Source organism: Atlantibacter sp. MEI4A-1023 (assembly GCF_056155425.1).
This window is the reverse complement of the sequence record NZ_CM149568.1, coordinates 2,475,455-2,590,797: the sequence shown is the minus strand read 5'-3', so window position 1 is coordinate 2,590,797 and position 115,343 is coordinate 2,475,455. Positions and strand designations below refer to the sequence as shown.

The following is a 115,343-nucleotide window of genomic DNA, read 5'->3' as shown; positions in this document are numbered from 1 at the left end:
CAACCATCTGCGTTCCGCCCGGGCGGGCATCGTGCGCGGCGTTTGCCGCGCGGTACACGTTGGCCGCCGCCATCAGGTGTGGCAAATCGATATTTTCGATGAACAGAACAAACTCTGCTGTACCTCCCGTCTGACCACGTCGGTGGTGTAAAACCCCTGTTCGGGTCAATAAACTGGCCCGAATAGAGACAAATCCGATCCCGCTCCGCTCGCCGGAATGCCGCGCCATGCCTATACTTCAGTCGCAGCACGTACTGCTTATCCTGCGGAGCCGGCCATGAAATGCCTCGTTTTAAGCATGATTAAAGAACCACCGAAAGATCCCGATAAATGGTTTGATCTGGAAGGAAGACGAACCAGAGAAAACAGGAAATAGCGAACAGTAGCGCCTTGTCGATTAGCCGGAGGTAATATGTCTGAGCGACCTGATTATGATCCGATTCCATCTGACAGACCGATTACAGATGACCCTGAACGTTTGCCGCCTGATGATTACGATCCGTTAGACCCGGATATTCCTGATATTGAAGATCCCGATCGGCTTCCGGAAGATGACATCGACCCCGATGTCCCGGATATAGACGATCCAGACAGGCCCGTCAGGCCATTGTAAGGTGAGAAAAAGCGTTAGCGGCGAGCAGTAACGCCAGGCAGGCCGGGTAGCGAACGCTACCCGGTTGAGGCTTAATTAGTTGTGAGCTGCGAACCCATTTCTGAACTGATTAAGGTAAAAATCATACCGTTTCTGGAACCAGATTTTGCTTTCGTGCTCCATCAAGCCAGTAATATTATCCAGATTCACATCCCTGCCGCGTAATTGCATCCCGGCGAAACTAAATGCAAGAAAATCAAAGTTTTGTTCAGACATTACGCTACTTTCACTCACAAACTGCATCTATTGCACCTCTACGACAATGTTTAAAAGGTTTTACGTTGACCGGAGATAAGTATTAGCGATATTCCAGGAAAATGTGAAAAATATTTTCATCAGTAAAATCAATAAGCTATAAATTTTATTCCTCAGAGTGAAGCGTAGCGGTAATAATTATTCTCTTATGAGTGAAAATGTACATAATTACACAGGTCTCATACTTTTGCCTGAGTGACGGACCACCGGAAAGCTGTCTCTCTGCGCCTGATAAGCTCTTACCTAATCAAATAAATAGGTATTACCTATACATCTTTTCCTTCTTCCACGACATACCTGTTCTGACTAACAAAATACCTTTTATTTCAACTAACTAAACCGCACGCTTCGCCATCTGCAACTCTTCTGTGAGGGTCTATCCTTAGTAAAGACGCCCAAAAAAGCAGCATTCCACCAATACCCATGTTGCCAGAATGTTGTATTGAGAATTGTTATCACTAACATAGGGCTATCGGCCTGTGGGCTTTGAATCAATGAGGTGAATGATGGATGTGCAAACTGATAACTTCGATCCGAAAGATTTCGCCTGGCAGGGGCTGACGCTGACGCCTGCGGCGGCGGAACACGTTCGCAAGCTGACGTCGGCGCAAGAAGGCATGTCAGGCATACGCCTCGGCATCAAACAAACCGGCTGCGCGGGCTTTGGCTATGTGCTGGATACCGTGAAAGAGCCACGCCAGGACGATCTGCTGTTTGAGCAGGACGGGGCGCGGCTGTACGTGCCGCTGTCGGCAATGCCGTTTATCGATGGCACGGAAGTCGATTATGTACGTGAAGGATTAAACCAACTGTTCAAATTCAATAACCCGAAAGCCCAGAACGAATGTGGCTGTGGCGAAAGCTTTGGGGTCCAGGCGGAATAACTCTATGTCTCGTAATACTGAAGCAACTGACGATGTCAAAACCTGGACCGGGCACCTCAACTATAAAGAGGGCTTTTTTACCCGGTTACAGACCGATGAGCTGGCGAAAGGCATCAACGAAGAGGTGGTGCGGGCGATTTCTGCGCGCCGTAATGAACCTGACTGGATGCTGGAATTCCGTCTCAACGCGTATCACGCGTGGCTGGAGATGGAGGAGCCGCACTGGCTGAAAGCCCACTACGATAAGCTGAACTATCAGGATTACAGCTATTACTCTGCGCCGTCCTGCGGCAACTGTGATGATAGCTGTGAATCCCAACCGGGCGCGGTGCAGCAGACCGGCAGCAACAGCTATTTAACCGATGAAGTGGAAAAAGCCTTCGAGCAGCTCGGTGTGCCGGTGCGTGAAGGTAAAGAGGTGGCGGTAGACGCCATTTTTGACTCGGTGTCGGTTGCCACGACCTATCGTGAAAAGCTGGCCGACCAGGGAATTATCTTTTGTTCCTTCGGTGAGGCCATTCATGAGTTCCCCGAGCTGGTTCGCCAGTACCTGGGCACCGTAGTGCCGTCTAACGATAATTTCTTCGCGGCGCTCAACGCGGCGGTGGCGTCTGATGGGACTTTTATCTACATCCCGAAAGGGGTGCGCTGCCCGATGGAGCTGTCGACCTATTTCCGCATCAACGCGGAAAAAACCGGCCAGTTCGAACGCACCATTCTGATTGCCGATGAAGGCAGCTACGTCAGTTATATCGAAGGCTGCTCCGCCCCGGTACGCGACAGCTACCAGTTGCATGCGGCGGTGGTGGAAGTGATCATCCATAAAGACGCTGAAGTGAAATATTCCACGGTGCAGAACTGGTTCCCTGGCGATAACAACACCGGCGGGATTTTGAACTTCGTCACCAAGCGCGCGCTGTGTGAGGGCGAGAACAGCAAGATGTCCTGGACCCAGTCCGAGACCGGCTCCGCCATTACCTGGAAATACCCGAGCTGCATTCTGCGCGGTGATAACTCCATCGGCGAATTCTTCTCGGTGGCGCTGACCAGCGGGCATCAGCAGGCCGATACCGGCACCAAGATGATCCACATCGGCAAAAACACCAAATCGACAATTATCTCGAAAGGGATTTCAGCGGGGCACAGCCAGAACAGTTATCGCGGGCTGGTAAAAATCATGCCGACCGCCACCAACGCGCGTAACTTTACCCAGTGCGACTCGATGCTGATCGGCCCGGACTGCGGGGCGCATACTTTCCCGTACGTGGAGTGCCGCAATAACTCGGCGCAGCTGGAGCATGAAGCCACCACCTCGCGCATCGGCGAAGACCAACTGTTCTACTGCCTGCAACGCGGCATCAGCGAAGATGACGCCATTTCGATGATCGTCAATGGCTTCTGTAAGGATGTGTTTTCCGAACTGCCGCTGGAGTTCGCGGTGGAAGCCCAAAAATTATTAGCCATCAGCCTTGAGCACAGTGTCGGTTAAGCCATAAGGATACGAAATGTTAAGTATTAAAGATCTCGAAGTCAGCGTTGAAGATAAGCAGATCCTGCATGGTTTATCGCTCGAGGTACGTCCGGGAGAAGTGCATGCCATCATGGGGCCGAACGGTTCCGGTAAAAGTACCCTATCGGCGACCCTGGCCGGGCGCGAGGATTATGAGGTGACCGGCGGCGAGGTGCATTACAAAGGCAAGGACCTGCTGGAATTAGACCCGGAAGATCGCGCCGGGGAAGGCATTTTTATGGCGTTTCAGTACCCGGTTGAGATCCCCGGCGTCAGTAATCAGTTTTTCCTGCAAACGGCCCTGAATGCGGTACGTAAATATCGCGGCCAGGAAGAGCTTGACCGCTTCGACTTCCAGGATTTGATGGAAGAAAAAATCAAGCTGCTGAAGATGCCGGAAGATTTGCTGACCCGTTCGGTTAACGTCGGTTTCTCCGGTGGTGAGAAAAAACGTAATGACATCCTGCAAATGGCGGTACTGGAGCCGGATCTGTGCATTCTGGATGAATCTGACTCCGGGCTGGATATCGACGCCCTGAAGATTGTGGCGGACGGCGTCAATGCCCTGCGCGACGGCAAACGCTCGTTTATTATCGTTACCCACTACCAGCGCATCCTTGATTACATCAAGCCCGACTATGTGCACGTGCTTTATCAGGGGCGCATCGTGAAATCCGGCGATTTTACCCTGGTGAAACAACTGGAGGAGCAAGGCTATGGCTGGCTTACCGAACAGCGCTAACGCACTGCAACAATGGCACCGCCTGTTTGAAGAGCAGGGCCAAACGCGGTCTCCCCAGGCGCAAGAGCACCTGCAACAGCTGCTGCGCGAAGGCTTGCCGGGCCGTAAACATGAGAACTGGAAATACACCCCGCTTAATGGCCTGCTGGAGCGCAATTTTGTTGCCCCGGCCCGCCAGCCAGTGGAGGCTGCACATGTTGAGCATCTGGCGCTGCCTGTGGAAGCGTTCAGGCTGGTGTTTATCGATGGCGAATATGACGCATCGCTCAGCGATGACCTGAGCAACAGCGGATTCGAGATAACCATCAACGACCAGCGCGACAGCCTGCCGCCTGCCGTTCAGCCGGAAGTGTTTTTGCATCTCACTGAAAGCCTGGCGCAGTCTGTGACCCATATTCGCGTCAAGCGCAACCAGCAGCCGGATAAACCGCTGCTGTTAATGCACCTGAGCAGCGGGCGTGATGGCGATGAAATCAGTACTGCCCACTACCGTCACCATCTGGTGCTGGAAAGCGGGGCGCAGGCCACAGTGTATGAGCACTACGTCAGCCTCGACGCGCTGCGCCATTTCACCGGTTCGCGTCTGACCATCGAAGGCGGGGCCAATAGCCAACTGCATCACTATAAGCTGGCGTTTGAAAACCCGGTATGCCATCACTTCGCCCATAACGATCTGCTGCTTGAGCAGGATGCATCGGTGCTGAGCAGCAGTTTCCTGCTGGGCGGCGCGGTGCTGCGCCACAACACCAGTACCCAGCTCAACGGCGAAAATATTACTCTGCGGCTCAACAGCCTGGCGCTACCGGTGAATAACGAAGTATGCGACAGCCGCACCTGGCTTGAGCATAACAAGGGCTACTGCAACAGCCGCCAGTTGCATAAAGTCATTGCCCGCGATCGCGGTAAAGCGGTGTTTAACGGGCTGATTAAAGTGGCGAAACATGCGCTGAAGACTGACGGACAGATGACCAACAACAACCTGTTGTTGGGGCGTTTGTCAGAAGTAGATACCAAGCCGCAGCTGGAGATTTACGCCGACGACGTCAAATGCAGCCACGGTGCCACGGTAGGGCGCATTGACGACGAGCAGATGTTCTATCTGCGTTCGCGGGGGATCGACCAGCTATCGGCTCAGAAGATGATTATTTACGCCTTTGCCGCCGAGCTGACCGAGTCGGTAACCGATGCGGCGTTAAAACAGCAGGTGCTGGCCCGAATTGAGGCGCGCCTGGGAGGTGAGGCATGAGTTATAACGTTGAACAGGTCCGCGCCGACTTTCCGGTGCTGACCCGCGAAGTCAACGGGCAACCGCTGGCCTATCTCGACAGCGCCGCCAGCGCCCAGAAACCCAACGCGGTGATCGATGCGCAGTCGGAACTCTATCGCCACGGCTACGCGGCGGTGCATCGCGGCATCCATACCCTAAGTGCTGAAGCCACCGAGCGGATGGAAAACGTGCGCAGCCAGGTGGCGCGCTTTATTGGTGCAAAATCCCCGGAAGAGATCGTGTTTGTACGCGGCACCACTGAGGGCATCAACCTGGTGGCGAACAGCTGGGGCATGAGCGCGGTATCCGCCGGGGATAACATCATTATCTCCACTATGGAGCACCACGCTAATATCGTGCCGTGGCAGATGCTGTGTAAACGCACCGGTGCCGAACTGCGGGTGATCCCGCTTAATCAGGACGGTACGCTCAAGCTTGAACTGCTGCCGGGGCTTATCGACAGCAATACCAAATTGCTGGCGATCGCCCAGGTTTCCAACGTGCTGGGCACCGAAAACCCGGTGGCTGAAATGATTAAGCTGGCGCACCAGTCGGGCGTTAAAGTGCTGATTGACGGTGCTCAGGCGGTAATGCACCACACTATTGACGTGACGGCGCTGGACTGCGATTTCTATGTGTTTTCCGGGCATAAGCTCTATGGCCCGACGGGCATTGGCGTGCTGTACGTCAAAGACGAGATTTTGCAGGCGATGCCGCCGTGGGAAGGCGGCGGGGCGATGATTGCTACCGTCAGCCTGACCGAAGGCACCACATGGACGGCGGCCCCGTGGCGTTTCGAAGCCGGTACACCCAACACCGCCGGGATCATCGGCCTGGGCGCGGCCATCCAGTATGTTGAGCAAATTGGCCTGGATAACATTGGCGAGTATGAGCAGACGCTGATGCGCTATGCCCTAAACGAACTCGCTAAGGTGCCGGACTTAACCCTGTATGGTCCCGCGTCGCGCCTCGGGGTGATTGCCTTTAACCTGGGTAAACATCACGCCTATGACGTCGGCAGCTTTCTGGATAACTACGGCATCGCGGTACGCACCGGTCACCATTGCGCCATGCCGCTGATGAATTTTTACGGCGTACCGGCGATGTGCCGCGCGTCGCTGGCGATGTACAACACTGAAGAAGAGGTCGACAGGCTGGTGGCGGGTTTGATTCGTATCCACCGTCTGTTGGGCTAACAGGGAGATTCTGATGGCAACCTTGCCGGAACGCGAAAAACTGCTGCGCAACTTCAATCGCTGCGCCAACTGGGAAGAGAAGTATCTCTATATCATTGAGCTGGGGCAGCGGCTGCCGGCCCTGAGTGATGAGGCCCATCGCGCGGAAAACAAAATCCAGGGCTGCCAAAGCCAGGTGTGGATTGTGCTTAACCAGCGTGACGATGGTGTGATTGAATTACAGGGCGATAGCGACGCCGCCATCGTCAAAGGGCTGATCGCCGTTGTGTTCGCGCTGTATCAGCAGATGACCGCCCAGGACATTGTTGCCTTCGACGTGCGCCCCTGGTTTGAACAAATGGCATTGACCCAACACCTCACCCCGTCCCGCTCGCAAGGTCTTGAAGCGATGATCCGCGCAATTCGCGCCAGGGCCGCAGAACTTAGCTAAACTCAAAGAGATTGCTTTCATCCTGTTATGCGAGGCGATTTATCGCCTCGTGTTCTTTCAGCATTCCGGCGTTCTGTCGGTGAACACAGGAAATAATTATATGAAACGCGCGGTCTCTTTAACTCCAATAACACTATCAATACTCCTGGGTGCCTCACAGGCGGCGTATGCCGTGGATTATCTTCTGCCGCCGCCAGGCAGCCGTATCATTGGTGAAAATCACACTTATGTGGTGCCCAATGACGGCAAAAGCCTCGAATATATCGCCGAGAAGTTTGAAACCGGCGTGCTGTCGCTGATTGAGGCCAATAATACCGTCGACCCGTATCTGCCGAAACCGGGTACGCCGCTCATCATCCCGGCGCAGATGATCCTGCCGGATACGCCACGCGAGGGGATTGTGATTAACCTGGCGGAGCTGCGGTTGTACTACTACCCGCCGGGGCAAAACCGGGTAGAGGTGTATCCGCTGGGGATTGGTCAGTTAGGGCGTGAAACGCCGGTCATGGTGACTCGTATCAGCCAGAAAATCCCCAATCCGACGTGGACGCCGACGGCCAATATCCGGGCGCGCTCGCTGGCGCAGGGTATTAAACTGCCCCCGGTGATACCCGCCGGGCCGAATAACCCGCTGGGGCGCTATGCGCTGCGTCTGGAACAGGGCGGCGGCGAGTATTTGATCCACGGCACTAATGTTCGCAGCAGCATCGGGATGCGGGTCAGTTCTGGCTGTATCCGCATGCGCGCGCCGGATATTAAAGCGCTGTTCAGCCAGGCGGCGTGGGGTACACGGGTGCAGATTATTGATGAACCGGTGAAATACAGTGTCGAGCCGGACGGCAAGCGCTATGTCGAAGTGCACCAACCGCTGTCGAAAAACGACTGGGATAATCCGCAAACGCTGCCTATTGCTATCAACGCCGCCTTTGGGCAGTTCATCGACGATGGGCGTACCGACAGTATGGCGGTAGATAACGCCATCACCCGGCGGGCGGGTTATCCGGTGGATGTCAGCGGGATGCAGAGCCAGCCTTCGGGCCTGACGCCGGTGGTGCCGATTCAGAGCGTCAAAGCGCAGCCACAGGGCGCGCCGAAGCCTCAGCAGGACATTTCCTTAGTGAGCGGGCAAAACGGCGTGGTGATGCAGTAAGCGGGGTTAAACGAAGGGCAAAAAAAATGGCGCACAATGTGCGCCATTCTTAACACAGGTACTATTACTTACGGTATTTAGTAGCCTGGTTGTCCAGACGCTGGTTAGCGCGAGCTGCGTCGTCTTTAGCAGCCTGAACGTCGGAACGCATTGCGTTCACGTCGTTGCTCAGCTGGTCAACTTTAGCGTTCAGAGTCTGAACGTCAGAAGACAGCTGATCGATTTTAGCGTTGCTGGAGCAACCAGCCAGCAGAGTAGAACCCAGGATTACCGCGCCCAGTACCAGTTTAGTACGATTCATTATTAATACCCTCTAGATTGAGTTAATCTCCATGTAGCGTTACAAGTATTACACAAAGTTTTTTATGTTGAGAATATTTTTTTGATGAGAATCCACTTAATTTTGATCGTTCGCTCAAAGAACCATCGAATTTAGCCATTTGGTTAAAAAAAGTGTGTTAAAACAGTCTTTTTTCATCGGATTCATCTTAGATTTTTGTCCTGTTGAATAGCAAATTTCGATTTGATTTTTTATTTAGTTTGGCTATTGGCGGAAATAAAAAAAGCACCCGAGGGTGCTTTTTAGCAAATTAATTAACGTTTCTTAATTAAAGAACGTGAACGGAAGCCGTATTGGTTGTGCCGCTCGGAACTAGCGCGCCGGATACCATTACCACCACGTCGCCTTTATTTGCGAGGCCGCTTTCCAGCGCCGCTTCTTTACCCAGGCGGTAGAAGTCATCGGTAGAGGCGATCTCTTTCACCAACTGCGGTACCACGCCTTTGCTCAGCACCAGCTGGCGCGCAGTCACTTCGTTAGTGGTCAGCGCCAGAATAGTGGCGTTCGGGAAGTATTTACGCACCGCTTTAGCGGATTTACCGCCCTGGGTAGCAACCACAATCAGGTTGGCTTCCAGGTTCTCAGCGGTTTCAACCGCACCGCGGCATACGGCTTCGGTGATGCGCAGTTTGCGGTTGCCGTTGTGGTTTTCCAGACGGCTCTGCATCACGCGGTCGGTACGCTCGCAGATGGTCGCCATGATGGTGACCGCTTCCAGCGGGTATTTCCCTTTTGCGGATTCACCGGACAGCATCACGGCGTCGGTGCCGTCGATGATGGCGTTCGCTACGTCACCGGCTTCTGCGCGGGTCGGACGCGGGTTCTTAATCATGGAATCCAGCATCTGGGTCGCGGTGATCACCACTTTACGGGCGCGCACGCATTTTTCGATCATCATCTTCTGAGCGAAGATCACTTCTTCAACCGGGATTTCAACGCCCAGGTCGCCACGGGCAACCATGATGCCGTCAGAGGCTTCGAGGATTTCGTCGAAGTTGTTCAGGCCTTCCTGGTTTTCGATTTTGGAGATGATCTGGATAGATTCGCCGCCGTTAGCTTTCAGGTGCGCACGAATTTCTTCTACGTCGGAACGCTTACGGATAAAGGACGCCGCAACGAAATCGACGCCTTGCTCGCAACCGAAGATCAGGTCTTTTTTATCTTTCTCAGCCAGCGCCGGCAGGGCGATGGAAACGCCAGGCAGGTTAACGCCTTTGTTTTCGCCCAGGTCGCCGTTGTTCAGCACTTTACAGATAACCTTGTTGCCTTCAATGGCGGTCACTTCCATGCCGATTAGACCATCGTCCACCAGCACGGTGTTGCCAACGCTCAGGTCGCTGGTGAAGCCTTCGTAGGTAACCGCAACGATTTCGTTGTTACCCACGACGGTTTTGTCGGTAGTGAAGGTGAAGGTCTGGCCCGCTTTCAGAGAAACGTCGTTGCCGCCTTCCAGTTTGATGGTGCGGATTTCCGGTCCTTTGGTATCCAGCAGGATGGCTGCTTTTTTACCGCTTTTAGCCATCACGTTGCGCAGGTTCTGGATGCGCTGGCCATGCTCGTCATAGTCACCGTGAGAGAAGTTAAGACGCATCACGTTCATGCCCGCGTCGAGCATTTTGGACAGCATCTCTTCAGATTCGGTTTTCGGGCCGATGGTGCAAACAATTTTGGTCTTTTTCATGACAGTTTTAATCTTAACGTTGAGAAGGATAAGGGATTTTTACCCCACGGCATTGTGTGCCCTGGGCGGAAACAGGTGTCTTAAAGCGCTGGTGGCACCGTATAAGAATAGGTGACATCAAAAAAGCGTGCAGAGGAATGTATGCTGAAGTTTCAGCCGGGAAAAGGCAGGCAAAGTCATTATAAGATTTAAGGCCGTCCAATATGCTGAAACCATTCAAGTTAGAAACGGCGGTAGTATAAGACAAACGCAACAGGAAGGAAAATGAAAGCGCTGTTTCATAAAATTTTCAGGCAGTTTCACAAGTGCCTGTTATCACCGCGTTGCGATTGAATAAATTTTGTTAATCAGAGTGTGATCAATCGCCCATTATCAGCATGAGCGTAGGCCGAAATAACGAAGTTTACGCACGTTTAAAAGACGCATCTCGTGAGATGCGCCTTATTCGCGCATTATTTGACCTTTGACACCGGGCACAGCAATTCTCGCAGAATGTGGATTCGCTGTTCGGGCGTTAAATAAAAAGGCGAGGGTGTCTGGCGACGGGGTTCATTCGCCCAAGCCTGTTTCAGGTTTTGCAGATAGTGCTCAATCATGATGTTTCTCCTCACTCGGACGAAGTCAATTTAGCGCCTGAAATACGGAAGAAAAACTGACGATATCATGTAAATTGTTCCGCATTTAATCGCTGCGTCGTCATCCCACCCTCTCCGGCAGGTTTACTATTCTTTCCTATACTTAAGCTTTGTTCCCGAAACAGGAGAGTAATAATGACGATTCAAAAAAGCGGTCAGGCACACTGGGAAGGCGACATCAAAAGCGGTAAAGGCACCGTTTCTACCGAGAGTGGCGTGCTAAGCCAACAGCCTTACGGCTTTAATACCCGTTTCGAAGGCGCAAAAGGCACCAACCCTGAAGAACTTATTGGCGCGGCCCATGCGTCTTGTTTCTCCATGGCGCTTTCGTTAATGTTGGGCGAGGCGGGGCATAAGGCGCAATCCATTGATACCAAAGCCGTCGTATCGCTGGATAAAGCGGGTGAAGGGTTCGAAATCACCAAAGTGGCGCTGACCAGTGAAGTTTCCGTGCCAGGCGTCGATAAAAATGAATTCGACGAGATTATCCAGAAAGCCAAAGCGGGCTGTCCGGTTTCTAAAGTGCTGAACGCGGAAATCACCCTGGATTACACCCTGAAAAATTAATCGCAATCAGGCCGCCTGGCGTCAGGTGGCCCTCATTGTCCAGAGGCGTTGTTCGCGCTGGACCAATTAACGTGGATGCACATGAGCAATAAGACCAAAGACGAAGAGCTGTATCAGGAGATGTGCCGGGTAGTGGGTAAAGTGGTGCTGGAAATGCGCGATCTGGGCCAGGAGCCCAAACATGTGGTGATTGCCGGTGTGGTGAGGACCTCGCTTGCCAACCAAAAAATCAAACGTAGTGCGTTAACCGAAGAAGCCATGGAAAAAGTGCTTCAGGCCTTAACGCCATCGCACGGTTAATACGGTATTAAGTCGTGTTGTCACTTTTTATCATCCGGTAAATTGCTCTGTTATTAATGGCGTTATTTGTTATTAATGACTGAGCAATGTTGTTTTTATCTCGCGCATTAAATTTCATTAAATAACGAATTCTTCTCTGCTTAATCAGTAAAATTTAAGTAACTGGTTTTAATGTAAGGCAAAAATAGATAAAGCGACGTGTCGCGCTGGCAAACTGAAACTAGAGATTCGGATAATTGATTGATAAAATCATTTGTCTCAATGAACGGCTTTAATTCATTCATTAAATTAATTGGCCTTCGTATGTCTCTTAAAGTGAAAGCGTGAAAGTTATGATTAATTCATCGGTAAAAAAATTTATCTTCCCGGGGCTGTTGGGCGTGATTGCCCTGGCCGGTATTGGCCAGTCCGCATTGGGTTTACAAAACTGGTCGCAAACCCGCGAAGCAATTAGCGTTGTTCAACAGGCTCCTGTGGTCCAGGGAACCCCGCCAGTCACGCTGGCGCTGTATAACGTGGCAGAAGCCGCTCCCCTTGCGCAGGCCAGTGCGCCAAAACTCGCTTTAGACATTAGCGGCATTATTTTTAGCAATGACGCCGATTTGTCTGCCACCGTAATTAAACAAGGTGCCGAGCAGGTGGTTTATCATGTGGGTGAAACATTGCAGGGTTATCCGGATGCGCGTGTGGTAGGGATTAGTAAAGATCATATTAAAGTGGATTATCGCGGCGTCGTCCAGGATGTAAATTTACCTGCGCCAGATTATGCTCACGCCTGATAAGCGCTCGTTAAAATTCAAGGCATTTTAGCAATGGCGCAATAAGCGAAGCGATGCGAATAAAGGTTTAATCGCATCGCGTATTTATTTCATTGACATGCTGCCAAATAATAAAGAGTAACGACGTAGTTTGTGTCTTTCTTGCGGATCATTAAAATCCCCTGAGCCGCTGGTAACGTTGCCACACTTTTTTGGCATAGCGCATGCGTAAATCGTGGCGGCTGGCGCGTGTTCCAGCGTTATATGCGCCAATCGCTTCCCAGTTATAGCCGTACATCTGCACCATCTCGTAGAGAATGGATGCGCCGACCAGCACAGAAACACAGGGATCGCGCATCAGTACGATCTCATCCACCCCAAGTTTACGCAGGCGCGCTAAATGCGTGCTGTTTATCTGCATCAGCCCGACATCGTAGCTGCCGTTCGTGTTCACGTTAATCGCCTCAGGGTTCATGCCCGATTCCACTTGCGCAATCGCGGTGAGCAACCTGGGGTCGAGGTCAAAATAACGCGCGGCTTCATCCCAGCACGTCGCCTGAGCCATCATACTGACGGCAAAAAGCGGTAATGCGAATAAGGCTTTCATCGTCTGCCTCCGGCCTGAAAATAACGGCATCATCTTGCGATGACGCCGTTATGGCGTGACAAATTAACGTTTGATCCAGGCGTCTTTCCAGTTCAGACCTTCACCCGGGGCATAAGCCCAGGCTGCGCCTTTACACCATCCTGCATAAGGGAACGGTTTACACTCGTAAATGCCACCATCTTTGGCTTTTACGCGGGTACCGCCTTTGTACTGGCTGATGTTCTGCGGATAGACGTACTGGAAGTCACCACCGGAAGGTGCGGCCACCGGGCTGACCTGAAGCACGGTGGCCGCCGTGTCGCTAAGCCCGCTCTGGTCAGTCACCCGTACCGTCAACGGATACGACTGGATAGCCGTGACCGACGGAGCCGTGATAGTCAGGGTGTTGGTGGTCTGGCCCGTGACCTGGCCGATGCCTGACGGAAGCGTCCAGCTCCAGTTCAACTGCGCACTGGTGCTGTCAGGATCGGTGGCGGTCGCGGTGATCACAACCGGGCTACCGCTTTGTGTCTGGAAGGTCGGCGCAAGGGTAATGGTCGGTTTCACCGGCTGCGCGGCTTCCAGCACCGTAACCGTGGTGTCGGCGTAAGCACTGCTTTGACCATCACTCACCGTCAGACGGAAGGTATAGGTTGCGCGGGAGGCGGAGGGAAGGGTAAACGTCGCGCGCGCCTGATTACCATTGGCGAGTGTGACGCTTGGGCCAGCGGTTTGCGTCCACTGGTAGGTCAACGCGTTGCCGTCAGCGTCGGTGGAGCCGGAGCCATCAAGGGTAACGGTTTGCGCACCCTGAACAGTCTGGCTGACGCCCGCATTGGCGACCGGTGGCGTATTCGACGGCGTCGGTTCAGGTGTTGGCGTTGGCGTCGGCTGGCTACCGCCACCGCTGCTTCCGCCGCCACCGGTATTGGCACCGCTCTCCACCGTGAAGGGGGAAAAGACGTCGCTAAACGCATATAAAGGTGCCTGCTCGGTAGGGAGACCGCTGTTCTCCGGGCCGACATAGCCCTGCTGGCCCGGCTGGTCGCGCGCCATTGACCAGATGCCGATCATACCTATTTTGCGATCCTGCGCCTGCTGCATCACCATACGGGCATCGGAGAGATAAAAGGTTTCGCCCTGCACGTCGTTATAGCCAATCATCGGCGTGGTGCCCAACATACCGTTCACTTCACTGTCACTCTTCTCAGGCCAGATTTTTTTGACCTGCTGGAACAGGTTATCTACGGCGGACGTCGCGCATTTACCGTGAATATTCTGGCCCTCTTTACCGGACGACTGGCAAACCGAATTGCCGTAATCCATGGTCATCACGTTAATGCCGGTGAGCTCAACGCCTTTGGCTTTGGCGTCTTCCAGCACGTAGATGCCTTCCGGGGTTAACCCGGTGGGCAGGATCGGCAGGGTAAACAGCAGCCCCACTTTACGTCCCTCTTTTTTCCAGCGTTCCTGAACGATTTTCAGCGCTTCATTACGGCGCTGGATAGATTCATGATCGGCAACCCAGTTCCCTTCAATATCAAAGTCGAGCACTTTCAGGTTCAGGTTATCGACAATATCGTAGTAGTGGGTCTGGAGATCGTTGACGTTCTTACAGGCAGCGGCCAGCGGTGAGTTGTTGGCACCGCCGATAGACACCTGAATATCGCCGCCCGCCTCACGTAGCGCCTTGATTTTACTGTACTGGGTATAGTCATTGATGTTGTAAGCCGTACCCCAGGTCGGCAAACAGGTGTTCGCATCTTTGGCGACGATAAACGCCATGGTGTAGTGGGTGATCTTCTTGCTCAACGCCAGCGAGGCAAGGTCCGGGATGGTGTTGAGCGTAAAGTCGACATAAGGCGCATACACATGGGCAGGCCATTCATATTTCGGCGTACCTACGCGCTCTTTGGTTCCCGCCCAGTCAATATAGATGCCCCAGGGGGATGGATCGCTTGGCCGTACTTGCTGAACGTTAGCCAGAGAAACGTAAGGTTGCCCCTGGTATTTCACCAGCGAACCGGCAGGGTAGAGGGTCTGGAGGTTCATATCCTGGGCGTTCGCCACTTCCTGATCGGTCCAGACTTTGATGGTGCCGAGCGGCTGCCATGGCTGGGCGTTATCGCCGGTCGGGTTCTGATGCTCTTCTTTAGAAGGATCGACGCCGATATTGTAGAACAGGGACTTATAACCCTGCCCGTTAATTAACACAATATCTCCGCCGTCATAGACTTTGTTCGGTTCCCATTGCGGAACCGGAACATAGGCCATCCACGGATTTGGCTGGCCCGGGGCAAACGTCGACGCGCCGATGTTGGTCAGCGCTTTATAACTCACGCCGCCCACGGCGACTTTGTCATCTTTGGCATAACTTTGCGCGCTGTTGAACTCGGGGAGCCTGGCTGCTGGCGCGCCGTTGGAAATATCACAGTTAGAGGGGTTGCCGTACTGGCTCATTTCCTGCGCGGTAGCGGCTCGCTGTTGTCGCCAGGGGTTGCTGGGATCGTCAGAGGTGGGGCAGTTGCTGGCACCCACCCACCATTCGTTGCTATAGACATTACCGGCAAAAATCACCTGATAAGTGTCGCCGCCTTCCTGCCCGCTCCATGCTTCAAGGGCAAAGGCAGGCGTGGCCATACTGCAAAGACAAACTACGCTGATGGCGGTGGCTAGAGCTTTTCTTTTCATAGGATGACCTTAGTAGTTTTACTCCGTGGATGAGCACATGCCTGACGCAAGGTACTGACGGATGGGCGAGCGACGCAGTGAAACCGCCACTGCGCCGCCCGTGCTCTGACTCGTCAATCACCTCTGCCGACACGCAGGCTACGTCGCGGCGGCATTGCCAACATTCAGGCGTGCGTGTCGTGGCGCAACACGCCCTCGTGTCTGGTTATTTACAGTCAGAGGCACCTCCTTTCACCCACACATCGGCTTTACCAGGCTCATCACCTTTGGTCCACCATTTGGCTTTCCACTGGAAGCCTGCGTAATCGGTGGTGTCGCCGCCGTTATAGACGACGTCTGGTCTCCAGGACATTTTCACCTGGCTCACCAACTGCCACTGATCGGCGTCAAACCCTGGCGCGTTATTTTGCGTCCAGTATTTCGCTTTCCAGACGAGGTTTTGGTAGCTGACGGTTTCGCCGCCGTTGTACACCTTGCTGGCCGACCAGGCCGGGTACTTGCTGGCGTTCGGGTCGGTTGGCGTTGCGCAACTGCCGCCTGCGCTGCCGCCGCCGCTGGTGCCATCATCCGGGGTCGGTTCCGGTTCCGGAGTCGGTTCCGGTGCCGGGCCAGGAGTTGGATCCGGTGACGGTAACGGTTCGTCGCTTTCACGCGGCGTCACGGTCACGCTGACCGACTGTTGGGTACTGGTTTTACCGTCACTGACGCTAACCGAAATGCTAAACGACTGGCTTGCAGTCACATTTGGTGCGGTAATCGTCAGGTTTGGCGTAGTGTTGCCTTCCGCTGAGAACTCACCCGGCACGTTCCACTGGTAGGTCAGCGGATCGTTGTCCTGATCCTGCGCCTGTGCATGCAGATTCAACTCCTGACCCGCTTGCAGCGTGATGGCTTCAAACGGATTCACGGTCGGTGCATGGTTCGGGGCAGGGGCTTTATCCACCACCTGAATAGCCGCCGTGCTGCTCAGCCCGCCGCTATCGGTGACCTTAAGCTGGAAGCCATAGGTTTTGTCGGTGGTGGTCGCCGGCGCGTTGAAGGTGGCTTTCGCCGTGTTTTTATTGTTCAGCGTCACGGTGGTGCCAGAGGTCTGGCTCCAGGCATAGGTCAGCGCGCTGCCTTCCGGATCGTGAGAGCCGGAACCATCGAGCGTAACCTGAGCTGGGCCGGTGACCTGCTGGTCAACCGCTACAGCTACCGGCGGTTGGTTGGTTGGCGTCGGTGTTGGCGTGCCGCCACCGCCGCTGCTGCCGCCACCCATCAGGCTTTCGTTCATGGCGTTAAGGATATCGCCGTTATCCGCGTCGATTTCCCAGGCGAACAGCCCCGCCAGCCCTTTGTCCAGCACGTATTTGCCCTTCGCCGTGGTTGAACGAACGTCATCGTAAGTGATCAGATCGCCGGTGGTTTTGTTAAACAGGTACGGCGCTTCGGCGGTGATGTCGTAGTTGTACTCCCAGCCAGAGCCGTTGCGGTACTCGTTCGCGATTTGACGGTAGTCGACGACCCCTTCCTCCCAGGTTCCTTTCACCGCGCCAGTCGCGGTACCGCCGGTGAACGGGTTGTTATTGGTATAGCCGTTTACGCCGGTCCAGCCGCGGCCATACATCGCCACGCCCAGCACCAGTTTTTTCGGATCCACACCTTGTTCAAGCAGCAGTTTCAGACCGTTATCTGCGGTGTATTGGGTATCCGGCTTCCAGGTTGGGGCATAGATTGCGGTCTGGTGGCCGCGATCGGTCATGCTCCAGGCGCCGTAGAAGTCGTAACTCATCATAAAGATGTTATCGAGATACTGGCTGGCAGTGCGATAATCAACGTTAGCGATTTTATCGTTGCCGACGCCAATCGCCGAGGTGAGCTTATAGGTTTTACCCGTCTCCGCCGATAGCCCGTTCAACATGGCGCGCAGTTCCCGCATCAGCGCGGTATAGGTATCCCGGTCCTGCGGCCCGCCCAGGTTGGCATTTTCACCGCCGCCGCCCGGGAACTCCCAGTCAATATCTACACCGTCAAAAAATTTCCAGGTTTTCAGGAATTCTTTAACGGAGGCGACGAACCGGTCGCGCTTGGTTTTATCGTTCATAAAAAAGAACGGGTCGGAGAGGGTCCAACCGCCGATCGAAGGCAGCACCTTCAGATTGGGGTTGGCGAGTTTAAGCTGCATCAGCTTTTTAAAGTTGCCTTTGTAGGGGTCATCCCAGGTGTCTAAGCCGGGCTCAGCCATCTGAACGGCGGCATAGGGGTCATGCAGGGTCACCTGAAAATCCTGGCGGCCTTCACAAGATTTCTGAAGCGCCTGGAAGCTGGTGCCGATGGTTTTGATACTGTCGTTGATCCCGTCACCGCCGCAAATCGCGACAAAGCCATACAGAATGTGGTTAAGGTTAGCGGCGGGTATTTTGCTCACAGGATACTGGCGGCCGTAAACGCCCCATTCAGCGAAATAGGCACCCACGACCTTATCGGGATGCTGGCTAAACGTCTTGTTGTTCTCCTGCATCGCTGGCGCAAGCGGCGTCAGGTGGCTGCCGTCGGTATCGGCAACCACAATGAGTTTGTTGTCGCTTTTGGTACAGCCGCTGGCGTTACACAGTTCGACCTGAGTCTGATACCGCCCCCCTTTATTCACCGCGAACGTGGCTTTACCGCTGGCTCCCGCTGAACCTGTCCACATGGTTTTGCCGTTCATCAACACCTTGGCACTGGTGCCGGTATCACCGCTCCAGACGTTCCATTCAACGACAACGTTGACCGAGTTATTAATCTTGACCAGTTGGTTATAGGCGGTGGCGGAATCGTCTACCTGTACCAGCGCATATTTGTCATTACCGTATCCCAGCGTGGGCTTAGCCGGTAAAGCTGCCCAGGCGGGTAAAGTAATCGAGGCAATCGCAATTGCCAGCAATTTACGTTTCATTCGTTTCATTCGTGAGCCCCATATTCAGATAAGTCACTTGCCTGCCTTTATCTGCGATTAACAGAGAAAGCATGAGCACACCATTAAACTGAGTGAGAATATTATTGTGACCGCGCTCTCCTGTAAGTAATAAGTGAGGGTTTTGCAAATAAAAGTACTGCCGGATGCGAATACTTAATTTGCCTGCTGTAGTTCCGTTGAAAAAAGACTTAAAAAATTAACGCATGATTCAACCGGTGTAGTGGTAGAAAATAAAAACCCATAATCCGGCAAAACTTAAATAGCTCCCGAAGGGAAAAAGAGACGGGGTGTCACCCCGTTTGCCACCGGCGGCGAACAGCAACCCGGTACAACTGGCGATGATGCAGATATAGGGGATCGCCTGCCAGCCAAGCCAGCCCCCGAGGGCAGCCAGCAGCTTAAAATCGCCGTAGCCAAGCGCCTCCTTTTTCATCAGTAAACGGAAGATCCAATATATCGTCCATAAAGAAAGATACCCTGCGGCTGCGCCGATAATCGCATCGCTCAGCGCCACAGAACCGGTGGCGGTATTAAATAACAATCCCATCCATAAAAGCGGCAGGGTGAACATGTCGGGTAATAAAAAATATTTCCAGTCCATCACGCTTAATATGATAAGAAAACTCACCAGTAACCAGCCCGCGAAAATATCCAGCGGCCGGTGAAACAGTAAAGCAATGACCGCGAACAGTAGGGCGCTTATTATTTCCACGCCAGGGATCCAGTGGGGAATAGGTTCACCACAGGAATGGCAGCGTCCGCGTAATAAAAACCAACTCACCACGGGAATATTTTCCCACCAGTGCAATGCATGTTGGCAGTGATGACAGTGAGAGGCCGGAAACGACAATTGATAAATAACGCCGGTTTCACTTTGCGCCAGCCCCGGCCCCCGGGAAATCACCATGCCCAGAAAGCTGCCGATGATTGCGCCCACTAACATGCATTGGGCAAAAAACAGCAGGGTGTACTCTTCGCGCATCATCATAAAAAGGTGTTGGGGCGTATTCATGGCGCTTTCCCCCAAAACAGCGTCAATTCAATTTTCAACGCGCTGTCATCTTTACCCAGCGGCGTCATTTGCACGGTGTCTAACTGGACGCCCGAGGTGCGGTTGAGCACGACGTACCACTGATAAAACGTGGCAAACGACACGGACTCCAGGGTTACCGTCGCTTTTTGCCCCTGCACCGCAGGCGGCGTGTGCGGGATGTTGCTCTGCTTCAGACTGTCGGTGATGGCCTGTTGCGGGTTGGCGACACGCAGGCGCTGCACGCGTAAATCGTTTTCCACCACCTGCTGCTGCATCCAGGTGTGGGTGCTGTTGGCGCGATCGATCGCCGCTTTCCCTTCATCAATCGCGCCTTGCAGCGGTTGCCAGATGCCGTAAAAAATCACGACCCAGATGAAGGCGAAAAACATCAGCATCACCATCGTTTTTTCTCGTCCGTTACGGGCGTTAAACCAGGCGCTGAGTTTCAGTTTCATTTTTTACCTGCCTGACTTTTCAGAACCGCTGAGAAGGTTTTATCCGCCGCGTTGTCTTTGCCGCCCTCAATTTCAAAGATGAAGGTGGGTTTGGCCTGGTTCACAAACGCCTCAACACGCGCTTTGCTGGGGGCGGTGACATCAACGGTGAAAATCCGTTGGGCGTTCTCGTAGCGAATGACGCCCATCTGAATGTCGGTAAATGCGCTCTTTGCGCGATCCAACTGGGCGATGTCGAAAAAGAAATCGCGCGGCGGGTTTTTAAGCTGCTGGGTAAAGTGGTACTTCAAATTGGTGGTGAAGTTCGCACGCGGAAAATAGTCGGCAAATGTCGCCTGCACCGATTGCTCCGCTTCGTTCTGGCGGGTTTTGATCTGCCATAAATTGGCGAGTTGCGGCAGCAAACTGAGCAGCAGCGCCAGCACCACGGTGCCGATCAGCGGTTTGCGCCAGCGGCGTATTTCGTCTTTTAAATCTGCCTGCTGGCCGAACGGACCGTGCAGCATATTCAATTTCTTCGCGCGCAGTTCCGGTTGGATCAACAGCAGCGGATGCTGCCAGGGATTCGCTTCCACCGCCGTGCTGAAATTAGCGGGCATTTCGCCGTAGCACTGGTGATTGCCTTCACCCAGGCGCTCAAACACGACGGGTAACAACGGCGCGCCAATCACCGTTGCCTGCGTTTCGCTTTGCCGGATCCACCATTCATCTTCCAGGGCCACAAAGGTTACCCCGTCATTATTCAGCGGCAGCAACAGCGCGTCCGGCACGGCCTTGATGACCTCTAAACCCGCATCGCGACAGGCATCGATCCAGCGCTGGAGTTGCGTGGCGTTAACGGCCACCGCCACCACCTGATTGCCCATTTTGCGCACCGGGGTCCAGTGCAGATCTTCCACATCGCCCATCAACGTCTCTTCAGCCAGCCAACTGAACTGCGGCGTCTGGCTGAACGGCCCTTTTTTTACCAGCGTAAACTCACGGAAGATCGCTTCGCTGGCGGGGATCAGCAGGCATACCGATTTGGCGAGCGGGTGTTGTGACAACGCGCTTAACTGCGCCCAGCCATGCAGTTGCGCCGGTTCGTCCGGCGAACCGGGAACGCACCACCAGACAATATCGTCGGGTTTCGAGCCTGGCCTGATGAGTAATGCTTCTTTCATTGGCGCATTCCTTTTAATCGACAAGGCGATAACGGCGGGACCACAGCATCTGATTGCCCGCCTCTGCGTTGATATACAGGCCGTCAGCGCTACGCAGCGTTAACGAGTCCGTTTTACCGATGTGGTATACGGTAAAAAAATGGCTGGTGGTGGTGATATACGTGCCCAAATTCACCGACTGGCTTTTCACCGGAAACTGTTTTTCGAGCTGTTCTTTAAAGCTGTCCACGGTTTCCCAACCGGTTTCCGGGCGCTGATCGATAAGGCGCATCACGTCTTCCGGCGTCAGATTGCCGAAGAACAGGGCAGAGAGCAGCGGGGCCTGGTCGCGCCCGAGGGTATTCACGTTTACCGCGGTTTGGGTGGTCGGCAGGGCGCAGAACAGCTTTGCCACGCGCGGGTAATAACCCACAGGGAAATCGGGCAACAGTTTTATCTCGCTGATGGAGTACATCATCTGGTGCGCCGGGACGCGCGGCGGCTTTTGTGAGGCATAGGCCTGGGTAAAATCGGTGGAGACCGCATTGGGATCGCTATTTTCAATACCCAAATAATCGCTGAGCTGTTTGTAGAGCGTCTCGGCGGTCATCGGGTTAATCCCGGTGCTGTTGAGCAGATACTCCACCACTTTTTTGCGTTGGTCATCCTCAGACAAACCGGCATTAGGGTCGGCGCTGTCCGGCGTGGCGTTGGCTGTGGCGGTCGGGGTTGCCGCAGCACTCTGTGGCGAAGGAAGCAGGGAATTGACGTTGAAACAATTTTGCCCGTCAACCACTTCGCTCTTCACCACCGCGCCGTCAACGTCGGTTTCCAGCGGTTCGTCCCAGAGCTGCTTGAAGGCACCGGCTTTCTGCGGGTCCGCCATATCTTTCTCCAGCGCGCGACGAATCTGGCTATCGGCGCTGAGAATGGCCCAGCGCAGCTTCTGCTGGCTAATCTGGTACTGAATACGTTGTAAATTGCCGGTAAATTGCTGGCTTATCCGCGCGGCCATCACCGACATCAGCACCAACAGGATCAGCACCACCAGCAACGCCACGCCGCGCTGACGTTGTTCACGAGTTTTGCTCATTGCGTGCCTCCTTGTGGTTGTGCGGGTGTTTGTCCTGCTGCGCCTGACGGGGCTTGTGCCTTGTTGTCAGCGGGTGCGGCAGTGCCGTCTTGCGTATCGGGTTCTGCGTTTGGCTGTTCCGGGTTCGCCGTGGCGTCCTGGCTGCCTGCGTTGGCGGTCAACGGCGGCCATCCGTCGGTGGCGACAAACACCCAGCGCCACTGCTCGTCATTTTCCATCGTCAGGGTCAGCTCAACGCCCTGCGGGATGTCGGTTTTGCTTTCCCAGTTGGGCCGCCATCCGTCCTGGAAGAAGCGCCATTGCACGGCTTTCACATGCTCCAGCACCGGCACCCGCGTGCCCTGAGTAGCCGAGGCCATATCAAGGGCAGGGGAGAATTCCCGCCACAGCGTGTTCTTATCCAGCAGCCAGTTAACGCGTAAAATGTCCGGCTCTGTGGGGCGTCCAAATGCGGCCAGGTTGTCCTGGGTAGTAAACACAATCGCCTGCTGCTGATGATGAAACGCGCTCTCGTCGCCATGAACCGGGCGAGGCACCATTTGCGTCATGTCGCGCTCAAGCCGGCTGTAGGTCAGTTGCAACTGGCTCAGGTTCGCCGTTTGCTTATCGGTAAACGCGGCGTTTTCCATGGCCCCGTGGATAATTTGCCAGGCCATCATGCTGATCATCGCAAAGACCATCAGGGCAATCATGACTTCCAACAATGTGAAGCCCTGTTGGCGGCGAACCCTGCTATTCATCGCTGCTCCAGACGGATGCATCCGATAACGTCACCAGCGCACTTGTGTTCTCTTCCGGCGGGTAAACCGAGACCTGATTCGTGGGTTTACCGGCTTCGTCTTTCACCATTTGCGCCTGCCAGCGCCACGCTTGTCCGCCCATAGTGACCGTGCCTTGCTGCGGCTCCTGGGTGAATTTATTCGAGGACAGATGTGCCTCGGCGATGATATTTTCCGCTACCCAACTCGCCCGTAATACATCGCCAAGCCGCCCGGTATAATTGGTGCTCACGCTGATGGTGTTCATCAGCGCCAGTGCGGCGGTGGAAAAAATAGCCAGCGCAACCATGACTTCCAGCAAGGTCATTCCAGATTCACGGTGCGCCATAGTTATTCCTTATTGACCAGGGTGATCGGCATTGCGCCCTTTGACACAACATCAAAACCTTGCTGCTCCCCGATAGCGCTGAGCGACAGCGTAAAGGCGCTGGCCTCGCCATCCGGTAAAAACAGGATCTGCGGCGGCGATGCCAGAGATTCCGCAAGGCGCTGCGGCACCAGCGCAATCCGCACATTGTCCGGGAACACCCCCCGGGTAGTGACGCGTCCTGCATCCAGCGGACGCCAGGCGGCGGCTTGGTCCGTCGGCACATCGTTGTGATTAAGCTCAACCAGCAGAAACTCCCGGTCAGTCATCACCATCCCGATGATGTTGCCTTCCATCACGGCCCGTGATGATGCGTATTCCAGCAGCGTTTTAAATTGCTGCCCGAACACGCCAGGCCCGCTGCGATCCGGGATGGTCATCACAACCAGCAGCGCGCTGCTGGCGAAGATCATGACGGCCAGCATCACCTCTAATAAGGTGAATCCCCGTTGTCGCGTGGCGATCATTTTTGTTCCTGCCCATCGCCCGGTTTTTTATCCAGGGTCCAGTTAGTCACATCATCCGGGGTATTCGGTTCGGCATCCGGGCCGGAAGAAAAGATATCGATCGGACCATGTTCGCCGGGGCTGACAATTAAATAATCATTACCCCAGGGGTCTTGCGGCAGACGTTTGATATAGCCATCCGAGCGATAGTTATCCGGCACCGGGGTTAATTCCGGTTTGGTGACTAAGGCATTTAATCCCTGTTCAGTCGTCGGGTAACGGTGATTATCCAGCTTGTACATATCGAGTGCGTTTTCTAAGGCGATAATATCGCTGACCGCTTTTTGTTTATCAGCGCGCTCTTTGTTGCTCATTAAATTGGGCACCACCATACTGGCCAGAATGCCCAGGATAACGATAACGACCATTATTTCCAGCAGGGTGAAGCCACGTTGATGACGTAATTCCCGAGCGGCGTTCATTGATGTTTTCATAGCGTTTCTCATCCCACCATATTGTTAAGTTGCAATATCGGTTGCAGAATCGACATCACGATAAATAACACGACACTTGCCATAGTAATCACCAGCACCGGTTCGAAGATCGCCAGCGTCAGGGTGATGCGGTGCTGCAATCCTTTGTCCTGGTTATCGGCGGCCCGCTCCATCAGTGGGCCCAGTTCGCCGCTCTCCTCGCCGGACGCCACCATATACAGCATCATCGGCGGGAATAGCTGGGTTTGTTCTAACGAAGAATTTAACGTTGCCCCCTGGCGGACTTTATCGGCGGCCTCTAATAACCGTTCGCGGACAAATAAATTCTCCAGGCCATCAACGGAAATGATCATCGCTTCTAATAACGGCACGCCGCTGGCCTGTAATATGCTCAGGGTGCGTATATACCGGGCGCTGTTAATCGCTCGCACCAGTTTCTGTAACGGGGAGGATTTCACCTGCCAGCGGTGATAGCGCATTCGGTTATTGCCTTTTTTAAGCCAGAACCGAAAACCAATAATTGCTCCCACAATCGTTACCAGAATATACAGCCCGTAAGCGGTTAAAAAATCACTCACCACAATTAAGGTGCGGGTGGTAAAAGGCAGTTCCTGTTTCATTTGCACAAACTGACCCACAACCTGCGGCACAACGGCAACCAGCAAAATACTGATAACGGTAATGGCAACAATAGTCAGCGTAATCGGGTAGACCATCGCCTGCGTTAATTTACTCTTCATCTGCTGGCGGATTTCGTTATAGTCCGCGAGCTTATCCAGCACGCTGCCGAGATGACCGGTTTTTTCACCTGCGGTCACCAGGGTGCGATATAGGTTGTCGAAAGTTTGCGGATATTCCGCTAACGCTTCCGACAATGAATGCCCTTCAACCACTTTTTCGTGCACCGCTACCAGCGCCTGGGCGAATTTTTTATCTTCCGTCTGCCGGGCGATCACTCGTAACGCGCTTTCCAGCGGCAAAGCGGCATTGGTGAGCGTCGCCAGCTGGCGGGTAAACAGCGCCAGCGAATTGCTGGAGAACTTCTTCCCGCGCGCGGCCTTACCGGCTCCCGGCGCGTCGGTTTCATCAATGCTGACCGGCATCATCCCCTGTTCGCGCAAATGCTGGCGCACTTGACGCGGCGTGTCGGCCTGCATTGTGCCGCGTTCAGATTTACCGTTTGGCGTCATGGCTCGCCAGGCATACCAGGCCATTACTCGTCGTCTCCCTGGCCGGTGGTGGTCACGCGCAGCACTTCATCCAGCGAGGTGATCCCTTGCACTACTTTCAGTAAGCCGTTCTGGCGCAGGCTACGGGTGCTTTTGCGCAAGATCGGCTCCATGGTCATCTCATCCTGGTTGTCGTTAATGGCGCGCCGCAGTTCGGCGTCCATCACCAACAGTTCGTGGATACCGGCGCGGCCCGCATAGCCATTGTTACGGCACTTTTCGCACCCTTTCGCTGCCCAAACCTGTTTCGGCGGGTGGGGCATAAAATCGAACATTTCGGCTTCCTGTGGCGTCAGTTCCACCGGTTGTTTACAGTGTTGGCACAGCCGCCGTACCAGGCGCTGGGCCACGACGCCGAGCAGCGACGAGCCGATTAAAAACGACTCCAGCCCCATATCCCGCAGACGGGTAATCGCGCCAGTGGCGCTGTTGGTGTGCAGGGTTGACATCACCAGGTGGCCGGTGAGCGAGGCCTGAACCGCGATTTGCGCCGTTTCGCTGTCGCGGATCTCCCCAACCATCACCACATCGGGGTCCTGGCGCAGAATGGCGCGCAGGCCACGGGCAAAGGTCATATCCACGCGCGGGTTGACCTGGGTTTGGCCGACGCCTTCCAGCTCATATTCAATCGGATCTTCAACGGTGAGGATGTTGCGCTGGTTACGATCGAGAGAGGAGAGCACCGCGTACAGCGTGGTACTTTTCCCCGAACCGGTCGGGCCGGTGACCAGAATAATCCCGTGGGGTTTGGCGATAAATTCCTGCATATAGTGCAGGTCTTCTTCCGATAACCCGAGCTGCGTCAGGTTCATTTGCATTTTGGATTTATCCAGCAGACGCATAACCACGCGTTCACCGTACTGCGACGGGATGGTCGAGACGCGCACATCAATGGCGCGTTTGCCGATGCGCAGGGAAATACGGCCATCCTGTGGAAGCCGTTTTTCGGCGATATCCAGTTTGGACATCACTTTAATACGGGACACCAGCAGCGGAGCCAGCTTGCGCGCTGGCTGCAATATCGATTGCAGCACGCCGTCCACGCGAAAGCGGATGCTGAGGGTTTTCTCGAAGGTTTCGATATGGATATCGGACGCGTTTTCTTTTACCGCTTCGCCAAGAATGGCGTTAATCAGGCGGATAACCGGGGAATTTTCGTCATTTTCCAGCAAATCTTCGTTATCCGGGATCTCCTCGGTCAGGGCCATCAGGTCGATATCCGCATCCATGTCCTCCATGATTTGCTGAGACATGCCGGTGCTTTGCTGCCAGATACGCGCCAGGATCTCGTCAAAGGCTTCTGGCGTCAGGATCACCGGCGCAAACGGGCGCTGTATCATGCGCTGCATTTCCAGCAGCGCGCTCAGGGGCGTATGCTCGCGGATATAAATCTGTTCATCAGCCATGACAATGCCATTTTCCCGGGCATAGCCATAGGAGCAAAAAGCTTTACTGGTCGAGTCCATAAATCGCTCCCGGGGTTAATTACGGAACGGGTTACGACCTTTCGGGGTCGTTGGGGCAACGGTTGAGCTCGGTACCACGGCGGGCGTTGTCCCTTCCGGGTAAAGCGGCAGCGTTTTCGGATCGTTGGGCGGCAGAATGCCGAACTTTTTCTCTTCCTGACGATTCAGTTGCTCATCTCTGGAGTAGTTGTATTTAGAACGCGATGAGTTGCGGTAATCGACATCGTTGCGCAGTACGGTTGGACGGATAAACACCATCAGGTTGCGTTTGCCCTTGGTATTACTGGTGTAGCGAAAAAGCTGACCAATCAGAGGGATATCACCCAGCAGGGGAACTTTTTGTACCGTTTGGGCGGTTAAATCTTCCACCAGCCCGCCCAGTACCACGGTCTGTCCATCGCGGACCAGCACTTCGTTGTTGATGGTTCGGGTATTGAAGGTGGGGCCAAGGGCGCTATTGGTGGATGTCGCATCGACGCTGGAGACTTCCTGTTCGATTTTGAGCTGGACCGAGTTGTCATCATTAATCAGCGGCGTAACTTTCAGTTTGGTACCGATAGTTTTGCGTTCCACGGTATTAAACACATTATCCCCGGTGGTACTGGCCTGGGAGCCAGAAAGCACCGGCACATCCTGGCCGACGTTGAAAGACGCTTCTTTGTTATCCAGCGTCACAACGCTGGGAGTCGACAAGATGTCGTTTTTGGTGTCAGATGCGATAGCGGTGAGCAGCACGCCGAAATCGCCGTTAAAGAAACCGGTGGCAATCCCGTTATAGCTGTTCAGTACGCTGGTTAATGGGTTGGTGGCGGTCAGACGGCCATCAATGTCACGCTGATCCAGACCCATTTTCACCCGGTTAATCCCCATACCGGTGCCGGTAAACTGCGATATGCCGTGATCGGTCATCCATTGGACCCCGAGATTCATTCCCTCGCCGTTTTGCACTTCAACGATTATTGCTTCGACCAGCACCTGGGCGCGGCGAATATCGAGCCGGGCGATAACCTGTTCAAGAGACTGCATGACATCGGGCTGTGCGCTGATCACCAGCGCGTTGTTTTGATCGTCGGCGGTGATGTTGAGATCGTTGCCGCCGCCGCTGGCTCCGGGGCCGGCGGGGGCTTTACCCGGCGCGCCGCCTTTGGCCTGGTCGCCCTGGATTTTGTCGCCGATGCCGTTTAGCACGTTAGCGATTTTGGTGGCGTTAGCATATTTCAGATAGAAAACGCGGGTTTTCCCTTCACTGACTTCGTAGCGATCGAGCTGGGATATCAGGCGTTTGGTGCGCTCGCGTGCCGACTGCGAGCCGCTGACAATCAGGGTATTGGTACGGTTATCCGCCACCACTTTGGCGGCGAGCTGTGGCGCGCTCTGGCCTTTTTGCTCTTCGTTGGTGAGATTGTTGAGCATGTCGGCAATTTCTTTTGCGGTCCCGTAGCGCAGGGAAATGGTTTCTCGCTGCTGTGCCCCCGAGGCATCCACGCGTTTAACCAGATCCACCAGCCGGTTAATCACGGATGCCTTCCCGGTAAGGAGCAGGACGTTCGACGGTTCGTAATTGACCACGTTACCGATGCCGGACGCATCGTTGAGTTGACGCAGCAGCGGCGCCAGATCCCTGACCGGCACGTTCACCATTTGCACCACGCGGGTAATAATCTCATCACCTTTACCGGGATTCTGGCTATCAGCAATGGGGACACCCGACGTTTTGGCGACCGATGAGCGAACCACTTTCAACATGCCGTTATCCATCGGTATCGCCGTAAAACCATATAAGTCCAGGACGCTCAGGAAAAACTGGTAATATTGTTCCTGGGTCAATAGATCATAGGTTCGTACTGAAATGGTTCCCTGAACCGAAGGGTCGACAAGTATCGTTTTATTCAGGTTCTTTCCGGCGATATCAATAAATTCATGAATGTCCGTATTTTTAAAACTGGCACTAAAATCAGCGGCGGAAGTCGTTGAAGTGCAGAAAAGCATACCCACGCAGAGCAGGGTTATCCGTCTGAATTTATCGTTCATATTGGGCGGCGCTGTGTCAGGGGAATGTAAAGATTTTTTAGTTCAAGAGTTTTGGAATGTCTAGAAATAAATTTTCGCAAATATTAACTTTGGATCTTATCTTGCTGATTTATTAAAAATAATATTTTCACTTATTCACAGGTAAAAGCAATATTATTTTTTTAGATAAAAGTGCACGTCGTTAATTTTAATTCGCGCGCTAATCTATTCTTTGATTTAGCGTTATCTATGGCGTGGGTAGACAAATTAATTGACGCTAAGCCAATGTAAAGCAGGCCGCTTCACCTGAATCATTAAAAGTTTTATTTGATAAAGATAAAAAAGTCTGCCGACCGCGTTAAGGAGGCTTTGAGATCATGAAAAATTCGTTTGTTATCTGAGGATAAACAGGTTTTTTGTTATTTTCGGTTGCGCATTTTGTGCGATTAAATCAAACAACAAAAAAGGGTGTGTTTTTATATGTCACTGATATTATAGCTGTTTAAAATAAAGTGACATTTCTTGACATTACCGGACGTTCAACCTATAGCTGTTAGTGTCGATTAAAAACGATCAAGATAAATCCCGCACAACTTTTATTAATAAAAGAAACGCGGGTGCGGAAAGCCTATTCAATGGATGTTTCATAGCGGTTTTCGAAATGGAATTCATATTTGTTTCATTCCAAATGATAAATGTGGAGTAAAAGAAATATGTATCTCACACATTTCGGTTTCGCCGAGACACCCTTCAAAGAACTCCTGTTTCAGGAGGCGAAGCAGCGCAGTTATATAAATTACTTTGCGGGCGTAGAGCTTATGCTGGCGCATGCCTGCAACGAATCGGACAGCATTGGGCTGTATGGCGACGATGAAGCGATTATCTCGGCGCTAATAGCGCGGTTACGCTTGCAAAGCGAATTACCAGGCTGCCTGGTGGAATTAACCCATAATCTTTCGGCGAAAGAATTCGACAAAAAGATTGCGGACTGTATCGGTTTCACAGATAAAAATAACATGTGGGACAACCGTTATTTGCTGATATTACATATTGTCGATAATTTTACGCTCATACATAAACGTATTTTACATAAGCACCTTGATAAAGCGCGTAATCAGGGCGCTGACATCGTCATATTGTTGGCAGGCAGTAAATCGTTCGCGGAAACACTAAAAACAACGCCAGGCATGTTGGCGGAAGTTAATACCTCTATAACGGTCCGGGCACCTCATTATCAGGAGGTTCGCCGTTGGTTCGCTTATCAGCATCAATGGAATGGTCGGGAAGCGTTGCTGTTTTCTGACTGGCAAATTCGCAAAATCTACTCACGGTGTCATGGCAAGCTTTCTCTGATTAGCAAAGTGGCTGACTTTACCTTGCTGGCCGCTTTTGCTGAACGCAGTACCTGTATCAAACCGCGCCACTTGAGGGGTGCGCTAAAAGAACTCACCTTTGAAAAACGCCACTACGCGCTCGGCATGGCCGCCAGCGTGCTGTGGTTGGGCGCTTTTATCGCGACGGGCTGGCATGTATTGCCGCACACGTCGCCCTTATTGCCACTTCCCGCTAGCTGGGCGCAACAGCCGCCCGAGCCTGCGGCCAAACCCCTCGATAAAATTGAGGACGCGTTAGACCAACCCGTCGCAGCGATGCGTCAGCTCTTCCGGGTATGGGGTTATGACGTCCCGCTCGAAGAGGCGTTTTGCGAAGAGGCAGGGCGGGCGAAATTACAATGCAAGCGCGGAGAAAGCCCGGTGTCCGCCCTTGAGAAAAACGGCTATCCCTGGCTTGCGGAGCTGCGCGTTGGCGAACAGGTGGGATATGCCAGCGTGGTACGCAGCGGACCGGGGGATATGGATTTACTGATGGGCAACAAAACATGGCAAGTCTCACGCGACTGGTTCAAACGTGCCGCTACCGGGAATTACGTTTTACTGTATCGCCTGACTCCGCAAGGTAATAGCAAAGTGGATGCGAAAAGCGACCCCAGTGAAATCGCCTGGCTCAATAAAATGCTCAGTCGGGCGTTAATGAAACCTAAAAATAGCGCACCCGGATGGTCTGCCGCGCTGGTAGACAACATCAAAGAATTCCAGCGCAAAAAGGGGATAAAAGTCGACGGACAAATCGGTGAGAGCACGCTGATGAAGCTACTTATCGCGTCCGGCGAATCGCCTGGGCTTATCCGTGATAAAGACGCCTCCGGCCATACCCTGCAATTGCAAAAAGTCCAGACCCAGGAAACTAAACCACAGGACGCTGCAACCGAGCTGGCAGCGGTAGCCGTCAAACAATAGGGGGCTGAACATGTCCAATATCCGCACTGCGGCGTATGAAAGTCTGCAAATTAACCGTGGGGTTCGTCTGGCCAGCGGCCCACTGGCCTGGAAAAGTTATAGCCTGCTGCTGCTGGCATTCGGCATTGGCGGGATTGCCGCCGCGGTGGGCGGCAGTTATTTGCATCTTTACTGGGATCTGCGCAACCCGCCGCCGCCGCCAGTTATCCAGGTGGTGCAGCCGGAAACCCAGGTCTCGGACGTGCATTATGTCTATACCACCAAAGCGCTGCCGGTGACCCAGGGTGATGTCAGCGATCTCAAAAATGCGCTGTTCGCCGCTTCCCCGCTGCTGAAGCCGCTTAATACGCCGCCTGAAAATGACGCCCCCACGTTCCAGGAAAGCGCGTTGATGTCCCCGCCGGACGGCAACTCAGACGAAATTTCGGCAAAGCTGAGAGAAAAACTGGCGATGGCACTACGCGAACAGAGCCGCGAATTTAACTCTGCGGTGCCGCAGGGTGTGATGGATGAACCTGTCCCGGCCGCCACGCGCGCTGCCGAGAATGGCGGCGAACAGCGTACTGACGATCCGCCGGAGGTCATGCGCCAACGTCTGCCATATCTGAAATATCAGTCACATATGTACTCATCAGACGGCAGTAAAAGCCGCGTCAAACTCAACAATCATCTTTACCAGGAGGGCGATAGCCTGGCGAAGAATGTGGTGATCAGCAAAATCACCACCGATCAACTGATTGTAAAAATCGACGGGAAACCCTACTCGTTACCTTCGCTTAAGGACTGGAAACCCTAGCGGTTGGCATCCTTCACCGGTTGAAAACGCATATCCACAAGGATAAATGATGACAATATCCGTCAATGAAGCCGAGTCCTGGCTGAGATTGTTGGCGCGAAGCGCGTCAACGTTTGGTCTGACGTTAAATATCGCCACCATCCGCCAGCAGTTGTGCATGGAAAACATGACCCAGCGCGACAAATTGCTTGAGCGGCTGGCTGTGTTAATGGGGCTGGAACTGAACGGCGTAAAACGTCATGGCCTGAGTTGGGGCAATGAAATGCTGCCCGTTATCATCACGCTTGAAGACGGGACACTGGCGTTAATCGAGAACGTTAGCCGTCAGGGCATGGCGACGTACTGGGTATGTCAGGGCCGGGATCTGCTCCGCCAGGGATCGCTACGAAAACTGTTGAGCCATGCGCAGGACGATGTGGTCCTGATAGGTACTCTACCGCGCAAGCGGTACGCCCGGACTGACGAATCTTTAACGCCGTGGAAGCGACTCTGGTTCTGGCGTCATTTTCGCGTGCAGGGAAGCGTAACGGGCGATATCAGTCTTGCCAACGGAAGTGGGATGTATTGAAAGCGAGTAACACGGTGAAACGGAACTGAAAGAAATGGTGCGTTCGATTGGACTCGAACCAACGACCCCCACCATGTCAAGGTGGTGCTCTAACCAACTGAGCTACGAACGCATTGTAGAAATTGTAGAGAATGGTGCGTTCAATTGGACTCGAACCAACGACCCCCACCATGTCAAGGTGGTGCTCTAACCAACTGAGCTATGAACGCATTACTGTGTGACAGCGGGGACGAATATTAGCGGCAGCCCTGGAGGCTTGCAAGGGGAAAATGGCAATTTTCTTCCACATTTCACGCGATTGCTGAGCAACTGCGCAAAACGGGGAGAAAGTAATCAGCGCCTTAGCGTGAAAAGAAAAAGGGCATCTGAAGATGCCCTTAACGGTTAGCGCGCTGCGCGGTGCAATATCACCGACGACGGCTGGCGTTGCAGGAAGCGCATCCGCAGCATCATCAGGATCGCTGCCGAGGTCAGGCCGATAATAAAGCCCATCCAGAAACCTGCCGGACCCATCGGCTCGACCACCCAGTCGGTCAGCGCCAGAATATAGCCGCTCGGCAGCCCCAGCACCCAATAGGCGGTAAACGTGATAAAGAAAATCGAGCGGGTATCTTTATAACCACGCAGAATGCCGCTGCCGATCACCTGGATTGAGTCGGAAATCTGGTAAATCGCCGCCAGCAGCATCAGCTGGGTGGCCAGCGTGATAACCGCCGGATTATCGTTATACAGCAGGGCGATAGGTTCGCGGAAAATCACGGTAAACAGCGCGGTAAACACCGCCATGCAGACGCCGACGCCCAGCCCGGTCCTGGCCGCGGTTTGCGCCTCCAGCGTCGACCCCTGGCCCAGACGGTAACCTACGCGGATTGTCACCGCCGCGCCAAGCGACAGCGGCAAAACGAACATCAGCGAGCTGAAGTTAAGCGCGATCTGGTGCCCGGCCACGTTAACAATCCCCAGCGGCGATACCAGCAGCGCCACCACGGCAAACAGCGTCACTTCGAAAAACAGCGCCAGCGCGATGGGCAGGCCCAGTTGGGTCAGGCGCTTAAGCACCGCCCAGTCCGGTTTCTGGAAGCCCGACGTGCTGTGGATATCGCGCATTGAACGGGCGCGGGTAACGTAAGAACGCATGGCGATAAACATCACCCAGTACACCGACGCCGTCGCCACGCCGCAGCCGACGCCGCCCAGTTCCGGCATGCCGAAGTGACCGTAAATAAAGATGTAGTTCACCGGGATGTTAACCAGCAGGCCGATAAAGCCCATCACCATGCCAGGTTTGGTTTTTGCCAACCCTTCGCACTGGTTACGCATCACCTGAAAGAACAGGTAGCCCGGCGCGCCCCACAGCAACGCCCGCAGGTAGCCAACGGCTTTATCCGCCATCAGCGGGTCGATATCATGCATGGCATGAATGATGTAACCGGCATTCCACAACACGAACATCACCAACAGCGACACCATTCCCGCCAGCCAAAAACCCTGCTGGATTTGATGGGCAACCCGGTCACGCCGCCCTGAACCGTTAAGCTGGGCGATAACCGGCGTGAGGGCCAACAGCAGTCCGTGACCAAACAGAATGGCGGGCAGCCACACCGAAGTCCCAATGGCGACGGCGGCCATATCGGTGGCGCTGTAACCCCCGGCCATGACCGTATCGACGAACCCCATGGAGGTTTGGGCGATTTGCGCGAGGATCACCGGGATCGCCAGGGCTAATAACTGACGCGCTTCGACAAAATACTTCTGCACGAGAACACCTTTTATATTGTTGTTATTTGACAAAACAGAAAGCCGCCAAACGTGGCAGCAAGAAGAGGTTGCAGGGGAATAGTCAGACTATTGTAGCGGGAGTTCATTATTAAGCCAGTGAATTGTGCAACCTACTGGCATGCGCAATTTTCACCTGTTATTGTGCATGCATGATGTGAATGGCACCTCGCCAGTTTACTGTTATTCAGGAGTTAGCCTTATGTTTACCGGTATTGTCCAGGGCGTGGCGAAAATTATCGCCATTGATGAAAAACCGAATTTCCGCACCCATGTGGTGGAATTACCACCGTCGCTGCTGCCGGGCCTTGAAACCGGCGCGTCGGTGGCGCACAACGGCTGTTGCCTCACGGTCACGCAGATTGACGGCAACCAGGTAAGCTTTGATTTAATGAAAGAAACTCTGCGTATCACTAATTTGGGCGAACTGGCCGTCGGCGACAGGGTGAATATCGAACGCGCCGCGAAATTCAGTGATGAAATTGGCGGACATTTGATGTCTGGCCATATTATGACCACAGCGGAAGTATCCAAAATATTAACCTCGGAAAATAACCGCCAAATCTGGTTTAAGCCGCAGGACGCCACGCTGATGAAGTATATCCTGCATAAAGGATTTATTGGCATTGATGGTATTAGCCTGACGGTGGGCGAGGTGACCGCCACCCGCTTCTGCGTCTATTTAATTCCCGAGACGCTTCAGCGCACCACGCTGGGAAATAAAAAGCTCGGCCATCGGGTTAATATTGAAATCGATCCGCAGACCCAGGCGGTGGTGGATACAGTAGAACGCGTGCTGGCGGCGCGTGATGCGGCAACGATAATCCCTGACGCATAAGCCACAAAAAACCCCGGGAAACCGGGGTTTTATTTAGCGCGCCACGCGCAAACCGTTTTCGATACCCCGGCTAAACACTACCTGCCAGAGTTGCAGATCCCGGGCGCGAAACGCCCCGGCGCAGGCGTTCAGGTAATAGCTGAACATGCGTTTAAAACGTTCAGAATAATTGCCCGCAAGCGTAGGCCACGCCTCCATAAACCGCGCATGCCAGGCCATCAGGGTTTTATCGTAATCTGCACCGAAGTTGTGCCAGTCCTCCATCACAAAATGGCGGGCGCTGGCGTCGGCGATATGGCGCACAGAAGGCAGACAGCCGTTGGGGAAAATATACTTATCGATCCACGGGTCGACGTTGTTATCCGTTTTACGCGAGCCGATGGTATGCAATAAGAAAATCCCGTCGGGTTTTAGATTACGGTTCACCACCTCGAAATAGGTGTCATAGTTTTTCGGACCGACGTGTTCAAACATGCCCACCGAAACGATACGGTCAAAGCGATCATCCAGTTCGCGGTAGTCCTGCAACAGGATAGTCACGTTCAGCCCCTGGCAGCGTTCCCGCGCCATTTTCTGCTGCTCGGCAGAGATGGTCACACCGGTCACCGAGACGCCATATTCCCGCGCGGCGAACTCCGCCAGGCCGCCCCAGCCGCAGCCGATATCCAGTAAACGCATCCCCGGTTCCAGCTGGAGTTTTTCACACACCAGCCGCAGTTTATCGCGCTGGGCGTCGGCGAGATTGTCAGCCGTTTTCCAGTAGCCACAGGAGTACTGCATCTGCCCGTCCAGCATCAGGCTGAACAGATCGTTGCCTAAATCGTAGTGCTCTTTACCCACCCTCCAGGCGCGTTTTTGCGTTTGAAGATTGAAGATCCGCGCGCTCAACACCCGCAACGTATCTTTAAAATGGGTCGGCAGTTGGTTTTCCAGACCCGCTTTAATCACGTTGGTAAAAAACTGGTCCAGCCGTTCGCATTCCCACCAGCCGTCCATATAGCTTTCGCCGAGACCGAGCGATCCCTGTTGCAATACGCGTTTATAAAAATCGGGGTTTTTGACCTGGAGATCGGCAGGGGAAGGGCCATTAATAGCGACACCCGCTTTGCTCAGCAGGTCATTAACAATACGGAACCACTGATTGTCCCGTGGCTCGACTTCTTCTATACACGATGAACTCATAGCTTCTCCATCACTGTGCGGTGAACATCGCCCTGAATGCAGGGCGTCGAGAAATCGCGGAATAATCCGCGAGCCTGAAATCCGACGAGAACAGAGGAAGGGAGAAGGCCCTTACCTTAAAGGCCATCCGTGGTGCTAAATGAAAATCCGTAGAGACTTTTATTTTTAAAAGACTGCCAATCAGTATAGAACTCACCCAACAGGCGTTCAATAAAAAATGATTAGCAGTCTAATTAAATTTGCAAGGCGGATCAGGAGCTTTGCGATGAGGTCGCAGGCTCACGCAGCCGCGCGGTTGCGCTGTCAGTGGCCTGCATGCGATAGCCCAGAGTGACAATCAGCACGGTAGACAGCATCACGCTGGTGGTAGAGAGCAGCGGCGCGGAAGAGACCAACCAGGAGACCGCCAGGCTGGCAATAAAGCACAAGCCCAGCTGCAAGGTGTTTTGCAGCGCGGCGGCACGGCCGGTCGCCTGGGGGAACGGTTGCAGGGCAGATGCCACCACGATGGGATAAATCGCGCCGTTCACCGCCGCCATCAGGCAGAACGGGATCAGCACCAGCGTCAGGCTGGCATTCGGCATGAGCCCTGCGCCCCAGGTGGCGACCACGCTCAGCGTAAACAGAATCAACAGCCACGGCAGCATCTGCGGGCCATGCCATTTTTTCAACGCGCTGCGACAGCCGTAACCGCCAATCAGAAACGCGATGGTTTGCGGCACATAGCTCAGGCCAATCGCCGTTGGTCCGTAACCCATGTCATTAAGGATAAACGGCGAGCCGGTGAGCCAGGCAAAGAAGCTGGCGGAGCAGCCTGCGTAAATGAGCACGTTGCCACGGTAGGTTTTGGAACGCAGCAACGTCATGAAGCTGAGCGACGGCGCGTCGGCATGGTGCGCCGGCGCACGCGGTTTCAGGCGCAGCGCCGGGATCATCAAGACTAGGGTGACGGCAAACAGCACCAGGAAAATCACTTTCCAGTCAAAATGATGCAGCAGCCAGCTGCCTAACAGCGGGGCGAGAGCAGGCGACAGCGCGACCAGCGGCATAATGGTGGCGAAAATGCGGTTGGTGCGGGTCGCGGGATAATAATCGGTGACCAGCGCCTGCCAGGTTACGGCAGCGGCACAGACGCCTACCGCCTGGACAAAGCGCAGCGCCAGCAGCATGGCGGTATTGTCTACCCACAGCATGCCGAGACAGCCCACGGCGAATATGCCCAGGCCCGCCAGTAAAATCGGCTTACGGCCATAGCGATCGGATAACGGGCCCCACGCCAGTTGCGCAACGGCAAACCCGGCCAGGAATAAACTCAGGCTGGCGCTAACGGCAGAGGCCTCTGTGCCCAAATCCTGCTGAATGGCGGCAAACGCCGGTAAATACATATCGGTAGCCAGGAAGCCCAGAACGCTTAACCCTGCCAGCCAGACTAAAAAACCTCGTGAAGGACGCATGGTAATTCTCTTCTTTTTTGATCTGATAACGCTTATTACGGACGCAGGAGTGTACAAAAGTGCAATCGTCCTTGTGAAACGTTAATATTTGCACGTTCCTTTCAAATTTTTTGCAGGCAGAACATGTGGTCTGAATATTCACTGGAAGTGGTTGATGCGGTGGCGCGTAACGGCAGCTTCAGCGCGGCGGCGCAGGAACTGCACCGGGTGCCGTCGGCGGTGAGCTATACCGTTAAACAACTGGAAGAATGGCTGGCGGTTCCGCTATTTATCCGCCGTCACCGGGAAGTGGAGCTAACGCCTGCCGGGGCGTGGTTTTTAAAAGAGGGCCGTTCTGTTATCAGAAAAATGATGGTCACGCGCCAGCAGTGCCAGCAGATCGCCAACGGCTGGCGCGGGCAGCTCTCTATTGCGGTGGATAATATCGTCAAACCGGCGCGTACCCGCCAGCTAATCCTTGATTTCTATCGTCATTTCGACGATGTGGAACTGATTGTCGCCCAGGAAGTGTTTAACGGCGTGTGGGATGCGCTGTCGGACGGGCGCGTCGAGCTGGCGATTGGCGCGACCCAGGCGATCCCGGTGGGCGGACGGTTCGCGTTTCGCGATATGGGGCCGCTAAGCTGGCAGTGTGTGGTGAGCGCCAGCCATCCGCTGGCGGCGGAACAGACACCGCTCAGCGATGACCAACTGCGCCAGTGGCCGTCGCTGGTACTGGAAGATACCTCGCGCTCATTGCCCAAGCGCACCACCTGGCTGCTGGATAATCAGCGCCGCGTGGTGGTGCCAGACTGGGCGACAGCGGTGGCGTGTTTAAACAACGGCTTGTGCGTCGGCATGGTGCCTGCGCATGTGGCGCACGACCCGGTAGTGGCAGGGCACTGGAAAAAGCTGGAACTGGACGACCCGTTCCCGGACTCCCCGTGCTGCCTCACCTGGAAACAAACCGATACTTCACCTGCGCTGCTGTGGCTGCTGGATTATCTGGGCGATAGCGAAACGCTGAACCGGGAGTGGTTGATGGAGCCGGAATAACCGGCTCCGGGAGGATTAACGGCGGTAGTCGCGGAACGGACCGTCTGCGACGGAGCGGCGCTCAATCAGACGCGGATGCACTTCGATGGTTTGTGACTCTTCGCGCTTATTCACGATGCGGTCGAGCAGCATATTAAACGCGGTTTCGCCCAGGGAATCTTTCGGCTGATGAATGGTCGTCAGCGCCGGGCTGAAATAGCGCGCGTTGCGCACATTGTCATAACCGATCACCGAAATATCCTGCGGCACCCGCAGGCCCATCTCATCGGCGGCGCAAATCGCGCCCATCGCCATCACGTCGCCGCCGCAGAACACGGCGGTAGGGCGCGGCTGCTGGGAAAGGATCTGCTGCATGGCGCGATAGCCGGATTCCGGCTCGAAATCACCCTGCACAATCCAGTTTTCCGGCACGCTGATTTGCACTTCTTCCAGCGCTTTCAGGAAACCGGCCAGACGGCCCGCGCCGGTGTTACGTTCCAGCGGACCGGGGATCACGCCGATTTCGCGGTGGCCGCGCTCAATCAGGTAGCGCCCGGCCATATAACCGCCCTGGAAGGCGTTATCGATCACCGAGTCGGTGAAGTCGGCTTTGGATTCGCCCCAGTCCATCACCACCATCGGAATATGGCGATACTCTTCCAGCATCGACAGCAGGGATTCCGGGTATTCGGAGCACATCACCAGTAAACCGTCGACGCGCTTTTGCGCCATCATCGACAGATAGGCGCGCTGTTTTTCCTGGTTGTTATGGGCGTTACCGAGGATCAGCGTATAGCCTTTGGTGAAACAACTGTTTTCCACGGCTTCGATAATTTCAGCAAAATAGGGCGCTTCGCTGCTGGTCGCCAGCAAACCGATAGATTTGGTGTGATTAACTTTTAAACTGCGCGCCACGGCGCTCGGGGAATAGTGCAATTCCTTGATGGCTGCCCAAACTGCGTTGCGTGTTTCTTCCGCAACAAAGCGGGTTTTGTTAATCACATGCGACACAGTTGTAGTGGAAACGTTTGCGCGTTTAGCGACATCTTTTATTGTTGCCATTCTTGTTACTCCAGACCCTCTCCGAGCCCCTGTTCATCACAGGTTAAACGTTTGCCTATGCCAACCTCGGTCCGCAACATTTCGGTTGCAGTATGTCGGGGATTGCGACATTAAAAGGAGGGGGTCAATGGCTGGTGAAAAATAAGGTAGCGACGGATTTTGTCTGATCTTGCGCAAAAGGGGAAGAGGGAAAACGCATATCAGCTTAAATCCCGTGGTAATTTTGTCTGAATTTATGCAAAAATGATCTGCACACACTTTTAATGTGGGTAACAAGGAGAGCAAAAATGAGCACAGACCTGAAATTTTCTCTGGTGACGACCGTTATCGTGCTGGGACTGATTGTGGCAACCGGTTTAGTTGCGGTACTGAACTAAACAGAAATTACATTTCGACCGCGTTTGGCAATAACAAACACCAGAAAATGGCTATTTTTTGGTGTTTGGTTCGATTTCCTGACTCCCGCTTCTGTTTCACCTCATTATTCACATTTGCGCAAAAATCTTTTGCCAAAATGGTTACTTCCTTTCTGATGTGACAAATGTCACTCTTTGCTTCTTTTTTGCTACAAGTCGCCGTGTAGTAAACACACGTGAAGCGACACGATTTCTGGAATTCACCAATGAAAATAAATTATCCGTTGCTGGCGCTGGCTATCGGCGCGTTTGGGATCGGCACGACTGAGTTTTCACCGATGGGGCTGTTGCCGGTCATCGCAAAAGGTGTCGATGTCTCGATCCCTGCTGCCGGAATGCTCATCAGCGCCTATGCGGTAGGGGTGATGGTTGGCGCGCCGCTGATGACGCTGCTTTTGTCTCATCGTGCACGGCGCAGCGCGCTGATCTTCCTGATGGCGATTTTCACTCTCGGCAATGTGCTTTCTGCCATCGCGCCGGATTACGCCACTTTAATGATCTCACGCATTATCACCAGCCTGAACCACGGCGCGTTTTTTGGCCTGGGGTCGGTGGTCGCGGCAAGCGTAGTGCCGAAACATAAACAGGCCAGCGCGGTCGCCACGATGTTTATGGGCCTGACGATTGCCAATATCGGCGGCGTGCCTGCTGCCACGTGGCTCGGCGAGACCATCGGCTGGCGGATGTCGTTCCTGGCGACGGCGGGCCTCGGCGTGATTTCTATGGTTAGCCTGTGGTTCTCGCTGCCGAAAGGCGGCGCAGGCGAACGCCCGGACGTGAAAAAAGAGTTGTCGGTACTGATGCGTCCGCAGGTGGTCAGCGCACTGTTAACCACCGTCTTAGGCGCGGGGGCGATGTTTACGCTGTATACCTATATTTCCCCGGTATTGCAGCATGTTACCCACGCGACGCCGCTGTTCGTTACCGCGATGCTGGTGCTGATTGGCGTCGGTTTCTCCCTTGGCAACTGGCTGGGTGGCCGACTGGCGGATAAATCCGTGACCGGCACCCTGAAAGGCTTTTTATTGCTGCTGATCGTGATTATGGCCGCTATTCCGTGGCTGGCGCGCAGTGAATTTGGCGCGGCGCTGAGCATGGTGGTATGGGGCGCGGCGACCTTTGCGGTGGTGCCGCCGTTGCAGATGCGCGTGATGCGCGTTGCCAGCGAAGCGCCGGGACTGTCGTCATCGGTAAATATCGGGGCGTTTAACCTGGGCAATGCGCTGGGCGCGGCGGCAGGCGGCGCGGTGATCCAGGCGGGGTTAGGGTTCAGCATGGTGCCGGTGATGGGCGCAATGATTGCATCGGTCGGGCTGGCGCTGGTGGTGCTGTCATCAAGACGTGAACGCGAGACGCTGTGTGCGGCGGAATAAAAAACGGAGAAGGGCGACCTTCTCCGTGACAGGGGCTTAGGCGGCGAAGTTTTTCGCCGCAAACTCCCAGTTTACCAGCGCCCAGAAGTGCTCCAGATACTGCGGGCGGGCGTTGCGGTAATCGATGTAGTAAGCATGTTCCCACACGTCCACCGTCAACAGCGGTTTAGCATCGCTGGTTAGCGGAGTACCGGCGTTAGAGGTTGAGACAATCGCCAGCGCGCCGTCAGGTTTTTTCACCAGCCATGTCCAGCCAGAACCAAAGTTCTTAATAGCCGCATCGGTGAACTGCGCTTTGAACTCCGCAAAGCTGCCAAACGCCGTGTTGATGGCGTCAGCCAGCGTGCCGGTCGGCTCGCCGCCCGCCTGAGGTGCCAGGCAGTGCCAGTAGAAGGTGTGGTTCCACACTTGTGCAGCGTTATTGAAAACCCCACCTTCAGCGCTGCGCACGATCTCTTCCAGTGATTTTCCTTCAAACGCGGTGCCTTTGATCAGGTTATTCAGATTGGTGACATAGGCCTGATGGTGCTTGCCGTAGTGGTACTCCAGGGTTTCAGCGGAGATATGCGGCGCGAGGGCCTCTTTGGCATACGGTAATGCAGGTAATTCGAACGACATTGCTTCACTCCTTATTATGTTTCACTAAATTCCACAAATTTAGTGTGGCTTTAGGGTAGCAAATCAAAAGGGTAAGCAAAAGATGAAGTTACCTGCCTGTTAGCCAGGCAGGGGGAGGATTAACGAATAGTTTTTGACGTCATTACGCGGCGTGCACCCACATAATGGCGCTGCCAGTAATCTTCGCTGAGAGACGTAATTTCAATATCGCGACCAGAGCGCGGCGACTGGATAAATTTCCCGTTGCCGACGTAAACGCCCACGTGGTCGGCGGTGCCACGGCCACGGGTGCGGAAGAACACCAGGTCGCCGCTTTCCAGCTCCGCCACGTTCACCGGCGAGGCGTCGCGCAGGTGGTACATTTCATTGGCGGTACGCGGAATGCGGAACTTCACCAGATCTTTATAGGCGTAATAAATCAACCCGCTGCAATCAAAACCGGTACGTGGCGAAGAGCCGCCCCAGCGGTAGGGTTTACCAATCTGGCCCATCAGTTTATTCATGGCGGTTTGCTGCGCCTTCTGCACCCGGATTTTATGCGCTTCGGCAATGCTGGTCGGCTTGCTGGTTTTTGCCGTCACGCACTTTTTCTTGCCGGTTTTGCGGGATGTGGTACAGGTCTGTTTGACGACGTCCGCAGCGGCGGTCACAGGTTGAGCTACCCGACGATTTTTGGCTACGGTTTTGGAAGAGGTGGCAGTTTTTTTACCGGAGGTGATTTTTTTAGCGCTGGTTGCTTTCGCGGTCTTTGCTGCTGATGTTTTCGTGGTTTTTTTCTTTGCTGCGGTCTTGCTGGTCGTGGTCTTTTTGCTGCTGGTCTTGGTTTTTGTGACTTGCTTATGCACGGCTGAGGGACGTGCGTTCTCCGACGCCTGAGCTAATGGCGTAAAGCTTAAAGAGGCAAAAAATAGAGCACAAAGCGTAAGCGAAACTTTATTCATCCGCGCCACTGAGCGTTCCCCTGAACTAAGCTGACAATCATGCCAGCGGGTGATTTCCAAAAACCCGTCGATTCTAATCTATAAAATTGCTCTAAGGTAATAGAGTTATTATCCCAAAACGCTGTTTTGGTACCGGGCGCAAATAAAATAACCAACTGGCGAATCGCATGAGGGTTATTTGCACAATAGTTGAGTGAAAGAGTAAGGCTTTACGCGGTGAAAATGTTATTCTTGCCACATGTTTACCGGGACTGTGGCGTTGTATCTACCCGATTTACACGGTTCCCTGATAACCAGTAAAATACAGGCTGTTTGCCTGAGAAGCTTGAGGAAGCAAGACAATGAGCACCACAATCGAAAAAATTGAACGCCAAATCGCTGAAAACCCAATCCTGCTGTATATGAAGGGCTCTCCGAAACTGCCGAGCTGCGGTTTTTCCGCTCAGGCCGTGCAGGCGCTGTCTGCTTGCGGCGAACGTTTTGCTTACGTTGATATTCTGCAGAACCCGGACATCCGCGCCGAGCTGCCGAAATACGCTAACTGGCCGACCTTCCCGCAACTGTGGGTAGACGGCGAACTGGTCGGCGGCTGCGATATCATTATCGAAATGTATCAGCGCGGCGAACTGCAACAGCTGATCAAAGAAACGGCTGAGAAGCACAAAGAATCTGACGCGGAATAATTCGCACAAGCATAAAAAAAGCGACCTGAGGTCGCTTTTTTTTTATTCGTCGGCCTGTAGCGGCGGCACAGGCCAGCCGCCGAGCCGCTTCCAGCGGTTGACGATTTCACAGAACAGCAGCGCCGTTTGTTCGGTGTCGTACAGCGCCGAGTGCGCCTGAGTGCTGTCAAACGGGATACCCGCCGCCAGGCAGGCTTTCGCCAGCACAGTTTGCCCTAATGCCAGGCCGCTTAACGCCGCGGTATCAAAGGTAACAAACGGGTGGAAAGGGTTGCGCTTCAGGGAGGCGCGTTCCGCCGCCGCCATCAAAAAACCGTGATCGAACGTGGCGTTGTGCGCCACCATAATCGCCCGGTTGCAGCCGCGATCTTTTATGCCTTTGCGCACCATTTTAAAAATGGCGTGTAGCGCATCGTATTCGCTGACCGCGCCGCGCAGCGGGTTATGGGGATCGATGCCGTTAAAGGCCAGCGCTTCGGGTTGTAACAGGGCGCCTTCGAAGGGTTCGACATGGAAGTGCAGCGTCTCGTCGATACCGAGCCAGCCCTGTTCGTCCATTTTTAGCGTGACGGCTGCAATTTCCAGCAGGGCGTCGGTTTTAGCGTTGAATCCGGCAGTTTCCACATCAATCACGACGGGATAAAAACCACGAAAACGGTCGCACAGACCGGTAAGTTGAACGTTGTCGGACATCAGCGTCTCTATGTTGGGGAATAAAAGCAGCGCGTATTATGGCAAAAAAAGGGAGGAGTTGCAGCAGGACGGGCGCAGTTAGCGCCCGCCAGGTAATCAGTTACCGAGGCCTTTGCCAGCGTCTTTGGCTTCGATCAGTTCGATTTTGTAACCGTCTGGATCTTCTACGAAGGCGATAACCGTGGTGCCGCCTTTAACCGGGCCTGCTTCACGAGTGACATTGCCGCCGTTAGCGCGAATGCGTTCGCAGGCTTCAGCCGCGTTATCAACGCTTAGCGCGATGTGGCCGTATGCAGTGCCGAGTTCATAGCTGTCCACCCCCCAGTTGTAAGTCAGCTCGATAACCGCTTCTTCACTTTCTGGACCGTAGCCCACGAAGGCCAGAGAGTACTTGTACTCTTCGTTTTCGCTGGTGCGTAGCAGGGTCATGCCCAGCACTTTGGTGTAGAAATCGATAGAACGTTGCAAATCGCCAACGCGTAACATGGTGTGAAGTAAACGCATAACATCCTCGTTATCGGTAAGTTTTTAGCCATCAAGAGAATTTTAGTATAGCGGCGATGCGTCGCCGCTATCAATTACGATTGCAGCGTCGGGTAGTCGATATAGCCTTCCGCGCCGCCGCCGTAGAACAGCTCCGGTTTCTGCGCGTTCAGTTCCGCTTTACGCTGCAGGCGCTCTACCAGATCGGGGTTAGCGATATAGACGCGGCCAAACGCCACGGCATCGATATAGCCTTTGGAAATCAACGCTTCGGCTTTTTCCACCGTGTAAGCCCCTGCGCCAACGATCACGCCTGGATACTGCTGGCGCACTTTAGCGCGGAATTCATCGGAGTAAGGCTTGCCGCCTGCCCAGTCTGGTTCGGAAATATGCAGGTAGGCCAGGTTACGCTTCGCCAGTTCGCCAATCAGATACAGCGCGGCTTCTTCCTGGTCTTCGCCGTTGTCGAGGCCGTTGAACGGACCCAGCGGTGAAATACGGATGCCGATGCGATCGGACGCCCAGGCATCGCTGACTGAATCCACCACTTCAAGCACTAAACGGGTGCGGTTTTCGATGCTGCCGCCCCAGGCGTCGGTGCGCTGGTTAGAGGCCGGGGACAGGAACTGGTGCAGCAGATAGCCGTGGGCGGCGTGCAGTTCCACCAGATCGAACCCGGCTTCGCGGGCATTGATGACCGCCTGGCGGAAGTCATTCACGATACCCGGGATCTCTGCTGTTTCCAGCGCGCGTGGGGTAGAGGTGTCAACCCGGATGGCGTGCCCCCGCTCATCACGTAAAGAAGTGCGGGTTTCCGCACGGATCGCCGAAGGAGCGACCGGCGCTTCGCCGCCTGGTTGAAGGCTGGCGTGGGAGATACGCCCGGTGTGCCACAGCTGTACCGCGATACGGCCATCGCGTTCATGAACGGCGGCGGTGATTTTCTTCCAGGCGGCGATTTGTTCATCGCTGTGCAGGCCCGGCGCACCCGCATAACCTTTAGCTTGTGCGGAAATTTGGGTCGCTTCACTGATGATCAGACCGGAGCTGGCGCGCTGGCGGTAATACTCCACCATCATGGCGGTCGGGATATCGCCCGGCTCAATGCTGCGCAGACGGGTCAGCGGAGCCATAAATACGCGGTTCGGCGCGGTGACAGCGCCCACTTTTAATGGGGTAAACAGTTTTTCTGAAGACATATAAACTCCTGAGTAGACCGGTCGTCTAGCAATGTTCGAAATAAAAAGCACCTGTTACTCAGGTGCTGAGAGTAGTGATTGTACATGCATCAACGCGCTCTCTAAGGGCAGCGCACTGCGCGAAATTTTGGCCTGTAAGCTGGCACCCAGCCACAGCGCGTAAAGCACGTTAGCGGCGGAAACGGCGTCCTGGGTTAACGCCAGGCTGCCTTCTTTTACACCCTGCGCCAGATTCTCTGCCAGTAGAGCGACAATTTTCGCCGCGCCGCTCTCCAGCGCGATACGCAAATCTTCCGACAGATCGCACACTTCGGCAGAAAGTTTCACCGTCAGGCAGCCGTTAATCTGGTCGTGCTGGCAAAACTGCTGCAGCGTTTGCTGATAATGCGCCAGTAGCTTTTCGCGGGCGTTGGTGCCGGGCGCAGAGAAGTGCTGCGTCAGGCGCTGATGATACGCCGTGTAATAGCGTTCCAGCATCGCCACGCCAAACGCCTCTTTAGAGCGGAAGTAGTGATAGAACGAGCCTTTTGGCACTTCAGCCGTTTTTAACAGTTCGCTCAGCCCCATGCCCACAAAGCCCCGGTGCAGGCAAAGTTGCTCGCCGGTGGCCAGGATATGTTCGCGGGTATCGTGTTCAGCTATCTTGTTCATGGCGATTACTGTAGTAGACCGATCGGTCTAATGCAAACTTTTAATCGTCAATACGGAAATTTTTCGGTGACGTTGTCACATAAAAATTCGCGTGGCTTGCAACAACCGCTATCACAGGCTTCAATTACAGCAATGCGTTCTTCCCGGAGGGCCTGTGGCCGAGCAACTCGAGTTTTTCCCGATCCAAAGCCCGTGTCGCGGGATTTGCCAGTCTGATGAAAAAGGCTTTTGCCGGGGCTGTATGCGCAGCCGGGACGAACGCTTTAACTGGCAATCATTTAGCGACGCCCAGAAGCAGGACGTGTTACGCCTGTGCCGTCAGCGCTGGTTGCGTAAGCTGCGCGCCAGTAAAACTCCGCAGGATGATGAACCGCAACAACCTTCACTTTTCTAGTTTCCACAGTCACGTATACTCAGCATTCATTTATTCGTCGAGGAAATTAAGATGGTTCAGCGTATTACCCTTGCGCCGCAAGGCCCGGAATTTTCACGTCTGGTGATGGGTTACTGGCGGCTGATGGACTGGAATATGTCGGCGCGGGAGCTGGTCAGCTTTATCGAACAACATCTCGATTTGGGGATCACCACTGTCGATCACGCAGACATTTACGGCGGTTACCAGTGCGAAGCGGCGTTTGGCGAAGCGTTGAAACTGGCACCACAGCTGCGCGACAGAATGGAGATTGTCACCAAATGCGGTATCGCCACGACGGCGAAAGCCGAGAATAAAATCGGCCACTACATCACTGACCGCGCGCATATTGTCGAGAGCGCCGAGGCCTCGCTCAAGAATCTCGCCATAGAGCACATTGATTTGCTGCTGATCCACCGCCCGGACCCGCTGATGGATGCAGATGAAGTGGCGGAAGCCTTTTTACAGCTTCATCAGGCCGGTAAGGTGCGCCACTTCGGCGTGTCGAACTTTACCCCGGCGCAGTTCTCGCTGCTGCAATCGCGCCTGCCGTTTACCCTGGCGACTAACCAGGTGGAAATTTCTCCGGTTCACCAGCCGTTGCTGCTGGACGGTACGCTGGACCAGCTTCAGCAGTTGCGCATTCGACCGATGGCCTGGTCATGCCTCGGCGGCGGCCGTCTGTTTAACGACGAGACCTTCCAGCCGCTGCGCGATGAATTGCAGCAAGTGGCACAGGAAACTGGCGCGCAGACCATTGAGCAGGTGGTTTACGCGTGGGTGATGCGCCTGCCGTCGCAGCCGCTGCCGATTATCGGTTCCGGCAAAATCGAACGGGTGCGCTCGGCAATCCATGCGCTGTCGCTGGAGATGACCCGCCAGCAGTGGTTCCGCATCCGTAAGGCGGCGCTCGGTTACGATGTACCGTAATTCCTAAAATCACGGCCTCCCGGTTCGAATCTCGCCTGTGATCTAGACTTAACAGGCAAATTCATGAATCAGGAGGCACGATGAAAAAGATCAGTCTGGCAATGGCAGTCCTGTTTGCCTGCGGCGCAGCCCAGGCAGCCAGTGAAGACGTTGAGATGCATCTGGTTACGCCTCAGGGCATTGGTCAGTCTATTGGTGAAGTAGAAATCGAAGAGACGGACAACGGCCTGAAATTCACCCCCGATCTTAAAGCGTTGCCGCCCGGTGAGCGCGGTTTCCATATCCACGCCAAAGGCAGCTGTGAACCGGCAATGAAAGACGGTAAACCGTCAGCAGCAGAAGCGGCGGGTGGCCACCTCGACCCACAGACCACCGGTAAACACCAGGGCCCTGAAGGCGCAGGCCACTTAGGGGATCTCCCTGTGCTGTTAGTGGATAAAGACGGCAACGCGAAAGAGGCGGTTACCGCACCGCGCCTGAAATCGTTAGATGACGTCAAAGGCAAAGCGCTGATGATCCATGTTGGCGGCGATAACATGTCCGACAAGCCCGAGCCACTTGGCGGTGGCGGGGCACGTTTTGCCTGCGGCGTTATAAAATAGTCGCCGGTGCGCCGTCAGTTGGATTATCCGCTGCCGGCGCTTGCTCCAGTTGTTTAAGCGAACAGTACAGGCGCCAAATCAGCGCCGCCAGCTCCACCGCAGCCGGATCGTCGCGCTTCGCCAGTACATCGGCATAACGCTGCAATTCATTTAATGCCACGCCGAGCGGTTTTTTCTGAATACCGCGCTCGCTCATCACATTTCTTAACGTACTGATACAGATATCCCTCACCTGCGAGAGCGGATCGGAACGCGCCTCCCAGGCGCGTAGCGCCCATACCACGTGGGAACAGTTGAGCAACACCACGCCCCAACGCAATAGCCAGCGGCGTGCGGTTTCCTCTTTCGCCTGGCTTAACTGATGTATGTGATGGTAAACCAGCGATTCGAATTCACTTTCGCTGTATTCCGGTTTGCGGCTCAGTTGATCGATAAAGCCTCTACGCAGCGCGCGAATATGACGGCGGCCTTTGCGGGTGTCTGAACCGGGCTTCAGGACAGCGAACGCCATCCAGGCGAGGCCGACGCCGATGATTTTCGCCAGATTATCGTTAAGAAAATCACCGAAATCATAAACCGGCGGATTGGTCACTGCGATAAATGAGCCCATAAAGACGATCAATTGCCCCCACAAGCCGGCGAATTTTGGCTGCTGGAGCTTCATTAACTGCATGGTGGTCAGCAGCGGAAACAGAAATAACAGAAATTCCCACAGCTCAGTAACCCGTACCATCAGGCCGAATTTTACCGCAAAGCTAAACAGCGACAGCAATATCAGCGTGCGCATCAGCAGGGATAACGACTGATGCGGGGAGGGCGATGCGGAGTAGAGTACGCAACAAATGGCGATCATGGTCAGTGCAGAGCTTCCGGCATCCCATTGCGCCGTTATTGTCCAGGCGCAGCCCAGGGTGATTACGCAAAAGGTACGCAGCGCATTCCACAGGGCTTCGGCGATATCGGCGTGCCGGGTTAGCGAGGCGGTTTTCGGCGCAGGAACGTCGATACCGGCGCGATCGTTTTCCAGCGCCACCAGTTGATGATTGACACGTAAATAGGTATGGCAAAAATAGCGCAGGCGCTGCCAGTACGCGAGATGCCGGTAATCATTGCTTTTCTCCGGCAGGCACAGCGCCAGCAGGCGGGCAATGCGATAACGGTCCGGCTGCTCACGGGCCAGTTCGGCCAGGATATCGCTCTGAAGTGCGGCGATGTGCGGCGGCATAGTTTGCCAGTTAATGAGTAACCGGCGCAGGCCAGAAATCGTGCTGGTCAGCCTGAGCTGCTGATGCAGGATCGCATTGAGCAGGTTGTTGTTCTGGCGAAACCGGTAATGACTCCAGAATGCCTGGATACGCAATATGTTTAACGTCAGAATTTGGCCAATCATTCCCTGGTGGGCGGTACGCATCGCATCGGTGGTTTCCGGCTGCCAGAGCAAACTGGCATGTTCCAGCAGCCGTGCGTGCAGCGTTTTCAGGGAAACCAGCAGCGTGGTGCCGTCGGACGTGCTGGGCAACACCATCATCATAAAGCCGCCACAGGCAATGCCGATCAACACCTCGCAGACCCTGGCCTGGGCAATATCCCAGAGCTGGGTGGTTTCCACGGTGTTCACCATGGTAAAGGCGATAATCGCGGCGGTATAACCGGCAAGCTGGGCGGCATAGGCGGCGTTATTATGAAAATGGCTGGACGTCCAGGTACAGAGCGCCAGCCAGCCTGCCATAGAAAGCGAAAAAAACCACGGATCGTTAAGCGTGCTTCCGGCGATAATCAGCGATGCGCTGGCCCCAATCAGGCTGCCCACCACGCGCCCCAGACTTTTACTGATCACGCCGCCGGGAGTCGGGAAACTCACCACGGCGGCAGAGGTCATGGCCCAGTAGGGCTCATCCAGATCGAGCGCATAAGCAATGCTCAGCGCCAGGCACATGGCAATCGCGTTTCGCAGGGCATAGCGCCACTGGTTGCCTGTTGCTTTACCCCAGGGCGCGCGTTGCCAGTCAAGCCAGCCGAGATTCATGGATTATTGCTCGATAGTGATGGTGCAGGTGGTGCCGGAAACTAACAGCGCGTTATCCGGTACATTTTCCAGTTCAAAACGTACCGGCACCCGTTGGGCAAGCCTCACCCAGGGCACATTGGGCTTCACGTCTGGCACCAGCCCGCTGTCCGTTTCCACGCTTTGATCGTAGATCGCCCGGCCAATGCTCTCAACGCGGCCGGTCAGGGGCGTATTGTTGCTGAGCAGGGTGATCCTGGCTGCCGCGCCCGGCGCTATATGACGCAGCTTAGTCTCTTCGAAATAGCCGACAACGTAAAAGGAGTGGCTGTCGATTAAGGCGAATACCGGCGTGCCCGTGGCGGCGTAGTTCCCGACCCGAACAGAGAGATTCGTGACCCATCCGTCAACCGGGGCGGTGACCTTCGTTTGGGATAACTGCCACTGCGCCTGTTCCAGCGAGGCCTTTGCCACGTTCACCGCAGCCTGCATGGCTTTCACATTGATATTGGCGCTGTCTAACTCTTCGGCTGAAATGTAGTTGTGAGGCAGATGCTGGCGGCGGCTGGCTTCATTCTGCGCTTTTGCCAAATCGGACTGTGAATGAGCCAGCTGCGCTTCGGCATTGAGAACCGCAATATGGAACGGCGTGGCGTCAATGGTAAACAGCGGTGCGCCAGCGTTGACGAACTGGTTATCCCGCACGTCGATTTGCGTGATGGTGCCGCCGACCTGGGGTGTAATGTCCACCAGTTCGGCGCGCACTTTCCCGTCGCGTGTCCAGGGGGATTGCATGTAATAGTTCCACAGCCACCAGCCAGCCAGAATCGCCGCCGCCAGTACGATCAGCGTGGAAAAATACTTCACGGTCTTCATCATCAAAACAGCCCTGTAGTCAGAAGAAACATCCCGCCGCATACCGACAGGACAAACAGCGATAAATCCATAAGGGTGGGGTGCCAGACCGCGCCTGAGTAGAGCCAGTTACGCACTAAGCGATGCACGATAAGCCAGATAAACAGGCCGATAAACACGGCTTTAAAAATGGGGGGGAAATAGACAGAAGCGCCGGCCACCACATCCTGTAGCGGCATGCCGGACGGCAAAGTTAACAGTTTCACTTCGGATTAACCCTAATCATAACGGCCATAACACGCTGTTTCCCTGACAGGTTGTAGAATCAAATTATAGACTTTGCACGAAGCGACTGGAAAATCAGTAATTTGTTTTAGACATATAAATGCTGCACACTAAGTTTAAAATCAGTATAATAAGTTAGCAAGCTAATTATAAGGAGATGAAATTGGAATCGCCACTCGGTTCTGATCTGGCGCGGTTGGTACGCATATGGCGTGCTCTGATTGACCATCGCCTGAAACCTCTGGAGTTGACGCAAACCCACTGGGTTACATTGCATAACATTCATGAGTTGCCGCCAGATCAATCGCAAATACAACTGGCTAAAGCGATCGGTATCGAACAGCCCTCGCTGGTGCGTACGCTGGATCAACTGGAAGAAAAGGGGTTGATCGCCCGTCACACCTGTGCCAACGACAGACGCGCAAAACGCATCAAACTGACTGAAAAAGCCGCGCCCATCATCACTGAAATGGAAGATGTGATACGCAAAACCCGGGGTGAAATCCTCGGCGGCATCAGCCAGCAGGAGCTTGAACTGTTAATCAATCTTATCGGCCGGATTGAAAAGAACATCATCAGGCTTCACGGACAGGATTAATCAAAGGCCTCGTATCCACGAGGCCTTTTATTTTAGTGATAGTTCACCACCCGGTTTCGGCCTTCCTTTTTGGCGCGGTACATGGCTTTATCGGCGCGTTCCAGGCACTCCTCAATCGTGCAATTTTCCTGAGTAACGGTATAGACCCCCATGCTCAGGGTGATAGGTTCGGGAAGTGCGCCATTGCTACTACGGACATCCTGCTGCGCAATTTGCGATTTGATACGGTGCGCAATATTCATCGCGTTTATGTTGCTGGTGCCGTTGAGCAGTAATACAAACTCTTCGCCTCCCGTTCTGGCGGCAATATCATGGTTACGCACTGCATTCAACAAAAGCTGGCCGACAAAATGAATGACTTTATCGCCCTGAAGATGGCCGTAGCGATCGTTAATACGCTTAAAATAATCAACATCGCATAATACGAATGAAACCGGTTTTTCGGCGCTGGCGCTTTTTAGCGCATGCTGGGCATGTTCAAATAAGAAGCGACGATTATACAGGCCGCTTAATGTATCGTGCAGGGAATTATGATAGGAAATTTGGTATTTCTGGTAAGAGCGCTGGTAAAGTTGAAATACATCGCATAACAGTACCAGTAAAATTATTAGCGATGAAACCGTTTCAAAGATCCGTGAGTAAAACCATGCCAGACTGTTAGTGTGTGAGTCAGACAACATAATAATCAGCGTTCCGATGGCGCTCACACATAAAACGGCAATGCCTATCCACAATAACGTTTTCAAATGGCTGAAATGAACGATCAGCGCGAGTGAAGCAAACCACATTGCAATCATAAAATAAGCGATTTTATTCTGCCATAATGCTTGCCAGCTTAACGAATACTCATCAATTAAGCTTATTGAAAGTAAAGGATTGTAGCTGGAATAAAGATAGCCCAACGCCATAAGCATCAGGGTGGCGCCAGTGACCAACAAAAAACACATCAGACGGGCCATCTTTCCGTCAATACGTGCGCGCAGCGTATAAAACAGCGCGGTACACGTGCACATTGATGCCAGAAGGATATGGCGGAACATCATAAAAATGGCGGCATCATTGTAGTTGCCGCTCCCGGCAGCACGGCTTGTAAACCAGGCCGGGAAGCTGGCGAGCGTACCGGTCATGATCAGCGCGGAGCCCATAAAGCCTGAGGCGATAGCCACCAGATAAAATCGCTTGCTGTCACAATAAACGCGCATAAATAATAAACAAGCGATCAGTAAATGCAGCACCATTAATAATATTGTTAAGCCAGGGTAAAGTGCCGGGGATAATTGTGTTGGGTACGTAAAGTGATGAGTAAATAAAAGATGTAAAACTAAAAAAAAGAAAAGGCTAGAAAGCGTAAAAATTAATTTTTTTGTGAAGGGCGTCATCATTCTTTTAAACATTTTCGATGCCTTGCGTGGGGACAATAAGCGTAACAGCGATAAACAGTTTATTTAACCTTAAAGCGTTAAATCTACCTTAATGAAAAGCTTCTGTTAATAAAAGTCTAAAGAAATGTGATGTTAAACAACAGTCGCCTGATAAACAGTGTAAGCATGTTAATCGCATATTCATTCCTTAAATTGCGTTAGCTTTACTGAATGTGGGAGAAGTTTTTATCCGACTTTATCTGAATTAAAACCAGGAAACGTCAAGAAGGGTAAAAAGAATACAAAAGAGCGGCTAAAAAAGCCGCTCTCTGAATAAACATTAACGCGGAGAAACGGTGACCTGGCTGCCTTTATTGGCCATTACCACACGCTGACCAGCAGAGAATTTGGTTGCACCCTGTTTCTGGACAACCATGATGGTATCGCCATCATCTTTGCGGATTTCCAGCTCGACGCCCTGGGTTTTGTTCATTGAACCCTGTACACCCTGGCCAGCTACGCCGCCTGCCACTGCGCCCGCAGCGGTCGCCAGCGAACGACCAGTGCCGCCGCCGATGGTATTACCCAGGAAGCCACCCAACACTGCGCCGCCGATAGCGCCGATAGCGTTGTTGTCATCACCGCCCTGAATCTGCACCGGACGAACGTTTACTACGGTGCCATAGGTCACACGCTGGACCTGCTTCGCTTCCGACGCGCTATAGACATCGCCTGAAAGGCTATCGTTATTCACACAACCAGCCAGTGTAAAGCCCACCAGCGAAACCATCAGAACTCGTGAAATCATGTAAATCTCCTGTTCACCACGCTACGCTCAAAATGAGCATCCTTATGGCAAATTATAAGATACTCCACCCGGTGATTTCACACTATTGTGGAGCCTTGATAAAAAAATAATATAAGAATCTTCATTAACCGTAGCTAAACATCCGCATTGCTGTAGCGCCAGACACGATTTAAACGTTTCTTTACAGGCCACGGACGTTACGTTGCTAATTAAACGTGGCGAAATCAGAGTGGTTATGGTTCAGTTGTCGGCTCTGGCGGCATAAAAGGATTGAGTATGAAATCGGGTCGATATATCGGAGTGATGTCAGGAACCAGCCTCGACGGTGTGGACGTGGTACTGGCGACGATTGACGAAAATATGGTTGCCCAGCAGGCAAGTCTTTCCTGGCCCATTCCGCACGAGCTGAAAGAGGCCGTGCTGGCAGTGTGTCAGGGCCAGCAGTTAACGCTGTCTCAGTTTGGTCAACTGGACACCCGGCTGGGCCGCCTGTTTGCCGATGCGGTCCAGGCATTGATGCAGCAGGAAAAACTACGCCCCGAGGATATCGTGGCGATTGGTTGCCACGGGCAAACTGTGTGGCATGAACCACAGGGCGCTGCGCCACACACCCTGCAAATCGGTGACAATAACCAGATTGCCGCCCGCACTGGCGTGACCGTGGTCGGCGATTTTCGGCGCCGGGATATTGCACTTGGCGGGCAAGGCGCGCCGCTGGTGCCCGCGTTTCACCATGCGCTGCTGGCGCATCCCACTGAAAAACGCATGGTGCTGAATATCGGCGGCATCGCCAATATCTCAATGCTGTTTCCCGGCGCGCCGGTAAAAGGCTATGACACCGGGCCGGGTAATATGCTGATGGATGCCTGGATTTGGCGCCAGCGCGGTAAAGCCTTTGATAAAGATGCCCAATGGGCGAGCAGCGGCAGCGTAATCCTTCCTTTATTACAGCAAATGCTCAGCGATCCTTATTTTTCCGCGCCTGCGCCGAAGAGTACCGGTCGCGAATACTTTAACTACGGCTGGCTGGAACGCCATCTGGCAAATTTCCCCGGCGTAAAAGCGCAGGATGTGCAGGCAACGCTGGCTGAGCTGACGGCAGTGACCATCTCCGAACAAATTTTGCTGTGCGGCGGCTGCGAGCGGGTACTGGTGTGCGGGGGCGGCGGCCGAAACCCGCTGGTCATGTCGCGCCTGTCCAGCCTGCTACCGGGAACGGAAGTGACCACGACTAATGAAGCGGGCATCAGCGGCGACGACATGGAGGCGCTGGCCTTTGCCTGGCTCGCCTGGCGCACCCTTAACGGTTTACCGGGGAATTTGCCTTCTGTGACCGGTGCCTCAAAAGCCACGGTATTAGGGGCGATTTTTCCTGCCAATGTTCTGAACTATCAGAGTTAACTGAAGTTGCGCAATGGGCGTAAACGGTAGACTGATCGTTACGTGGAGAACTCGTCTCTCCAGGGAACAGGTTTATTCAGGATACGCCCATGAAAAAATTACTTGTCGTTTTACTCCCCACGCTGCTGGCGGGTTGCTCAACTTACAACAACTTCGTCGAGCGCATGCATACCGATACGCTTGAATACCAGTGCGATGAAAAACCGCTGACGGTCAACCTCAACAATACCCGCCAGGAAGTGAGCTTCGTTTACGATGATAAGCCGCTCACGCTGAAACAGGGACTTTCCGCGTCCGGCGCGCGCTATACCGATGGCATTTATGTCTTCTGGTCTAAGGGCGATAGCGCAACGGTTTACGACAAAGATCGCATCGTGTTGAATAACTGCCAGTTGCAAAACCCTAAGCGTTGAGATTTTATCGGGTGGGGCGCACAATAACGCCACCCGAAAACTCCTCTAAGAATCACTATGTCTGACAACGATGCCCTGCAACAGATCGCGCATTTACGCCGCGAATACACCAAAGGCGGTTTACGTCGTCATGATTTGCCCGAGCAACCCTTAGCGCTGTTTGAAAAGTGGCTTGGCCAGGCCTGCGAAGCCAAACTGGCGGACCCTACCGCCATGGTGGTCGCCACGGTTGATGAAAATAACCAGCCTTACCAACGTATTGTGTTGCTGAAGCATTTTGACGAGCGTGGCATGGTGTTTTACACCAACCTCGGTAGCCGTAAAGCGCACCAGATCGAGCACAACCCCAATATTAGCTTGCTGTTCCCCTGGCATATGCTGGAGCGCCAGGTGATGGTGATTGGTAAAGCCGAACGCCTGTCGACGCTGGACGTCATGAAGTATTTCCACAGCCGTCCGCGCGACAGCCAAATCGGCGCGTGGGTGTCAAAGCAGTCCAGCCGTATTTCCGCGCGCGGTATTCTGGAAAGTAAATTCCTCGAACTGAAACAGAAATTCCAGCAGGGCGAGATCCCGTTACCCAGTTTCTGGGGTGGTTTCCGCGTTTCCATTGAACAGATGGAATTCTGGCAGGGCGGCGAACACCGTCTGCACGACCGTTTTTTATACCAGCGTGATGCCGATGCCTGGAAAATAGACAGGCTGGCACCCTGAGTATCGGTTTTATTCTTTAAGCGCTGGTACTCACGTTGCGAGCGCTTTATTCTATACCCGTCATACTTCGCGTTGCAGATGCGTTGGCTGCGTTCACTCATCCCAATCGCTTACTTTTGTTAGCTCCCGGGAATCCTTCACTTGCCGCCTTTCTGCAACGCGAATTATTTAGGGCATATGAATTCTTTTATTTTTCGCCAGTGTGGGCGAAGAGCCGTGTACCGGCACAGGTGCAGTCGTAAATACATGGAGAAATTGATGGCAACCAGCAATTTGATTAAACAATTGCAAGAGCGGGGCCTTGTGGCCCAGGTGACGGACGAGGAAGCGTTAGCAGAGCGACTGGCGCAAGGGCCAATTGCACTCTATTGCGGCTTCGATCCGACCGCCGATAGCTTGCATTTGGGCCATCTGGTTCCTCTGCTGTGCCTGAAGCGTTTCCAGCAGGCAGGGCACAAGCCGGTCGCGCTGGTGGGTGGCGCAACCGGTCTGATTGGCGATCCGAGCTTTAAAGCCGCAGAACGTAAACTGAATACCGAAGATACAGTGCAGGAGTGGGTGGACAAAATCCGTAAACAGGTTGCCCCGTTCCTGGATTTCGACTGCGGTGAAAACTCCGCGATTGCCGCCAACAACTATGACTGGTTCGGCAACATGAATGTGCTGACCTTCCTGCGCGATATCGGCAAGCACTTCTCTGTTAACCAGATGATTAACAAAGAAGCCGTTAAGCAGCGTCTTAACCGCGACGACGTAGGCATCTCCTTCACCGAGTTCTCCTATAACCTGCTACAGGGTTACGACTTCGCCTGCCTGAACGAACTGCACGGCGTCGCGTTACAAATCGGTGGTTCCGACCAGTGGGGTAACATCACCTCGGGTATCGACCTGACCCGCCGTCTGCATCAGAACCAGGTGTTCGGCCTGACGGTTCCGCTGATCACTAAAGCCGACGGCACCAAGTTTGGTAAGACCGAAGGCGGCGCAGTGTGGTTGGATCCGAAGAAAACCAGCCCGTACAAATTCTACCAGTTCTGGATTAACACCGCAGACGCTGACGTTTACCGCTTCCTGAAATTCTTCACCTTCATGGATATTGACGCCATCAACGCGCTGGAAGAAGAAGACAAAACCAGCGGCAAAGCCCCACGCGCGCAATATGTACTGGCAGATGAAGTCACCCGTCTGGTGCATGGCGAAGAAGGTCTGGTTGCAGCGAAACGCATTACCGAAAGCCTGTTCAACGGTAATCTGAGCTCTCTGAGCGAAGCGGATTTTGAACAACTGGCGCAGGACGGCATACCGATGGTTGAGCTGGCGGCTGGCGCGGATTTACAGCAGGCGCTGGTCGATTCCGATCTCCAACCGTCCCGCGGCCAGGCGCGTAAAACCATCGCCTCTAACGCGGTCACCATTAACGGTGAAAAACAGTCTGACCCGGAATACATCTTCAGCGAGGCCGATAAGCTGTTTGACCGCTATACCTTATTACGTCGCGGCAAAAAGAATTACTGCCTTGTTTGCTGGAAGTAATTATTGAATGTTGAAGGGCGTGGGAAACCACGCCCTTTTATTTCGCCTGAATAACGCCTGTCGTAGCCAGAAAAGTCACTGGAAATAGAGATGAAAAACATCCTCGCCATTCAATCCCATGTGGTGTTCGGCCATGCCGGTAACAGCGCCGCAGAATTCCCGATGCGTCGACTTGGCGCTAACGTCTGGCCGCTGAATACCGTTCAGTTTTCGAATCACACCCAGTACGGGCAATGGACCGGTTGCGTCATGCCGGCAAACCATCTTACCGACATTGTTCAGGGCATCGCCAATATCGGCCAACTCCAGCGCTGTGATGCGGTACTTAGCGGTTATTTGGGGTCGGCGGAGCAGGGCGAGCAGATTCTCGATATCGTCCGTCAGGTTAAAGCCGCTAATCCAGCCGCCCTGTATTTCTGCGATCCGGTCATGGGCCATCCCGAAAAAGGCTGTATCGTCGCCCCCGGCGTGGCGGAGTTTCATACCCGTTACGCCATGCCCGCCAGCGACATCATCGCGCCGAATTTAATTGAGCTTGAGATCCTGACCGGCCATGCGGTCAATACGGTTGATGAGGCCGTCAGCGCCGCGCGTGAACTGATCGCGCAGGGCCCGAAAATCGTGCTGATCAAACATCTGGCGCGCGCCGGTTACCGGCTGGATAAATTCGAGATGCTGCTGGTCACCGCCGACGACGCGTTACATATCAGCCGCCCGCTGGTGGATTTTGGCGCGCGCCAGCCGGTAGGCGTCGGCGATGTAACCAGCGGTTTGCTGTTAGTGAAACTGTTGCAGGGCGCGTCGCTACGCGAAGCGCTGGAGCACGTGACGGCAGCAGTGTATGACGTGATGGCTATGACAAAAGAGATGAAAGAGTATGAGTTGCAGGTGGTTGCTGCGCAGGATCTGATTGCTAAACCCGATCTTCATTTTACCGCCAGCGCTATCTAACCTCATAAAATGATGCCTCCTTGCGGAGGCATCATGCTGTGTTATTCAATCCCTTCCGCAGCCAGCGCTGCCGCCACGCCCGGACGCGCTTTCACGCGTTCCATATAATTGGCGATATGCGAAAACGCGCTCATATCCAGCTTGATGGCGTAGGCCCAGCGCAGCACGGTAAACAGATAGGCATCCGCGACGGTGAAGCGTAGCCCCAGTAGCCATTGTTTATCAGCCAGTTCGTCGTCAATATACTGGAACTTCTTCTCCAGCGCCTTACGGGCGATGGGTTTAAATTCTTCCGGGGTGTCCGGGCGGAACAGTGGCGTAAAGCCTTTATGCAGCTCGGTGGCGATATAGTTCAACCATTCCAGGGTGTGATAACGGGTCATGCTGCCAGCGGGCGCGAGCAGCTGGCGATCCGGCACTTTATCCGCGATAAACTGCACAATAGCGACGCCTTCGGTCAGTAGCGAACCCTCTTCAAGCTGCAATGCCGGTACCTGGCCTTTCGGGTTGATTTCCAGATAGTCGGCGCCATGTTCGGTCTTCTTGCTGACTAAGTCGACTTTCTCCAGGGTGAAATCGAGGCCAGCCTCACGCAGTGCAATATGCGGAGAGAGGGAACACGCGCCGGGTTTATAAAACAATTTCATGGACATTTCCTTAACGCATTGGGGGATCACGATTTACTGATACTACACAGTAACGCGTTAGGATTCAGGCGTTTTGACGAAAATTGTGTGACCGGTAATGTCAAAAAAAAAGCCCGCCGAAGCGAGCTTTTATCAAGCGAGAAGGATTACGCCGTAGCGGTATCGCTCGCTTTCAGGGCTTTTTCATCGTCCTGAGTCATGCGGTTCAGTTTCGGCGCGGTCAGGATCATGATCACCGCAATCACTGCCGTCGCGATACCGATTTGCATAAACACGCGGCCATACACTTCCAGTGATTGCAGCGGGTCGGTCACGTTTTCAGGTACAGCCATCATGTTAGCCACGTACCCGCCGATCAGGTTTGCACCTGCGGTGGTCAGGAACCAGCTACCCATGATAAAGCCCATCAGGCGTTGCGGAACCAGTTGTGCAACCATCGCCAGGCCCAGGCCGGAGATCATCAGCTCACCGAAGCTCTGCAATGCATAGCTGGCAATCAGCCAGTTAACGGACACGATACCGGCGTCGCTGGCGAATTTAATCCCTACCGGCAGGATCAGGAAGGCACCAGAACACATCACCATACCGATGGCGAATTTGTGCGGCATTGGCAGGCGGTCGCCCATCTTGTTATAGATAGCGGCCAGAATCGGGCTACCAATCATGATCCAGAACGGGTTCAGCGCCTGGTACTGCTCTGGCTCAAAAGAGATCCCCAGAATCGCATGCTCAACGTTGCGGATCGCGAAGAAGTTCAGCGAGGTCGGCATCTGGCTGTACAGCACGAAGAACACAATCGCTTCCAGCATCAGAATAAATGCCACAATCATTTTACGGCGTGCCGCACCCTGCATCGCAAAGGCTTCTTTACCGAAGATAAACACGATACCCAGGGCGATGAAGCCCAGCGCCATACGCGCAATACCCTGGTTGTGCAGCAGCCAGGTCGCGATGGTGATCAACACTACTACGCCAACGAGAGTAGCCAGCAGTTTGCCAAAGTGCAGCGGCTGGAAGTCCGGTTGGGAGCCGTAGTCTTTCACCCATGCGCGGCAGAACAGGAAGTTCACCACGGTGATCAGCATACCCACCACGCTCAGCGCGAACGCTACGCTCCAGCCATACTGAGCGGCGAGCCACGGCGTTGCCAGCATAGAGAAGAACGAACCAATGTTAATCGCCATGTAGTACATGGTGAATGCGCCATCAAGACGCGGGTCATCCTTCGCATAGCAAGTAGAGAGCAGTGAAGACGGGTTGGCTTTAAACAGGCCATTACCGACGGCAATGGTCGCCATACCGATATAAACGATAGTGGCGTCATGGCCAGACCACGCAACCAGCGCATAACCAATCGCCAGCACAATCGCGCCTAACAGGATAACGCGTTTAGTACCCAGTACTTTATCACCCAGCCAACCGCCGATAGACACCAGGCCATACACCAGGGCGCTGAAGGAGGAGAAAAGGGTGATGGAATCCGCTTCGGACATACCCAGCTGTTTTACCAGGTAGACGGCCATGATCCCTTGCAGGCCGTAAAAACCAAAACGCTCCCATAATTCTATGGAAAAGATCAGATAGAACGATTTCGGTTGTTTAAAAGCATTCAGGCTGACGCTTTCGGTTGGTTTATTGTTTGCAGTCGACACATATACCTCTTTTTTTACGTCCCCTGTTAAAGGGGGAAAAAACTCAGCGTGATGCCATTGCGGGCAGTCGCTTGTTGTTATAAGGAGGGGAAACGGCGGGTAATGTTCACTATCCTGGTCTCTCAGACAAGGGCTTTGCAATACTCTGTTACATATCTTGTGTGCAGAATAATAACCGCCTCGTTTAAACCGCATCCAGAGTTAAATTTCAGTACGTTAAAATTAACAGTTCAAATATCTGCTTAACGCCGCTGAAAAACCCTTAATGGTGATATATTCTGCTTTCCAGTTGCATATCAGGTGATAACGTCCAGTTGATAAACAAAAGCTGGTTTAATGTGTTGGGTCAGGGAGTCAAAAAATAACATTGGCGTTGAAAAATTAAGGAAAAAATCACACATCTTTAACACCATGTTATCGATGCGATCTTTGTCACAATTTTATAGAAATTTCTGGACGAAAAAGAACGATTGACCGGAGAGGGCAATTGGTTCTGGTGAATTATCACATTGATACAGTGAATTTGCGGTGCATTGTGCGGGTATGAGCCTGCCGATGGCGGCAGGCGACGGCGTCAGGCGTACACTTTCTCTTTGTATTCACACAGATCTTCAATAATGCAGGAGCCGCAGCGCGGTTTACGCGCAATGCAGGTATAGCGGCCATGCAGGATCAACCAGTGATGGCAATCCACTTTGAATTCAGCAGGGACCACTTTTAATAGCTTGTCTTCGACCTGTTCAACGTTTTTGCCTGGCGCAAATTCGGTACGGTTGCAGACCCGAAAAATATGGGTATCTACCGCAATGGTCGGCCAGCCGAAAGCGGTATTGAGCACCACATTGGCGGTTTTACGGCCTACGCCGGGCAAGGCCTCCAGCGCGTCGCGATCTTCCGGCACCTCGCCGTGATGTTTTTCAATCAGCAGGCGGCAGGTTTTAATCACGTTCTCGGCTTTGCTGTTAAACAGGCCAATGGTTTTGATGTACTCTTTAACGCCATCCACGCCAAGCTCCAGCATCGCCTGGGGCTTATTCGCGACCGGATAAAGCCGGGCGGTGGCTTTATTGACGCTGACGTCTGTCGCCTGGGCAGAAAGCAGCACCGCAATGAGCAATTCAAACGGTGAACTGAAATTCAGTTCAGTCGTCGGATGGGGATTGTGTTCGCGCAAGCGCGAGAGTATTTCCAGACGTTTCGCTTTGTTCATAACGCTTTCTCAGCACTCGCGTCGACCACAACGCGTTGTGCGGCGCGGCGGGTTTTCATTTTCTCGTCAATCAGGTACTTCACCGCCAGCATTAAGCCCAGCCCGATAAATGCGCCGGGCGGCAGCATCGCCAGCAAAAAAGGCGTGTCGGTATGAAAAATCTCAATGCGCAATACCTTTGCCCAGCTACCCAGCAGCTGGTCCGCGCCGTCAAACAGCGTACCGTTTCCGATGATTTCCCTGATCGACCCCAAAACAAACATCGCGCTGGTGGCCCCCAGGCCGATAGCAAAGCCATCGAGCGCAGAAATCGCCACGCTGTTGCGCGCCGCGAACGCTTCGGCGCGGCCGATCACAATACAGTTGGTCACGATCAGCGGAATAAAAATCCCCAATGACTGATAAAGACCAAATGCATAGGCGTTAATCAGCATCTGCACCGCGCTCACCACCGACGCAATAATCATCACGTAAATCGGGATGCGCACTTCCGCAGGCATCCAGCGGCGCAGGGCGGAAATAGCGGTGTTGGTCAGCGTCAATACCAGCGTGGTGGCAAGACCAAGGCCCAACGCGTTGGTGGCGGTGGACGTCACTGCCAGCAGCGGACACAGCCCCAGTAACTGCACCAGCGCGGAGTTGTTTTTCCACAACCCCTGTACCACAACCTCTTTAATCTGGCTCATTAGGGTTCTCCACAGGCCGGTAAAGCGGATAGCTTATTGGGCAGCGTTTCGGCAAACAGCCCGGCGCGCTTAACGGCATTCACGACCGCGCGCGGCGTAATGGTCGCACCGGTAAACTGGTCAAACTGACCACCGTCTTTCTTCACCGCAAAGCTGGCATCGTCCGCGCCCTGAATATGTTTATTGCTCAGCGTGGTGATCCAGTTGCTGATGCGCAATTCAATTTTATCGCCCAGGCCCGGCGTTTCGTGATGTTCCGTCACGCGGCTACCCCAGACGGTGCCCTGGAAATCACTGCCAACCAGCAGTTGGATTGCCCCGGAATAGCCGTCGGGGGCGGTGGCTTCCATGACCACGCCTACCGGTTTATCACCCTGGCGCGCCACATAAACGCGATGTTCGCCCTTGCCGAGCGCCGGATCGTTAACCCAGAAACAGCTCTGTTGTAGCTCGTTATCGTATTTATCCGTTGGGAACACCTGGTCGAACAGCGCCTGCTGCACCACGGCCGCCTGGTGGGCAATGGTATTTTTGGTCAACTCATTAATCGCGGCGGTCAGGCCGGTAGAGAACGCGGCAAACAGCGCCAGCGTCACGCCATGTTTTCGCATGGTTTTCAGCATAAGCGCTCCTTAGCGATGCCCGTAAACCCGCGGGCGGGTGTAATAATCGATAAGCGGCACGGTGATGTTTGCCAGCAGGGTGGCAAAAGCCACACCATCAGGATAGCCGCCGTAGCTGCGGATAAGCCAGACCAGTACGCCAGCCAGCGCCCCGAAGATCAGACGACCACGGTTAGTGGTGGAGGCGGTCACCGGATCGGTAAGGATAAAGAACGCGCCAAGCATGGTTGCGCCAGAGAACAGATGCACCTGCGGTGAAGCAAAATGCTCCGGCGCAATCAGCCAGCCGAGTAGTGAGCAAACCAGCAGCGACACCAGGAAGCTCACCGGGATATGCCAGCGAATCAAGTTCTTCGCTAATAAGAACAGGCCGCCTGCCAGAAAAGCCACATTGACCCACTGCCAGCCAGGCCCGCCCAGCACGCCACTCAGCATGGGTGCCTGCATTAACTGTACTGCGTCACTGCCTGCGCGCAGGCCGGTTTTGAAAGTGTCCAGCGGCGTTGCCTGGCTAACGCCGTCGATCCCCAGCTTCAACTGGGCGAGCGTGTCGCCGCTGGCGGTATGGCTGGTAAAAATCAGCCGCAGGGTATCAAGAAAATCCGGTTGTAGCGCCGCGATGCTCTGCGGAGGCAGCCAGGTGGTCATCTGCACCGGGAAAGAGATCAGCAACACCACGTAACCAATCATCGCCGGGTTAAACGGATTATGCCCCAGCCCGCCGTACAGTTGCTTGGCAATAATAATGGCGAAGACCGTGCCCAGGATCACCATCCACCAGGGCGCAAGCGGGGGAATACTAATACCCAGCAGCAGCCCGGTCAGCAGCGCCGAGTTATCCCCCAGCATGCCTGAGAGCGGCTGTTTGCGCAGTTTGCACACCAGGCCTTCTGCCGCCAGCGCGCTGACGATAGCGAGGAGTAGCTGAGTTAACGATCCCCAACCGAAGTAGTACCACTGCACCGCAATACCGGGCAGCAGCGCCAGCGAGACCAGCATCATGATGCGCGACGTCTGGCGCTTATTATGGGTATAAGGGGAGCTTGCGATTCTGAAAACCATTTAATCCTCGTTCACAACCTGCTGAGCGGCTTTTTTAGCCTGCGCGCGGGCAATTGCCGCAGCGACCGCCGCTTTACGCGGGTCGACCGGCTCGTCATTGGCGGATTCTGTTTGAGCGGTTTGCTTACGGGCTTTAGCGCGGGCAATGGCGGCTTCAACCGCCGCCTTACGCGGATCTGCCGGGGCGTCGCTGGCGGGTTGCTCCACCGGCTCTGCCGCAGCCTGTTTACGGGCTTTGGCGCGGGCGATAGCGGCTTCAACTGCGGCTTTACGCGGGTCAACCGGCGCTTCGCGGGTGGTTTCAACCTCCGGCTCTGCCGCAGCCTGTTTACGGGCTTTGGCGCGGGCGATAGCGGCTTCAACTGCGGCTTTACGCGGGTCAACCGGCGCTTCGCGGGTGGTTTCTTCTGCCGGCTCTGCCGCAGCCTGCTTACGGGCCCTGGCGCGAGCAATGGCGGCTTCAACCGCTGCTTTACGGGGATCGGTGGGCGCATCGTTCGCGAACTCTGTCACCGAAGACGCCGCTTTTTCTGCCTGGCGCGCGCGCGCCTGCGCTTTGCGGGCTTCACGGGCGGCAATCACGGCCTGATTATCCGGCTCGCTATTGGCCTGAACCACAATGGCATCCGTCGTTTTCTTATTACGTACCCGTGCCAGCGCGGCTTGAATAGCATCCTGATCCTGCGCGTCAGGCTGTACGGCGGCTTTCTTATGCCTTTCCAGACGAGCGGCTTTTTCACGCTCCAGCCGCTGTTGACGGGCCTCGAAGCGCGCTTTCGCCTCGGCGGCACGCTGTTCTTCCAGCTGCACGGCGCGGATCTCTGCTTTCTCCTGGCGGAAATATTGCACCAGCGGAATGTTACTCGGGCAGACCCAGGCGCAGGCACCGCACTCGATACAGTCAGAGAGATTGTGCGCAGTCGCTTTGTCGTGTTGCTGCCCTTTACTGAACCAGTAAAGCTGCTGGGGGAGAAGATCGGCCGGGCAGGCGTCGGCGCAGGCGCTGCATCGAATACAGTGTTGTTCTTCTTGCTGCTCGCCCATCTCATGACTGGACGGGGCCAACAGGCAGTTGGTAATTTTCACCACCGGGACATCAAGCCAGGGCAGGGTAAAGCCCATCAGCGGGCCGCCCATAATCACCAGTTGTTCGCTGGTTGGGCAGAAACCGCCAAACTCCAGCAAGTGGCGCACCGGCGTACCGAGACGCGCCCAAACGTTGCCTGGCCGTGAAATGGATTCGCCCGTCAGGGTCACTACGCGTTCCGTCAGCGGCTCGCCGTCGATAACCGCGCGTTTAACCGCATAAGCCGTGCCGACGTTGTGCATCAGCACGCCGATGTCGGATGAACGGCCGCCGTGGGGCACCTGTTTGCCGGTCAGGATCTGGGTCAGCTGCTTAGCGCCGCCGGACGGGTACTTGGTCGGGATCACACGCAGGGAGATGCCGTGCTCCTGGCTCAGTACCGCCCGCAGCATGGAAATCGCCTGAGGTTTGTTATCTTCTACACCGATCAACACTTCACGCGGTTTAAGGATCCACGCCAGAATGCGAATGCCTTCAACAATTTGCGCCGCGCACTCCTGCATCAGACGGTCATCCGCCGTGATGTACGGCTCGCATTCCGCCGCGTTAATGATCAGGGTTTCGATTTTATCGCCGCCGCCCTGTAGCTTGACGCCGGTAGGGAAGCCCGCGCCGCCCAGGCCAGCTACGCCAAACTGGTGGATTCGCTCGATTAACGCTTCGCAGGTGCGCTGTTGATAATCCTGCCAGCCGTCGCGATCGATCCAGCGGTCGTCGCCGTCAGGCTCGATAATCACGCTGAGTTCCGCCAGTGCGGAAGGGTGGGCGGTGCTGTGCGGCGCAATCGCTACCACGGTACCGGACGTCGGCGCATGTACCGGCAACATTCGGCCCCAACCGCGGGTCAGCGGCTGACCGCGTAGCACGCGATCGCCTGGCTGAACGCACAGTTCGCCCTCAGCGCCAATATGCTGCTTCAACGGGATAACAAAACGGCCGGGTAACGGCACGTGGCGCAGCGGGGTGCCGCTGGACTGGGTTTTCATTTCAGGCGGATGAATGCCGCCATCGAAATCCCAGATTTTCTCTTTTCTGAAAGCAGAAAATAACTTAAGCATGTTGTTCCACAGGAATGATTCGAACCGGAATACTGTCCAGATTCCATTTCCAGTTTTCCGTCGTGGTGGCGACAGGCCGCAATTCAATACAGTGTGTCGGGCACGGGTCAACGCAGAGATTGCATCCGGTACACAGGTCGCTCATTACGGTATGCATCGCGCGGGTGGCGCCCACAATGGCGTCAACCGGGCATGCCTGAATACATTTGGTGCAGCCGATACAGTTGTTTTCGTCGATTACGGCCAGCATCCGCACCGGTTCCGGGGCGGCATCATCGCCGCCGATGGGCTGCGGCTCGACGTTTAATAAGGTCGCGATCTTGTGCATCACCGCCTCGCCGCCGGGGGCGCAGCGGTTGATGTTTTCACCCTGGTTACCTACCGCTTCGGCATAAGGACGACAGCCCGGGTATCCACACTGGCCGCACTGGCTCTGGGGCAGAATCGCATCGATTTTGTCGACAATCGGGTCTTCTTCCACGGCAAAACGGCGGGAAGCAAAACCCAGCAGCAGGCCAAACACCAGGCCCAGCGCGCTCAGGGATAAAATGGCGATCCAGACGGTACTCATGACACTTTTACCAGCCCGCTAAAGCCCATAAACGCCAGCGACATCAGCCCGGCGGTAATCAGCGCGATGGCATTGCCGCGAAACGGTGCAGGCACATCGGCAACCGCCAGCCGTTCGCGAATCGCCGCAAACAGCACCATAACAAAGGAGAACCCGACCGCCGCCGAAAAGCCGTACAGCGCCGACTGGAGAAAGTTATGGCCGAGGTTGATATTCAGCAGCGCGACCCCTAACACCGCGCAGTTGGTGGTAATCAACGGCAGGAAAATACCCAGCAGGCGATACAGCGCCGGGCTGGTTTTGCGCACCACCATCTCAGTAAACTGCACCACGACCGCAATCACCAGAATGAAGGCGAGGGTACGCAGATAAATAAGGTCGAGGGGGATCAAAATAAAGTTGTCGATAAGCCAGGCGCAAACCGACGCCAGGGTCATCACGAACGTAGTCGCCAGGCCCATACCAATGGCGGTCTCCAGTTTTTTGGAAACCCCCATAAACGGGCACAGGCCAAGAAACTTCACCAGCACGAAGTTATTGACCAGCACAGTACCAACAAATAACAGCAAATAATCAGTCATTATCCGACCTGAAACAAAAATAGCCGCCTATTATCGGACATGGATCACATGGCGACAACAGAGAATCTGTAAGGTTATTAAGGATTGACGAAAGTCAGTTTTACGCGCTCCGCGCGTTTGAAATAGGGCACAAACAGCGCTGCGGCGATCAGTTGAAACACTAACTGGCGCACAATCGCGTCATCTGACACCGGTGAAAACGCGAAGGATTTCAGCACCAGCAACACCGAAATAAGCAACCAGATAATATAGTGCTTTGGCACTTTAGACTGGCGCTTAAAAAAACCGATGGTCAGCCACAGGGTATAACTCCACATTACTACCGCCGATATCAGCGAGACATACACCCACAGGGCGTCCTGTCCGGCTTGCTGGCCTAAGGCCTGGCGCGTTTCCGGCGAGAGCAGCGCGGTAAAATACATTACCACGACTAATGACGTGCTCAATAAGGTCAGCAGAAGCCAGGCGAGAGGGGCAAGTAGCCATCCCCCGATACGCATTGCAGGCGTGGCGGTCATATTACCTCCGGCGGGGTATATCGTTAGCACTATTCACTGTGTGAATTTCAGCGCAAGAATTATAAGGATTTTCGCGCTAAAAGCTACTCAGGCTTATTGAACGAAGCGCCAGACGGTCTTGGGCACCTGGCCGAGGTCAAATAATCGCCCACCCGAGACAATTTCCGCGCGGCGGTGATCGGCTGCCCGGTACATGTTGATAATCTCCTCATTATCGGCAAGGGAATAGTTAAGGTGATCAAACAACTTTTCCAGGCTTTCAAGCGAATTGATTTTACGAAATTTAAATAAATAATCCTGAACGGTCATGGTCGGTCCTGTCCTGAAATATAATTAGAAATAGTCCCGTGATGGCACACGTCAATAATAAAACGAAGTCGAATCACATTCCGTCATCGTCAGGCGTATATCATGTATTTAAGACTTTTCTTCGGGAAAGAGTAAAAACAGTGCGCAACGCGTGCCATACCAGATTAACCTTGTTCGGCTCTTCTGGCAATAAACGCATGATAGTAATAGAAACTTTTTTGAATGAACGAGGCTGCATTGTATTCCGTCGGCGTTGAGTCTGCTGCCGGAAGTAAACGGGAGTTAAAAAAGAATACTGACTAAACGGTGCCGGGACGGCTATTTAATCCTGATGATTACATCAATGATAAATGATTTTGGTGTTAATTTCGCAAATCGTTGCTATTGGTAAAACTTTAAATAGCGCAGGAAAGGAGAATATTTTTTTACCGTATCGCCGCTCTGGCTAAAAATCCACGTTCCCGCGCCGGTACGTTTGAGGCGTTCCTGACAGGCTACACTCTCAGAGTAAACGGTATTAGCAGTTGTTACCGGATGGCTAATGGTGTGAAATACCGTTGTCCATAGACGAGAGGAATGTAAATGAGCGACAACGTCCGTGTTGGATTAATTGGATATGGCTATGCCAGTAAAACGTTCCATGCCCCGCTGATTGTCGGCACGCCGGGTATGACCCTGGCGGCGGTTTCAAGCAGCGACGCAACGAAAGTGCATGCTGACTGGCCTGGCGTAACCGTAGTCTCCGACCCTAAACAGCTTTTCAACAATCCTGAGATCGATCTCATTGTGATCCCCACCCCCAACGATACGCACTTCCCGCTGGCCCGCGCCGCGATGGAAGCGGGTAAACACGTGGTGGTGGATAAACCCTTTACCGTGACGTTGTCACAAGCCCGAGAACTGGAAGCGCTGGCGAAAAGCCGTGGCCTGGTACTGTCGGTGTTTCATAACCGCCGCTGGGATAGCGACTTTCTGACCCTGAAGGGCCTGATTGCCGAGGGAAAACTGGGCGAAGTCAGCTATTTCGAATCTCATTTTGACCGCTACCGTCCGCAGGTTCGCAATCGCTGGCGCGAGCAGGCGGGCCCTGGTAGCGGCATTTGGTACGATTTAGGGCCGCACCTTATCGACCAGGCGCTGGTGCTGTTTGGCGTGCCGGTCAGTATTACTGTCGATATGGCGCAGCTGCGCCCCGATGCCCAAACCACTGACTACTTCCATGCGGTGCTGGCCTATCCGCAGCGCCGCGTTGTGCTGCATGGCACCATGCTGGCAGCGGCGGAGTCGGCGCGTTATATCGTTCACGGCACCCGTGGCAGCTATGTGAAATTTGGGCTCGACCCGCAGGAAGACCGTCTGAAAGCGGGTGAACGTCTGCCGCAAGAAGACTGGGGCTACGATATGCGCGACGGCGTCCTGACGCTGGCTTCCGGTGACGAACTGGATGCGCAAACGCTGCTGACAGTACCGGGTAACTATCCGGCATACTATGCGGCGATCCGCGATGCGCTCAACGGCCAGGGCGAAAACCCGGTGCCCGCCAGCCAGGCGATCCGCGTCATGGAGTTGATTGAACTGGGGATTGAATCCGCCAAACATCGCTCAACGCTTTGCCTGACCTGATGGGCGTCACCCGGAAAAAACGCGCCGGTCGGCGCGTTTTTTTTAGGCTTTAGCAATCTTATCCCGTATGGCCTGTTTTTCGCTTTCCGACAGGAACGCGATTTCCAGCCCATTGCGCTGGGCGGTACGCATCTGGTCAAGCGTCAGCCCGGCCTGAACGGCGGCAATCTGGTATTCATGAATAATATCTACGCCCTGAACGCCCGGATCGTCGGTGTTAATCGTCGCCAGAATCCCGTGCTCAAGGAAGCGTTTTAGCGGATGCGCCTCCAGCGACGGTACGGTGCTGGTCTGGATATTGGAGGTCAGGCAGGATTCAATGCCGATTTTCTGTTCCGCGAGGAAATCCATCAGCGCGGGATCTTCGATGGCCTTCACGCCGTGGCCAATACGCTCGGCACCCAGTTCACGAATCGCCTGCCAGATGCTTTCTGGACCGGCGGCCTCGCCCGCATGGACCGTAATACGCCAGCCCGCGTCGCGACCGCGATTAAAGTGATTCAAAAACAGGCTGCCCGGAAAGCCGAGTTCATCGCCTGCTAAATCCAGGGCGGTAATACGATCGCGATGCGCCAGTAGGGCATCCAGTTCGTTCAGGCAGGCGGCCTCGCCAAACGTGCGGCTCTGAATGCCGATTAAACGTACTTCGACACCGTATTCGCGGGAGCCCTGGCGCACGCCGTCGATCACCGCTTCCACCACGCCAGCTACCGGCAGGTTGTGGTTCATCGCCATATACCAGGGGGAAAAACGCAGCTCGACGTAATGCAGACCCTGACGCGCGGCATCTTCGACGTTTTCGCGCGCCACACGGCGGCAGGCATCGAGTGAGCCGAGAACTTTGACGCCCCAGTCGAGTTTGCTTAAAAAGCTCACCAGATCGGGTTCGGTTTCGATCACCTGAACGTGCGGCCGTAATCCTTCAAGGGTGCGTGAAGGCAGGGGAAGGTTGTATTGCAGCCCGAGGTCAAGAATGGTTTCCGGGCGAATATTGCCGTCGAGGTGGCGATGCAGGTCGGTTAACGGCAGGGTGGTATCAATCATAGTTGCACTCTTTTTGGATTTGCGTGGTCGATCCACGCGTTTTTTGAATAAAGTGCATTTTATTATAAAGGCTTTGCCGCCAACCATGCACGCAACATTCTGTTATTTGCGCATCAGATGGCCGGTTGTCGCGCAACAACCTGCCGCTAGCCAATAAAAAACCCGGTTTCCCGGGTTTGGTTAGATCCAACCAGCCTGACTGGCTGCCCACACCACAATGGCGACGGCGATAAGTATCCAGGTTGTTTTACGCATAGCTTTACAATATTGCCTCCGCAGACGTTTTGCGGCGACACAATACCATAATGGCGTTACGCCATGCAGGCGCGTATCGCATTAATTAACCCCTCAACGCCTTTTTCCAGCTTCACGCGCGAGCAACCAGCATTGAGCCGCACAAAACCCCGGCCCTCGTCGCCATAGGTATCGCCGCGCATAATGGCGACTTTCTGCTGTTCGATTAGGTTTTTTTGCAACAGGCTGTCATCAATCTGCAAGGCGCGTAAATCAATCCATGCCAGATACGTCGCTTCAGGCGGCTGCCAGTTGAGTTGCGGAAAAGCGTGGTTAAGTCGTTGCGCGATGTATTGCATATTCTGTTCAAGATAGCGGCGCAATGCGTCGAGCCAGGGCGCGCCGTCGCGGTAGGCGGCTATATGCGCGGCAACTGCCAGCACCGCCGGGGAAGAGAGCCCATCGCGGCCTTTCAGGGCCGCGAGATACGCGTCGCGATCCGTAGCATCGGCAATCATCCCCCATGCGCCGGTCAGCGCGGGGATATTGAAACTTTTCGAGCCTGAGGTGAACAGCGCGTAGCGTTCGCCGCCAACTTCGCTCCAGGGAATATGGCGGCGATCGCACCACACCATATCCATATGGATTTCATCACTGATGACCCGCACACCGTGGCGGGCGCACAGTTGCGCCATAGTCATGAGTTCATCCCGGCTCCACACCTTGCCGGTGGGGTTATGCGGGCTGCACAGCAGCATGATTTTGCATTCCGGGCGCGCCAGCAGCGCGTCAAGCTGCTGCATATCGCAATGCCAGTCGTTAGCGTTTTTTTGCAGCGGCGCGGCCAGCACCTGGCGCTGGTTGCCCTCGATAGCCTTATAGAAAGCGTCATAAGCCGGAGTATGGATGAGTACCGCCTCGCCCGGTTGAGACCACTGGCGAATCATCTCCGACGCCATATAAATGACCGAGGGGCCATAGACGATGGCGTCATTATCGACCCGCGCGTCAAAGCGCGTGATAAACCAGTGATTGATGGCAGAAAGAAAATCGTCATGCTTCCAGCGGCTGTAGCCGAAAACGCCGTGGCCGATACGCTGGCTTAGCGCATCGAGGATGCAGGGCGCGGTGGGGAAATCCATATCAGAGATAGTGAACGGCAGCAGGTCGGCGGCGCCGAAGCGGTCGGCGACATAATCCCATTGCGTACACCAGGTGCCGTGCCGATCGACCGGCGTAGAAAAATCAAACATAGTCCTTCCTCTGGCAATGCCCCTTCGCGCAGCGAAAGGGCATTTCACGTTATGCTTCGACCATATTCATCAGGCCGGCCATTTCATCTTTAACGGACTGGACCTGCGTACCAATAACGACCTGTAAATTATGCTGATTAAGTTTTACCACGCCAATGGCGCGGTTGGCTTTTAGCGCATCGGTATCCACCAGGGACATATCTTTCACCGACAGGCGCAGGCGGGTAATACAGTTGTCGAGGGAGACAATATTATCCGCGCCGCCCAGCGCCGCCAGAATGGCCGGTACGTTATAGCCCGATTTGCCCGGCGCGCCGGCATGCATTTTTTCCTGCACGTTAGCGGTTTCAATATCGCGGCCCGGCGTTTTGATATTCCAGCGGGTGATGGCGAAGCGGAAAATCGCGTAATAGGCCACGAACCACACGGCAGCCACCACCGGTACCATATACCATTTGGTGGACAGGCCATGCAGAATGCCAAACACCACAAAGTCGATAACGTTACCGTCGGTATTCACTGAAGTACGCTAACTCATAGTAACCGGAGTACCGTTAACTGTGCTTCAGAAGGAGTGAATTCAGACGGTTAACACTACAGAAAGTTATCCATCTTAAAAAGCATAATGACTTAAGGAAGTTACCATGTTCAAAAAATGCACTTGTATGAAAACTCAGAATAATGCCTGACTGCGTCAGTATTGATTTAGTTGGCATGTCTAAATAATGGTGATTATTGAAACAGCATAAGATAGGTTTAAACTATGGAAAGGCCAAGACTTTACAGTTACGTCCGTTTTAGTTCTGAACGGCAATCGAAGGGAACCAGTATTGAGCGTCAGAAATCCAACATCGACAATATGGTTAAGAAGATTGCGCAGGAGCATGATTTAGAAATATTCGAAGAATACCAGGATTTAGGGGTGTCAGCGTTCAAAGGCAAGAACGCCACAGAAGGGGCGTTAGCGGATTTTATTCAACATGTAGAAACAGGAAAAATTCCTTTCGGTTCGTATCTCTTAATCGAATCACTTGATCGCTTTTCCCGCGCCAATCCTATGGTCGCTGTTAACATGTTTACAAGTCTGTTGTTAAAAGGGATTGTAGTTATCACCGGTATCGATAACCAGATATACAGAGAGACTAAAGTTAACAACGATACTCTTCAGCAGCTTATGTATTCGGTGATGTTGTTTTCACGGGCTAATGATGAATCTGAGACAAAATCGCATCGTACTATTGCAAGTGCCCTGAATAAAATTAAACGGCACAAAGCACGTCAGTTAGGAGATCCAGTCGTTGCTATTAAAGAATTAGGGATGGATAAGTGGTGGACTGACTCAAGTTCAGGATTCGTAAAACCACACCCTGTTTATTACCCTATTGCGCAAAAAATGATTGAACTGAAGCAGAGGGGCTATTCAAACCGTCTGATACTGGCTTATCTGAAAGAAAACCATCCAGCGCCAACAGAAGGACGTTCACGCGGTAAATGGAACATACAACATGCTTCGCGAATTATTGAACCGGCAATCTATGGACAGAAGGTGATTAATGTTAATGGTGAATCGTACACCCTTGATGATTATTACCCCGCGATTGTGACAAAGGACGTGACCTGCCCCCAGGATTAGATACAACCTTCAGTTAGTAATGTCGGTTGGTTTTTCTTCATATTTCCCGTTTCGCCAGTCCGCTGCAAATTCAGCCGGAGTCTGGTAGTTCAGCGATGAATGTGGACGACACTCGTTATAATCCTGCCGCCAGTCATTAATCGTTTTCCTGGCGTGAACTATATCGCTGAACCAGTGCTCATTGAGGCACTCATCCCTGAATCGTCCGTTAAAACTTTCAATAAATCCGTTCTGTGTTGGCTTGCCCGGCTGGATAAGCCGCAGCTCCACCCCATGCTCATAAGCCCACTGGTCAAGTGCTCTGCAGGTAAACTCCGGCCCCTGGTCCGTTCTTATCGTCGCCGGATAGCCGCGAAACAGTGCAATGCTGTCCAGAATTCGCGTGACCTGAACGCCTGAAATCCCGAATGCGGCGGTAATCGTCAGACACTCCTTCGTGAAGTCGTCCACGCAGGTCAGGCACTTGATCCTGCGACCGGTGGCCAGCGCGTCCATGACAAAATCCATCGACCAGGTCAGGTTGGGCGCCTCCGGGCGGAGCAGCGGCAGACGTTCTGTTGCCAGCCCTTTACGACGTCGTCTGCGTTTTACGCCCAGCCCGTTAAGGTGGTAAAGGCGGTACACGCGCTTGTGATTAACATGAAGGCCTTCACGGCGCAGTAACTGCCAGATGCGTCGGTAGCCAAAACGCCTGCGCTCCAGTGCCAGCTCAGTGATACGCCCTGATAAATGCGCATCAGCAGCCGGTCGCTGAGCCTCATAGCGGCAGGTCGACAGGGACAAACCTGTAAGCCTGCAGGCACGACGTTGCGACAGACCGGTCGCATCACACATCAACACCACAGCTTCCCGCTTCTGGTCTGTCGTCAGTACTTTCGCCCCAGAGCCACCTGAAGCGCCTCCTTATCCAGCATGGCTTCAGCGAGCAGCTTCTTGAGGCGGGCGTTCTCTTCCTCAAGCGACTTCAGGCGCTTAACCTCGGGCACCTCCATACCGCCATACTTCTTACGCCAGGTGTAAAAGGTGGCGTCGGAAATGGCGTGCTTGCGGCAGAGCTCACGGGCAGAAACCCCGGCTTCGGCCTCTCGGAGAATACTGATGATCTGTTCTTCGGAAAAACGCTTCTTCATGGGGATGTCCTCATGTGGCTTATGAAGACATTACTAACATCGCGGTGTATTAATCAACGGGGAGCAGGTCAAAGGGTGTTATTACTCCTAACTGTATTTATACGTTGTCCCATATATCACCGTATATATGGGACACATGATAGAGCTTCAACCACTGTGCAAATTGTTGTCCCATTTATCACTGTATATATGGGACAACAATTACTTAATAGCTTAAACGTTCAGTTTTTGAACAATGCGATGAACTGTTGATCTGGGGATAGAAGTAAGGGCAGCGAGTTCCCTGATATTAGTTGTTCCTTTTTCCCATAATCGGCTTATTGAATCGATCTGTTCCATATCGTAAATGGTTGGTCTTCCCCTGGTGTTGTTCCCTTTTGCTATCACTCCGAGTTGTAAAAGGGTATCTGAACAAATTACGGTCTGCCTTATCTCGTGAGTTCTTTTTGTATTCCTGTACACAACAAGAACCACTGGCAATGGTGCTCTGCTAATCTTCCTTTGTACACCAGCAGGAGGAACGAATCGCATACCACGGTGACACCATCTGATCTCGTGTGTGTACTCGTTCAGCATCACGTTCTTAATGAAATATTTAGTCTGGGGCCGGGCAGGGATCACAAACACGGTTAAGTCTGGTTCGTGTGCTTTTTGTAGGAATTCTTCCGCCATTGAAAACGGGGGATTACAGAACGCAGATTGTATCCCTTTCCACGATACACCGAGGCTATCCACAAAATAGTTATCGCATAAGGTGTTCGTTTTGGTTGCAGCGAGATCATGGGTAAAGTTGAATTCATTAGTAAGGATTTTGAAAACCTTCGGTGGGGTTCGCCATTCATCACTACCGTTATGGTTAGCGCCGTGCCTGATGTACCTTGATGGATCGATCATTTTTTGACTTAACTAGTATCCGTTTTATCAAATATCTTTGAAATCATCAGACGTGATACGGTTAACCCAATCGAACATAATTTGCACATGATTACCGTTGGGCTTTATTAGCCCTACCTGGCAAGCGTTAACACCGGTTGTCTTACCTTCGATAACGCGACCATCACCCATATAAACCCTTATGCCTACGCCTTGTTGAAAGCATTTATTACAGATCGAGAAGAAGTCTCTACGGGTAGGTTCGGTAACGGAAGCGTTGAACTGTTCTGGTTCAATCAGATATGGTTTAACGTCTGAATCAGCGGGCAGTTCTTCTAACGATGCGATGTATTCCATTGAAATTTTTATCCGCTTCGTGCCTTTGGGTCTGCTTGAGGCGTAGATAACTTTCTCTTCAGGATAAAATTTTGCGACATAGCCTATGATTGATAGCCCGTTGCAACTAACTATTTTGACCGGAACGTCATTAAATCGAAGAAATTGAAGTCTTCTGGACAAAAGGGAATAATCGCGGGGCCAAACTTCAGCCTCCCTTCCGTATGTGATGTCGTTAACCATTAGCAATACCTACAATTAAATCATTACGATAAACAAAATTTACATATAAAAAAACCCCACCGAAGCGGGGTTTATTACAATATTTCGTATTAACGCAGCAGAGACAGAACGCTCTGAGTCGTCTGGTTAGCCTGAGCCAGAACAGAAGTACCAGCCTGTTGCAGGATCTGCGCACGGGACATGTTGGAGACTTCGGTTGCGTAGTCAGCATCTTCGATACGGCTACGAGCAGAAGTCAGGTTGTTAACGGTGTTGCCCAGGTTGGTGATGGTAGAATCGAAACGGTTCTGTATAGCACCCAGGGAGCTACGTTGAGCATCAACTACCTTCAAGGCATTATCAATAGTTGATAAAACGTCCGGGTTAGATGAAATCGTGGTGCCAGAGGTCACTTTACCATCACTATCAATATTAGCTCTGTAATATACCGGGTCTGTTGTTCCTTCTTTGATGACATATCCGAGAGAACCGTCATCCTTACGATATGAATGAAGGCTTTGATTTGTAGCTAAAGCACTAGTATCAACTGTTACTTCTTTTTGTACTGCTACTACTTTATCAACCGCTTTAGAAGTATCAACTTTCGCAAGATCTGCACCTGCCAGCGCCGTAGTAGAGTTCCAGTTTACTTTACCGTCTGAATCTACTGTTGCCGCATAGTAATTTGTTCCTGATTTGACCGCATAACCAGATTTATCATTCAGTGCGAACAAGCCATCATCTGGTTTAGGTGTGGCATTGGCATCTTTTTGAATATCGGCACTAAGTACTTTGAAGTTAACTGGTACGTCGGTTGTATTGTTGGCTACTGCTCCTACAATTTTAGTAGAGTCAAAATTAGCATCTACGGAAAATTTGTTTAAACCTAATGTTGACGTATCAATTTTTTTCAAATCAATATCAATCTTTTCACCATCATTAGCACCAACCTGGATACTTAGTTTTGTATCTTGTGTAAGTACCTTAACACCGTTGAATTGTGTTTGGCTTGATACACGATCGATTTCTTCTAATCGTTGCTGGATTTCTTGTTGAATAGACTGAACATCGGAATCGGAGTTTGAACCATTTTGTGCCTGAACAGCAAGTTCACGTACACGCTGTAGGTTGTTATTAATTTCGTTTAATGCACCTTCAGTCGTTTGAGCAATAGAGATGCCATCGTTAGCGTTACGGGACGCCTGAGTCAGACCTTTGATGTTGGAGGTGAAACGGTTAGCAATCGCCTGGCCAGCGGCGTCGTCTTTTGCGCTGTTGATACGCAGACCGGAAGACAAACGCTCAATAGCGGAGCTAAGGGAAGACTGAGATTTGTTCAGGTTATTTTGGGTCAACAGCGACAGGCTGTTAGTGTTGATAACTTGTGCCATAAAATTTTCCTTTTAGGTTTATTACGCCAGGCGTGCCTGTGTCACTACAAGTTATCGTCAGGTCATTTATAAACTTTATAACTTTTTTATCGCATTTTTTAATGTTTTGATTTTCTTGAATATTTTCGGATGGAAAGGTGGGGGTGTACTTCTAACTCACTGTAAATTAAGGAATGTAATTAAGCGATCGTTAGGGTTACACATTGACGTATTTCAGATTTCAAGCACTGCCGATGAGCACTCAAGCATTAGCAATTACATACCGCATCTAGCATGAGGCGCATGTCATCGTCACGTGTATTTTTAGACGAGGAATACAGGGTAACCGCGAACGCCTTGTTTCCATCAGGTAAAGTATAAAATAACGCCAGATTAAAGAATGAAGGTGCAAGTGTTCCTGTTTTCCCACCTTGAACTCTTCCGTCCTGAAGAATCTCAACGGTGTTTTGTATTGGTATCAGACGTGGCTTGGGTCCGACAACTTTAAGCACATGCTTTCGTTTACTCCAGGTATCAATAATTGCTGGGTATTTTACTGCTTCATACATCAATCGACCAATATCACGCGCACAAGTTCGTTGCCCTCTGGCCCCTAAGCCATGAGCATTCATGAACATTGATTCGAACATCCCTATGTCCATAGCTGTTTTATTCATTTCATTTATGAATTTGGCAACATACACAGAATCAATATGCTTTTCATTATCAGCAATGTCGAATAACAATTTTCCGAATATTCGCGCTATCGCTGATGCGGTCATGTTACTCGAAGGCAAGAACATGTTATGCAAGGCATCCCAAAATGTAATCACGTCACCACATTGAAGGTTTGCACCTGAACCACCGCACTGCATATCAGATTCTCCGATTATTACAGGTCTGTTCAAGTTGGAGTCGATACGTAATGCTGTTACAGCAGTAAGAATTTTTGTAAGAGATGCCGGTTGCACTAACTTTAATGGATTCATTTCGTATAAGGCATCCTTAGCAGTGGGAACACTTGATGATGCTGTGTAAACAGCGGCACTTTTTGCGGTCAGTTGTAACTCAGTTGAGTTAGCTTTCGACGGGATATATAAGTTATCAACGTTCACTGATGAGTATCCTTCCATGCTCTTTGGTAATGACCACAACAAGTTATTATCTTTTTTGCGGAAATGATATTGCAAATTCAAAAGAGGAGAATCGAAAGGACGAAATAGTTGATGGTAGAAGGTAGGTTAAAAAATCATCAATAAAGGCTATTGACCTTTAGTGTTGCCGATAGTTACCCCCAGCACCGCCATCAGGGTAAAGCCCAGACCAGTCAACAGCGCGTGGATTAAGTAAAGCAGCGGGGCGACAAACAGGAACAGGAATTCCAGCGGTTCGGTGGTGTCGCCAACAACACAGGCAATCACCCCGGAAATCAGCAGGCCTTTAATTTTGTGGCGGTTTTCCGGGCGTGCGCAATGATACATCGCCAGCGCTGCACCCGGTAATCCGCCTAAAAACGCCGGCATTTTACCCTGGGACAGGAAGCGGGTCGCGCTCTCCGAGAAACCGTGCGTTTCCGGGCAGCTCAACTGCGCCTGGAAAATTGTCAGCGCGCCGCTCACCGTGTGGCCGCAAACGTCCATGGTGCCGCCAGCATCGGTAAAGCGAATCAACGCCACCAGAATGTGCTGCAAGCCGAACGGCAGCAGCAGGCGCTCGCCGGTGCCGAACAGCATCGGGCCGAAATCCCCGGCGCTGTTGATAATATGGCCCAGCCCGTTAATTCCCATGGCGAAGAACGGCCAAATCAACGGCACAACCAGGCCGACCAGGCCCATCACAAAGGTGGTCACGATCGGCACAAAGCGGGTGCCGCCGAAAAAGGCCAGCGCATCCGGCAGACGCACGTTATGAAAACGCTCGTGCAGCAGCCAGACAATGACCCCGGCGATGACCGCGCCCAGGATCCCGGTGTCGATAGACTGAATGCCGAGGATGCTCTGAATATTATTGGCCTTCAGGATCGCCGGATCGCTGGTGGGCAGAATGCCTTTCGCCGTCAGCCAAAAGTTCACCGCCAGGTTCATTACCGCAAAGCCGACGAAACCGGCGAAGGCGGCAACGCCTTTGTTTTCGCGCGCCAGCCCTAACGGAATAGCGATACAAAACATCACCGGCAGAAAGCTAAACGCAAACGAACCGATTTTGCTCATCCAGACAAAAATGGATTGTAAAACCGGATTACCCAGGAACGGGATCAGCGTGGTGACATCGTGGCTGCTCAGGGAACTGCCGATCCCCAGCATAATGCCGCAAAACGAAAGCAGGGCGACGGGCAACATAAACGTCTTGCCCAACTGTTGAAAGAATTCCCAAAGGGTAATTTTTGGGGTGGCTGATGTCGCCATAACGGCTCCTTGTTAAACGCCAGAGTTTTGATGATGCAGCGCAAGATAAAACGTTTTATCAAATTTTAATGAGCAGCCAGTCACAATTTCTTATCGGAAAACATTTATAATATTCCGATATTGATAAAACGTTTTACCGACTGTTCAGGAGCGCCTGCCGGATGACGCAGGAAAAGAAAATCACCATTAATGACGTGGCGCTGGCGGCGGGCGTCTCGGTTAGCACCGTTTCTCTGGTTCTCAGCGGCAAAGGCCGCATCTCGGCAGCGACCGGGCAGCGGGTAAACGAGGCCGTGGAGAAATTAGGGTTTGTACGCAACCGGCAAGCCTCAGCCCTGCGTGGCGGGCAAAGCGGGGTGATTGGCCTGATTGCCCGGGACGTCTGCCATCCGTTCTATGCACAGCTTATTGCCGGGCTGACCGATGCCCTCGAGCGCCAGGGCCGCATGCTGCTGCTCAGCCAGAGCGGGCGCGACGGCCAGCAGATGCTGCACTGCTTTGAAACGTTACTTAACCAGGGCGTGGACGGGGTGATCATCGCGGGCGCAGCCGGAATGGGCGCCGAGTTGCGCGAAAAGGCGCAGCAAAAAGACGTCCCGCTGGTCTTCGCCTCGCGCGCCAGCTATCTCGATGAAGCCGACACGCTTCGCCCCGACAATCTCCAGGCAGCGCAAATGCTCACCGAACATCTGATCAAGCAGGGACATCAGCGTATCGCCTGGCTGGGAGGCAACAGCGGCTCGCTCACCCGCGCCGAACGGCTCGGAGGGTATTGTGCTACCCTGCTGCAATACGGATTGCCTTTTCACAGCGAATGGGTGGTGGAGTGTGAAAACAGCCAGAAGCAGGCGGCGGAGGCTATCACCGCGCTGCTGCGCCACAATCCCACTATCAGCGCTGTGATTTGCCATAACAGTACCATCGCGCTGGGTGCCTGGTTCGGCCTGATGCGGGCGGGCCTGCAAAGTGGCGAATCCGGGCTGGAAAGCTATTTCGATCGCAGCGTGGCATTAGGGGCGTTTACCGAGTTATCGGACGATAAGCTGGAAGATGTTCCCGTGACCTGGATGACGCTTCCGGCCCAGGAGATGGGGCATGAAGTCGCGGAGCGTATGGCGCAACGGATTGAACACAGCGATGAAGTACAACGGCACCATGTTCTGGCAGGAAGGCTGATTAAACGTAAATAAAGTGAGCTGCGTGCTTGGTAAAAAAGCCAGCAGGTAAGTAACCTGCTGGCTTTTGATATTTTTCGATGACTGTCAGCAGCTAATCAACTTAGGATCCCGGCAGGAGCTAACAGAAGTCATCTTAATTACCTTGACCTGTACAGTTTCATTATAAACACCTATTTATCTCACGTAAATTTGTGAGCCAGTAAAAAGAAAAAGCCAGTTTTTTATGAAAACATCACTAGTGAAGATAACCTGTTATTCCTGTTTCTATATGAAGGATTATCTATAAAGGATTTGATTATGTATTATAGCGAATCATTGATTACGTCTATAGAAGCTGAAAAAATTCTGGCGCTCAAATTAGAAGACGCACTAAGAGGAGTAAGAGATAACTTTATTAATACACTCAATCAAATGGAGAATGGATTGACTCGTGCGTCATATTATTCCTCTTGTTTTATGGATAATTATCAGGATGTCTGTTCCAGACTCAAGCGAGAAGACGTAAGGTTTATTGCTGGCCTTATCCAGTTAGTAAAGGATCGAAATATTATTCTTGAAATGGTACGAATATATATAGAAATACTCTTTAAGAATAAAAAAGAATGGCGGCTTCAAAACATCATGAGAAAACTCGTTGGCGCTGGTGTTCATATTTCTTCAGCAGGGTTGACTAACAGATTACTCATTGTCACTGTTGCGACTATGATTTGTCAAACTTATAGTTTTAACACCATTGTAAATGGGCGTATCAGTCGCGCAAGAACAACTGTTTTGAAGGGGGGGGGGTAACCTCGGCAGCCCTTGCTTTAAACATGTATGGTTTAGTTCAGGAGGCTGCAGATAGTGCGAACAATTTGTATAAACTTAATGCATTTTATTATAGCGCATTGTATGAGCGCAATCTTGAAATGATGTATTTTCTTATTGAACCCATTATTACAAGAAGTCCGTATCTGAATCCGATGTTGATATCGGATGACGAACTTGTTGATTTGATTGTTAAGCTGACAAGGTGATTCTATGGATTTTTTAAAAAAGTGGTTAAAAGAAGAAGTCATGCTTTTCTTATGGGGATGGGTAGTAATATTGTTAGTTGCTATTTTTGCTATGCTTGCTGTTGTATTTCTCCCAGATATTGCAATTAACCTGGCGGGGTTGTTTATTTTATTTATTATTATTGCACATGTTTTTCTTTGGTTTAAATATAGAAAGTAAATAGAGGCTTATAAAATATGTCATGTCCCGCATACCTATGGTTAACCGATGAAAATGGCTCGCCCATTGTAGGTTCCTGTTTGATGCCAACTCGCCTTGGCTCTATTGAATTACGCTCTGTTAATCATCATGTATGGTTACCTACAGATCACAACACAGGAAAATTGACAGGAACCAGACTTCATACACCAATAAAAGCACAGAAGGAGTTTGATAAAACGACGCCTTTACTGTTTCGAGCCCTCTGCGAGGGGCGAACATTAAAATCAGCTACATTAAAAATGTATCACATTAACGATGCAGGAGTAGAGGTTGAATATTTTAATATTATCCTGGAAAACGTCAAAATCACTGCAATTACCCCAAATCTGCACCCGAGCGGAATGAGCAGTACACACCTTGAAGACCTGGGATTTCGCTATGAAATAATTACATGGAAATATATGGATGGAAATATTATTTACAAGGATTCGTGGAACGATCGTGCGATAGGTTAGAGTGAATGTTTCATAAGCTAAAGCAAAAAATCCGTAATTTCATCGAAATTACGGATTTTTGCATGATAACCGAACAGTTCAACGACTTATCGGCCCCATCATTTGTGCAGTTACTGCTGCGGTACGGCCGCAGGCGGTGTCGCCGGGGCAGGGACCGGGACCGGCACCGGAACCGGAACGGGTACCGGTACGGCATTACCCGCTAAGCCGAACATGCCGACGAAGTCCGCCAGCGGCATTTTTTGCCCGTTCAGCGTAACCTGGCCGTTACCGTATTGCAGGCTGGAGACAATATTATTGTCTTCCATCGAGGTGATACGGAACATCTGTCCCATCGCCGCCAGGCCTTTCACCTGCTGGGACGCCAGCTTCTCAGCCTGATCTTCCTGATACCCCTCCAGACGGGCAATCTGGGTCATAAATTCGGTTGCCATATCTACCGGGATCACCAGTTTGCTTTCCAGCGATTTCACCACACGGTCGAGTTGCTGTTCCGGCGTGGTGGCTGGTGTGGTATTGGCAGACGGATCTTTCAGGAACAGCGACAGGTTAAAGGAACTCTCGCCCTTATCGTTTTTCCAGCTCAGCGGGGCCACGGTAACCACCGGGTCGCCTTTGAGCAGCAGCGGGACGTTCGCCATCAGGATTTCTAACGCCTTCTGCTGATAAAGCGCAGGGTTGTCCTTAACGGCAGGATCGGTCAACAGACCCTGGATTTGGCCGTTATATTGCTGGCTGAACTGATGCCACGCCTGGCCGTCAATGCCACCGATTTTAACGGTGAGTTTGCCGCTGCCCAGGTTCTGGTTTTGAACCTTAAGCGCGTCCATCACATAGTTAATTTCGCTATCGATTTTTTTCTTGTCCTGACCGACGTCGGATTTCGCGTCCAGATGCAGCCCGTCGATCACCGCCATCTCTTTGCCTTCCACCGCCACGGCAAATTTCTCAACGGACAATTTCTGTGCGCCGACGCGCTCGTCAAATTCAGTCAGTTTGCTGGAACCATCGGATTTCAGACCATTAAAGGTCATCTGCACCCGCTGGCCGTACTCATTCATCGCGCTGACCAGGCCACTTTGCGCATCGCCTTTCAGGCTGATTTCATTACCTTCGCCATCGGCATCGAGATTAAAGGTGCCGCCGCTGAACGCCACTTTCTCTTCCGCGTTTTCATAGTTCAGCGCCGCCAGGGTGATCTCAGAGGCGGTGCTGCCGTTGTAGCCTATGCGGGTCTGGGAATCGAACACCGACTGTCCTTTAGTCATATCGAACAGCGGCTTAGAGGCCTCGTTGTTGACCAGCGTGGTGCGAACCGACGCCATCGACGGGATCAGATTGAGCTTTTTCAACTGGGCGAGGGGGAAAGGACCATGACTCACGTCCTCATTAAACACTATGTTCTGGCCCGGCTTAAGCAGCGGGTTTTCGACACCCTCGATGGGTTTAACCACCAGTTGCAGCTGGCTGGAGAACACGCCGCGATGATAGTTTTGATAGCCCAGTTCCACGCCTGCCTGCGGCGCGCTGCGTTTCAGCTCGCTGTTGGCGTTAGCGACCATGTTTGCAATCCGTGATTCAAGTTGTTTGCCGGTGTACCAGGACGCGCCGGTCCACACCACACCCAGTGCGACAATCACACCTACGGCAACCAGAGATTTTTTCATAATCGTTTATCCCTAAAAAAATAAAACCAGACGGCTTCTCATCGTCTGGCGTGATGAATGACATGCTGGATAAAGCTTAGCAATGCATTTCTAAAAGATCAGTAACTTAGTTGAGCTTATTATAAACGCGCGCTAAACGACCTGCACCGTGAATAGTCACAGGCGAGTCGGCGGCGCTGATAAACGCCGATTCGCCGGGTTTAAGCGTCAGCGTTTGGCTCTCTTTGCCGATTGTCGCTTCACCTTCTACGCAGAACAGGATGGCGGCGCTTTGCTGGCTCAGGATAGAGGGCTCGGCGGTCAGGTCATGCAACGAGAAGGCGAAATCATCAACCGGGATGGGGAAGTCCAGCGTGTTGCCATCACGCATCGGCGTGGTCAGCAGAGTATCGGCGGCGCGCGGGGCGAATTTCACGTTCGCCACCAGCTCCGGGATATCGATGTATTTCGGCGTTAAACCGGCGCGCAGCACGTTATCCGAGTTGGCCATCACTTCCAGCGCCACGCCTTTTAAGTAGGCGTGCGGGGTTTCTGCAAACAGGAACATCGCTTCGCCGGGTTTGAGTTTCACTACGTTCAGCAGCAGCGGCGAGAACAGGCCGTTGTCGTCCGGGTAAAATTCTGAAATCACGCGGATGGTCTGCCAGGGTTCCCCTTGCTGGCTGTTCAGCGCCGCTTTCAGGATCGCCAGCGCCCGGGATTTTTTCTCGCCTTCCATATTCAGCAAACTGGCGAACAGTTGGCTTAACCGCTCCTCACTGGGGTTTTCAAGGAAGTGGGCGATAGCGGTATGCGCGCCCGCGACCGGTTGTAGCAGGGCGATAATGTCTGAAAATTCGCGGAACGCGTTCATGGCTAAAAAGGGCGTTAACGCGAACACCAGTTCCGGCTTGTGGTTGGGATCTTTGTAGTTACGCACCGGGGCGTCCAGCGGAATACCCGCCGCGTTTTCCCTGGCGAAACCTTCTTCCGATGCCTGCTTATTAGGGTGAACCTGAATCGACAGCGGCTGGTCAGCGCACAGCACCTTAAACAGGAACGGCAGTTCGCCAAAGCGTTGTGCCACCGCGTCGCCTAACAGAGTGGACTTATCCGCATCAATCACGTCACGCAATGCATGAAGATTGCCGTCCTGGCCCTCAATCTTTGAACTGCTTTTCGGGTGCGCGCCCATCCACAATTCCGCCATCGGCAGGTTTTCAGGATTGGCGATGCCATATAGCTCCGTCAGCGCAGTTTGGCTACCCCAGGCATAGTTTTGCACTGAGTTAATGAGTTTTTGCATGATTAAGCCCTGTAACTAGGTGGAATTAACGTGCTGTATTAAACCAACAATCCGTGGTGAAGTAACCCCGGATGGTAAAAAGTCGTCTTTGTCTCAGTTTTTGTTAAAAAATTGTGTAGCATGTCTGAACTCGCTTTTGCACACGGCACATGGACAATGTGCTGAATGAATAATAGTTAAACTTAGGCTGTCAGTGAGAGAACAATGTCAAACAAACCCTTCCATTATCAGGACCCCTTTCCGCTCAAAAAGGATGAAACCGAATACTATCTGTTGAGCAGCGATCACGTCAGCGTCAGCGAATTCGAAGGCCAGGAAATCGTTAAAGTCGACCCGCAGGCTCTGACCCTGCTGGCGCAACACGCTTTTCATGATGCCTCGTTTATGCTGCGCCCGGCTCATCAACAGCAGGTGGCGGATATCCTGGCCGACCCGGAAGCCAGCGAAAACGATAAGTACGTGGCGCTGCAATTCCTGCGCAACTCGGAAATCGCCGCCAAAGGCATTCTGCCGACCTGCCAGGACACAGGCACTGCAATCATCGTCGGGAAAAAAGGCCAGCGCGTCTGGACGGGCGGCGGGGATGAAGCGGCGCTGGCACACGGCGTTTACAACACCTACACCGAAGATAACCTGCGCTACTCCCAGAACGCCGCGCTGGATATGTATAAAGAGGTGAATACCGGTACTAACTTACCGGCGCAAATCGACCTCTACAGCGTAGACGGCGAGGAGTATAAATTCCTGTGCATCGCCAAAGGCGGCGGCTCAGCCAATAAAACCTATCTGTATCAAGAAACCAAAGCGCTGCTCAGCCCTGGTAAGCTGAAAAACTGGCTGGTGGAGAAAATGCGCAGCCTGGGCACCGCAGCCTGCCCGCCGTACCACATTGCCTTTGTCATCGGCGGCACCTCAGCGGAATCTACCCTGAAAACCGTGAAGCTGGCATCTACCAAATATTACGACGGCCTGCCGACCGAAGGTAACGAGCACGGCCAGGCGTTTCGGGACATCCAGCTTGAAAAAGAGCTGCTGGAAGAAGCCCAGAAACTCGGCCTCGGCGCGCAGTTCGGCGGCAAATACTTCGCCCACGATATCCGCGTTGTACGCCTGCCGCGCCACGGTGCGTCCTGCCCGGTGGGCATGGGCGTTTCCTGCTCGGCAGACCGCAATATCAAAGCCAAAATCAACCGTCAGGGCATCTGGATAGAAAAACTGGAAAACAACCCAGGTAAGTACATTCCGAAAGAACTGCAACGCGCTGGCGAAGGCGAAGCGGTGCGCGTGGATCTCAACCGCCCGATGAACGACATCCTTGCCCAACTGTCGCAGTATCCGGTGTCGACCCGTCTGTCACTCTCCGGCACCATTATCGTGGCGCGCGACATCGCCCACGCCAAACTCAAAGAGCGTATCGACAACGGCGAAGGGCTGCCGCAGTACGTGAAGGATCACCCAATCTATTACGCCGGCCCGGCCAAAACGCCGGAAGGCTATGCGTCAGGTTCGCTTGGCCCGACCACCGCAGGGCGTATGGATTCCTATGTCGACTTGCTACAGGCCAACGGCGGCAGCATGATCATGCTGGCGAAGGGCAACCGCAGCCAGCAGGTTACCGACGCCTGTCATAAGCACGGCGGTTTCTACCTCGGCAGCATCGGCGGCCCGGCGGCGGTGCTGGCGCAAAGCAGCATCAAGAGCCTGGAATGCGTCGAATACCCGGAACTGGGTATGGAAGCCATCTGGAAGATCGAAGTGGAAGATTTCCCGGCGTTTATCCTGGTGGATGACAAAGGCAACGACTTCTTTGCGCAAATCCAGTCTTCGCAGTGCGCCAGCTGCGTGAAATAACTGTTCTTACCGCCTCTCATTCACGGGAGGCGGTTTTTCCCTTCGTTAACCGCACTAACCACCAAACTGAACGACCTTCTTAATCAATACTTAAAGCGTCAATTTTCTGTGAGTCATGTCGGCTTGATAACTTTCTTGTTAAGGAGACATTGAATGGCAACGTATCGTAGTGAAAGTGATTCCATGGGCGCGATTGATGTGCCTGCCGATAAGCTGTGGGGGGCGCAAACCCAGCGCTCGCTGGAGCACTTTCGCATTTCAACGGAAAAAATGCCGACGGCGCTGATCCATGCGCTGGCGCTGACCAAACGCGCGGCGGCAAAAGTGAATATGGATTTGAAGCTCCTGGCGCAAGAGCGGGGCGAGGCGATTATTTCCGCCGCGGATGAAGTGCTTAACGGCCAACATGCGGGGGAATTCCCGCTGGCTATCTGGCAAACCGGCTCCGGCACCCAGACCAATATGAACATGAACGAGGTGCTGGCTAACCGGGCGAGTGAATTACTGGGCGGCGAGCGGGGCATGGGGCGCAAGGTTCACCCCAACGATGACGTTAACAAAAGCCAGAGTTCGAACGACGTTTTTCCTACCGCTATGCACGTGGCGGCGGTGATTGCCCTGCGCGAGCAGTTGATCCCTTCGCTGAACCAGCTCACCGCAACCCTGAAAGCCAAATCCACCGCCTTTAGCGACATCGTCAAAATTGGCCGTACGCATTTACAGGACGCTACGCCGCTGACCCTCGGGCAGGAGATTTCCGGCTGGGTGGCGATGCTGGAGCATAACCTGAAGCATATCGAGCAGAGCCTGCCACACGTGGCCGAACTGGCGCTGGGCGGTACGGCGGTGGGCACCGGCCTGAACACCCATCCGGAATACGCCGAACGGGTTGCTAACGAGCTGGCGGCAATCACTAACCAGCCGTTTGTCACCGCGCCGAATAAATTTGAAGCGCTGGCGACCTGCGACGCGCTGGTCCACGCCCACGGCGCGCTGAAGGGGCTGGCTGCCTCGCTGATGAAAATCGCCAACGATGTGCGCTGGCTAGCCTCTGGGCCGCGCTGCGGCATTGGTGAAATCTCCATACCGGAAAACGAACCGGGAAGTTCCATCATGCCAGGCAAAGTCAACCCGACGCAGTGCGAAGCGCTAACCATGCTCTGCTGCCAGGTGATGGGCAACGATGTCGCCATCAACATGGGCGGAGCGATGGGCAACTTTGAGTTGAACGTGTTCCGCCCGATGGTCATCGATAACTTCCTGCAATCGATTCGCCTGCTGGCAGACGGGATGGACAGCTTTGACCACCACTGCGCCACAGGAATCGAACCGAACCGCGAGCGTATCGACCAGTTGCTCAACGATTCGCTGATGCTGGTGACGGCGCTCAACACCCATATCGGCTACGACAAGGCGGCGGAAATCGCCAAAAAAGCCCATAAAGAGGGGCTGACGCTCAAAGCGTCCGCCCTGAAACTGGGCTACCTGACAGACGCGGAATTCGATGCCTGGGTACGCCCGCAGGATATGGTTGGCAGCATGAAACCTTAACGGGCAAGGTATAAATGCAGGCGGGGGATCAGCAGTTCCAGAGGCTCCGCCTGCGGTTTATGCCGGTGCTGGATCTGTTCTGCATTGTAGTTCAACAGCTCGCCTATTTCCGGCACTGGCGTACCCGGCTCATCGGAACACAGCACGATTAACGGCGACGGGCAGGCAATCTGTACCTGCTTTTGCTGCGCCGCATACCAAACCCGCGCCACCGGCTGCACCTTCACCGGGCGCTTGATCTTAAAACGCGCGGCTTCGGGCAGCGAGGCGATGGCGTGATATTCCTGCTCCACTTTTTCGCGCCACTGCTCCTTGCTCCACGGCGCAACGGCGCGTGGCGATTTAAGGCTTTTCTCCAGCATCGCCAGCACCTCTTCCCGGCTGAAGTTCTTGATGAAATGCTTATTGGCCCAGCCAAAACGGAGGGTTGCCGGGTTCTCCAGCACCGTGATTTGCCGGTAGGCATTCAGGGTGATCAGGCCAGGCAGGTAGTGATGCACCCACTCAAAGCGCTGCGCGGGCGTGAGGCCGGATTCAACGGCGACAATCTCCGAGAACTGCGCTTTCAACTGGTTAATAGCCTGAATAGTATCCTGAAGCTGCTGGCGCTGGGCGGCGCTCACCGCATAGCAGATAGCGCCCGGCAGACGCAGGGCGGCCTTGCTGCTGCGATTTTCCGACTGCTGCTGGATAAACAGATGGGTGAAGTGGCGCATCGTGGCGTCATGGGCTTCTTTACTCAGCAGTTGGGTAACGCTGATTTTCTCCAGCGGGTCGTGTTCTTTGCCTTTATCAACCGACGGCAGGGCAAACACCCGGGCGCTGAGCCGCCGGCAGGGTTCGAGCATCTCTTTAAACGCGAGCAGCAGATGCTCCATCTCCTGAAAAGTGGACGTCAGACGTTGGGCGAGATCGTAGCGCATAGCAAGCACCTTTAGTTACAACATACTTATAGGTATAACACAGTTGCCGGGCTCTGACCACCGTGCCGGGGCGTCTGGCAGAGAGAAAATCAGCGCTGAATCGGCCAACTGAATTCAAAGCGCGCGCCGCCCAGCGGGCTTTGCCGTGCCGCCACGCTGCCGCCCATCGCCGTCGCCACGGAACTGACAATCGCCAGGCCCAGCCCGCAGCCTCCCGTGGCGCGGTCGCGGCTGGGGTCGAGACGCACAAACGGCTCAAATACCCGGTGCCGTTCGCTTTCCGGAATGCCCGGACCATCATCCTCTACCGTCAACACGCCAGTGTGGCCGTCGCTGGCAAAATGGATCTCAATGCGCTGCTGGCAGTAGCGCAGGGCATTATTGACCAAATTGTCCACCACCCTCGCCATCAGGCGCAGATCCAGCAAACTTTCGCAGGCGGTGGAGGGCAACAGCGTCAGCGCTTTGTCTGGATGCAGCGCCTGCAAGTCAGCGACGTGATTTTCCAGCCAGCCGGATAACTCCACCGGGTTAAGATGCAGCACATTTTGCGGGCGATCCAGCCGCGCGTAAGTCAGTAATTCGTCGATCAGCGCCTCTAGCTGGCCAATATCGCGGTTTAACGCGGCGTTTTCGGCGTCGGACAGGTTATCACTCATCTCCAGCCGGTAACGCAGGCGCACCAGCGGGGTGCGCAGTTCGTGAGCAATACCGTCGATCAGCTGTTTTTTACTGGCTATCAGAGTATTGATGTTATCCGCCATCTGATTAAAGGCAACGCCGAGCCGTTCAAAGCTCGAGGCATCATCAAAATGAATGCGCTCATCAAGATGCCCTTCACCGAAGCGCTGCGCGGCAGATTCCAGTTTGAGCATCTCTTTCCAGTGTGGACGCATCCAGATAAACACCGGGACGGCCAGCGAAAAAGCGATAAACACAATCAGCGCCACGTCCAGCAGGCGCATTTGGTGCATAAAATAGAGATAGGGCACCGGCCCGACCGCCAGCACATAGTGGCTGCGGGGAATGCGCTGGATAAACGTATATTCATCATCCAACGCCACGATTTCCCCGCTGCGCAGGCGTTGGGCTGGCTGGGCAGCGAGATGATAGTGATTCAGGGGTTCAATGCGCAGATCGAACGAGAGGTTAAAATCGAGCCGCTTAATGGTCTTATTCCAGTCGCGCGGCGGGATTTCCCGCAGCTCGCTACGCATCAGATACAGCGAGCTTTTCATTAAATCATCCAGCGACTGCCGCCCGGCACGTTCAGCGGTAAATTTATAGACCAGGCCGACCAGCATCGTCATGACTAAAAAGCAGACGAACAGCAGCAAATAAAACTGGATAAATAGCTTCTTCATAAACCCGCTCTGCGTTTAATCCGCCGTTTCCCAGGCGTGGGGAGCAAAAAGATAGCCCTTATTGCGCACGGTCTTGATCCGGTACGGTTCCGTCGCGTTGTCGTTGAGTTTTTTTCTCAGCCGCGAAATGGCAACATCCACGCTGCGGTCCAGCCCGTCATAACTCACGCCGCGCAGATTCTTGAGCAACGCGTCACGGTCCATAATGTTGCCGGCGTGGGTCGCCAGTTCCCAGAGCAGATCGAAATCGGCGGTAGACAGCACCACATTGCGCTCGCCCAGCCGCACCTGTCGGTTTAGCGGATCGATGCACAACGTACCGAAATGCAGCGCTTTGTGTGGCGAGCGGGTGGTAGCGGGTTCAGGAGGTGTGGTGGTTTGATGCTGGCGTAAATGCAGGCGCAGGCGGGCAAGCAGCACCGCAGGCGGGGTAGTCTTGAGGATGTAATCGCTGGCGCCCATTTCCAGCGAAAGGATGTGGTTCATATCGCTGTCGAGGGAGGTCAGCAGAACAATCGGCCCTTGCCACAGCGGACGTAAATCACGGCACAGGCTCATGCCGTCTTTGCCTGGCAGCATAATATCCAGCAGCACCAGGTCCGGCTGGTGCGCCAGAATCACCTCGATGGCCAGATCGCCGCGCGTTTCCAGCAACACGTCAATATCATGCTTACCGAGATAGGCCGCAATCAGCGACCCTACCTCGGGATCGTCTTCAACAAATACAATTTTGCTCATAGACCGGCGCTTATCGATCAAAAACCACAGGTTACACCTTCAACCTGCCGGGTTCCATTAACGCCGGGTAAACCGCTAGCGAAGATGGCGACCGCCATCCACCGGGAAGCTGCGTCCTGTCACATAACAGCTGGTCAGCAGATATTCCACTAAATCGATAACTTCTTTCTCGCCCGGTTCAGTTTTCATCAGCGATTTATTCAGCGCGCGCTGCCGGTAGGCGGCATCATCCAGTTCGTTAAACAAAATCAGGGAAGGCGCGATGGCGTTGACTTTTACTTCCGGGGCCAGTTTGCGGGCAAAAGAGCGCGTCATATTGTCCAGCGCCGCTTTACTGGCGGCATAGGCGATGTGCTTCTCGCTGCCACGCTCCACCACGTAATCCGTAAAATGAATAATATCGCTGGCCGCATGGCCGTGGCCGCGAAGCAGCGGTTCCAGTGCGAGGTTGATCAAATAGGGCGCATGAACATGCACCTGCATCATTTCTGTGATCACGTCCCCGGAGATCGGCCCGGCCTTTTCGGTTTGCCAGGCGCTGGCGTTATGAATAATGGCGCGCAGGCACGGCGTCAGGCTTTTTACCTGTTCGGCGAAGTCCAGGATACCTTCATCAGTTGAAAAATCGGCCTTGATGCATTTTGCGCCCATCTCCGTCAGCACATCGATGGCAGGATAAGCGGCGCGATAGCTCACGATAACCGGATGCTTTTCAGCCAGAAAATGGTGGGCGAGGGCGAGCCCGATACGGCGGCCGCCCCCGGTGATCAAAATTGGTCGGTGTGGTGATTTCCCCATAAAGTAACCCTCGTCAGTAGGTCATGACGAAGATGGGGCGTTTACCCCATCAGCATCCATGTGGCTGGCAAAGCGGCAACCAGTAATAAGCCTATCAGCAATTTCTCAGTTTGCTTAAGCAGGATATTGTTATCGTGCGTGCGGCGGGCATACAGGAACACCAGCAAGCCCGGCGCGTACAGCACCACGGACAGCAACAGGTGCATGGGGCCCGACGCATACAGCAACCATAAACCATAAATGCAGGCGCCGACACCCACCGCGGTATGAAGCGGGCGGGTAGCGACTTTGAGCAGATAGGCGCCGACCAGGAAATAAGGCACCAGAATCATCTCGGAGGCGATGGTCAACAGCGTGTTGTAATCCGAACCGGTAGCCCAGATCAGCACCAGGCAAAGCTGAATACTGATATTAGTCAGCCACAGCGACGCCGACGGCGCGCCGTTTTGATTCTGTCGCGCAAAAATACGCGGGAACGCTTTATGGGTGGCGGCCAGCAGCGGCACTTCAGCGGCCATAATGGTCCAGCTCAGGTACGCGCCACACACCGACACAATCAGCCCGGCGGCGATAATCACTTCGCCCCAGGGGCCCATCATTTCCACCATCAGGCCCGCCATCGACGGGTTGCGCATTTGCGCCAGTTCAGGACGGGCGATCACACCCAGCGACAGCAGCGTCACCAGCAGATATACCGCCAGCGCGGCAAACACCGCCAGCAGCGTGGCGCGGCCCACGTCGCGCTTATTGCGGGCGCGTGCCGAAACCACCACCGCGCCTTCTACGCCGATAAACACCCACAGGGTGATCAGCATGGTGTTCTTCACCTGTTCCCAAACCGGGACGCCTAACGCCACGCCGCTAAAGTCGAGGCTAAAGGTGGGTAAACGGAAAGCGATAATCGCCAGGATGATAAACAGGCCCAGCGGCAACAGTTTCGCCAGCGTGGCGGCCAGGTTAATGCTCGCAGCGGTTTGCACCCCGCGCAGCACCAGCCAGTGCACGAACCATAATAATACCGATGCGCCAACGATGGATTGCCAGGTATTGCCATCGCCAAACAGGCGCAGTTCGGGGGTATCGGTAAAGAAACTGAGCGCCGAGAATACGATCACCAGATAAGAGACGTTGGCGATCACCGCGCACAGCCAGTATCCCCATGCCGAGCAAAAACCGATTAACTCGCCAAAACCATCGCGGGCGTAGGTAAAAATGCCGCCGTCCAGGTCGGGACGGATACGGGTCAGCAGCAGCATCGCCATCGCCAGCATCAGGATCCCGACGCCGGTAATCGCCCAACCAATTAACAGCGCGGCGGGGCTGGCTACTTGTGCCATATTCTGCGGCAAACTGAAAACGCCCGCGCCCAGCATCGAACTCAATACCAGCGCGGTTAATGCGGTAAGGCCCAGTTTTTTATCCATAGGAGTCCTGTTTGAAAAATAAGGCCGATCCAGAATAATTATACCGCCTGGGCGCATAACCATGGAGGATCGCTCTGAGGCGCGCGATTCTACGGAGTGCGAAGTCAGCTTTCAATGATGTATCACACAAAAAATTACGCACATTAAAAAAGGCAGCCATTGGCTGCCTTTAAAAGCGTAGTCGAGACGCTTACTTGAAGAGGTCGGCGCTGATGGTGATGTTGCCGCCGCGCTCCTGCCACTGGCGCGTAATGTGATAATACTTAGCGCCTTTTTTAGCGGCGCGTTTCGCCACCTGGTAAGAGATTTCAGTCATGTTGCCGTAGTTGCCGGTGAACTTCACGCTATCGAAGGGCACCATTTGTGCGGCGGTGATTTTATTCACTTCTTCGATTTTTGTGCCATCCGGCAGAGTGACAGTGTAACGACCGCCTTTCGATGACTGGGTTTCAAAGAAACGGCCCACATCACTGCTGGGTGACGCGGTAGTCGCTACGCCCGGGATTTCAACCTGTTTAGCGGCTTCGCCACCGGCGGCAATGGCCGCGCGTCCGGCATCAGAATCCGCCGGGATGGCGTCCGGGCTCTGAAGCACGCGTTTTTTCGCATCCGCTTTATAAACAAACGCAGTGATGCGCTGGTTGCCACCCTGGTTGGCGTCAACCTGACGAACAATGTAGAACGACGCGGCGTCTTTCGCTTTCGCGGCTTTGGCGATGGCTTCATTCACTTCCGGTTGGCTGCGATAAAAACCCTGAACGGTCACGGTATCGAAAGGCTCAAGGGCAATCGCCTGGTCTTTCGGCAATTCCGTTACGCCCGCGATCACACGGTTTTTAGGCGCTTCTGCTTTTTCCGCGTTTTCATGGTAAACGTCTGCAATGACGCGCCAGTTACCGCTATTGCCCGTATCGTTGGTATCGATGATGTAGAAAGAGGCGGCGCCAACGCTATCGGCTTTACGAGAGATGGCCTTAGCCGCCTCGTTAATTGCGTTGAACCTTCCCGTTACAGTAATACGGTCAAAGGGTTTCAGCGCGGCTGCCTGATCTGGCGTTAACTCGGTGGCAGCCTGTGCAGATAAGGCGCAGAGCGACAACACAGCAGACACCAGAAGGGAATTCTTGAGCTTCATAAACATTAATCCTTTGCCTTGCGCAAAAATGAAAACTGATATTGCATGCTAAAAACCGTCAGCCGCTGATTATTGCATTGAAAGGGCGTAATTGTCTGCGCCATTTTTATCATCTGGTGCGCCAGGTAATATTTCGGGTAATAACCTGTCGTTATGGATGCAAAAATAGCCGCCTGACCAGAATAAATGATAAAGCTTATGACTTTTAGCGTTAAATTGATGTTAAAACAGCGATTTGGCGCGGCGTAGAATCATGTTTTGTCGCTTCAATAAAGCGTAAAATCGGCCTTCGGGAAGGAAAACCAGATAAAAAAAGCTATCAGCGCCGGTATTCACTTCCGTTTCACCGATTAACCCATAAATTCAGCAGATCGAATCTGGATCACAGTCGTTATTTTCAGTAGGTTATAGAAAGTTTGTTACAAAGATATTTTTCTACGGTTTAAGCAGCGCTCAAACGGGCTGCTTGCGCCAACGTTAAATGGGCAAACCATCATTAAAAAACCGATGGAAGGGAATACTATGCGTATTGGTGTACCAAAAGAGCGGTTGGCCAATGAAACCCGTGTTGCAGCAACGCCGAAAACGGTTGAACAGCTGCTTAAGCTGGGTTTCACCGTCGCCATTGAGCGCGACGCGGGCAAACTGGCAAGCTTTGATGACGACGCGTTTGTACAGGCAGGCGCGGAAGTGGTGGGCTCCGATGAGATCTGGGCGTCGGACGTTATTTTAAAAGTTAACGCACCCAGCGAAGAGGAAATCCTGCTTCTTGAGCCGGGTACCACGTTGGTGAGCTTTATCTGGCCGGCGCAAAACCCCGCATTGCTGGAGCAGCTCGCCGCGCGTAACGTCACCGTGATGGCGATGGATTCGGTGCCGCGTATTTCACGCGCTCAGTCTCTCGACGCCTTAAGCTCAATGGCGAACATCGCAGGTTACCGTGCCATTGTGGAGGCCGCACACCAGTTTGGCCGCTTCTTCACCGGGCAGATCACCGCGGCAGGGAAAGTCCCGCCCGCCAAAGTAATGGTCATTGGTGCCGGCGTCGCTGGTCTCGCGGCAATTGGCGCAGCCAACAGCCTCGGTGCAATTGTGCGCGCCTTTGACACCCGCCCGGAGGTGAAAGAGCAGGTGCAGAGTATGGGTGCTGAATTCCTTGAGCTTGATTTCAAGGAAGAAGCTGGCAGCGGTGATGGCTACGCCAAAGTGATGTCTGAGGAGTTCATCAAAGCTGAAATGGCGCTATTCGCCGCGCAGGCGAAAGACGTCGACATTATCGTCACCACGGCATTGATCCCCGGTAAACCGGCCCCGAAACTGATCACCCGCGAAATGGTCGATTCCATGAAACCGGGCAGCGTGGTGGTCGATCTGGCCGCGCAAAACGGCGGTAACTGCGAATACACCGTCCCGAACCAGGTGTTTGAAACCGCCAATGGCGTGAAAATCATCGGCTACACCGATCTGCCGGGCCGTCTGCCGACGCAGTCATCCCAGCTTTACGGCACCAACCTGGTCAACCTGCTTAAACTGCTGTGCAAAGAAAAAGACGGCAATGTCGTGATTGATTTCGATGACGTGGTGGTGCGCGGCGTGACCGTGATCCGCGACGGCGAAGTCACCTGGCCCGCGCCGCCGATTCAGGTTTCCGCGCAGCCCCAGGCCGCCAAAAAAGCCGACGCCGCGCCGGTCGAGCCGCCGAAACCGACCTCGCCGTGGCGCAAATACGCCCTGATGGCGCTGGCGATCATTCTGTTTGGCTGGCTGGCGGATGTCGCGCCGAAAGCGTTCCTGGGGCACTTCACCGTGTTCGCCCTGGCCTGTGTGGTGGGTTATTACGTGGTGTGGAACGTTTCCCACGCGCTGCATACGCCGCTGATGTCGGTCACTAACGCCATCTCGGGGATTATCGTGGTGGGCGCGCTGCTACAAATTGGCCACGGCGGCTGGGTGAGCTTCTTAAGCTTCATCGCCGTCCTGATCGCCAGTATCAACATTTTTGGTGGATTCACCGTCACTCAGCGCATGCTGAAAATGTTCCGGAAGAACTAAGGGGTAACACATGTCTGGAGGATTAGTAACAGCTGCATACATTGTTGCCGCGATTCTGTTTATTTTCAGCCTGGCCGGGCTTTCCAAACATGAGACGTCCCGTCAGGGCAACATGTTTGGTATCGCCGGTATGGCGATTGCGCTGGTCGCCACCATCTTTGGGCCGGATACCGGCAACGTGGTATGGATTATCGTCGCGATGGTGATCGGCGGCGCAATTGGTATCCACCTGGCGAAGAAAGTCGAAATGACCGAAATGCCGGAACTGGTGGCGATCCTGCACAGCTTCGTGGGTCTGGCGGCGGTGCTGGTGGGCTTTAACAGCTACCTGTATCACGATGCGGGTCTGGAGCCGATTCTGGTCAATATCCATTTGACCGAAGTGTTCCTTGGCGTGTTTATCGGTGCGGTGACCTTTACCGGCTCCATCGTGGCCTTCGGTAAACTGCGCGGCAAGATTTCATCTAAACCGCTGATGCTGCCGAACCGTCATAAGCTGAACCTGGCGGCGCTGGTGGTCTCATTCCTGCTGTTGGTGGTGTTTGTCCGTACCGAAAGCGTGGGCCTGCAAGTGCTGGCGCTGCTGATTATGACCATTATCGCGCTGGCGTTCGGCTGGCACCTGGTGGCCTCAATCGGCGGGGCAGACATGCCGGTGGTGGTGTCGATGCTCAACTCTTATTCCGGTTGGGCCGCAGCGGCGGCGGGCTTTATGCTCAGCAACGACCTGCTGATCGTGACCGGCGCGCTGGTAGGTTCTTCGGGTGCGATCCTCTCTTATATTATGTGTAAGGCGATGAACCGCTCGTTTATCAGCGTGATCGCGGGCGGCTTCGGCACTGACGGTTCGTCAACTGGCGAAAGCGATGAAGTGGGCGAGCACCGTGAAATCAGCGCGGAAGACACGGCAGATATGCTGAAAAACTCCCACTCAGTGATCATCACCCCAGGCTACGGCATGGCGGTGGCACAGGCGCAGTATCCGGTGGCGGAAATCACCGAACGCCTGCGTGCGCGCGGCATTAAGGTACGTTTCGGTATTCACCCGGTTGCGGGCCGTTTGCCGGGCCATATGAACGTACTGCTGGCGGAAGCGAAAGTGCCGTATGACATCGTGCTGGAAATGGACGAAATCAACGACGACTTCGCTGATACCGACACCGTTCTGGTTATCGGCGCTAACGACACCGTGAACCCGGCGGCGCAGGACGATCCGCGCAGCCCCATCGCCGGTATGCCGGTGCTGGAAGTGTGGAAAGCGCAAAACGTTATCGTGTTTAAACGCTCAATGAACACGGGCTATGCTGGCGTGCAGAACCCGCTGTTCTTTAAAGACAACACCCATATGCTGTTTGGCGATGCCAAAGCCAGCGTGGATGCGATTCTGAAAGCGCTGTAATCACTGATACTAATATCAACCGCTCTTCGGAGCGGTTTTTTTATATCTTTTTTCAATGGATTTCCTCGTTATATTTCCTATCCAGACAAGTTAGGGCTATTTCCTGAAAATTAAATCCGCTACTGTTCATTTTTATACGGCACGATAATCAGTGGAAACAATTTCTGTGATGGGTGCCGCATTGACATAAATAATCCTCAGGAGTAGATTTCATTTCCGTGGGACCGCTACCATGAGAAATGGATGAATGGACAAAATATTACAGATTGCCGATCGTATTTATTCCTCAGTCTTTAATGATGAGCTACGTAATAAATTAATTAAATGTATCAATGAAGGCCGAAGTAAGATTATTTCCTCACGTAAGCAGGGGTGGGATGAATCAGATGTCGTGCTTATTACCTATGCCGATCAATTCTTATCGCAGAATGAAAAAACGTTGACCACGTTCAGGCGGTTTTATAATGACTATCTCGCCAACGCTTTTCCCATTATTCATTTCTTACCGTTTTACCCCTGGACATCGGATGATGGTTTCTCGGTAAAAGATTATTATCACATTTCGCCTGATTATGGCGACTGGGGTGATATTGCGGCGATAAAAAAATCCACCCGCCTGATGTTTGATTTTGTCTGTAATCATATGTCAGCCGAAAGCGAATGGTTTAAAGGCTATCTTAGCGATGACCCACAATATCAGGATTTCTTTATTGCCGTAGACCCGAAGGTAGATTTATCCGCCGTCACGCGTCCCCGTACACTGCCGCTGTTAACGCCGTTTACTTTCGCGAGCGGCGAGACGAAACATATCTGGACGACCTTTAGCGCAGACCAGGTCGATCTCAATTTCGCTAACCCTCATGTCCTGCTGGCGATGGTGGATGTGCTGGTGCATTACCTTGTACAGGGCGCGGATTATATTCGCCTTGATGCCGTAGGTTTTATGTGGAAAACGCCTGGAACCTCCTGCATCCATCTGGAAAACACCCATCTGCTGGTGAAGTTGTTCCGCGCCGTTGCCGATAAGGTCGCGCCGGGTACGGTGATCGTCACCGAAACCAACGTGCCCCATAAAGACAACGTCTCTTATCTTGGCAACGGCAGCGACGAAGCGCAGATGGTGTATCAGTTTCCGCTGCCGCCGCTGGTGCTGCATGCGATCCGTACGCAATCCGTGAGTACGCTGAAAAGCTGGGCCAGCGTGCTGCCCGCGCAGGGCGACGGGCGGACAACCTGGTTTAATTTTCTCGCCTCCCATGACGGCATAGGTTTGAATCCGCTGCGGGGTATCATAGCCGAAAAAGAAATCTTAACCTTAGTCGACACGCTGGAAATCGAAGGTGCGAAGGTCAACTGGAAAAATAATCCCGACGGCACCCGCAGCCCTTATGAATTAAACGTGACGTATATGGATGCCCTGACGCCGCCTGAATGTCATGACGATGAGCGGCTGGCGCGGTTTATCCTGGCGCACGCGCTGTTATTAACTTTCCCTGGCGTCCCGGCGATATATATTCAAAGCGTATTGGGTTCACGTAATGATTATCAGGGCGTTGAGCGCCTGGGTTATAACCGGGCTATCAATCGCCAGAAATACAGTGAACCGGAAATTGAATCGTTACTCGCGCAACCTGAACATTTACGTGCGCGAGTTTTGGAAGTATTGATGCAATATATTAACGTTCGCCAGCGTCACGCGGCTTTCCATCCCGACAGTGAATTCAGCATTAATGAAAAATGTCACGGCGTGCTGGAAATTATTCGAGGCAACGCGCAAGAAGGAAAAATTACCGCGCTGTTTAATTTCACCGACCGGCCTCAGTGGTTATCATTAGGGCAGGGGCAATACAATGAAATCATCCGCGGTGAATTTATTAATGGCGAAGCAATAACATTAGGACCCTGGCAGTCCCTGTGGCTTAGCTAATACAAAAGGAAACGATCATGCGGAAAAATAAATTTGTGCTGTTATCAGCACTGGTTGCCTGCGCCTTAATGACAGGCTGCAACGATGAGAAAAAGGATTCCGTCACTATTGAATTTATGCACTCCTCCGTTGAACAAGAGCGCCAGGCCATTATTGGTAAATTGATTGAGCGCTTCGAACATGACAATCCGGGGGTTACGGTGAAACAGGTCCCCGTTGAAGAGGACGCTTACAACACGAAAGTGACCACGCTGGCGCGTTCCGGGGCGTTGCCTGAGATTATCGAAATCAGTCACGATTACGCCAAAGTGATGGATAAAGAGCAACTGCTCGACCGGGAGGCGATTCAGGGCGTCATTACTACGCTAGGGGATAACGCCTTTTACGATGGCGTGTTGCGCATCGTGCGAACGGAAGACGCCAAAGCCTGGACCGGCGTTCCGATTAGCGCCTGGATCCAGGGTATCTGGTACAAAAAATCGGTGCTGGAGCAGGCCGGTTTGCAACCGCCACAGGACTGGGATTCGTTGCTGGCTACCGCTGGCGCGTTAAACGATCCGGCGCATAAAAAATATGGCATCGCGCTGCCCACGGCGGAAAGCGTCATGACCGAACAGGCGTTTTCCCAGTTTGCGCTCTCGAATAACGCTAACGTATTCGACGCCAGCGGCGCGGTGACCATCGATACCCCGCAAATGGCGCAGGCGCTGACGTTCTACCAGGCACTGGCCAAAGACACCATGCCGGGCTCGAACAACGTCATGGAAATCAAAGACGCCTTTATGAACGGCGCCGCGCCGATGGCGATTTACTCAACCTATATCCTGCCCGCCGTGTATAGCGAAGGCGACCCGCAGGATCTGGGATTTGTCGTGCCAAATCACAAGTCGCCAGCGGTGTACGGAATGATCACCTCGTTAACCCTCACGGCGGGGCAGACCGAAGCCGAGACCGACGCGGCGAAAAAATTCGTGGTGTTTATGGAGCAGGCACAAAACGCGGCGGACTGGGTGTTGATGTCGCCAGGCGCCGCGCTGCCGGTGATCCGCGCCGTATCGGACACCCCGTCCTATAAAGACAATCCGGTGATCAAAGCCTTCGGCGAACTGCCGGCACAACTGATTGCCCAGTACCCCAATGTGCAGGTGTTTGGCTCTGTCGGCGATAAAAACTTCACTCGCATGGGCGACATCACTGGCTCCGGCGCGCTAAACGCCATGGTGAATAACGTGACCGTAGGCAACAAGGACGTACAAGCCACGCTGGCCCAGAGCCAAACGCGCATCGCCGCGCTGGCCGCGCAGTAATGTCAACGCAGGGAAGGGTTGTTATGAAGGTATTTTCTGGCCGTTCAGATTTGCCATTTGCCCTGATGTTGCTGGCCCCCAGCCTGGTGTTGCTGGGGGGCCTGGTAGCCTGGCCGATGCTCTCAAATGTTGAAATCAGTTTTTTGCGCTTGCCGCTGAATCCGCGTATTGCCGCCCATTTTGTTGGGCTGGCGAACTATGCAGGCATCCTTAGCGACCCAGGCTTCTGGCATGCGCTGTGGACCACCTTCTGGTACACCGCGCTGGTGGTAATCGGGAGTTCCGGGTTAGGGCTGGCGGTGGCGCTGTTTTTCAATCGTGAATTCCGCTTTCGCAAAACCGCTCGCTCGCTGGTGATCCTCTCTTACGTCACACCGTCGATCTCATTGGTGTTCGCGTGGAAGTACATGTTCAACAACGGCTACGGGCTGGTGAACTATCTCGGTGTGGATATCCTGCACCTGTATGACAAAGCCCCGCTCTGGTTCGACAACCCCGGCAGCAGCTTTGTGCTGGTGGTGCTGTTCGCCATCTGGCGCTATTTCCCGTATGCGTTTATCTCGTTCCTGGCGATTTTGCAAACCATCGACAAATCACTGTACGAAGCGGCGGAAATGGACGGCGCAAACGCCTGGCAGCGGTTTCGCATCGTGACGCTACCCGCGATCATGCCGGTGCTGGCAACGGTGATCACCCTGCGCACCATCTGGATGTTTTACATGTTCGCCGACGTCTGGCTGCTCACCACCAAAGTCGACATTCTCGGCGTCTACCTCTACAAAACCGCGTTCGCATTTAACGACTTAGGTAAAGCATCTGCCATCTCCGTGGTGCTGTTCGCGATTGTGTTCGCAGTGATCCTGCTCTCCAGAAAACGGGTGAATCTCTATGGCAACAAATAAGCGCCTTGCGCCGCGCGTCGGCTTTTATCTCGGGCTGGTCCTGTTTCTCGGCATCACGTTATTTCCATTTTTTGTGATGCTGATGACCTCGTTCAAAAGCTCCAAAGAGGCGATTTCGCTGCATCCGACGCTGTTGCCGCAGCACTGGACGCTCCAGCACTACCTCGACATTTTCAACCCGACCATCTTTCCCTTTGTCACCTATTTTCAAAATAGCCTGGTGGTGTCGCTGGTGTCGTCCGGGTTGGCGGTGGTGATTGGTATCCTCGGCGCGTATGCCCTGTCAAAACTGCGCTTTAAAGGACGGATGGCAGTCAATGCCAGCTTCTACACCGTGTATATGTTTTCGGGGATCCTGCTGGTGGTGCCGCTGTTCAAAATCATCACTGCCCTCGGGGTTTACGACACGGAAATGGCGCTGATTATCACCATGGTGACGCAGACTCTGCCGACGGCGGTATTCATGCTGAAAAGTTACTTCGACACGCTACCAGATGAAATCGAAGAAGCCGCCATGATGGATGGCCTGAACCGGCTGCAAATCATCTTTTACATCACCGTGCCGCTGGCGATCTCCGGGCTGATTTCGGTGTTTGTCTACTGCTTTATGGTGGCGTGGAACGACTTTCTGTTTGCCTCGATTTTCCTCTCCAGCGCCAGCAACTTCACGCTTCCGGTTGGGCTGAACGCGCTGTTCAGCACGCCGGACTATATCTGGGGCCGCATGATGGCGGCATCGCTGGTTACCGCATTGCCGGTGGTGGTGATGTACGCGCTTTCCGAACGTTTTATTAAAAGTGGTTTAACCGCGGGCGGCGTTAAAGGCTAACCGCAATCTGCATACAGGGAATTTTAATGAAAAAGCTTATCGCAGCAGCGCCCCGCGTGGCGGCGCTTGTGGAATATCAGGACCGCCCGGTGGCGGCTCATGAAGTCAAAATTAAAGTGCTGTTCGGCGCGCCGAAGCATGGCACGGAAGTGGTGGACTTTCGTGCCGCCAGCCCGTTTATCGATGAAGATTTTAACCCGGAATGGCAGATGTTTATGCCGCGCCCTGACGATGCGCCGCGCGGGATCCAGTTTGGTCACTTCCAGCTTGGCAATATGGTCGTCGGCGACATTATTGAGGCCGGTGCAGAGGTCAGCGCGGTTAAAAAAGGCGATCGCGTCTGTACCTACGGTCCGTTGCAGGAAACCGTCATTGTCAACGCGGTAAATAATTACAAGCTGCGCAAAATGCCTGAAGGCGCAAGCTGGAAAAACGCGGTTTGTTACGATCCGGCACAGTTCGCCATGAGCGGCGTACGTGATGCCAATGTGCGGGTCGGGGATTTCGTGGTGGTGGTCGGCCTCGGGGCGATTGGCCAAATCGCCATTCAGTTAGCTAAAAAGGCGGGTGCATCGATTGTCATCGGCGTGGATCCCATTGCCCATCGCTGCGATATCGCCCGGCGGCACGGTGCGGATTTCTGCCTCAATCCGCTGGAGTGCGATGTCGGGTTGGAGATCAAACGGCTTACCGGTAAGCAGGGGGCCGACAGCATTATCGAATCCAGCGGCTATGCAGACGCGTTGCAGAGCGCGCTGCGTGGCCTGGCCTACGGCGGCACTATCTCCTATATCGCGTTTGCTAAACCTTTCCCGGCAGGCTTCAACCTGGGCCGCGAGGCGCATTTTAATAATGCCAAAATTGTTTTCTCCCGCGCCTGTAGCGAACCTAACCCGGATTACCCGCGCTGGAACCGCAAACGCATTGAGGAAACCTGTTGGGAATTATTGATGAACGGTTATCTCAACTGCGAGGACTTAATCGATCCGGTGGTGGCCTTCGCCAGCAGCCCGGACAGCTACATGAAATACGTCGACCGCCAGCCGGAACTGAGCATCAAAATGGGCGTCACGTTTTAACTACAGGGAGGTAGAAAATGAAAATCGCAACGCAGAACCAGGCATTTTTCCCACAGGATATCCTGGCGAAATTTCGTTATATCAAGGCAATGGGCTTTGACGGATTTGAAATCGACGGCAAGCTGCTGGTGGATAATCTGGCGGAAGTCAAAGCCGCGATTCATGAGACAGGCTTACCGGTGGTGACCGCCTGCGGCGGCTATGACGGATGGATTGGCGATTTTATTGAAGAACGCCGCCTGAACGGAATTGCCCAAATCACCCGTATTCTGGAAGCGCTGGCGGACGTAGGGGGCAAAGGCATTATCGTTCCTGCTGCATGGGGCATGTTTACTTACCGCCTGCCGCCGATGACCTCACCGCGCAGCGTCGGGGGCGACCGCAAAGCCGTGAGCGACTCGCTGCGCCAGCTCGATGCGGTGGCACGTCGCACAGGCACTATAATTTTCCTTGAGCCGCTTAATCGCTATCAGGATCACATGATCAATACCCTCGCCGACGCGCGTCGCTATATCGATGAAGGCGGGTATCGCAATGTGCGCATTATCGGCGACTTCTACCATATGAATATTGAAGAGGACGACCTGAGCGCGGCGCTGAATACCCATCGCGATCTGCTCGGGCACGTGCACCTTGCTGATAATCATCGCTACCAACCGGGTAGCGGCTGCATCGATTTCAAAAAGCATTTTGATACGCTGCGCGCCAACGATTATGACGGGTGGGTCGTATACGAGTGCCGCGTCCGCGCCGAGGATCCTGCCGCCGCCTACCGCCAGTCACTCGCTTTCTTACGGTCATGCTAAGGGGCGTAGCATTATGAGCGGTAGCGACACGAGATTACGGGTTGCCATTATCGGTGCTGGTAACATTGCCGAAAGGGTTCATGCATCGTTTTACCACGCCTGCCAGGATACCGAACTGGTGGGCGTGTGCGATAACCGTCCTGAGCAGGCGCAAATATTCGCCAACAAATACGGCTGCGCGGCGTTTGACGATGTGGACACCATGCTGTCGACGCTGCGCCCGGATGTGGTCAGCGTCTGTTCGCCCAACCGGTTTCATTATCAGCATGTGCTGGCCGCCCTGGCGGCGGGTTGCCATGTGATGTGCGAAAAACCGCCTGCCATGTCGCCCCAGGAAGCCGACGCCATGCGCCAGGCGGCGCGCAAAGCCAGATGTCTGTTGGCGTATGACTTTCACCATCGGTTTGCCCTTGACGTTCAACTGCTGCGTGAACAGGTCGCGGCGGGCACCCTGGGCGAGGTCTATGTGACTAATGCCCGGGCGTTACGTCGCTGCGGCGTGCCGGGCTGGGGCGTGTTTACTAACAAAACGCTCCAGGGCGGCGGGCCGCTGATCGACATCGGCATTCATATGCTGGATGCCGCTATGTTCGTTCTCGGGTTTCCGGCGGTGAAGTGCGTCACCGCCCACAGCTTCCAGAAGCTGGGCACCACTAAAAATAGTGGGCAGTTCGGCGCATGGGACCCGGCGAGTTATACCGTTGAAGACGCGCTATTCGCTACCCTCGAATTCCACAACGGCGGCATTCTGCGTCTCGAAACCTCGTTCGCGCTCAACATCCCGGAACAGAGCATTATGAACGTGCAGTTCTGCGGCGATAAAGCCGGTGCCACACTGTTCCCGGCGCACATTTATCATGACGAGGACGGTGAACTGGTCACGCTGATGCAGCGTGAAACGGCGGATGACTTACGTCATTTTCGCTCAATGACCGCCTTTGTGGATGCGGTGAAAGGCAGCCCCGTAGCGCTGGCCGATGCGGAGCAGGGATATCAAATCCAGCGGCTGGTGCAGGCGATTTATGACGCCGCTGAGCAGGGAGTCACCGTTGCCTTATGAAACCGATGACCACGCTTAACGAACCGCGCTTTGACCCGCATTCCCTGAACAAATACGCCACGCTGATGGCAGCGGGAAACGGTTATCTGGGCATACGCGCCACGCATGAGGAGAGTTACAGCCAGCAAATCCGTGGCATGTATCTGGCGGGGTTGTACCACCGCGCCGGGGAGCGGGACGTCACCGAGCTGATTAATTTGCCCGATGTGGTGGGCATGGAGATTGAAATCGATGGCGTGATTTTTAGTTTGTTATCCGGTGAGATACTCGACTGGCGGCGCGAGATAGCATTCTCTAGCGGCGAAGTGGTGCGCGATGTTCTGTGGCGCGCGCCGAACGGGCGGCGCTACCGCATTGAAAGCCGGCGTTTTCTGTCTGCCGCCCAGAAACCGCTGTTCGCCTTGCGGCTGGCGGTTACCCCATTGGACGGCGCGGCGCAGATTAAACTGACCACCGGTATTGACGCGACCCAGACCAACAGCGGTCGGCAGCATCTGGATGAATTGTCGTTGCGCGTTTATGACGAACGGTACTTACAGGGCGTTTATCGTGTGCAGGACAGTCAAATCGATGTGGCTATCGGTTGCCATTGCGTAGTGACCCATGCAGTCAATCGAATCAGCGCCGTCAACCGTAAGCTGTTGCAGCACTCTACTGCCTTGATCGCCCAGGGTGAAACGCTGTGCTGTGAAAAAATCTGCTGGATCCAGGGCAATCCCGATACCACTCTTCACGGCCTTGAGGCACAAACTCTGGCGGCGTTAAAGGCGGCAGCGGATATCGGTTATGACGCGCTGTTGAACCTGTCGTGCCAGGCGTTGGGGCAATGGTGGCGGCAAAGCCGCGTGGAGCTGGACTGCGATGATATGCAGGACAGCCAGGCGCTCGATTTTGCGCTTTATCATCTGTATGCCATGACGCCGGTTCATGACGAACGCGCCAGTATTGCGGCGAAGGGGTTAACCGGTGAGGGCTATAAGGGTCATGTGTTCTGGGATACCGAGGTGTTTTTACTGCCTTTTTATCTCTATACCCAACCCGAAACCGCGCGCCAATTGCTGCGTTATCGCTGGCATAACCTGCCGGGTGCGCAGCAAAAAGCCCGGCGCTGTGGCTATCAGGGCGCGCTGTTTCCCTGGGAAAGCGCCCGCACCGGCGAAGAAGAAACCCCGGAATTCGCGGCCATTAATATTCGCACCGGACAGCGACAGCGCGTTGCCTCCGCCCTGGCGGAACACCACCTGGTCGCTGATATCGCCTGGGCGGTGATGCGCTATGTGGACATTACCGGTGATGAGGCGTTTTTACAGCGGGAGGGCGGCGAGCTGCTGTACCAAACCGCGTGCTTCTGGATCAGCCGAACAACCGACGTCGACGGGCATCTGGAGATCCACGATGTTATCGGGCCGGATGAGTATACCGAGCACGTTAACAATAACGCCTTCACCAATTATATGGCGCTCTATAACGTCGCCAGCGCGCTGGAGCATTTACCACTAGAGCGGATGGACGCGGATTTTGCGGCTAAAGCAGCGGATTTTATCGCCCGCTTACGGCTGCCCAGGCCTGATATGCGCCACGTGGTGCCGCAGGATGACAGTTTTTTCAGCAAACCCTTTATCGACTTAAGCCGCTACCAGGCGAAGGCGGGGAAACAAACCATTTTGCTGGATTACTCGCGCGCCGAAGTCAACGAAATGCAAATCCTCAAGCAAGCGGACGTGGTGATGTTGTTTTATCTCCAGCCGGGGTTGTTTACGCCACAAACGCAAAAGGCCAGCCTGGCGTGGTATCTGCCGCGCACGATCCACGATTCTTCGCTCAGCAAGACTATCCACGGCATCGTGGCGGCGCGCTGTCACGATCGACAGACTGCATACCGCTTCTGGCGCGAAGGCAGCCAAATCGATCTCGGGGATGACCCGCACAGCTGCGACGACGGTTTGCATGCCGCCGCGGCAGGGGCCATTTGGCTCGGCGTGATTGAAGGCTTTGCCGGGGTGACCGTCGAGCAGGGGTTGTGCATTGCGCCGCGTCTGCCGGACGGCTGGCAGCGGTTGCGTTTCCCGCTGTGCTATCAGGGGATCCGGCTGGAGATTGAGCTGACGCCGACGCACCTGAACATGACCACTTCAGCGCCCCTGACCTTCAGGCTGTATGGCCACTCCGTCTCTTTTAGTGGGCAGGGAAGCTGGGCGTATCAGGATTTTATTTAACTCAGGATGGGAGCGCTCCCGGGAAGGGATCATGTTACAGGCACTGATATTCGATTTAGACGGCGTGATTACCGATACCGCGCATCTGCACTTTATCGCGTGGCGGTCGGTAGCCGCAGAATTAGGCATCACGATTGATGAAGAGGTGAACCAGTCGTTAAAGGGCATCAGCCGGATGGCGTCGCTGGAGCGCATTCTACAGGTGGGCGGTAAAGCGGGGTTATTTAGCGAAGCCGAAAAAGAGGTTATCGCAGCCCGTAAAAACCAACGTTACGTCGAGCTGCTGAGCTCGTTGGGGCCAGGTTCGATTCTGCCGGGAATAGCGCCATTGCTTGAGGAGCTCAGGGCGCGGGGTATTGGTATAGGCCTGGCGTCTGCATCGCTCAACGCGCCGGGCATATTGCAGGCGCTGGGGCTGGCGGGGATGTTTGATTACTGCGCCGATGCCAGCCGCGTAGCCCATTCCAAACCCGACCCAGGCATTTTTCTCGCCGCCTGCGCCGGGCTGGGCGTCACCCCGTCGCGGTGTATCGGCGTGGAAGACGCCCAGGCCGGGATCGCAGCGATTAATGCCAGCGGCATGGTGTCGATTGGCATTGGTGCCACGCTCCGGGATGCAGATTTACGGCTTAACAGCACGGAAGAACTGACCTGGCGGCGGATCGCCGGGCTTATGGACCTCACAGACAGGGCGACGTCTGTTCGCCGCTAAGGGATTCACATGGCACAACTTTCCTTACAACACATTCAAAAGGTTTATGACAATAACGTTCATGTCGTGAAGGATTTCACTCTCGACATCGCCGACAAGGAGTTTATTGTTTTCGTCGGTCCGTCTGGCTGCGGTAAGTCCACCACGTTGCGCATGATCGCCGGGCTGGAAGCGATTACCCACGGCGAACTCTATATCGGCGGGGTGCGGATGAACGATGTCCCGGCTAAATCGCGCGATATCGCCATGGTGTTTCAAAACTACGCGCTTTATCCCCATATGAGCGTCTATGACAATATGGCGTTCGGGCTGAAAATGCAGAAAATCGCTCCGGCGGTGATCGCTGAAAGAGTCGAGTGGGCGGCGCAAATTCTCGGTCTGAAGGAGTTCCTGAAGCGTAAACCCGGCGCGCTCTCCGGCGGACAGCGCCAGCGCGTGGCGCTGGGCAGGGCGATTGTCCGGGAAGCGGGCGTATTTCTGATGGACGAACCGCTGTCGAACCTGGACGCTAAACTGCGGGTGCAGATGCGTGCCGAGATTGGCAAACTGCACCAGAAACTCAATACCACCATGATTTACGTCACCCACGACCAGACCGAAGCCATGACCATGGCGACGCGAATTGTGATCCTAAAGGACGGCATCATCCAGCAGGTGGGTGCGCCAAAAACGGTTTATAACCATCCGGCCAATATGTTCGTTGCTGGTTTTATCGGCTCACCGGCGATGAATTTCGTGCGCGGGGCATTTGACGGTCGCCATTTTGTGACCGAAACGCTGAAGCTGGCGCTGCCGGACGAGAAACGTGAACTGCTTAACACCGGAGGATATAACCGCAAGCCGGTTATTTTTGGTATTCGCCCGGAAGATATTTCCACCCTGGCGCAGCGGGATAATCGCGTCGATGCGCATATTAGCGTGGCGGAATTAACCGGCGCGGAATTTATGCTTTATACCACGGTCGGTGGGCATGAATTTGTGGTTCGCGCCAGCGCAGACGGCCATTATCACGCCGGGCAAACGCTCCCCATCCATTTTGATATGGCCAAATCCCATTTTTTTAATAGCGAGACGGAATTAGCAATTAATTAAACGACGCAAAGGCCGGCGTTCGCCGTGCCTTTGCATAACCTCTGCACGACCTACAAAAGAAGGAACGCAAATATGAATGCCATAATTCGGACGCTACTCCTGTTGCCTGTTGCTGGCGCAATGTGTGCCCAGGCGCAGGAAATACCGGTAAACAGTTGGAAATACAGCATCGGCGCGATGTATGAAATCGAGAACGTCGAAGGGCAGGCGGAAGATATGGACGGGTTATATGAACCCTCCGTTTATTTCAATGCCGCATATGGCCCGTGGAGCATTAATCTGGTGATGTATCAGGAAGGGCCCGTTGATTACAGTTCCATGTCGCGGGGAACGTATTTCAACCGCCCGGAATTTAACCTGCGTTATCAGGTAATCGAAAACGACGATTTTTCATTGGGCTTAACCGGCGGCGTGCGTAATTACGGTTACCATTTCGAAAATGCGGATGGATCGCCCGCCGGGACCGCCAATACCCAGCGCTGGAAAATCCAGCCTGACTGGAATGTAAAAATTAATCAAAATTTGGCCTTTGAAGGGTGGCTGGCCTGGTATCGGTTTGTGAACGATCTTAACCAAACCGGCTATTCCGACAGCCGCGTCGAAACGGAAACCGGTCTGAATTACCACTTTAATGAAACCTTCTCGGTTCAGGCCCACTATTATCTTGAGCGCGGATATAACACCGTGAGCGGCAATAAACAGGGTGAGTTCTCCACTAATGAAGCGCGTATTTATTTTCCCATCGCCCTTGGCAGCAACACATTTACGCCGTATACCCGCTTAACTATCGATCGCTGGAGCAACTGGGACTGGCAGGATGATGGCTCTGATTCAGAGGATCATGATTACAACCGTCTGGGATTGCTTTATGCCCAAGATTTTAATAACGGTTTATCCATGACGCTGGAATATGCTTATGAATGGCAAACGCACCGCGAAGGCGATACCCATGATACTTTTCATTACGCGGGTATTGGCGTGAATTACGTATTCTGACGGCGCATGCTTAACGTTCTTTATATCCATCGGGCGCAGGCCGACGCACCTGCGCTTTTTACGTTATCCTGGAAGCGAGCCGGTAATGACATTTTCGGTGGCTAATATAATAGATCCAGGCGTCGGTTTATTCGCGATGCGGTCGAACAGTAACGCGCTGCTGGTATCACCCAGCGCCTGAATCGGAATTTCGATTCCGCTCGGCGGGGGCGTCAGCATAAAAGATAAAATGGCGTCGCTGTAACCGATCACCGCGAGCTGCTGCGGAATGGCGATATTCAGGCGTGCCGCCACGCGGTACAGGCTCATCAGCTTCAGGCTGTCGGTGGCGAAAATCGCGTCGGGCAGTGAAGCGTGGGTTAACAGCTTCTCCGCTGCTTCGAGGGCGCTGTGCTGGGTATAACCGCCATCAACCATCAGTTCCTCGTACACCGCGAGCCCATTTCGGGCCAGGGCAGTTTTACATCCCTCAAGCCTGTCGAGTGAAACATGGTAATCAAGCGGGGCATGCAAACAGGCGATACGCTGAAACCCCCGGTCAATCAGGGTTTGAGTAAGCCGGATGCTATCCTGAAAGTTGTCGGTATCCACCGAGCAAATGTTCTGGTAGCAGCCTTTTAGCCCACCGATAACCACCACCGGAATATGATATTTATCCAGCTCAGCAAAGAAATGCTCATTCACCGGGGAGCTGAGCATAATAATGCCCTTGATCATTTTTTGTTTTATTTTGGTCAGGCACTTTTCTAAATCTTCTGCGCTGTTCTTTGACGTTTGCAATATTACGTCAAAGCCTTCATTCTCCGCCCGCGCGATAATGGCGTGCAGCACATCTGAAAAGAAAGGATTGCCGGAGGTGGTTTTGGTGGAGCGGGTTGAAATAACCATAATGGCGTCAAAACCCGATGACGTCAGGGCGCGCGCCAGTTTATTCGGCTGATAATTTAATTCTTCGATGGCTTTCAAAACCCGCTCGCGGGCGTCATCAGAAATATTGGTTTGCTTATTCAGAACTCGCGAAACGGTGGATTTAGATACATTCGCCACCCGCGCGATATCATAAATTGTCGGCGACATCAGTCAGCAAACTCCATTTTGAATCAGAATAATGATGTTACTCCAGGCGTCAGGGTGTGTCTATTTTAACCCTGGCTTATAACAGACCGGCAAAAAAAAGCACGCCGCAGAGGCGTGCCGTAGGA

The 115,343-nt window shown here is 53.7% G+C and carries 110 protein-coding genes, 2 tRNA genes and 2 pseudogenes (1 of these 114 cut by a window edge); 50 read left to right on the top strand and 64 right to left on the bottom strand.

Annotation, left to right across the window (positions count from 1 at the left end):
- Positions 1-151, top strand: the end of a protein-coding gene (gene menI / locus ACVV26_RS12455) for a 1,4-dihydroxy-2-naphthoyl-CoA hydrolase (protein WP_125293468.1). It extends 260 nt beyond the left edge of the window; only the last 151 of its 411 coding nucleotides appear in the window; the start codon falls outside the window, past its left edge; the stop codon is at positions 149-151.
- A gap of 261 nt (positions 152-412) precedes the next feature.
- Positions 413-613, top strand: coding sequence for a hypothetical protein (locus ACVV26_RS12450; RefSeq protein ID WP_312982448.1), 201 nt, complete (start codon positions 413-415; stop codon positions 611-613).
- Positions 614-688: 75 nt separating this feature from the next.
- Here ACVV26_RS12450 and ACVV26_RS12445 read toward each other — a convergent pair whose 3' ends face one another.
- On the bottom strand, positions 689-823 hold the full coding sequence (locus tag ACVV26_RS12445) for a hypothetical protein (protein ID WP_474801836.1): 135 nt from the start codon (positions 821-823) through the stop codon (positions 689-691).
- Positions 824-1,413: 590 nt separating this feature from the next.
- On the opposite strand from ACVV26_RS12445, the gene sufA reads away from it, so the two are divergent.
- The 7 genes from sufA (at position 1,414) to ldtE (ending at position 8,086) form a co-directional block, all read left to right on the top strand.
- Positions 1,414-1,791, top strand: a complete 378-nt coding sequence (gene sufA, locus ACVV26_RS12440) for a Fe-S cluster assembly scaffold SufA (RefSeq protein ID WP_312982573.1) — start codon at positions 1,414-1,416, stop codon at positions 1,789-1,791.
- A gap of 4 nt (positions 1,792-1,795) precedes the next feature.
- The gene (gene sufB / locus ACVV26_RS12435; protein ID WP_474797325.1) at positions 1,796-3,280 is read left to right on the top strand and encodes a Fe-S cluster assembly protein SufB; all 1,485 of its coding nucleotides are present in this window, start codon (positions 1,796-1,798) and stop codon (positions 3,278-3,280) included.
- A 16-nt stretch (positions 3,281-3,296) separates the two neighbouring features.
- Complete coding sequence (gene sufC / locus ACVV26_RS12430) at positions 3,297-4,043, top strand: Fe-S cluster assembly ATPase SufC (protein WP_474797324.1); 747 nt, start codon at positions 3,297-3,299, stop codon at positions 4,041-4,043.
- Positions 4,018-5,289, top strand: a complete 1,272-nt coding sequence (gene sufD, locus ACVV26_RS12425) for a Fe-S cluster assembly protein SufD (protein ID WP_474797323.1) — start codon at positions 4,018-4,020, stop codon at positions 5,287-5,289. The genes sufC and sufD overlap by 26 nt, the downstream gene beginning before the upstream one ends.
- A complete protein-coding gene (gene sufS, locus ACVV26_RS12420; protein WP_474797321.1) occupies positions 5,286-6,506 on the top strand; it encodes a cysteine desulfurase SufS in 1,221 nt (406 codons plus the stop codon). The genes sufD and sufS overlap by 4 nt, the downstream gene beginning before the upstream one ends.
- A 13-nt stretch (positions 6,507-6,519) precedes the next feature.
- Complete coding sequence (sufE, locus tag ACVV26_RS12415) at positions 6,520-6,936, top strand: cysteine desulfuration protein SufE (RefSeq protein ID WP_144132268.1); 417 nt, start codon at positions 6,520-6,522, stop codon at positions 6,934-6,936.
- Positions 6,937-7,036: 100 nt separating this feature from the next.
- The gene (ldtE, locus tag ACVV26_RS12410) at positions 7,037-8,086 is read left to right on the top strand and encodes a L,D-transpeptidase LdtE (RefSeq protein ID WP_474797320.1); all 1,050 of its coding nucleotides are present in this window, start codon (positions 7,037-7,039) and stop codon (positions 8,084-8,086) included.
- Between the two features lie 64 nt (positions 8,087-8,150).
- On the opposite strand, the gene lpp is transcribed toward ldtE, so the two are convergent.
- From lpp to ACVV26_RS12395, 3 genes are all read right to left on the bottom strand, one after another.
- Positions 8,151-8,387, bottom strand: a complete 237-nt coding sequence (gene lpp, locus ACVV26_RS12405) for a murein lipoprotein Lpp (protein ID WP_001082307.1) — start codon at positions 8,385-8,387, stop codon at positions 8,151-8,153.
- 307 nt (positions 8,388-8,694) lie between these two features.
- On the bottom strand, positions 8,695-10,107 hold the full coding sequence (gene pykF, locus ACVV26_RS12400; RefSeq protein ID WP_474797319.1) for a pyruvate kinase PykF: 1,413 nt from the start codon (positions 10,105-10,107) through the stop codon (positions 8,695-8,697).
- A gap of 13 nt (positions 10,108-10,120) precedes the next feature.
- Positions 10,121-10,225, bottom strand: a complete 105-nt coding sequence (locus ACVV26_RS12395; protein WP_474801835.1) for a hypothetical protein — start codon at positions 10,223-10,225, stop codon at positions 10,121-10,123.
- Positions 10,226-10,877: 652 nt separating this feature from the next.
- On the opposite strand from ACVV26_RS12395, the gene ACVV26_RS12390 reads away from it, so the two are divergent.
- From ACVV26_RS12390 to ACVV26_RS12380, 3 genes are all read left to right on the top strand, one after another.
- Positions 10,878-11,309: an OsmC family protein gene (locus tag ACVV26_RS12390; RefSeq protein ID WP_312982432.1), complete on the top strand. Its 432-nt coding sequence runs from the start codon at positions 10,878-10,880 to the stop codon at positions 11,307-11,309.
- 81 nt (positions 11,310-11,390) lie between these two features.
- Positions 11,391-11,609: a fumarate hydratase FumD gene (gene fumD / locus ACVV26_RS12385; RefSeq protein ID WP_474797318.1), complete on the top strand. Its 219-nt coding sequence runs from the start codon at positions 11,391-11,393 to the stop codon at positions 11,607-11,609.
- Positions 11,610-11,941: 332 nt separating this feature from the next.
- Positions 11,942-12,388 carry a type II secretion system protein N gene (locus ACVV26_RS12380; RefSeq protein WP_474797316.1) on the top strand — a complete coding sequence of 149 codons (447 nt, stop codon included), beginning with the start codon at positions 11,942-11,944 and terminating at the stop codon, positions 12,386-12,388.
- 151 nt (positions 12,389-12,539) lie between these two features.
- Here ACVV26_RS12380 and iagB read toward each other — a convergent pair whose 3' ends face one another.
- From iagB to gspD, 14 genes are all read right to left on the bottom strand, one after another.
- Positions 12,540-12,974: a type III secretion system invasion protein IagB gene (gene iagB, locus ACVV26_RS12375; RefSeq protein WP_312982428.1), complete on the bottom strand. Its 435-nt coding sequence runs from the start codon at positions 12,972-12,974 to the stop codon at positions 12,540-12,542.
- A gap of 63 nt (positions 12,975-13,037) precedes the next feature.
- Complete coding sequence (locus ACVV26_RS12370; RefSeq protein ID WP_474797314.1) at positions 13,038-15,644, bottom strand: chitinase; 2,607 nt, start codon at positions 15,642-15,644, stop codon at positions 13,038-13,040.
- A 205-nt stretch (positions 15,645-15,849) separates the two neighbouring features.
- Complete coding sequence (locus ACVV26_RS12365; protein WP_474797312.1) at positions 15,850-18,573, bottom strand: glycosyl hydrolase family 18 protein; 2,724 nt, start codon at positions 18,571-18,573, stop codon at positions 15,850-15,852.
- A 220-nt stretch (positions 18,574-18,793) separates the two neighbouring features.
- Positions 18,794-19,597 (bottom strand): prepilin peptidase, encoded by an 804-nt coding sequence (locus ACVV26_RS12360; protein WP_474797310.1) that lies wholly within the window; start codon positions 19,595-19,597, stop codon positions 18,794-18,796.
- The gene (locus ACVV26_RS12355; RefSeq protein WP_474797308.1) at positions 19,594-20,073 is read right to left on the bottom strand and encodes a type II secretion system protein M; all 480 of its coding nucleotides are present in this window, start codon (positions 20,071-20,073) and stop codon (positions 19,594-19,596) included. Before ACVV26_RS12355 ends, ACVV26_RS12360 begins: the two co-directional genes overlap by 4 nt.
- Entirely contained in the window at positions 20,070-21,236 is a 1,167-nt protein-coding gene (gene gspL / locus ACVV26_RS12350; protein ID WP_474797306.1) for a type II secretion system protein GspL, read from the bottom strand. The genes ACVV26_RS12355 and gspL overlap by 4 nt, the downstream gene beginning before the upstream one ends.
- A gap of 13 nt (positions 21,237-21,249) precedes the next feature.
- Positions 21,250-22,308 (bottom strand): type II secretion system minor pseudopilin GspK, encoded by a 1,059-nt coding sequence (gene gspK / locus ACVV26_RS12345; RefSeq protein WP_474797304.1) that lies wholly within the window; start codon positions 22,306-22,308, stop codon positions 21,250-21,252.
- Positions 22,305-23,048 carry a type II secretion system minor pseudopilin GspJ gene (gspJ, locus tag ACVV26_RS12340; protein ID WP_474797302.1) on the bottom strand — a complete coding sequence of 248 codons (744 nt, stop codon included), beginning with the start codon at positions 23,046-23,048 and terminating at the stop codon, positions 22,305-22,307. The genes gspK and gspJ overlap by 4 nt, the downstream gene beginning before the upstream one ends.
- Positions 23,041-23,415: a type II secretion system minor pseudopilin GspI gene (gspI, locus tag ACVV26_RS12335; protein ID WP_474797300.1), complete on the bottom strand. Its 375-nt coding sequence runs from the start codon at positions 23,413-23,415 to the stop codon at positions 23,041-23,043. Before gspI ends, gspJ begins: the two co-directional genes overlap by 8 nt.
- Positions 23,416-23,417: 2 nt before the next feature.
- On the bottom strand, positions 23,418-23,921 hold the full coding sequence (locus tag ACVV26_RS12330) for a GspH/FimT family pseudopilin (protein ID WP_474797298.1): 504 nt from the start codon (positions 23,919-23,921) through the stop codon (positions 23,418-23,420).
- Positions 23,918-24,394: a type II secretion system major pseudopilin GspG gene (gene gspG, locus ACVV26_RS12325; RefSeq protein WP_474797296.1), complete on the bottom strand. Its 477-nt coding sequence runs from the start codon at positions 24,392-24,394 to the stop codon at positions 23,918-23,920. The genes ACVV26_RS12330 and gspG overlap by 4 nt, the downstream gene beginning before the upstream one ends.
- A gap of 8 nt (positions 24,395-24,402) precedes the next feature.
- Positions 24,403-25,608, bottom strand: coding sequence for a type II secretion system inner membrane protein GspF (gene gspF, locus ACVV26_RS12320; protein WP_474797294.1), 1,206 nt, complete (start codon positions 25,606-25,608; stop codon positions 24,403-24,405).
- A complete protein-coding gene (gene gspE / locus ACVV26_RS12315) occupies positions 25,608-27,089 on the bottom strand; it encodes a type II secretion system ATPase GspE (RefSeq protein WP_474797292.1) in 1,482 nt (493 codons plus the stop codon). Before gspE ends, gspF begins: the two co-directional genes overlap by 1 nt.
- A gap of 15 nt (positions 27,090-27,104) precedes the next feature.
- A complete protein-coding gene (gene gspD, locus ACVV26_RS12310; RefSeq protein WP_474801833.1) occupies positions 27,105-29,078 on the bottom strand; it encodes a type II secretion system secretin GspD in 1,974 nt (657 codons plus the stop codon).
- 734 nt (positions 29,079-29,812) lie between these two features.
- On the opposite strand from gspD, the gene ACVV26_RS12305 reads away from it, so the two are divergent.
- From ACVV26_RS12305 to ACVV26_RS12295, 3 genes are read left to right on the top strand one after another with little or no spacing between them, the layout of a single operon-like run.
- A complete protein-coding gene (locus ACVV26_RS12305) occupies positions 29,813-31,396 on the top strand; it encodes a peptidoglycan-binding domain-containing protein (RefSeq protein ID WP_474797290.1) in 1,584 nt (527 codons plus the stop codon).
- A 10-nt stretch (positions 31,397-31,406) separates the two neighbouring features.
- Positions 31,407-32,192 (top strand): type II secretion system protein GspB, cryptic system variant, encoded by a 786-nt coding sequence (locus tag ACVV26_RS12300; RefSeq protein WP_474797288.1) that lies wholly within the window; start codon positions 31,407-31,409, stop codon positions 32,190-32,192.
- Positions 32,193-32,238: 46 nt separating this feature from the next.
- Entirely contained in the window at positions 32,239-32,760 is a 522-nt protein-coding gene (locus ACVV26_RS12295; RefSeq protein WP_474797286.1) for a hypothetical protein, read from the top strand.
- Positions 32,761-32,795: 35 nt separating this feature from the next.
- Here ACVV26_RS12295 and ACVV26_RS12290 read toward each other — a convergent pair.
- From ACVV26_RS12290 to mdtK, 3 genes are all read right to left on the bottom strand, one after another.
- Positions 32,796-32,872: transfer RNA gene (locus ACVV26_RS12290), tRNA-Val, on the bottom strand.
- 20 nt (positions 32,873-32,892) lie between these two features.
- Positions 32,893-32,969, bottom strand: a tRNA-Val gene (locus ACVV26_RS12285).
- Between the two features lie 175 nt (positions 32,970-33,144).
- Entirely contained in the window at positions 33,145-34,518 is a 1,374-nt protein-coding gene (mdtK, locus tag ACVV26_RS12280) for an MdtK family multidrug efflux MATE transporter (protein WP_312982389.1), read from the bottom strand.
- A 220-nt stretch (positions 34,519-34,738) separates the two neighbouring features.
- Between mdtK and ACVV26_RS12275 the strand changes: the two genes are divergently transcribed.
- A complete protein-coding gene (locus ACVV26_RS12275; RefSeq protein ID WP_474797284.1) occupies positions 34,739-35,374 on the top strand; it encodes a riboflavin synthase subunit alpha in 636 nt (211 codons plus the stop codon).
- 33 nt (positions 35,375-35,407) lie between these two features.
- Here the strand turns inward: ACVV26_RS12275 and cfa are convergent, their stop codons facing one another.
- Positions 35,408-36,556 carry a cyclopropane fatty acyl phospholipid synthase gene (cfa, locus tag ACVV26_RS12270; protein WP_474797282.1) on the bottom strand — a complete coding sequence of 383 codons (1,149 nt, stop codon included), beginning with the start codon at positions 36,554-36,556 and terminating at the stop codon, positions 35,408-35,410.
- A gap of 251 nt (positions 36,557-36,807) precedes the next feature.
- The gene (gene punC / locus ACVV26_RS12265) at positions 36,808-38,010 is read right to left on the bottom strand and encodes a purine nucleoside transporter PunC (protein WP_474797280.1); all 1,203 of its coding nucleotides are present in this window, start codon (positions 38,008-38,010) and stop codon (positions 36,808-36,810) included.
- A 123-nt stretch (positions 38,011-38,133) separates the two neighbouring features.
- Between punC and punR the strand changes: the two genes are divergently transcribed.
- Complete coding sequence (gene punR / locus ACVV26_RS12260) at positions 38,134-39,045, top strand: DNA-binding transcriptional activator PunR (RefSeq protein ID WP_474797278.1); 912 nt, start codon at positions 38,134-38,136, stop codon at positions 39,043-39,045.
- A 15-nt stretch (positions 39,046-39,060) separates the two neighbouring features.
- On the opposite strand, the gene purR is transcribed toward punR, so the two are convergent.
- Positions 39,061-40,086, bottom strand: a complete 1,026-nt coding sequence (purR, locus tag ACVV26_RS12255; protein WP_312982377.1) for an HTH-type transcriptional repressor PurR — start codon at positions 40,084-40,086, stop codon at positions 39,061-39,063.
- A 287-nt stretch (positions 40,087-40,373) separates the two neighbouring features.
- Here purR and cydH point away from each other — a divergent pair, with 287 nt between their 5' ends.
- Entirely contained in the window at positions 40,374-40,463 is a 90-nt protein-coding gene (gene cydH / locus ACVV26_RS12250; RefSeq protein ID WP_125293449.1) for a cytochrome bd-I oxidase subunit CydH, read from the top strand.
- A gap of 245 nt (positions 40,464-40,708) precedes the next feature.
- On the top strand, positions 40,709-41,875 hold the full coding sequence (locus tag ACVV26_RS12245) for an MFS transporter (RefSeq protein ID WP_474797276.1): 1,167 nt from the start codon (positions 40,709-40,711) through the stop codon (positions 41,873-41,875).
- 36 nt (positions 41,876-41,911) lie between these two features.
- On the opposite strand, the gene sodB is transcribed toward ACVV26_RS12245, so the two are convergent.
- Both sodB and ACVV26_RS12235 read right to left on the bottom strand, forming a co-directional pair.
- Positions 41,912-42,493, bottom strand: coding sequence for a superoxide dismutase [Fe] (gene sodB, locus ACVV26_RS12240; RefSeq protein ID WP_474797274.1), 582 nt, complete (start codon positions 42,491-42,493; stop codon positions 41,912-41,914).
- A 119-nt stretch (positions 42,494-42,612) separates the two neighbouring features.
- Positions 42,613-43,443, bottom strand: a complete 831-nt coding sequence (locus ACVV26_RS12235; RefSeq protein ID WP_474797272.1) for a C40 family peptidase — start codon at positions 43,441-43,443, stop codon at positions 42,613-42,615.
- A gap of 332 nt (positions 43,444-43,775) precedes the next feature.
- Between ACVV26_RS12235 and ACVV26_RS12230 the strand changes: the two genes are divergently transcribed.
- Positions 43,776-44,117 carry a Grx4 family monothiol glutaredoxin gene (locus tag ACVV26_RS12230; RefSeq protein WP_125293445.1) on the top strand — a complete coding sequence of 114 codons (342 nt, stop codon included), beginning with the start codon at positions 43,776-43,778 and terminating at the stop codon, positions 44,115-44,117.
- A gap of 42 nt (positions 44,118-44,159) precedes the next feature.
- Here the strand turns inward: ACVV26_RS12230 and rnt are convergent, their stop codons facing one another.
- From rnt to ACVV26_RS12210, 4 genes are all read right to left on the bottom strand, one after another.
- Positions 44,160-44,810, bottom strand: a complete 651-nt coding sequence (gene rnt / locus ACVV26_RS12225; RefSeq protein ID WP_312982372.1) for a ribonuclease T — start codon at positions 44,808-44,810, stop codon at positions 44,160-44,162.
- Between the two features lie 96 nt (positions 44,811-44,906).
- The gene (gene gloA, locus ACVV26_RS12220) at positions 44,907-45,314 is read right to left on the bottom strand and encodes a lactoylglutathione lyase (protein ID WP_002433542.1); all 408 of its coding nucleotides are present in this window, start codon (positions 45,312-45,314) and stop codon (positions 44,907-44,909) included.
- Positions 45,315-45,388: 74 nt separating this feature from the next.
- Positions 45,389-46,492 carry an alkene reductase gene (locus ACVV26_RS12215; RefSeq protein WP_474797270.1) on the bottom strand — a complete coding sequence of 368 codons (1,104 nt, stop codon included), beginning with the start codon at positions 46,490-46,492 and terminating at the stop codon, positions 45,389-45,391.
- Positions 46,493-46,546: 54 nt separating this feature from the next.
- Positions 46,547-47,143: a TetR/AcrR family transcriptional regulator gene (locus tag ACVV26_RS12210; RefSeq protein WP_474797268.1), complete on the bottom strand. Its 597-nt coding sequence runs from the start codon at positions 47,141-47,143 to the stop codon at positions 46,547-46,549.
- 154 nt (positions 47,144-47,297) lie between these two features.
- Between ACVV26_RS12210 and ACVV26_RS12205 the strand changes: the two genes are divergently transcribed.
- The 3 genes from ACVV26_RS12205 (at position 47,298) to sodC (ending at position 49,087) form a co-directional block, all read left to right on the top strand.
- A complete protein-coding gene (locus ACVV26_RS12205) occupies positions 47,298-47,537 on the top strand; it encodes a DUF1289 domain-containing protein (protein ID WP_474797266.1) in 240 nt (79 codons plus the stop codon).
- Positions 47,538-47,588: 51 nt separating this feature from the next.
- Entirely contained in the window at positions 47,589-48,485 is an 897-nt protein-coding gene (locus tag ACVV26_RS12200) for an aldo/keto reductase (protein WP_474797263.1), read from the top strand.
- Between the two features lie 80 nt (positions 48,486-48,565).
- The gene (gene sodC, locus ACVV26_RS12195) at positions 48,566-49,087 is read left to right on the top strand and encodes a superoxide dismutase [Cu-Zn] SodC (RefSeq protein WP_312982364.1); all 522 of its coding nucleotides are present in this window, start codon (positions 48,566-48,568) and stop codon (positions 49,085-49,087) included.
- Here the strand turns inward: sodC and ACVV26_RS12190 are convergent.
- From ACVV26_RS12190 to ACVV26_RS12180, 3 genes are read right to left on the bottom strand one after another with little or no spacing between them, the layout of a single operon-like run.
- Positions 49,077-51,113 (bottom strand): FUSC family protein, encoded by a 2,037-nt coding sequence (locus ACVV26_RS12190; protein WP_474797261.1) that lies wholly within the window; start codon positions 51,111-51,113, stop codon positions 49,077-49,079. The genes sodC and ACVV26_RS12190 overlap by 11 nt on opposite strands.
- A 3-nt stretch (positions 51,114-51,116) precedes the next feature.
- Positions 51,117-51,974, bottom strand: coding sequence for an efflux RND transporter periplasmic adaptor subunit (locus ACVV26_RS12185; protein ID WP_474797259.1), 858 nt, complete (start codon positions 51,972-51,974; stop codon positions 51,117-51,119).
- Positions 51,971-52,186, bottom strand: coding sequence for a DUF1656 domain-containing protein (locus ACVV26_RS12180; protein WP_474801831.1), 216 nt, complete (start codon positions 52,184-52,186; stop codon positions 51,971-51,973). Before ACVV26_RS12180 ends, ACVV26_RS12185 begins: the two co-directional genes overlap by 4 nt.
- Positions 52,187-52,389: 203 nt before the next feature.
- Here ACVV26_RS12180 and slyA point away from each other — a divergent pair, with 203 nt between their 5' ends.
- Entirely contained in the window at positions 52,390-52,830 is a 441-nt protein-coding gene (gene slyA / locus ACVV26_RS12175; RefSeq protein WP_474797257.1) for a transcriptional regulator SlyA, read from the top strand.
- Positions 52,831-52,862: 32 nt separating this feature from the next.
- On the opposite strand, the gene ACVV26_RS12170 is transcribed toward slyA, so the two are convergent.
- Positions 52,863-54,224 carry a sensor domain-containing diguanylate cyclase gene (locus ACVV26_RS12170; protein WP_474797255.1) on the bottom strand — a complete coding sequence of 454 codons (1,362 nt, stop codon included), beginning with the start codon at positions 54,222-54,224 and terminating at the stop codon, positions 52,863-52,865.
- Positions 54,225-54,531: 307 nt separating this feature from the next.
- Positions 54,532-54,999, bottom strand: a complete 468-nt coding sequence (gene slyB / locus ACVV26_RS12165; protein WP_474797252.1) for an outer membrane lipoprotein SlyB — start codon at positions 54,997-54,999, stop codon at positions 54,532-54,534.
- Between the two features lie 276 nt (positions 55,000-55,275).
- Between slyB and anmK the strand changes: the two genes are divergently transcribed.
- The 5 genes from anmK to pdxY all read left to right on the top strand — a co-directional run bounded on the left by anmK (position 55,276) and on the right by pdxY (position 60,011).
- On the top strand, positions 55,276-56,400 hold the full coding sequence (anmK, locus tag ACVV26_RS12160; RefSeq protein WP_474797250.1) for an anhydro-N-acetylmuramic acid kinase: 1,125 nt from the start codon (positions 55,276-55,278) through the stop codon (positions 56,398-56,400).
- An 89-nt stretch (positions 56,401-56,489) separates the two neighbouring features.
- Entirely contained in the window at positions 56,490-56,813 is a 324-nt protein-coding gene (mliC, locus tag ACVV26_RS12155) for a C-type lysozyme inhibitor (protein WP_312982351.1), read from the top strand.
- A gap of 57 nt (positions 56,814-56,870) precedes the next feature.
- Positions 56,871-57,527, top strand: coding sequence for a pyridoxamine 5'-phosphate oxidase (gene pdxH, locus ACVV26_RS12150; RefSeq protein ID WP_312982348.1), 657 nt, complete (start codon positions 56,871-56,873; stop codon positions 57,525-57,527).
- 258 nt (positions 57,528-57,785) lie between these two features.
- Complete coding sequence (gene tyrS / locus ACVV26_RS12145; protein WP_474797248.1) at positions 57,786-59,060, top strand: tyrosine--tRNA ligase; 1,275 nt, start codon at positions 57,786-57,788, stop codon at positions 59,058-59,060.
- Between the two features lie 90 nt (positions 59,061-59,150).
- Positions 59,151-60,011 carry a pyridoxal kinase PdxY gene (pdxY, locus tag ACVV26_RS12140; protein ID WP_474797246.1) on the top strand — a complete coding sequence of 287 codons (861 nt, stop codon included), beginning with the start codon at positions 59,151-59,153 and terminating at the stop codon, positions 60,009-60,011.
- A gap of 41 nt (positions 60,012-60,052) precedes the next feature.
- Here pdxY and gstA read toward each other — a convergent pair whose 3' ends face one another.
- The 11 genes from gstA to ydgT all read right to left on the bottom strand — a co-directional run bounded on the left by gstA (position 60,053) and on the right by ydgT (position 70,015).
- A complete protein-coding gene (gene gstA, locus ACVV26_RS12135; RefSeq protein ID WP_474797244.1) occupies positions 60,053-60,658 on the bottom strand; it encodes a glutathione transferase GstA in 606 nt (201 codons plus the stop codon).
- A 146-nt stretch (positions 60,659-60,804) separates the two neighbouring features.
- The gene (dtpA, locus tag ACVV26_RS12130; RefSeq protein WP_474797242.1) at positions 60,805-62,310 is read right to left on the bottom strand and encodes a dipeptide/tripeptide permease DtpA; all 1,506 of its coding nucleotides are present in this window, start codon (positions 62,308-62,310) and stop codon (positions 60,805-60,807) included.
- A gap of 574 nt (positions 62,311-62,884) precedes the next feature.
- On the bottom strand, positions 62,885-63,520 hold the full coding sequence (nth, locus tag ACVV26_RS12125) for an endonuclease III (protein ID WP_474797240.1): 636 nt from the start codon (positions 63,518-63,520) through the stop codon (positions 62,885-62,887).
- Positions 63,517-64,206, bottom strand: a complete 690-nt coding sequence (locus ACVV26_RS12120; RefSeq protein ID WP_312982336.1) for an electron transport complex subunit E — start codon at positions 64,204-64,206, stop codon at positions 63,517-63,519. Before ACVV26_RS12120 ends, nth begins: the two co-directional genes overlap by 4 nt.
- Positions 64,206-64,829, bottom strand: coding sequence for an electron transport complex subunit RsxG (gene rsxG / locus ACVV26_RS12115; RefSeq protein WP_474797238.1), 624 nt, complete (start codon positions 64,827-64,829; stop codon positions 64,206-64,208). Before rsxG ends, ACVV26_RS12120 begins: the two co-directional genes overlap by 1 nt.
- A gap of 9 nt (positions 64,830-64,838) precedes the next feature.
- Positions 64,839-65,891: an electron transport complex subunit RsxD gene (gene rsxD / locus ACVV26_RS12110; protein ID WP_474797236.1), complete on the bottom strand. Its 1,053-nt coding sequence runs from the start codon at positions 65,889-65,891 to the stop codon at positions 64,839-64,841.
- Positions 65,892-68,036 (bottom strand): electron transport complex subunit RsxC, encoded by a 2,145-nt coding sequence (rsxC, locus tag ACVV26_RS12105; protein ID WP_474797234.1) that lies wholly within the window; start codon positions 68,034-68,036, stop codon positions 65,892-65,894.
- Complete coding sequence (gene rsxB / locus ACVV26_RS12100; RefSeq protein ID WP_474797232.1) at positions 68,029-68,607, bottom strand: electron transport complex subunit RsxB; 579 nt, start codon at positions 68,605-68,607, stop codon at positions 68,029-68,031. The genes rsxC and rsxB overlap by 8 nt, the downstream gene beginning before the upstream one ends.
- Complete coding sequence (gene rsxA / locus ACVV26_RS12095) at positions 68,604-69,188, bottom strand: electron transport complex subunit RsxA (protein ID WP_312982326.1); 585 nt, start codon at positions 69,186-69,188, stop codon at positions 68,604-68,606. The genes rsxB and rsxA overlap by 4 nt, the downstream gene beginning before the upstream one ends.
- A gap of 77 nt (positions 69,189-69,265) precedes the next feature.
- Positions 69,266-69,706 carry a DUF2569 domain-containing protein gene (locus tag ACVV26_RS12090; RefSeq protein WP_474797230.1) on the bottom strand — a complete coding sequence of 147 codons (441 nt, stop codon included), beginning with the start codon at positions 69,704-69,706 and terminating at the stop codon, positions 69,266-69,268.
- 93 nt (positions 69,707-69,799) lie between these two features.
- Positions 69,800-70,015 carry a transcription modulator YdgT gene (gene ydgT / locus ACVV26_RS12085; protein ID WP_312982324.1) on the bottom strand — a complete coding sequence of 72 codons (216 nt, stop codon included), beginning with the start codon at positions 70,013-70,015 and terminating at the stop codon, positions 69,800-69,802.
- A 582-nt stretch (positions 70,016-70,597) separates the two neighbouring features.
- Here ydgT and ACVV26_RS12080 point away from each other — a divergent pair.
- Complete coding sequence (locus ACVV26_RS12080; protein ID WP_474797228.1) at positions 70,598-71,638, top strand: oxidoreductase; 1,041 nt, start codon at positions 70,598-70,600, stop codon at positions 71,636-71,638.
- A gap of 42 nt (positions 71,639-71,680) precedes the next feature.
- On the opposite strand, the gene add is transcribed toward ACVV26_RS12080, so the two are convergent.
- From add to ACVV26_RS12065, 3 genes and pseudogenes are all read right to left on the bottom strand, one after another.
- A complete protein-coding gene (add, locus tag ACVV26_RS12075) occupies positions 71,681-72,682 on the bottom strand; it encodes an adenosine deaminase (RefSeq protein WP_474797226.1) in 1,002 nt (333 codons plus the stop codon).
- Between the two features lie 311 nt (positions 72,683-72,993).
- Entirely contained in the window at positions 72,994-74,169 is a 1,176-nt protein-coding gene (locus ACVV26_RS12070) for a MalY/PatB family protein (protein ID WP_474797224.1), read from the bottom strand.
- A gap of 49 nt (positions 74,170-74,218) precedes the next feature.
- A pseudogene (locus ACVV26_RS12065) lies at positions 74,219-74,686 on the bottom strand (glucose PTS transporter subunit EIIB); the annotation flags it as partial.
- A 246-nt stretch (positions 74,687-74,932) separates the two neighbouring features.
- On the opposite strand from ACVV26_RS12065, the gene ACVV26_RS12060 reads away from it, so the two are divergent.
- The gene (locus ACVV26_RS12060) at positions 74,933-75,802 is read left to right on the top strand and encodes a recombinase family protein (RefSeq protein ID WP_474797222.1); all 870 of its coding nucleotides are present in this window, start codon (positions 74,933-74,935) and stop codon (positions 75,800-75,802) included.
- Positions 75,803-75,811: 9 nt separating this feature from the next.
- On the opposite strand, the gene ACVV26_RS12055 is transcribed toward ACVV26_RS12060, so the two are convergent.
- The 6 genes and pseudogenes from ACVV26_RS12055 to malX all read right to left on the bottom strand — a co-directional run.
- Positions 75,812-76,932, bottom strand: a protein-coding gene (locus ACVV26_RS12055) for an IS3 family transposase (protein WP_105580531.1) whose coding sequence is annotated in 2 segments (ribosomal slippage) — positions 75,812-76,674 and positions 76,674-76,932 — 1,122 coding nt in all. Because the reading frame shifts where the segments join, the coding sequence is not laid out codon by codon here.
- 213 nt (positions 76,933-77,145) lie between these two features.
- Positions 77,146-77,826 carry a DNA N-6-adenine-methyltransferase gene (locus tag ACVV26_RS12050; RefSeq protein ID WP_474797220.1) on the bottom strand — a complete coding sequence of 227 codons (681 nt, stop codon included), beginning with the start codon at positions 77,824-77,826 and terminating at the stop codon, positions 77,146-77,148.
- A 27-nt stretch (positions 77,827-77,853) separates the two neighbouring features.
- Positions 77,854-78,384 (bottom strand): phase 1 flagellin transcriptional repressor, encoded by a 531-nt coding sequence (locus ACVV26_RS12045; protein ID WP_474797218.1) that lies wholly within the window; start codon positions 78,382-78,384, stop codon positions 77,854-77,856.
- Positions 78,385-78,473: 89 nt separating this feature from the next.
- A complete protein-coding gene (locus ACVV26_RS12040; RefSeq protein WP_474797216.1) occupies positions 78,474-79,754 on the bottom strand; it encodes a FliC/FljB family flagellin in 1,281 nt (426 codons plus the stop codon).
- A 248-nt stretch (positions 79,755-80,002) separates the two neighbouring features.
- Positions 80,003-80,848 (bottom strand): D-alanyl-D-alanine carboxypeptidase family protein, encoded by an 846-nt coding sequence (locus ACVV26_RS12035; protein ID WP_474797214.1) that lies wholly within the window; start codon positions 80,846-80,848, stop codon positions 80,003-80,005.
- Positions 80,849-81,001: 153 nt separating this feature from the next.
- Positions 81,002-82,138 (bottom strand): annotated as a pseudogene (malX, locus tag ACVV26_RS12030) (PTS maltose transporter subunit IICB); the annotation flags it as partial.
- Positions 82,139-82,299: 161 nt separating this feature from the next.
- On the opposite strand from malX, the gene ACVV26_RS12025 reads away from it, so the two are divergent.
- The 4 genes from ACVV26_RS12025 to ACVV26_RS12010 all read left to right on the top strand — a co-directional run bounded on the left by ACVV26_RS12025 (position 82,300) and on the right by ACVV26_RS12010 (position 85,028).
- Positions 82,300-83,328, top strand: coding sequence for a Mal regulon transcriptional regulator MalI (locus ACVV26_RS12025; protein WP_474797212.1), 1,029 nt, complete (start codon positions 82,300-82,302; stop codon positions 83,326-83,328).
- Between the two features lie 285 nt (positions 83,329-83,613).
- Positions 83,614-84,105 (top strand): hypothetical protein, encoded by a 492-nt coding sequence (locus ACVV26_RS12020; RefSeq protein ID WP_474797210.1) that lies wholly within the window; start codon positions 83,614-83,616, stop codon positions 84,103-84,105.
- A gap of 231 nt (positions 84,106-84,336) precedes the next feature.
- Complete coding sequence (locus ACVV26_RS12015) at positions 84,337-84,531, top strand: hypothetical protein (protein WP_474797208.1); 195 nt, start codon at positions 84,337-84,339, stop codon at positions 84,529-84,531.
- A gap of 17 nt (positions 84,532-84,548) precedes the next feature.
- Complete coding sequence (locus ACVV26_RS12010; RefSeq protein ID WP_474797206.1) at positions 84,549-85,028, top strand: Hcp family type VI secretion system effector; 480 nt, start codon at positions 84,549-84,551, stop codon at positions 85,026-85,028.
- Between the two features lie 110 nt (positions 85,029-85,138).
- On the opposite strand, the gene ACVV26_RS12005 is transcribed toward ACVV26_RS12010, so the two are convergent.
- Positions 85,139-86,695: a YdgA family protein gene (locus ACVV26_RS12005; RefSeq protein ID WP_474797204.1), complete on the bottom strand. Its 1,557-nt coding sequence runs from the start codon at positions 86,693-86,695 to the stop codon at positions 85,139-85,141.
- A gap of 106 nt (positions 86,696-86,801) precedes the next feature.
- On the bottom strand, positions 86,802-87,980 hold the full coding sequence (gene manA / locus ACVV26_RS12000; RefSeq protein WP_474797202.1) for a mannose-6-phosphate isomerase: 1,179 nt from the start codon (positions 87,978-87,980) through the stop codon (positions 86,802-86,804).
- A gap of 204 nt (positions 87,981-88,184) precedes the next feature.
- On the opposite strand from manA, the gene fumA reads away from it, so the two are divergent.
- Together fumA and fumC are read left to right on the top strand one after the other, a co-directional pair.
- A complete protein-coding gene (fumA, locus tag ACVV26_RS11995) occupies positions 88,185-89,831 on the top strand; it encodes a class I fumarate hydratase FumA (RefSeq protein WP_474797200.1) in 1,647 nt (548 codons plus the stop codon).
- Positions 89,832-89,984: 153 nt separating this feature from the next.
- Positions 89,985-91,382, top strand: a complete 1,398-nt coding sequence (gene fumC / locus ACVV26_RS11990; protein ID WP_474797198.1) for a class II fumarate hydratase — start codon at positions 89,985-89,987, stop codon at positions 91,380-91,382.
- Here fumC and tus read toward each other — a convergent pair.
- The 6 genes from tus to ydgH all read right to left on the bottom strand — a co-directional run bounded on the left by tus (position 91,379) and on the right by ydgH (position 97,764).
- Positions 91,379-92,305: a DNA replication terminus site-binding protein gene (gene tus, locus ACVV26_RS11985; RefSeq protein ID WP_474797196.1), complete on the bottom strand. Its 927-nt coding sequence runs from the start codon at positions 92,303-92,305 to the stop codon at positions 91,379-91,381. The two genes, fumC and tus, sit on opposite strands and share 4 nt — an antisense overlap.
- A gap of 89 nt (positions 92,306-92,394) precedes the next feature.
- Positions 92,395-93,669 (bottom strand): two-component system sensor histidine kinase RstB, encoded by a 1,275-nt coding sequence (rstB, locus tag ACVV26_RS11980; protein ID WP_474797194.1) that lies wholly within the window; start codon positions 93,667-93,669, stop codon positions 92,395-92,397.
- Between the two features lie 15 nt (positions 93,670-93,684).
- Positions 93,685-94,407 carry a two-component system response regulator RstA gene (rstA, locus tag ACVV26_RS11975; RefSeq protein WP_474797193.1) on the bottom strand — a complete coding sequence of 241 codons (723 nt, stop codon included), beginning with the start codon at positions 94,405-94,407 and terminating at the stop codon, positions 93,685-93,687.
- A 75-nt stretch (positions 94,408-94,482) separates the two neighbouring features.
- Entirely contained in the window at positions 94,483-95,205 is a 723-nt protein-coding gene (folM, locus tag ACVV26_RS11970; RefSeq protein WP_312984450.1) for a dihydromonapterin reductase, read from the bottom strand.
- A 41-nt stretch (positions 95,206-95,246) separates the two neighbouring features.
- Complete coding sequence (locus tag ACVV26_RS11965) at positions 95,247-96,629, bottom strand: amino acid permease (protein WP_474797192.1); 1,383 nt, start codon at positions 96,627-96,629, stop codon at positions 95,247-95,249.
- A gap of 190 nt (positions 96,630-96,819) precedes the next feature.
- Entirely contained in the window at positions 96,820-97,764 is a 945-nt protein-coding gene (ydgH, locus tag ACVV26_RS11960) for a DUF1471 family protein YdgH (RefSeq protein WP_474797191.1), read from the bottom strand.
- A 522-nt stretch (positions 97,765-98,286) separates the two neighbouring features.
- Here ydgH and pntA point away from each other — a divergent pair.
- The 13 genes from pntA to ACVV26_RS11895 all read left to right on the top strand — a co-directional run bounded on the left by pntA (position 98,287) and on the right by ACVV26_RS11895 (position 114,141).
- Positions 98,287-99,816 carry a Re/Si-specific NAD(P)(+) transhydrogenase subunit alpha gene (gene pntA, locus ACVV26_RS11955; RefSeq protein WP_474797190.1) on the top strand — a complete coding sequence of 510 codons (1,530 nt, stop codon included), beginning with the start codon at positions 98,287-98,289 and terminating at the stop codon, positions 99,814-99,816.
- Between the two features lie 10 nt (positions 99,817-99,826).
- Positions 99,827-101,215, top strand: coding sequence for a Re/Si-specific NAD(P)(+) transhydrogenase subunit beta (pntB, locus tag ACVV26_RS11950; protein ID WP_312984442.1), 1,389 nt, complete (start codon positions 99,827-99,829; stop codon positions 101,213-101,215).
- Between the two features lie 247 nt (positions 101,216-101,462).
- On the top strand, positions 101,463-103,142 hold the full coding sequence (locus ACVV26_RS11945) for a sugar phosphorylase (RefSeq protein WP_474797189.1): 1,680 nt from the start codon (positions 101,463-101,465) through the stop codon (positions 103,140-103,142).
- Between the two features lie 17 nt (positions 103,143-103,159).
- Positions 103,160-104,449, top strand: a complete 1,290-nt coding sequence (locus ACVV26_RS11940; protein ID WP_474797188.1) for an ABC transporter substrate-binding protein — start codon at positions 103,160-103,162, stop codon at positions 104,447-104,449.
- Between the two features lie 23 nt (positions 104,450-104,472).
- Positions 104,473-105,351 (top strand): carbohydrate ABC transporter permease, encoded by an 879-nt coding sequence (locus ACVV26_RS11935; protein WP_474797187.1) that lies wholly within the window; start codon positions 104,473-104,475, stop codon positions 105,349-105,351.
- Positions 105,338-106,180: a carbohydrate ABC transporter permease gene (locus ACVV26_RS11930; RefSeq protein ID WP_312984434.1), complete on the top strand. Its 843-nt coding sequence runs from the start codon at positions 105,338-105,340 to the stop codon at positions 106,178-106,180. Before ACVV26_RS11935 ends, ACVV26_RS11930 begins: the two co-directional genes overlap by 14 nt.
- Positions 106,181-106,206: 26 nt before the next feature.
- A complete protein-coding gene (ycjQ, locus tag ACVV26_RS11925) occupies positions 106,207-107,259 on the top strand; it encodes a D-guloside 3-dehydrogenase (RefSeq protein ID WP_474797186.1) in 1,053 nt (350 codons plus the stop codon).
- Between the two features lie 17 nt (positions 107,260-107,276).
- A complete protein-coding gene (locus ACVV26_RS11920) occupies positions 107,277-108,065 on the top strand; it encodes a sugar phosphate isomerase/epimerase family protein (RefSeq protein ID WP_474797185.1) in 789 nt (262 codons plus the stop codon).
- Positions 108,066-108,078: 13 nt separating this feature from the next.
- Positions 108,079-109,125 carry a D-glucoside 3-dehydrogenase gene (gene ycjS, locus ACVV26_RS11915; protein WP_474797184.1) on the top strand — a complete coding sequence of 349 codons (1,047 nt, stop codon included), beginning with the start codon at positions 108,079-108,081 and terminating at the stop codon, positions 109,123-109,125.
- On the top strand, positions 109,122-111,341 hold the full coding sequence (locus tag ACVV26_RS11910; RefSeq protein ID WP_474797183.1) for a glycoside hydrolase family 65 protein: 2,220 nt from the start codon (positions 109,122-109,124) through the stop codon (positions 111,339-111,341). The genes ycjS and ACVV26_RS11910 overlap by 4 nt, the downstream gene beginning before the upstream one ends.
- 31 nt (positions 111,342-111,372) lie before the next feature.
- Positions 111,373-112,053 carry a beta-phosphoglucomutase gene (gene pgmB / locus ACVV26_RS11905; protein ID WP_474797181.1) on the top strand — a complete coding sequence of 227 codons (681 nt, stop codon included), beginning with the start codon at positions 111,373-111,375 and terminating at the stop codon, positions 112,051-112,053.
- A gap of 9 nt (positions 112,054-112,062) precedes the next feature.
- On the top strand, positions 112,063-113,145 hold the full coding sequence (locus tag ACVV26_RS11900) for an ABC transporter ATP-binding protein (RefSeq protein ID WP_474797180.1): 1,083 nt from the start codon (positions 112,063-112,065) through the stop codon (positions 113,143-113,145).
- A 72-nt stretch (positions 113,146-113,217) separates the two neighbouring features.
- Positions 113,218-114,141, top strand: coding sequence for an OmpG family monomeric porin (locus tag ACVV26_RS11895; RefSeq protein WP_474797179.1), 924 nt, complete (start codon positions 113,218-113,220; stop codon positions 114,139-114,141).
- A 63-nt stretch (positions 114,142-114,204) separates the two neighbouring features.
- Here ACVV26_RS11895 and ACVV26_RS11890 read toward each other — a convergent pair whose 3' ends face one another.
- Positions 114,205-115,218 (bottom strand): LacI family DNA-binding transcriptional regulator, encoded by a 1,014-nt coding sequence (locus ACVV26_RS11890; protein ID WP_474797177.1) that lies wholly within the window; start codon positions 115,216-115,218, stop codon positions 114,205-114,207.
- Between the last annotated feature and the right edge of the window lie 125 nt (positions 115,219-115,343).

Coding starts and splice junctions, on each gene's coding strand:
- pdxY (WP_474797246.1), top strand. CDS start 59,151: ATGAAAAACATCCTCGCCATTCAATCCCATGTGGTGTTCGGCCATGCC.
- ACVV26_RS12355 (WP_474797308.1), bottom strand. CDS start 20,073: ATGAAACTGAAACTCAGCGCCTGGTTTAACGCCCGTAACGGACGAGAA.
- rstA (WP_474797193.1), bottom strand. CDS start 94,407: ATGAGCAAAATTGTATTTGTTGAAGACGATCCCGAGGTAGGGTCGCTG.
- gspL (WP_474797306.1), bottom strand. CDS start 21,236: ATGAAAGAAGCATTACTCATCAGGCCAGGCTCGAAACCCGACGATATT.
- gspI (WP_474797300.1), bottom strand. CDS start 23,415: ATGGCGCACCGTGAATCTGGAATGACCTTGCTGGAAGTCATGGTTGCG.
- ACVV26_RS11910 (WP_474797183.1), top strand. CDS start 109,122: ATGAAACCGATGACCACGCTTAACGAACCGCGCTTTGACCCGCATTCC.
- ycjQ (WP_474797186.1), top strand. CDS start 106,207: ATGAAAAAGCTTATCGCAGCAGCGCCCCGCGTGGCGGCGCTTGTGGAA.
- ydgH (WP_474797191.1), bottom strand. CDS start 97,764: ATGAAGCTCAAGAATTCCCTTCTGGTGTCTGCTGTGTTGTCGCTCTGC.
- ACVV26_RS12210 (WP_474797268.1), bottom strand. CDS start 47,143: ATGAACAAGATAGCTGAACACGATACCCGCGAACATATCCTGGCCACC.
- cfa (WP_474797282.1), bottom strand. CDS start 36,556: ATGAGTTCATCGTGTATAGAAGAAGTCGAGCCACGGGACAATCAGTGG.
- ACVV26_RS12365 (WP_474797312.1), bottom strand. CDS start 18,573: ATGAAACGAATGAAACGTAAATTGCTGGCAATTGCGATTGCCTCGATT.
- ACVV26_RS12300 (WP_474797288.1), top strand. CDS start 31,407: ATGTCCAATATCCGCACTGCGGCGTATGAAAGTCTGCAAATTAACCGT.
- ldtE (WP_474797320.1), top strand. CDS start 7,037: ATGAAACGCGCGGTCTCTTTAACTCCAATAACACTATCAATACTCCTG.
- gspK (WP_474797304.1), bottom strand. CDS start 22,308: ATGAGCAAAACTCGTGAACAACGTCAGCGCGGCGTGGCGTTGCTGGTG.
- gspF (WP_474797294.1), bottom strand. CDS start 25,608: ATGGCCTGGTATGCCTGGCGAGCCATGACGCCAAACGGTAAATCTGAA.
- pntA (WP_474797190.1), top strand. CDS start 98,287: ATGCGTATTGGTGTACCAAAAGAGCGGTTGGCCAATGAAACCCGTGTT.
- cydH (WP_125293449.1), top strand. CDS start 40,374: ATGAGCACAGACCTGAAATTTTCTCTGGTGACGACCGTTATCGTGCTG.
- purR (WP_312982377.1), bottom strand. CDS start 40,086: ATGGCAACAATAAAAGATGTCGCTAAACGCGCAAACGTTTCCACTACA.
- mliC (WP_312982351.1), top strand. CDS start 56,490: ATGAAAAAATTACTTGTCGTTTTACTCCCCACGCTGCTGGCGGGTTGC.
- sodC (WP_312982364.1), top strand. CDS start 48,566: ATGAAAAAGATCAGTCTGGCAATGGCAGTCCTGTTTGCCTGCGGCGCA.
- gloA (WP_002433542.1), bottom strand. CDS start 45,314: ATGCGTTTACTTCACACCATGTTACGCGTTGGCGATTTGCAACGTTCT.
- ACVV26_RS12015 (WP_474797208.1), top strand. CDS start 84,337: ATGGATTTTTTAAAAAAGTGGTTAAAAGAAGAAGTCATGCTTTTCTTA.
- ACVV26_RS12245 (WP_474797276.1), top strand. CDS start 40,709: ATGAAAATAAATTATCCGTTGCTGGCGCTGGCTATCGGCGCGTTTGGG.
- pgmB (WP_474797181.1), top strand. CDS start 111,373: ATGTTACAGGCACTGATATTCGATTTAGACGGCGTGATTACCGATACC.
- ACVV26_RS12005 (WP_474797204.1), bottom strand. CDS start 86,695: ATGAAAAAATCTCTGGTTGCCGTAGGTGTGATTGTCGCACTGGGTGTG.
- ycjS (WP_474797184.1), top strand. CDS start 108,079: ATGAGCGGTAGCGACACGAGATTACGGGTTGCCATTATCGGTGCTGGT.
- ACVV26_RS12200 (WP_474797263.1), top strand. CDS start 47,589: ATGGTTCAGCGTATTACCCTTGCGCCGCAAGGCCCGGAATTTTCACGT.
- slyB (WP_474797252.1), bottom strand. CDS start 54,999: ATGATTTCACGAGTTCTGATGGTTTCGCTGGTGGGCTTTACACTGGCT.
- ACVV26_RS12080 (WP_474797228.1), top strand. CDS start 70,598: ATGAGCGACAACGTCCGTGTTGGATTAATTGGATATGGCTATGCCAGT.
- gstA (WP_474797244.1), bottom strand. CDS start 60,658: ATGAAATTGTTTTATAAACCCGGCGCGTGTTCCCTCTCTCCGCATATT.
- gspE (WP_474797292.1), bottom strand. CDS start 27,089: ATGGACTCGACCAGTAAAGCTTTTTGCTCCTATGGCTATGCCCGGGAA.
- sufC (WP_474797324.1), top strand. CDS start 3,297: ATGTTAAGTATTAAAGATCTCGAAGTCAGCGTTGAAGATAAGCAGATC.
- punR (WP_474797278.1), top strand. CDS start 38,134: ATGTGGTCTGAATATTCACTGGAAGTGGTTGATGCGGTGGCGCGTAAC.
- ACVV26_RS12445 (WP_474801836.1), bottom strand. CDS start 823: ATGCAATTACGCGGCAGGGATGTGAATCTGGATAATATTACTGGCTTG.
- nth (WP_474797240.1), bottom strand. CDS start 63,520: ATGAACAAAGCGAAACGTCTGGAAATACTCTCGCGCTTGCGCGAACAC.
- manA (WP_474797202.1), bottom strand. CDS start 87,980: ATGCAAAAACTCATTAACTCAGTGCAAAACTATGCCTGGGGTAGCCAA.
- ACVV26_RS11940 (WP_474797188.1), top strand. CDS start 103,160: ATGCGGAAAAATAAATTTGTGCTGTTATCAGCACTGGTTGCCTGCGCC.
- ACVV26_RS12305 (WP_474797290.1), top strand. CDS start 29,813: ATGTATCTCACACATTTCGGTTTCGCCGAGACACCCTTCAAAGAACTC.
- ACVV26_RS12180 (WP_474801831.1), bottom strand. CDS start 52,186: ATGCCGCTACAGGATGTGGTGGCCGGCGCTTCTGTCTATTTCCCCCCC.
- ACVV26_RS11935 (WP_474797187.1), top strand. CDS start 104,473: ATGAAGGTATTTTCTGGCCGTTCAGATTTGCCATTTGCCCTGATGTTG.
- gspD (WP_474801833.1), bottom strand. CDS start 29,078: ATGCTTTTCTGCACTTCAACGACTTCCGCCGCTGATTTTAGTGCCAGT.
- pntB (WP_312984442.1), top strand. CDS start 99,827: ATGTCTGGAGGATTAGTAACAGCTGCATACATTGTTGCCGCGATTCTG.
- ACVV26_RS11930 (WP_312984434.1), top strand. CDS start 105,338: ATGGCAACAAATAAGCGCCTTGCGCCGCGCGTCGGCTTTTATCTCGGG.
- anmK (WP_474797250.1), top strand. CDS start 55,276: ATGAAATCGGGTCGATATATCGGAGTGATGTCAGGAACCAGCCTCGAC.
- punC (WP_474797280.1), bottom strand. CDS start 38,010: ATGCGTCCTTCACGAGGTTTTTTAGTCTGGCTGGCAGGGTTAAGCGTT.
- rsxD (WP_474797236.1), bottom strand. CDS start 65,891: ATGGTTTTCAGAATCGCAAGCTCCCCTTATACCCATAATAAGCGCCAG.
- gspJ (WP_474797302.1), bottom strand. CDS start 23,048: ATGAATAGCAGGGTTCGCCGCCAACAGGGCTTCACATTGTTGGAAGTC.
- tus (WP_474797196.1), bottom strand. CDS start 92,305: ATGCGCTACGATCTCGCCCAACGTCTGACGTCCACTTTTCAGGAGATG.
- ACVV26_RS11895 (WP_474797179.1), top strand. CDS start 113,218: ATGAATGCCATAATTCGGACGCTACTCCTGTTGCCTGTTGCTGGCGCA.
- gspG (WP_474797296.1), bottom strand. CDS start 24,394: ATGAAAACATCAATGAACGCCGCTCGGGAATTACGTCATCAACGTGGC.
- ACVV26_RS12370 (WP_474797314.1), bottom strand. CDS start 15,644: ATGAAAAGAAAAGCTCTAGCCACCGCCATCAGCGTAGTTTGTCTTTGC.
- ACVV26_RS12380 (WP_474797316.1), top strand. CDS start 11,942: ATGATTAATTCATCGGTAAAAAAATTTATCTTCCCGGGGCTGTTGGGC.
- ACVV26_RS11945 (WP_474797189.1), top strand. CDS start 101,463: ATGGACAAAATATTACAGATTGCCGATCGTATTTATTCCTCAGTCTTT.
- ACVV26_RS12395 (WP_474801835.1), bottom strand. CDS start 10,225: ATGTCACCTATTCTTATACGGTGCCACCAGCGCTTTAAGACACCTGTT.
- ACVV26_RS12450 (WP_312982448.1), top strand. CDS start 413: ATGTCTGAGCGACCTGATTATGATCCGATTCCATCTGACAGACCGATT.
- ACVV26_RS12060 (WP_474797222.1), top strand. CDS start 74,933: ATGGAAAGGCCAAGACTTTACAGTTACGTCCGTTTTAGTTCTGAACGG.
- ACVV26_RS11900 (WP_474797180.1), top strand. CDS start 112,063: ATGGCACAACTTTCCTTACAACACATTCAAAAGGTTTATGACAATAAC.
- ACVV26_RS12120 (WP_312982336.1), bottom strand. CDS start 64,206: ATGAGCCAGATTAAAGAGGTTGTGGTACAGGGGTTGTGGAAAAACAAC.
- add (WP_474797226.1), bottom strand. CDS start 72,682: ATGATTGATACCACCCTGCCGTTAACCGACCTGCATCGCCACCTCGAC.
- fumA (WP_474797200.1), top strand. CDS start 88,185: ATGTCAAACAAACCCTTCCATTATCAGGACCCCTTTCCGCTCAAAAAG.
- folM (WP_312984450.1), bottom strand. CDS start 95,205: ATGGGGAAATCACCACACCGACCAATTTTGATCACCGGGGGCGGCCGC.
- fumD (WP_474797318.1), top strand. CDS start 11,391: ATGAGCAATAAGACCAAAGACGAAGAGCTGTATCAGGAGATGTGCCGG.
- ACVV26_RS11920 (WP_474797185.1), top strand. CDS start 107,277: ATGAAAATCGCAACGCAGAACCAGGCATTTTTCCCACAGGATATCCTG.
- sufD (WP_474797323.1), top strand. CDS start 4,018: ATGGCTGGCTTACCGAACAGCGCTAACGCACTGCAACAATGGCACCGC.
- fumC (WP_474797198.1), top strand. CDS start 89,985: ATGGCAACGTATCGTAGTGAAAGTGATTCCATGGGCGCGATTGATGTG.
- ACVV26_RS12295 (WP_474797286.1), top strand. CDS start 32,239: ATGATGACAATATCCGTCAATGAAGCCGAGTCCTGGCTGAGATTGTTG.
- ACVV26_RS12070 (WP_474797224.1), bottom strand. CDS start 74,169: ATGTTTGATTTTTCTACGCCGGTCGATCGGCACGGCACCTGGTGTACG.
- sufS (WP_474797321.1), top strand. CDS start 5,286: ATGAGTTATAACGTTGAACAGGTCCGCGCCGACTTTCCGGTGCTGACC.
- tyrS (WP_474797248.1), top strand. CDS start 57,786: ATGGCAACCAGCAATTTGATTAAACAATTGCAAGAGCGGGGCCTTGTG.
- ACVV26_RS11890 (WP_474797177.1), bottom strand. CDS start 115,218: ATGTCGCCGACAATTTATGATATCGCGCGGGTGGCGAATGTATCTAAA.
- ACVV26_RS12170 (WP_474797255.1), bottom strand. CDS start 54,224: ATGTTTAAAAGAATGATGACGCCCTTCACAAAAAAATTAATTTTTACG.
- lpp (WP_001082307.1), bottom strand. CDS start 8,387: ATGAATCGTACTAAACTGGTACTGGGCGCGGTAATCCTGGGTTCTACT.
- rnt (WP_312982372.1), bottom strand. CDS start 44,810: ATGTCCGACAACGTTCAACTTACCGGTCTGTGCGACCGTTTTCGTGGT.
- ACVV26_RS12190 (WP_474797261.1), bottom strand. CDS start 51,113: ATGAATCTCGGCTGGCTTGACTGGCAACGCGCGCCCTGGGGTAAAGCA.
- slyA (WP_474797257.1), top strand. CDS start 52,390: ATGAAATTGGAATCGCCACTCGGTTCTGATCTGGCGCGGTTGGTACGC.
- rsxB (WP_474797232.1), bottom strand. CDS start 68,607: ATGAGTACCGTCTGGATCGCCATTTTATCCCTGAGCGCGCTGGGCCTG.
- sodB (WP_474797274.1), bottom strand. CDS start 42,493: ATGTCGTTCGAATTACCTGCATTACCGTATGCCAAAGAGGCCCTCGCG.
- ACVV26_RS12230 (WP_125293445.1), top strand. CDS start 43,776: ATGAGCACCACAATCGAAAAAATTGAACGCCAAATCGCTGAAAACCCA.
- rsxC (WP_474797234.1), bottom strand. CDS start 68,036: ATGCTTAAGTTATTTTCTGCTTTCAGAAAAGAGAAAATCTGGGATTTC.
- ACVV26_RS12025 (WP_474797212.1), top strand. CDS start 82,300: ATGACGCAGGAAAAGAAAATCACCATTAATGACGTGGCGCTGGCGGCG.
- rstB (WP_474797194.1), bottom strand. CDS start 93,669: ATGAAGAAGCTATTTATCCAGTTTTATTTGCTGCTGTTCGTCTGCTTT.
- ydgT (WP_312982324.1), bottom strand. CDS start 70,015: ATGACCGTTCAGGATTATTTATTTAAATTTCGTAAAATCAATTCGCTT.
- ACVV26_RS12215 (WP_474797270.1), bottom strand. CDS start 46,492: ATGTCTTCAGAAAAACTGTTTACCCCATTAAAAGTGGGCGCTGTCACC.
- ACVV26_RS12390 (WP_312982432.1), top strand. CDS start 10,878: ATGACGATTCAAAAAAGCGGTCAGGCACACTGGGAAGGCGACATCAAA.
- ACVV26_RS12050 (WP_474797220.1), bottom strand. CDS start 77,826: ATGATCGATCCATCAAGGTACATCAGGCACGGCGCTAACCATAACGGT.
- iagB (WP_312982428.1), bottom strand. CDS start 12,974: ATGAAAGCCTTATTCGCATTACCGCTTTTTGCCGTCAGTATGATGGCT.
- ACVV26_RS12275 (WP_474797284.1), top strand. CDS start 34,739: ATGTTTACCGGTATTGTCCAGGGCGTGGCGAAAATTATCGCCATTGAT.
- sufE (WP_144132268.1), top strand. CDS start 6,520: ATGGCAACCTTGCCGGAACGCGAAAAACTGCTGCGCAACTTCAATCGC.
- ACVV26_RS12045 (WP_474797218.1), bottom strand. CDS start 78,384: ATGGTTAACGACATCACATACGGAAGGGAGGCTGAAGTTTGGCCCCGC.
- ACVV26_RS12090 (WP_474797230.1), bottom strand. CDS start 69,706: ATGACCGCCACGCCTGCAATGCGTATCGGGGGATGGCTACTTGCCCCT.
- sufA (WP_312982573.1), top strand. CDS start 1,414: ATGGATGTGCAAACTGATAACTTCGATCCGAAAGATTTCGCCTGGCAG.
- ACVV26_RS11965 (WP_474797192.1), bottom strand. CDS start 96,629: ATGGATAAAAAACTGGGCCTTACCGCATTAACCGCGCTGGTATTGAGT.
- rsxG (WP_474797238.1), bottom strand. CDS start 64,829: ATGCTGAAAACCATGCGAAAACATGGCGTGACGCTGGCGCTGTTTGCC.
- ACVV26_RS12360 (WP_474797310.1), bottom strand. CDS start 19,597: ATGAATACGCCCCAACACCTTTTTATGATGATGCGCGAAGAGTACACC.
- rsxA (WP_312982326.1), bottom strand. CDS start 69,188: ATGACTGATTATTTGCTGTTATTTGTTGGTACTGTGCTGGTCAATAAC.
- ACVV26_RS12020 (WP_474797210.1), top strand. CDS start 83,614: ATGTATTATAGCGAATCATTGATTACGTCTATAGAAGCTGAAAAAATT.
- ACVV26_RS12010 (WP_474797206.1), top strand. CDS start 84,549: ATGTCATGTCCCGCATACCTATGGTTAACCGATGAAAATGGCTCGCCC.
- pdxH (WP_312982348.1), top strand. CDS start 56,871: ATGTCTGACAACGATGCCCTGCAACAGATCGCGCATTTACGCCGCGAA.
- pykF (WP_474797319.1), bottom strand. CDS start 10,107: ATGAAAAAGACCAAAATTGTTTGCACCATCGGCCCGAAAACCGAATCT.
- ACVV26_RS12330 (WP_474797298.1), bottom strand. CDS start 23,921: ATGATCGCCACGCGACAACGGGGATTCACCTTATTAGAGGTGATGCTG.
- ACVV26_RS12040 (WP_474797216.1), bottom strand. CDS start 79,754: ATGGCACAAGTTATCAACACTAACAGCCTGTCGCTGTTGACCCAAAAT.
- sufB (WP_474797325.1), top strand. CDS start 1,796: ATGTCTCGTAATACTGAAGCAACTGACGATGTCAAAACCTGGACCGGG.